Raw genomic sequence first — 109,800 nt, forward strand, 5'->3', positions numbered from 1 at the left:
CATGCAGGCCGTGTTCCTTTCCGATGGCGAAAGCAGCGCCTTCGAGGAGGCCGTCGGCCATGCCTTCAAGCATCAGGGCGGCGACAAGCTGAAAACCGTTCCCGGGCGTCTCGCGGTGACCGTGGAACTGCGTGGCCGGCGCGACGTCTATCCGGACATGGCGAAGGCGGACGCGGCGGGCCTGTGGCAGTTCCTTGCCGGCCGCGGCGTCGTCTCCGATCCCGCTTACCGGGCCAAGGACTATGCCGGCCCGGCCATTCCGCTCGACAATATCGAGATGGTGCGGGCGCCGGAGCCAGGCACCGTGCTCTTCCACCGCGACATCGGCGACACGGTGAAGGCCGGCGACCTGCTGGCGACGCTGATCACGCGGCCCGGCGAGCCGGATGGTACGCTTGCGGTGAAGGCGGGCCATGACGGGCTGATCGCCACCCGCACCTCCGCGCGCTATGCGCGGCGCGGCGAGGACCTGATGAAGATCGCCTGCCACGAGGCGACCCGGAAGGATCGCAAGCCGGGCACGCTGGAGGACTGAGCGATAATCTTCCAAATGGGGTCCGTTACCCCTCGCATTCGCATCGTCCGAAGCAATATATAGTGGCGGCAGAATAGGTTGCCGCCTCTGGATGGTCCGCACGCAGCATGATTGAGACGTTCTCCACCTACTGGCCGCATATCCTCGTCGCGCTCTCGATCATCCTCGGCGTGCCGGCCGCCATCCACGCCACCATGACGAAGGAAGAGGTGCGCGCGGCAATCGGCTGGGTGGGCGTCATCGTGCTGTCGCCCGTGGTGGGCGCGCTCATCTATGCCATCGGCGGGGTGAACCGCATCCGCCGCAAGACGCTGAACCTCAGCCGCGAGGGGCTGCTCGCCGCCGGCTGGCACCATATGGCGGAATACGACGTTTCCAACGAGCACATGCAGGTGACCTATGGCGGCGCGCTTGCCGCCATGCAGCGGCTCGGCGATACGGTGGGGCGCTGCAAGCTCACCTCCGGCAACCGCATCAAGCTTCTATCGACCGGCGACGAGGCCTATGCGGCAATGCTCGCCGCCATCGACGCCGCGGAACGCTCCATCCTGCTGGAAACCTATATTTTCGACCGCGACCAGGCCGGCGAACGCTTCGTGGCGGCGCTGTCGGCGGCGGTTAGTCGCGGCGTCGAGGTGCGCGTGCTGATCGATGCGGTCGGCGCGCGCTATTCCATTCCCTCGATCGTCTCCGAGCTGCAACGCGCCAACGTGCCGACGGATGTGTTCAACGGCAATATCGTGATGGGCCTGCGCCTGCCCTATGCGAACCTGCGCACCCACCGCAAGATCATCATCGTCGACGGCAGCGTGGCTTTCACCGGCGGGCTCAACATCCGCGCCGGCTTCTGCGCCGAATTTTCCGGCGACGCGGCGGCGCTGGACACGCATTTCCGCATCACCGGCCCCATCGTCAGCGATCTCTTCCGCATCGCCTATGAAGACTGGCGCTTTTCCGGCGGCGAGGATCTCGCCGGCGAGGTTTGGCAGATCGCCGGGCCGCCGGATGCGCCGGACAGCGGCATGCTCGCCCGTGTCGTGCCCTCCGGGCCGGACAAGAGCCTGGAAACCAACCACCGCATGCTGATGGGCGCCGTCTCGGTCGCCAAGAAGCACATCCGCATCATGTCGCCCTATTTCCTGCCCGACCGGGAACTCATCAGCGCGATCGTCACGGCGGCGCGGCGCGGGGTGGAGATCGACATCGTCGTGCCGTCCGCCAACAACCTGAAGCTCGTCGATCTCGCCATGACCGCGCAGTTCGACCAGATGCTGAAATATGGCTGCCGCATCTGGCGGGCATCCGGCGCCTTCAACCATTCCAAGCTGGCCGTCATCGACGATGCCTGGTCCTATATCGGCTCGTCGAACATCGACCCGCGCTCGCTGCGGCTGAATTTCGAAGTGGATATCGAGGTGATCGACGCGGAGTTCGCCGATCTTATCGGCGAACGCATCGCAGCTGCCCTCTCGGAGGCGGTGGAGGTGAAGCTCGACGAACTCCGGGCGCGGCCCTTTGCCCAGCGCCTCGTCGAGCGCGTCACATGGCTTGGTTCGCCCTATCTGTGACGCCGAGCGAACGCTCCCAGACGACCTTCAGGTCGATATGCGCCTTGATCGGCAGGTGATCGGAGGCGACGCGGGCAAGCGGCGTATCATGCACCTCGACGGAGGTGACGAGATCGTGCGGATGGCCGAGCGCCCGGTCGAGCGCCAGAACTGGAAAGCGTGACGGAAAGCTCGGCACCGCGCCGGAGGCCGGATCAAAGGTCGGCTGGAGGCGGGAGAGCGACGAGCGGCGGCCGACGCGCCATTCGTTGAGGTCGCCGACGAGCAGGGTCGGCATCTGCTCCTCCTCCGCAACCGAGGCGAGGATCGCCATGGCCTGCTGCTCGCGCGAGCGCTTCAGCAGGCCGAAATGCGCCGCGACGAGGCGGAGCTTGCCCATCGGCAGATCGAGCGTCACGACCAGCGCGCCGCGCGGTTCGACACCCGGCAGCTTCAACTGGCGGACAGCCCCAACGGCGCCCTTGCGCATCATGATCATGTTGCCGTGCCAGCCATGGCCAGTGGAGGACAGCGCCGTGATCGGCACCGGCACGAGGCCGCAATCGCGCTCCAGGATTTCGAGATTGAGCAGTCCCGAGCGCTCGCCAAAACGCTTGTCCGCCTCCTGGATCGCGATGATATCCGCATCGATCTCGGCGATCACGCTTGCCGTGCGTTCCGGATCGAACCGCCGGTCGACGCCCACGCATTTGTGCACGTTATAGGACGCGATAACGGTATCGCCGGGGCGATTGTCTTCCGGCGGCCGGTGGCCGCGACGGTTTCGGATGGCCGACAGCAGCGCGGCCGACATGAGCTTGTCGTTCAGCTTTCTGTCCACTCGTCCTTCCTTCGCGGCATAGCGCATCATATGGGCGCTTTCCCCCGGTCGGCAACCTCTGTCGGGCGAGAAGGTTCCAAAGATGGCTATGGCAAGGCGCTCACCTGCATCTTCGGGCTGTCGAGCAGGATGGTCGAGCGCAGCGTCTTGATCTCGCCGATGCGTTCGAACTCACTCCAAAGCAGACGCCGGTAGTCGGCGACATCCTTCACCGCGATCTTCAGCAGGAAATCGAAATCGCCCGCCACTGTGTGGCACTCCACCACTTCCGGCATGCGGCGCACCAGATCGATGAAGCGCTCGCCGACCTTCGGCGCCGTGCGCTCCAGCGTCACTTCCAGGAAGGCCTGGAAGCCGATGCCGGCCGCGCGCGGATCGACGATCACCGTGTGGCGGATGACGCCACTCGCCTCCAGCCGCGCCAGCCGACGCGACAGCGGCGCCGGCGAGAGCCCAACCTTCTCCGCAAGCTGGTTGTTGGAGAGCCCGGCATCCTCGACGAGCAGGCGGATGATGCGCCGGTCCGTCTGGTCGAGCGCCACCTCGCCGTCCGCCTTTTTGTCCATGATCGCCCCTCGCGCAAAAACACGCATCAATCTAGCGTCCGCCTGCAATAATACAAAAGCTTCTTGCGCTTTCTCCGCAATATCATGGTCGATTTTGCCAAGGCTTTGGCCTAAACCGGACGGATCTTCACGCCACCAAGGAACCGGCCATGTTCGATGCCCTCACCCGCCAGCCCGATGATCCGTTGCTTGCCCTGATCGGGCTTTACCGGGCGGATGAACGCGCCGGCAAGGTGGATCTCGGCGTCGGCGTCTATCGCGACGAGACGGGTGCGACGCCGATCTTCCGCGCAGTAAAGGAAGCCGAGCGCCGCCTCGTCGAGACGCAGCCGACCAAGGCCTATGTCGGCCCCGAGGGCGACCCCGTCTTCCTCGATCGCCTCTGGGCGCTGACCACGGGCGAGGCCGGCCGCGGCCGCGCCACCGCCGCGCTCCAGACGCCGGGCGGCTCCGGCGCACTGCGGCTTGCCGCCGACCTGATGGCACGCATGGGCACCAAGGGCATCTGGCTCGGCCTGCCGAGCTGGCCGAACCATGCCAGCATCTTCAAGGCCGCCGGCCTCGAAGTCATCACCTATCCCTTCTTCGACATCCCGTCGCAGACCGTGCAGTTCGACCGCATGATGGAGGCGCTGACAGGCGCCGCACCCGGCGATGCCGTGCTGCTGCATGCGAGCTGCCACAACCCGACCGGCGCCGGCCTCACCGCCGAGCAATGGCGCGCCGTCTCCGATCTCATCGCCGCGCGCGGCCTGCTGCCGCTCGTCGACATCGCCTACCAGGGTTACGGCCGCGGCCTCGACGAGGACGCTGCGGGGCTTCGCACCCTGCTGACCGCCGTGCCGGAAGCGCTCGTCGCCGTCTCCTGCTCGAAATCCTTCGGCCTCTACCGCGAGCGCACCGGCGCCATCTATGCCGCCTGCAGCACGCCTGAGACCGCGCTTTCCGTGCGCACCAACCTGGCGGCGCTCGCCCGCACCAGCTATTCGATGCCGCCGGACCACGGCGCCGCCATCGTCAGCACGATCCTGGGTGACGCGGCGCTGACGGCCGACTGGATGGAAGAGATCGAGGCCATGCGGCTGCGCATCACCTCGATCCGCGAGCGGCTTGCCGCCGGGCTTTCCCGCCGCTGGCAGGTGCTGACGGCGGTGCGCGAGCAGGAAGGCATGTTCTCACTGCTGCCGCTCGAAGAGGCGGACGTGCTGAAGCTGCGCGCCGAACACGCGATCTATATGCCGACCTCCGGCCGCATCAACATTGCCGGCCTCAAGACCGCCGAAGTCGATGCCGTCATCGAGAAATTCCTGAGCCTCTGAGGGAACCATGTCGGCCGAGACCACGACACAGAACGAGCGCCATTCCGCCTACGAGGATGCCATCGCCATCGTCGTCGGCACGATGTTCATGGCGCTCGGCATCGTGATCTACACCAAAACCGTGCTGCTTGCAGGCAGCACGGCGGGTCTCGCGCTGCTCCTGCAATATGCGACCGGCATCGGCTTCTGGTGGCTGTTCTTCGCCATCAACCTGCCCTTCTACATCCTCGCCGTCAAAAAGCTCGGCTGGGCTTTCACGCTGCGCACCTTCGCGGCGGTCACGCTGGTCTCGATCTTTACCCGGCTCACATTCGAGCTGGTCTCGTTCTCCCATCTCGATCCGCTCTATGCGGCGGTCATGGGCGGCGCGCTGTCCGGCACAGGCCTGCTCATCCTCTTTCGCCACCGCACCGGGCTCGGCGGCATCAATGTGCTGGCGATCTATCTTCAGGACCATTTCGGCATCCGCGCCGGCTATTTCCAGCTCGCGGTCGATCTCGCCATCCTCGCCGCCGCCTATTTCGTCATCCCGCTCGATCGCCTCGCCCTCTCCATCGTCGGCGCCGTCGTGGTCAACATGACGCTCGCGATCAATCACCGCCCCGGCCGCTATCTCGGCGTGACGTGACCGCGCCGGCGCTCTAAGAAAGCGCCACAAGGCGAATCGAGGAGAGACGCGTGACCGTCACGATCTACGGCATCAAGAACTGCGACACGATGAAGAAGGCCCGCACCTGGCTCGACGCCAAGGCCGTCGCCTACCGCTTCCACGACTACAAGGCCGAAGGCATCGACGAAGCGAGCCTCAAGCGCTGGGTCGAGGCGCTGGGCTGGGAAACCGTGCTGAACCGCGCCGGCACCACCTTTCGCGCACTGCCGGATGCCGACAAGCAGGATCTTGATGCGAAGAAGGCGATCACGCTGATGCTCGCCCAGCCCTCGATGATCAAGCGCCCGATGCTGGAGCGCGACGGCGCGCTGACGGCCGGCTTCAAGCCGGACATCTACGAAACGCTGTTCTGAGCTTTACGTCCTGACGCTCAGACTGCCTCCCAGCCGTCCTTCTCGCTGGCGCGGTAGATGGCGTCGATAAGCTTCTGGTTGCTGGCGGAGCTTTCCAGCGACACCACTTCCTCATTCTCGCCAAGGGCGGCCTTGGTGAAGGCTTCCACCTGGCACCGGTACTGGCGGGCGTCCTGGAAGCGGAAGTGCTGGCTTTCGGTGTGGCTCTGGTTTGTCAGCTCGATTTCTTCCGCGCCGTAGCGGTCGGCATTGAAGGGGGATTTCACCTCGATGAAGCCCTTGTCACCGTGGAAGACCATGATCTGGCGCTGGGCGAGCTGGGTGGAGATGTAGAAGGACAGTTCGAAATCGCCGAAATCGGCGCGCACGCTGGAATAGATGTCCGTGCCGAAATCGGGATCGCGATCGGTGCTGGCCTGCACGCGGACCGGCTCCTTGCCGGTGACGAAACGCGTGGTGATCGTCGGGTAGACGCCGATATCCGGCAGGCCGCCGCCGCCGAGCGCCGGCACGTTGCGCATGTTGCCGGGATCGCGGTTGAAATAGGTAAAGGCGCCCTGCACATGGCGCAGCCTGCCGATCGCGCTTTCCGCCAGAAGCGAGCGCACCTTGCGCCAGACGGGGCTGTAGGTGACCATGAAGGCTTCCGAGATCAGCACATTGTTGCGCTCGCGCGCCTCGATCAGCGTGGCGATCTCGCGGGCGTTCAGCGCGATCGGCTTTTCGCAGAGCACATGCTTGCCGGCATCCGCCGCCTTGATCGACCATTCCACATGCTGCGAAGTCGGCAGCGGGATGTAGACGGCGTCGATCGTGTCGGAGGCGAGCATCTCCTCATAAGAGCCGAAGGCGTGCGGCACGGAAAAGCGGTCGGCCAGGGCGCGCGCCTTGGCAAGGTCGCGGCTGGCGATGGCGGTGACGACGCAGTTTTCCGCATCCTGGATGGCCGGCACGACGAGCTCGCGACCGATCTTGGCCGTCGACAGAATTCCGAAACGCAGCATGGTTCTCTCTCCCTGGATTGCGCGCAGAGACTAGTCGCGAGGTACGTTCCTCGCAAGCGCGGATGCCGGCAAAAAATCGGACGAACAGCGTGCAAAGCGCTTTGCCGAGTCCTATGTTGCCTTCGACCGTTTTCAGCACGAACCCTTTGGAGGATCTCCCATGCAGCTTCGTTCCCTCGGCAAGACCGGCCTTTCCATCGCGCCCCTCGTCTTCGGCGGCAATGTCTTCGGCTGGACGGCCGACGAAAAGACCTCGTTTGATCTGCTCGACGCCTTCACCGGCGCCGGCTTCAACGCCATCGACACGGCGGATGTCTATTCGCGCTGGGTGCCGGGCAATGAAGGCGGTGAGTCCGAGGTGATCATCGGCAAGTGGCTGAAGCGCTCCGGCATCGCGCGCGACAAGGTGGTCATCATCACCAAGGTCGGCTCCGACATGGGCCAGGGCCGGCGGGACCTGCGCAAGTCGTGGATCGTCGAGGCGGTCGAAAATTCGCTGAAGCGGCTCCAGACCGACCATATCGACCTCTACCTCTCGCATTGGCCGGATCCGGAAACGCCCTATGAGGAAACGCTGGAAGCCCATGCGGCCCTGGTGAAGTCGGGTAAGGTGCGCGCCTTCGGCGCCTCGAACCTCGACGCCGGCCAGCTCCAGGCCTCGTTCGACGCAGCCGACAAGGCCGGCTTGCCGCGTTACGGCGCGCTCCAGCCGGAATACAATCTCTACGACCGCGCCGACTTCGAGGGCGCGCTTGCCGACCTTTGCCACAAGGAAGAGATCGGCGTCATTACCTATTACAGCCTCGCCTCCGGCTTCCTCACCGGCAAGTACCGCTCGGCAGAGGATACCAAGGGCAAGGCGCGCGGCGAGGGTGTCGTGCACTATCTCGATGAGAAGGGTCTTCGCATTCTCGCGGCGCTCGACCAGGTCGCCGCCGAGACCGACGCCAAGCCGGCGGAGATCGCGCTTGCCTGGCTGATGGCGAAGCCCGCCGTCACCGCACCGATCGCCAGCGCCACCAGCCTTGCCCAGCTTGCCAGCCTGACGAAAGCGGCCTCGCTGGCGCTTTCCCCGGAACAGATGGCCGCGCTCGACGCGGCGGGAGCCTCGACATGACCGTGACGATCCGCGATGCCGTGGAACGCGACGAGGCGGCCTGGAGGAAACTCTGGGCCGGCTACCTCGCCTTCTACAAGACCGAGCTTTCGGATGAGGTGACGGCCTTCACCTGGGCGCGCATCCTGGATGCGGGCTCGCGCGTGACGATGCGCGTTGCCGTGGAAGACGGGGAGATGCTCGGCTTCGCCATCCACCACTATCACGACTCCACCTGGGACATCGCGCCGGAAGGCTATCTCGAAGACCTCTTCGTCGACGAGACGACGCGCGGCAAGGGCGTCGGGCGGGCGCTGATCGACGACCTCGTCACGATCTCCAAGCGCAATGGCTGGCGCGGCATCTACTGGCATACCAACGAGGACAACGAGCGCGCGCGCAAACTCTACGACCGCTACATCAAGCCGGACGGGCACATCCGTTACCGGCTCAAAACCTAGCCTCTGTACCGGAAGAAATCCACGAAGGCCCGCAGTGCCGGGCGCATCTGCCGGCGCGAGGGATAGTAGATCGAAAAACCGTCGAAGGCCGGGCACCAGTCTTCCAGCACCGGGATGAGCCGGCCGGCGCGAATATCCTCATCGACCCGCTGGTCGAAGACATAGGCGAGGCCGGCGCCATCCATCGCCGCGGCGCGCATCAGCCGCTGGTCCGAGACGATCAGCGGACCCGTGACATCCACCGTCACCAGCCGGCCATCCTTTTCCAGCTCCCAACGATAGAGCCGGCCGCTCGAGAACCGCCGTCGGATGCAGCGGTGCTGCATGAGATCGCGGGGCTGCATGGGCTTCGGATGCGCCTCGAAATAGGCGGGCGCGCCGACGATGAGGCCACGCCAGGGGCCGCTTGCCCTCACCGCGATCATGTCGGCCTCCAGGTGCTCCCCGAGCCGGAGCCCGGCGTCAAAACCCTTTTCGACGATGTCCTCGAAGCGGTCGTCGGTTCTCAGTTCCAGTTCGATATCCGGGTAAGCAAGCAGGAAGGCGCCGAGGCGCGGCATGACGATGTCTTCCGCGGCGATCAGCGGCATGGTGATGCGCAGCGGCCCGGCGGGGCGGCCCTGCCGGTCGGACAGCGCTTCCATGACGGAGCCGATATCGGCAAGCGCCGGCGCCAGCGTGTCGAGCAGCAGGCGGCCCTCCTCCGTTGGCGCGACGCTGCGGGTGGTGCGCGCGATGAGGCGCACGCCGAGGCTCGCCTCCAGCGCGGAGACCGCGTGGCTGACGGCGGAGGGCGCGATGCCGAGTTCGGCAGCGGCCTTGCGGAAACTGCGCGCCTCCGCGACGATGGCGAGCACGGCGAGTTGGGAAAGCTGGGTCCGGTTCATTGTTCAAACAGATAGAACAACCCGTTGGCTTTTGCAGCAATTTTCAGATGAAGAGCCACGCCCTAGATTGGCCATGTCCGGATGACGGCGAAGCGCTGCCCGGACCCCAGGAAAAGGATTTTGCCATGCATCACAGAAAACTCGGCAGCCTCGATGTTTCCGCCCTCGGCCTCGGCTGCATGGGCATGAGCCACGCCTATGGCCCGGCGCAGGACGAGACGGCGGCGATCGACACGCTGCACCGCGCCGTCGATCTCGGCATCACGCTGTTCGACACGGCCGAGGTCTACGGCCCCTACAAGAACGAAATCCTCGTCGGCAAGGCGCTGAAGCCGGTGCGCGACAAGGTGGTGATCGCCACCAAGTTCGGCTTCCGCATCGATCCGTCAAAGCCATCGGCCGAAATGATCACCGGCACCGACAGCCGGCCGGAAAACGTCAAGGCCGTCGCCGAGGCCTCGCTGAAGCGGCTCGGCATCGAGGTCATCGACCTGTTCTACCAGCACCGCGTCGATCCCAACGTGCCGATCGAGGAGACGGTAGGCGCCATGGCGGAGCTGGTCAGCGCGGGCAAGGTGAAGGCGCTCGGCCTTTCGGAGGCGGGCGCCGATACGGTTCGTCGGGCGCATGCCGTGCACCCGATCGCCGCCCTCCAGAGCGAATATTCGCTGTGGACCCGGGACGTCGAGGAAAACGGCGTGCTCGACACCTGCCGGGAACTCGGCATCGGCTTCGTGCCCTTCAGCCCGCTCGGCCGCGGCGTGCTGACCGGCGCGCTGAAGAATATCGACGGCCTTTCCGCCGACGACTTCCGCCGCTCGCTGCCGCGTTTTGCGGCGGAGAATTTCGATGCCAACCTGGCGCTGGTGGCGGCGCTGGAGGCGATGGCCAAGGAAAAGGGCGTCGCACCCGCCCAGCTCGCACTCGCCTGGGTCCTGGCGCAGGGCGATTTCATCGTGCCGATCCCCGGCGCCAGCAAGGTGCCGCATCTGGAGCAGAACGCCGCTGCGGCCGACGTGGTGTTGACCACTGAGGAGGCGGCCCGCCTCGGCGACCTGCTGTCGCCGGCGAAGGTTGCCGGCGGGCGCTATTCGCAGCGCATGGCCTCGATGACCAGCCGTTAAAACAGAAAGGCCGCGGATCGCTCCGCGGCCTTTTCAAATCCAGTCTGCGGCCTGCTTACTGGCCGACCGACGACACCATGACGGCATCGCCGTTCTCGATCGAGACCCAGCGGCCGGCGTGGAACGAGGCCTGGCGCTTCAGGTAACGGTAAGGCGTCGCCGTCCAGGGCTTCACTTCGGTGTTGAGGTTGTCGAGGATGAAATCGCCCTGGGTGGTGCGCACGGTCAGCACGGCATGGCCTTCGCCGTCCGGCTTGCGCACCACGGTGATCAGCAGGTCACCGGCGGCAAAACCCTTTTCCATCAGCTTCTTGCGCTTGAGGAGAACGAAATCCTCGCAGTCGCCGGCACCGTCGGGATAGGACCAGTATTCGTCCTTGCCGTGCAGTTCCTTGTCGGTCATCGGGGTTATGTCGCGGTTGACGCTGGCATTGATCTGGCGAACCACCGACCAGCCGAACTCCGTGACCTTGGCGGGCGCCTGGTTGCGCACGCCGGCACGGCATTCGGACTTGTAGGTCTGACAGAATTCGTAATGGCCGATCGGCTGGGACGTGACGCCGCCGGTCTGCATGGAAAGCGCCGATGCCGGTGCCGTGAAAGCCGAGGAAGAAGAAACGAGGAGCGCGAAAAACGCCGCAGCCCCAGCCTTCGCACCAATCATTCGTGCCATGAAACGTCCCCTAATCGTTAACAAAGAGTTAACGGTCAGGAGGGCATCTCGTCAATCATCAGAATTGGCGATGCAATAATATGGTTAAAATGCGACCCCGGCGACACAGCCGGGCCTCATTCCGCCCGGGCGAAAACCTCTGCTGCTTCAAGGATTTTCGCGATATCCTGCGGCCGCGACAGGCGATGGTCGCCATCGCGGATCATCGTTAAGACCACGTCGTCGCCGGAAAGATGCTCCATGAGGCGGACGGCATGGCTGTAGGGCACGTCCGGATCGGCCATGCCCTGCAGGATATGCACGGGGCAGCCGGTCTCGATGGCCCCGGTGAGCACGCGGTTGTCGCGGCCGTCCTCGATGAGTTTCAGCGTATAGATGTTCGGATCGGGGCCATAGGGCGTCGGCTCCTCGAACTGGCCGCGCTCGGCAAGTGCTGCGCGTTCGGCGTCCGTCAGGTTCGGCTCGATCAGCTCCGACGTGAAATCGGGTGCCGGCGCGATCAGCACGAGGCCGGCGATCGTGAGGCCCTTGCGCCCGGCAAGTTCCGCCACCGCGCGCAGCGCGATCCAGCCGCCCATGGACGAGCCGACGAGCACCATGCGGCGCGTGCCGAGCGCCTTGGCCGCGTGGTCGATCACGGCAAGCGTCTCTTCCAGCCAGCGCGAAATGGTGCCGTCGGTGAAAGCGCCGCCGGAGGCGCCGTGGCCGGAATAGTCGAAGCGCACGCAGCCGGTGCCGAGTCTCTCGGCCAATGCGGCAAGCTCCACCGCCTTGGTGCCGGTCATGTCGGAACGGTAGCCGCCGAGCCAGACGAAATGGGCAAGCCCGTTGCCGGGGGCTTCCGGCTGGAGCGCGACCGCGATCTGCCGCGCCTCGTCGCCGGTCCCGACGGTGATGAAATCCGTGGCCCACCCATTGCCGTTCGTCGCCGTCATACCTATCTCCCTGATCTGCACGTTCCAGCCGCGAAAAGCCGCCAGCCAGCCGGTCTTTGGCCGAGAGCTAGACCAGATTCGCGCACGCAAGGACAGGTGGTGATTTTTTCCACGCGCCGTGCTATTGACTTCGCAAGCCCGATCAACACATTGCCGAAAAACGCCGCGAGGCGGGCAAACGGCCCGATCGACGCACCAAATTCATACCCAGTCGAAACAGTTCGAGGAGAACACGACCATTCGCAGACCCTTCAAAGCGGAAGCCCCCGTCAAGGACGGCCCGCGCTCCAACAAGGAAATCCGGATTCCCCGGGTTCAGCTTATCGATGCCGAAGGCACCAACCACGGCACCGTTCCTACCGATCAGGCACTCCGCATGGCCGAAGAAGCCGGCCTTGATCTCGTGGAGATTTCGCCGAACTCGGAGCCCCCCGTCTGCAAGATCCTTGACCTGGGCAAGCTGAAATACGCCAACCAGAAGAAGGCGGCCGAAGCGCGCAAGAAGCAGAAGATCGTCGAGATCAAGGAAATCAAGATGCGCCCGAACATCGACACCCATGACTATGAGGTGAAGATGAAGGCGATGAACCGCTTCTTTGAAGAGGGCGACAAGGTCAAGGTGACCCTGAAGTTCCGCGGCCGCGAAATGGCCCACCAGGAACTCGGCATGAAGCTCCTGATGCAGGTCAAGGAAGACACCGTGACCATCGCCAAGGTCGAAGCCGAGCCGAAGCTCGAAGGCCGCCAGATGATGATGGTGCTCGCTCCGAAGTGAGCCCGTCTCTCGCGCGGCTTTGCTTTTATACGCAATTGCGGACGCAAAACCGCGACACACTTTTGCTGGAATTGCTTTAGCCCGCATGGATCGAAGCCGCCTTTCGGGGCGGCTTTTCCTTTTCTGCACCGGAAATCCCCGACTTCGAGGAATCCGGTTGCGCTTTTAAGGCACTTCGGTTACAAGCCGCCGTCCGAACGGTCCGGCAGGGCATGCCGTGGCCGTTCTTTACGCTGGAGCCGTGCATCGTCACGCGGCTCGAATTCAAGAAGAATGGAGTAGCAAAATGCCCAAGATGAAGACGAAATCGTCTGCCAAGAAGCGGTTCAAGATCACCGCGACCGGCAAGGTCGTAGCGGCCGCCGCCGGCAAGCGCCATGGCATGATCAAGCGTAGCAACAAGTTCATTCGCGACGCGCGCGGCACCATGGTGCTGGCCGAAGCCGATGGCAAGAAAGTCATCAAGAACTACCTGCCCAACGGTCTCTGAGACTTATCCGGCACTTTTGATACGTTTAAGGAGATCATGAAATGGCACGTGTAAAACGCGGCGTTACCTCGCACGCCAAGCACAAGAAGACGCTGAAGGCAGCCAAGGGTTTCTACGGCCGCCGCAAGAACACCATCCGCGCCGCCAAGGCCGCGGTTGACCGTTCGAAGCAGTTCGCCTACCGCGACCGCAAGGTCAACAAGCGCAATTTCCGCGCGCTCTGGATCCAGCGCATCAACGCTGCCGTCCGCGAGCATGGCCTGACCTATGGCCGCTTCATCGACGGCCTCAACAAGGCCGGCATCGAAGTGGACCGCAAGGTGCTGTCCGACATGGCAATCCATGAGACCGAAGCTTTCGGCGCGCTGGTCGCTGCCTCCAAGAAGGCTCTCGAATACCTCAAGGACGCTGGTACGAAGAACGAGTTTGAAGCCGCCGTAAACTAACCGGCGCTTCCACAACCAAAACTTCGTTTCGTTGTGAAACCCGCGCCGGGGAACCGGTGCGGGTTTTTGCTTGATGGATACCGCCACGAAGGCGCCGCCTGCCCGTGGCGGTCCTCGCCAAGTTTTTCTGGCCCACCCGATTGATCGGGCGCGTGCACATGGGTAGTGATCTGCGGCGCTTCCTCGCCGCAACCGGCTATCCGTCCTAGGGTCTCCTGGCCCCCCGCCCGGCCGACGCAAGCAAAGCAGGTAAAGATGACTGAACTCGACACTTTGGAACAGCAGCTCCTCTCCGACGTTGCCGCGGCCTCCGACGAAGCGGCGATCGAGGCCGTGCGCGTGGGCGCACTCGGCAAGAAGGGTTCCGTCTCGGACCTCCTGAAGACGCTCGGCACCATGTCGCCGGAAGAGCGCCAGACGCGGGGTGCCGCGATCAACGCGCTGAAGACCCGCGTGACGGATGCCATCGGCGAACGCAAGACCGCGCTGCGCGATGCCGCGATCGAAGCGCGCCTTGCGGCCGAGACGGTCGATGTCAGCCTGCCGGTGCGCTCCTCGCCCGCCGAGCGCGGCCGCATCCATCCGATCAGCCAGATCGTCGACGAAATCACTGCGATCTTCGGCGACATGGGCTTTTCCATCGCCGAAGGTCCGGACGTCGAGACGGACTATTATAACTTCACGGCGCTGAACTTCCCCGAGGGCCACCCGGCCCGCGAGATGCACGACACGTTCTTCTTCCCCGCGGACGAAAGCGGCGAACGCAAGGTGCTGCGCACGCACACCTCGCCCGTGCAGGTCCGCACGATGGAGGCCCAAAAGCCGCCGATCCGCATCATCATTCCCGGGAAGACCTACCGGCAGGACAGTGACGCCACCCATTCGCCGATGTTCCACCAGGTCGAAGGCCTCGTGGTCGACAAGAAGGCGAATGTCGCCAACATGCGCTGGGTGCTGGAAGAGTTCTGCAAGGCCTTCTTCGAGGTCGACAGCGTCACCATGCGCTTCCGCCCGTCCTACTTCCCGTTCACGGAACCGTCCTTCGAGGTCGATATCCAGTGCGACCGCTCGTCCGGCCCGATCGTCAAGTTCGGCGAGGGCACCGACTGGATGGAAATCCTCGGCTGCGGCATGGTTCACCCGAACGTGCTGCGCGCCGGCGGTCTCGATCCGGACGAGTACCAGGGCTTTGCCTGGGGCATGGGCCTCGACCGCATCGCCATGCTGAAATACGGCATGCCGGACCTGCGCGACTTCTTCAACGCCGACGTCCGCTGGCTGAGCCACTATGGCTTCCGCCCGCTCGACATGCCGACCCTGTTCGGCGGCCTCAGCGCGTAACCGGCACCAAGGAGAAACATCATGAAATTCACGCTCTCCTGGCTGAAGGACCATCTCGATACCGACGCCTCGCTGGAAGACATCTGCGCGAAGCTGACGGCGATCGGCCTCGAAGTGGAAGACGTCGACGACAAGGCGGCCTTCAAGCCCTTCGTCATCGCCAAGGTCGTCTCCGCCGAGCAGCATCCGAACGCCGACAAGCTGCGCGTGCTGATGGTCGATACCGGCAAGGGCGATCCGATCCAGGTCGTCTGCGGCGCGCCGAATGCGCGCACCGGCCTCGTCGGCGCCTTCGCGGCGCCCGGCACCTATGTGCCCGGCATCGACGTGACGCTGGCCGTCGGCACCATCCGCGGCGTCGAGAGCCGCGGCATGATGTGCTCGGAGAAGGAACTGGAAATCTCCGACAGCCATGACGGCATCATCGACCTGCCGGCCGATGCGCCGGTCGGCCAGAGCTATGCCGCCTATGCCGGTCTCGACGACCCGGTCATCGAGATCAACCTGACGCCGAACAGGCCGGACTGCACCAGCATTTTCGGCATCGCCCGCGACCTCGCCGCCTCCGGTCTCGGCACGCTGAAGGCGCCGAAGGCACCGTCCTTCGCGGTCGAAGGCGAGACGCCGGTCAAGGTGAAGCTCGACCTCGGCGGTGACGATCATCTCTGCCCGGGCTTCGCGCTCCGCCTCGTGCGCGGCGTCAGGAACGGCCCGAGCCCGCGCTGGATGCAGCAGCGGCTGATCGCGATCGGCCTGCGCCCGATCAATGCGCTGGTCGACATCACCAACTACATGACCTTCGACCAGGGCCGCCCGCTGCACGTCTTCGATGCGGCCAAGGTGAAGGGCAATCTCGTCGTGCGCCGGGCGGCGGAAGGCGAGAAGGTGCTGGCGCTCAATACGCGCGAATACACGCTGAACCCGTCCAACGTCGTCATCGCCGACGACAATGGCGTGGAATCGATCGGCGGCATCATGGGTGGCGAGCACTCGGGCTGCGACGCGGAAACCACCGACGTGCTGATCGAATCGGCTCTCTGGGACCCTATGAACATCGCCAAGTCCGGCCGCTCGCACGGCATTATCACCGACGCGCGCTACCGCTTCGAGCGCGGCGTGGACCCGGAATACATGGTGCCGGGCCTCGAACGCGCCACCGAACTGGTGCTGGAGCTCTGCGGCGGCACGGCGGCCAAGACCGACGTCGTCGGCTACAAGGGCTATGACGCCAAGATCGTCGATTTCCCGTTCACGGACGTCAAGCGCCTCACCGGCCTTGATGTCTCGTCGGATGAAAGCGTCGATATCCTGACCCGCCTCGGCTTCAAGGTTTCGGGCTCGGGCGAGCGCGTCTCCGTCGCGGTCCCCTCCTGGCGTCCGGATGTCGACGGCAAGGCGGACCTCGTGGAAGAGGTCATGCGCATCCACGGCGTCGACAATATCAAGCCGGCGCCGCTCGAAAGCCATGGCGCGGTGAACGGCCGCATCCTCACCACGCTGCAGATCCGCTCACGCCTTGCAAAGCGCGCGCTTGCCTCGCGCGGCATGATGGAGGCCGTCACCTGGTCGTTCATCCCGAAGGCCCATGCCGAACTCTTCGGCGGTGGCGCCGCTTCGCTGGCGCTGTCGAACCCGATTGCCGCCGATATGTCCGACATGCGGCCCTCGCTGCTGCCGGGCCTGCTGGCAGCTGCGCAGCGCAATGCCGACAAGGGGTATGGCGACGTCGCGCTGTTCGAAGTCTCCGGCACCTACGAGAACGACAGGCCGGAAGGCCAGCGCCGCGTGGCCGGCGGTGTGCGCCGCGGCACGGCCTCGCTCGCGGGTTCCGGCCGTCTCTGGTCGAATGCCGCCAAGGGCGGCGGCAAGCCGGTCGACGTCTATGACGCCAAGGCCGATGCGCTCGCCGTGATCGAGGCCTGCGGCCTGCCGATGGGCAATGTGCAGATCGAGGCGGGTGCGCCCGCGTGGTATCATCCGGGGCGCTCCGGCACGATCAAGATGGGGCCGAAGGTCGTGCTCGGATATTTCGGCGAGTTCCATCCGAAGGCGCTCGGCGTGCTCGACGTGTCCGGCGCGCTCGCCGGCTTCGAGATCTATGTCGATGCCATGCCGGAGCCGAAGAAGAAGGCGACCCGCACCAAGCCGGCGCTCGACCTTTCGCCTTTCCAGGCCGTCAAGCGCGACTTCGCCTTCGTCGTCGACAAGACGGTGGATGCCGGCGCCATCGTACGCGCCGCCACCGGCGCCGACCGCAAGCTGATCGCCGGCGTCACCGTCTTCGACGTCTTCGAGGGCACCTCGCTCGGCGAAGACAAGAAGTCGATCGCCATCGAAGTCGTCATCCAGCCGACCGACAAGACGCTGACGGACGAGGATTTCGAGGCGCTGACGGCAAAGATCGTTGGCAACGTCGTCAAGACGACGGGCGGCACGCTGCGGGCGTAATTGTGTAAAGGTACCAATTCAAGGCCTGCCGACCTCTCCTCCGTCATCCTCGGGCTTGACCCGAGGATCCACGCATCACGATACGCCCTCACTTGTGGCATGGATCCTCGGGTCAAGCCCGAGGATGACGCAGTGGGTGGGGTGTGCCTTTTGCGTTTCAGGCATTGCCAATCAGCACACCCGCCGCCAACACGAGGCTGCCGCCGAGCACGACCTGCATGGCGGCGCGCAGGAACGGCGTTTCCATGTAGCGGTTCTGGATGAAGGCGATGGCCCAGAGTTCGATGAACACGACGATGACGGCGATGGTCGTGGCCAGCAGGAAATTCGGGATGAGATAGGGCAGCGCGTGGCCGAGGCCGCCGAGCGCCGTCATGATGCCGGAGGCGAGGCCGCGTTTGACGGGCGAGCCGCGGCCGGAGAGTTTTCCGTCGTCATGGGCTGCCTCCGTGAAGCCCATGGAGATGCCAGCGCCGACGGAGGCGGAGAGGCCGACCAAGAAGGTCTGCCAGGTATCCTGCGTTGCGAAGGCAGCGGCGAAGATCGGCGCGAGCGTCGAGACCGAGCCGTCCATCAGCCCGGCAAGGCCCGGCTGCACATAGGTCAGCACGAATTGCCGCCGCGAAGTCTGGTCCTCCTCGGCCTTCACATCCACCGGCGTGTGCTCCTCGCCGAGCCTGCGGGCGAGCGATTCATGCGACTTTTCCGCCAGCGCCAGGTCGCCCAGCAGCTTTCGCGTCGCGGCGTCCTGCGTGCGCGAAGCGGCGGTCAGGTAGAAGCGGTGGGCGGCGTCCTCCATGGCCTCCGCCTGCTCCCGGATCTTGTCGACCGACATGTTGGCGATCAGCCAGTCGGGCTTTCGCTCCGGGAAGTCGCGCACATATTCACGCCGCACCAGCGGGATGCGGTCGCCGAAGCGGGCGATGTGCCGATCGATCAGCATCTGGCGGTGATGGCTCTCCTCTTCCGCCATCTCCTCGAAGACCCGGGCGGAATGCGGATAGGCGTCACGCAGCGCATCGGCATAGGCGAGATAGATGCGGCCGTCGTCCTCTTCGGAGGAAATGGCGAGCGCCAGGATTTCCTGTTCGCTAAGCGATTCGAGGCTGCGTTTGCCGGGGCGAAGAAGGCGGGAGAACATCGGCGAAAATCCAGTTTAGAATTATTCTAAATATAGGATCGCATTCGCTGCGGTCAACCTCGACAGAGTGTCGCGGCTAACGCTAGAGTGGTGGCGACAGAGACTGCAAAGGACGCAATGTGACCGCCGCACTGAAGCCGCTTTCTGCAAGCCGCGACACATTGCTGGACCATCTCGGCCGCCGCCTCGCAGACCGCCTGCAAAGCCAGGCGTCCGGCTACGAGCCCTACACGCCCTCCGACCCGGAAACGCTGGCGCGCACGCTGCGGCCCGGCGACGTGCTGCTGGTCGAGGGCAACCAGAAGGTCTCGGCGGCGATCAAATACCTCACTCAATCGACCTGGTCGCATGCGGCGCTCTTCGTCGGCGACGAGATCCCGCTGACGCTCGACCAGGCGGCGCTGCCCTCGATCGATCGGCCGCAACTCATCGAGGTCAATCTCGGCGAGGGCTGCGTGGCGGTGCCGCTCACCAAATACCGGACCTACAACACGCGCATCTGCCGGCCCGTCGGCCTGACGCCGGAGGATCGCAACATGCTGGTCTCCTTCATGGTCTCGCGCCTCGGGCTGAAATACGACCTGAAGAACATCACCGACATGCTGCGCTTCTTCCTGCCGGCGCCGCCCGTGCCGGTGCGCTGGCGCCGCCGCATGCTGGCTTTCGGTTCGGGCGATCCGACGCGGGCGATCTGCTCCACGCTGATCGCGGAAGCCTTCGAGCGGATCCGCTACCCGATCCTGCCGGATATCGTCCGCTCGCCGGGCCATGCGGCCGCGACCTCGACCTATTCGCGCGAAGAGATCCTGCATATCCGCCACCACTCGCTCTACACGCCCCGCGATTTCGACCTCTCGCCCTATTTCGAGGTGGTCAAGCCGACGCTGAAATATGGCTTCGACTACAAGCGGCTGGAATGGGCTCTGGATCGCGAAGGCCCCTGACCCCCCTGCGGCGATCGGCCGGATTGTATGCGGCCGGCCGGCATCCTATCTTCGGGCCATGACCGACGATGCTCCCGACCGCCTCTCCCATTTCGCCGCCATCCGTGCCCGTGCGGAGGCGGAGATGCTGGCGATCGGCGTCACCGCCGCGTTCATTCCGCTGCTGGTGGAGACGTTTTATGGCCGCGTGCGGGCGCATCCGGAGCTTGGCCCGGTCTTCGACGGCCGGCTTCAAGGCCGCTGGCCGGAGCATATGGCGAAGATGAACCGCTTCTGGTCCGCCGTCGCCTTCAAGGACGGCGGCTATGGCGGCAAGCCGGTGATGGCGCATCAGGGTGTGCAGGGCATGAACCCGCCGCTGTTCCAGACCTGGCTCGGCCTGTTTTCCGCGACGCTGGACGACATCGCGCCCTCGCCAGAGGCGAAGGCGTGGTTCATGGCGACGGCCGAGCGGATCGCGAAGAGCCTGGTGCTGTCGCTCTTCTACAACCCGGCCGACGACGACCCGGGTCTCAAGCGCGCTTAGCTCTTAAGCGGCGAGATCGCGATTTCGACGCGACGGTTCTGCGCGCGGCCCATTTCCGACGCGTTGGAGGCGATCGGACGCTCCAGGCCATACCCCATCGCCGACATGCGGCGCGGATCGACACCGCGCGAGGCGAGGTAGTTCGCGACCGAATTGGCGCGGCGGTTGGAGAGATCCATGTTGTAGCCGGCATTGCCGACCGAGTCGGTGTGGCCGTCGACGTCGATCAGCGTCTTGTCGAACTTGCGCAGCACGATCGCCACCGAATCAAGCGTCGGATAGAACGGCGGGATCACCTGGTCCTGGTCGGTCGAGAAGGTCACGTTCGACGGCATGTTCAGAACGATGCGGTCGCCCACGCGGGTGACCGAGACGCCGGTGCCCTGAAGCTGCGCGCGCAGCTCGGATTCCTGCGTGTCCATGTAATTGCCGATCGCGCCGCCGGCGAGCGCGCCGACACCGGCGCCGATCAGCGCGGCATTGCGGCGCTGCACCGGGTTGTTGCCGATGAGCAGGCCGGCCACGGCGCCCACGCCGGCGCCGATCGCGGCCCCCCCGGCGGTGTTCGAGACCTTCTGTTCGCCCGTATAGGGGTCAGTCGTCGTGCAGGCAGAAAGATAGACCGCGGCAACCGCGATAACAGCGCATTTCTTGTACATCTAGGCGTCCCCGAGGATTCGATGAATCTGCTTCAACCTAGCGATTGCGGCAGGAACATGAAAGAGGCGCTAGTTTTGCCTAGGCTTCGCTGTTTCCGCCCGAGGTGACGCCGGCGCTCGCCGCGACGACCAAGGCGGTGCCGAGCATCTGGAAGGGCGTCATCGGCTGGCTCAGCACCAGGAAGCCGGCCAGCGCGCCGAGCGCCGGTTCCAGGCTCATCAGGATGCCGAAGGCGGACATCGGCATGCGGCGCAGCGCAATCATTTCCAGCGCATAGGGGAAGAGCGGCACGAGGACGGCGAGGCCGAGCATCATGCCGAGCCCTTCCGGGTTCATCGCCTCGTGCGCGCGCATGAGGCCGAAGGGTGCGGCGGCGACGGCCGCCACGATCAGCGACATGGAGAGCCCTTCCAGCCCCTTGAAGAGCTTTCCGGACTTCTTCATCAGAACGATATAGGTGCCCCAGCCGACGCCGGCGCCGCAGGCGAAGAGCACGCCGACGGGATCGCCGACCCAGCCTTCGCCGTCATGGGAGAGCAGCACGACGCCGATGAAGGCCGCGAGCGGCCAGATCAACCGCCAGCCGCCGCCAAGCCCCCAGGTCGCGACGGCGAGCGGACCGAGAAACTCGATCGCCATGACCAGGCCGAGCGGAATGCGGTCGATCGCGGCGAAGAAACAGAGCGTCATGGCCGCCATGGTGGTGCCGAGCGTCAGCGCGCTCTTCCATTGCTCGCGGCTGTAGGAGCGCATGGGCGGGCGCACGATGATCGCCAGCACGGCGGCTGCCATGACCAAGCGGAGGAAAGTCGTGGTGGATGGCCCGTAGGCGTCGATCGCGGTGGCGGAAAACGCCGAGCCGAATTGGATGCTCGACATGGAGGCGAGGCAGAGCAGCACGCCCGAAAAAAGCCCCGCATTGCCGGAGCCGGAAAGCTTGCCGCCCGCTACCACCTGTTGATCTGCCATGTGAGATGCTCCTCCAGGCACCCAGTCCTAGAGGAGGGTCTGCCAGCCGACAAATGGATAATCGTGACGCCTTGCTTCAGGAAAATTGATGCTAAAGTTTGTCAGGGAAAAGTGGAAACCGGTTTTCCCGAAAAGACAAACGAAAACAAAGAAACCTGGAGTCTGTCAGGTTCATAATGAACCTGACAGACTCCAGGCCTCAGCCGGTGATGCCCTTCAGCGTGTTGGCGACGTTGGGGCCGATTTCCGGCACGCCGTAGCCGCCTTCCATGACGACGAGCACGGGCAGGCCGGATGCCGCGACCGCGCGTCCCATCGTGATGTAATCCGGCGAGACGAGCTTGAAGAAGGAGATCGGGTCCTTCTCGAACGTATCGACGCCGAGCGACAGCACGATCACCTCCGCGCCGAAGGCGGCGATACGCTTCAGTGCGTCGTGAAGGGCGGCCTCCCAGACAGAATAGGGCGTGCCGGGCGGCAGCGGGTAGTTCTGCGTCGTGCCTGCGCCGGCGCCCTTGCCGGTCTCTTCCGCATAGCCGAGGAAGTGCGGGAAGGCTTCGGCCGGATCGCCGTGCAGCGAGGCAAAATAGACGTCGCCGCGCTCGTAGAAGATATCCTGTGTGCCGTTGCCATGGTGGAAATCGACATCGAGCACCGCGACCTTCTTCGCGCCCTTGTCGAGGAAGCGCTGGGCGGCGACGGCGGCGTTGTTGATGAAGCAATAGCCGCCGAAACTATCGATGCCGGCATGGTGGCCGGGCGGACGGCAGAGCGCGAAGGCGGCCTTGTCGCCGCCGGCCACGATGTCGGCCGCCGTCAACGCGGTCTGCATGGAGGAGACGGCCGCTTCCCAGGTGCCCGGCGTGATCGCGGTTTCCGTGGCGTTGCAATAATAGCCGAGCAGGCCATCGATCTGGGTGGGGATGCGCGGCGAGGTGCGGCGCACGGGGAAGGAGGTGGCGATCGCCTCGCCCCGGTAACCGGCGGCCTTCCACTTTTCCCAAGCCACTTCCAGAAAGGCGAGGTAGCCGGCATCGTGGACCTTCAGCGCGGTTTCGAGCCCGTGGCGTTCCGGTGCGGACACATCTGTGAAACCGGCATCCTTGACCGCCGCCAAGATCCACTCCGCCCGGAACGGCGCCTCGAAGGGCGGTACGAGCTCGCCGCCGTAAAGCTCGGTGCGAGCGTTCCTGAGCTTGTGGTCCTCGGAAAAGATAACGCGCATGAAGGGTTCCCCGTTTTCATTCGGGCGCGACGGTAGTGCATTTTCCGGGCAAGGGGAATCTCTCCCGCGGGGTAGGTTGGTGCTTTCTGAACGGCAATCGCCCCGCTTTCGCGGAGGCGATTGGAACAATGTCGGCGTGTTCAGGCGAGGGCTGCGCGCTGCTGACGGCCGAGGCCGATCTGCTTGACGAGCAGGATATCGGCAACCGCCACGGCCACGACCGCGATGAGGCCGATGCCGGTGAGCGTCAGCCCGCTGCGGGCGAAGAGCAGCACGGCCACGCTGCCGATGACCCATAGCGCATCGCCGGCGATGGCGAAGCGGACTGCGGCGGGCGACGGCCGCTCCTGCCGGCCGACGGCGAGGTGGAAGGCGCCCCAGACAAGGAAGAAGGCGGCGAAACCGTTGAGGACGGCCGGCGTTGCGAGCGGGCCGACGAGGCTGCCGATCGGACCCGACAGGGCAAAGAGGCCGGCCGCGGCGACGAGCGAGAAGACGCCGTCGGCAAGCATGATGGACTTCAGGAGATTGCGGTTGAGGGTGGCGAACATTGTGGGCTCCTTTCGTTTCGATGGGCTGATCCTGCCGGGAGCGGTGCGGCAAACCAATTACCTTGGAGGTAATGGAAATGATGTCGCGCCTGCTGTTTAGTGCGCGGGACAGCATGAATAGGAGACCGGCATGGAATTCGGCGAACATCTCAAGGAATGGCGCGGCCACCGGCGCATGAGCCAGCTGGAGCTTGCGACCGAGGCCGGCATCTCCTCCCGCCACCTGTCCTTCCTGGAGACCGGCCGCTCGCGTCCTTCTGAGGGCATGATCCTCCGGCTTTCCGCCGTGCTCGACATTCCGGCACGCGACCAGGGCATGCTGTTTTCCGCCGCCGGTTTTCGCCCGCGCTTCGCGACGTCGCCGGCCGCAAGCCTTTCGGCCTTCCCGCCGGCGGTAGCGGAGGCGATCGGCCTTATCCTCGGCCGGCATGATCCCTATCCGGGCGTCGTCTTCGATCACGAATACAACGTGTTGACCGCCAACCAGGCGTTCCTCAGCCTTGCCGGCATGGCCGGCATCGCGGTGTCGCCGGGCGACAATTTCCTCGAAGCCTATCTCGGGCCGACGCCGCTGCGCGATATCGTCGTCAACTGGGCACAATCGGCAGCCGACCTGGTGCACCGCATCCGCGCCGAGGCCTGGTTGCAGGGGCCGCGTAGCCCGCTCCTCAAGCGCATCGAGCGGCTGGCGGCGGCAGAGGACATCCAGGCCGCACTTCAAGCCTTTCCGGAGACGGACAGGCTGCCGATCCTGCCGATCGAGATGGCGATCGGCGCGAAACGCTTCAACTGGATCACCACGCTGACCTCCTTCGGCTCCGCGCAGGATGCGCTGGTGCAGGGCGTGCTGATCGAGAGCTTCTTCCCCGCGGATGCCGAGACGCGGGCGCATTTCGAGGGGTGAGTTCAGCCGTTGATGACGAGCATGCCGCCAACGATGAGGACGGCGCCGAGCGCGTAGCGCAGGGTGAGCGCCTCGCCGAGGAAGAGGCTGGCGAGCAGCGGCACGAAGCAGAAGGTCAGCGCCATGAAGGAATAGCCGATCGTCAGCGGCACCGCCTTCAGCACGAAGATCCAGATGATCGTGCCGGCGCCATAGATCGCGAGCGCCAGCAGCAGCAGCGGATTGAGCGCCAGCGCGACGAGCCCCTTCACGCCGAATTCGCCGGTCGTGCCGCTCGTCAGCTTGAACAGCACCTGCCCCGCCGCGATCAGCAGCGGCGTGCCGAGTAGGCCGGCCCAGATGGTGGGGCTATAGCCGCCTGTGGTCACGCGTCGGGCTCCGCGCGGTCTTCCATGTAGAAAATGTCACGGCCGATATCGACGCAGACATGGCGCGGCGGCACCGGATGCACGGCGCGCAGGAAGGAATGCGTGTAGGGGAAGAAGTTGAAATGCGGGTTGAAGCTGTAGCGGTATTCCCGCTCGCGCGGCACGACGATGATCAGCCGGCGGCGGGCGATGCGGCGCAGCTCGGCGATGGCCTGGCGGTATTCCAGCACATGCTCGATGACATGGGTGCAGACGACCGTGTCGAATTCGCCATCGGCAAAGGGCAAAGACTCGATCATCGCGGCGACATATTCGACGCCCGTGATGCTCGCCGCATCGTCGACGACGAAATCGACGCCGGTCAACCGCTTGAGGCCGGGATTGCCCGCTTTGATGAAGTTCAACAGCGCTCCGGTGCCGCAGCCGACGTCGCAGACGCTCTCGCCCACGATGGAGGCGACGATGCGGTCGATGCAGGCCTGTGAATTGTCCGTGCCGGCGTGGACGCGCGGATGCTCGCGGTAGAGGTCTTCATATTCCGCGGCGGTGAGGAACGGCGCGCGTTCGCGGAATTTCGCGAGCTTGCCGATATGCTTGCCCCAGACCAGGCTCGCCGCCTGCTTGAACAGCGCGGAATCGCGCAGGATCGGCGGCAGCACGTCCTCGATCACGAAGCGGATGCGGTTGGTGGTTTCCCTGTTCATGGTGCTGTCCCGTTCGGTCAGGCCGCAAGATGCCGCGTCGCCTTGTCCGCCCTGCGGGCGGTGCGGGCATACCGGCCGGCGGATTGGTTCATGTAATGGATGCGCAGCTGCTCGGCGCGGGCGCGGGCCAGCGAATCGAGGATCATGCCGGCGGAGAAGACCAGGAACGAGATCATCATCAGCGCCAGCGAAAAGACCCAGGTCGGCATGCGCTCGACGAGGCCCGTTCGGAAATATTCGCCCAGCACCGGCGCCATGAAGCTGAGGCTCAGGATCATGAAGAACCCGCTGATCGCGCCGAAGAACACGAAGGGCCGCGTTTCCTTCATCAGCATGGCGAACATCCAGAGGATCTTTGCGCCGTCCTTGAAGGTGGAGAGTTTCGAGTGCGAACCCTCCGGCCGGCGGCCATAGTCGAGCTCCAGCTCGGCGATCGGCATGCGCAGGCGCGAGGCATGCACGGACATTTCCGTCTCGATCTCGAAACCGCCGGACACGGCCGGGAAGCTCTTGGCAAAACGGCGGGAGAAGGCGCGGTAGCCGGAGAAGATATCGGAGAAATCGTTGCCGAACAGCGAGCGGAACAGCGTGTTGAAGATGCGGTTGCCGAAGGCATGGCCCTGGCGTCCGGCATCCGCGTGCACGCCGCGCCGCGTGCCCACGACCATGTCGGCCCCCTCGGTGATCAGCGTGCGGATGAGTTCCGGCGCGTCGGAGGCGGCATAGGTGCCGTCGCCGTCGGCCATGATGTAGATGTCCGCCTCGATGTCGGAGAACATGCGGCGCACCACATTGCCCTTGCCCTGGCGGCGCTCGCGCACGACGGTCGCGCCCGCAAGGGCTGCGCGCAGTGCGGTCGAGTCGGTGGAATTGTTGTCGTAGACATAGACCCGGGCGGAGGGCAGCGCTGCGCGGAAATTCGTCACGACATCGCCGATCGTCTGCGCCTCGTTGTAGCAGGGCAGCAGCACGGCAATCTCTAGGTCTTCCAGCAAGGCTTCCGTCATGACGACGCGGTCTCCGTTGCGGGCCGCCTCATGCGTCCCACCGGTTTTACTATTTCTTGAGAAGGTTAAGGCTAGGTTTTCGACAGAGTTGAATGGGCAGACAAAGAGGCGAAACGTGTCGAAATCCATGCCTGCAGCCCTGCCGATCGCACCGCAGGAGACGTTTGCCCCGCGCACCGGGATGACCTGGTGCGTGCTCGCCTTCTATTCCGCCATCACCATCGCCCTTCTGCTGGCCCTTTCACTGCCCTTCACCACCGATTATGTCGGCTCCGACAATGACGATGCGATGCGGCTCGTCATGGTGCGCGACCTGCTCGCCGGCCAGGGCTGGTTCGACACCACGCAATATCGCCTGGGGCTGGCCGGCGGCACGCCGATGCACTGGTCGCGCTTCATCGACCTGCCGATCGCCAACCTGATCAGCTTCTTCTCGCTTTTTGCCGGCCAGCAGCAGGCCGAGGCGCTGGCGCTTGCCGTCTGGCCATCCATTCTGGTCGTCGCGGTGCTCTTCAGCGCGGGCGTTGCCAGCTATCGGCTGGGCGGCACGATGGCGATGCATGCGACGCTGATCCTGACCTCCATCCTCATTCTGTCGCTGAACCGCTTCCAGCCTGGCTCGATCGATCATCACAATGTGCAGATCCTGCTGGTGACCGCCATCACGGCCATGCTGCTTTCGCCAACCCGGCGACCGCGCGACCATGCCATCGCCGGCGTGCTGGCCGGTTTCGCCATCGCCATCGGCGTGGAGACGACGCCGCTGATCGGCGCGGTCTGCCTGATCGTCGCCCTGCGCTGGGCTTGGCATGGCAGCAGCTTCCGGGACGCGGCCACCGCCTATGGCCTTGCGCTGGCGCTGACGACGACCGGCGCCTTCTTCGCCACCGTCGCGCCGTCGCATTACACCCAGGTCACCTGTGACAGCCTGTCCTACGGCTTCTACGCGCTCGCCACGCTCGGCGGCGGCACGCTTTTCCTGACGGCGTCGCTCGCCAGCGCCTGGTCGTTCCGCGGCCGGGTTTTCGCGCTCGCCGGTGCCGGCGCCGTGCTTGCCGCAGCCGTGCTGCTGATCGCGCCCGGCTGCCTGTCGAACCCGCTCGATGCGCTCGACCCGCTGCTGAAAACCTTCTGGCTCGACATGGTCATCGAAGCGCAATCGGCAATCGCCCAGTTCCACCTCGACCCCACGTCGATCGCCGGCTTTTACGCCACCGGCGTGATCGCGATCGTCGCCTGCCTGCGCTGCGTCTATCGCCGCGAGGCGACGGAACAACACCTGATCCTGCTGGCGCTGCTGACGGTCGCCTTCGCGATCTCCATCCTCCAGATCCGCGGCTCGATCTTCGTCTATGTGCTTGCCGCCATCCCGCTGGGTCGCATGGTCGCCAGGCTGCGTGAGGCGTCGAATGCCGCGCCGAAGAACCTGAAGCTCGGCGCCGCCTTCGCCGGCCTGACGCTCGCCTCGACGCCCGCCAGCTGGGCGCTCGGCGGCGCCCTCCTGCCCGGCCAGTCCGGCGATGTGCTGCGCGCCGAACTTTCGAGCAAGCCGAAGCTGCCTGCCTGCAAGGACCAGTCCGTGCTGGCGCCGCTTGCCCACGAGCCGATCGGCGTCGTCGCCGCCGTTTCGGATCTCGGCGCGCCGATCCTGCGCTTTACCGGCCACCGCGTGCTGTCCGCGCCATACCACCGCAACCAGGGCGGCATGCTGACGGAGCTGCATATCGGCCTTTCCAACCCGCGCCAGGCGGAAGCATTCTTGCGCGGGGCCAAGGTGACGCTGCTCGCCTTTTGCCCGGGCAATTCGCAAATCAAGATGATCGCCAAGGCCGAGCCGGACGGTCTCTATGCCAACCTCCTGAAAGGCAAGGTGCCGGCCTATCTGGAACCGGTCGAGGGCGCGCAGGGGCCGGTGCTAAAGCTCTACCGGGTGAAACCAGAATAGGTCGCTTTTTGGGGCACGACACCTGGGGATGCCGGCTGCGGCACCCTGTCATCCGCCGCCAAACGCACTACACTTTGCCGCATGAGCTTCTTTTCCGACAGTGATTCGCCCAGCAACCTCGCCGAATATTCGGTGTCGGAACTTTCCGGCTCCATCAAGCGCACGGTCGAGCAGGCCTTCGATCAGGTGCGCGTGCGCGGCGAGATTTCCGGTTATCGCGGCCCGCATTCCTCGGGACACGCCTATTTCTCGCTGAAGGACGACCGGGCGCGCATCGACGCTGTGATCTGGAAGGGCAGTTTCTCAAAGCTGCGTTTCAAGCCGGAAGAGGGCATGGAGGTGATCGCCACCGGCAAGGTCACCACCTTCCCCGGCTCCTCGAAATACCAGATCGTCATCGAGACGCTGGAGCCGGCCGGCGCCGGCGCGCTGATGGCGCTGCTGGAGGAACGCCGCCGCAAGCTTGCCGCCGAGGGGCTGTTCGATACGGAGCGCAAGAAGCCGCTGCCCTTCCTGCCCAGGGTGATCGGCGTCGTCACGTCACCGACCGGCGCCGTCATCCGCGACATCCTGCACCGCATCGCCGACCGTTTTCCCGTCCATGTCATCGTCTGGCCGGTCAAGGTGCAGGGCGAAGGATCGGGCCAGGAGGTAGCGGCGGCGATCGACGGTTTCAATGCGTTTCAACCCGGTGGACCGCTGTCGCGGCCGGACGTGCTGATCGTCGCGCGCGGCGGCGGCAGCCTGGAAGACCTCTGGAGTTTCAACGACGAGATCGTCGTGCGCGCCGCCGCCGCCTCGAAAATCCCGCTGATCTCCGCCGTCGGCCATGAGACGGACTGGACGCTGATCGACCATGCGGCCGACCGGCGCGCGCCGACGCCGACGGGCGCCGCCGAAATGGCCGTGCCCGTCAAAGCCGATCTCGACGCGGAAATCGCCTCGCTCACGGCCCGCCTTCGCGGCGCGGTGGCCCGCCAGATGGACAATCGCCGCCAGGGAGTGCGCGCACTCGCCCGGGCGCTGCCCTCGCTCGACCAGCTTCTCGCACTCCCCCGCCGCCGTTTCGACGAGGCGGCCACCGGGCTCGGCCGCGGCCTGCAAATGAACACGGTCAACAAGCGCCGCACCTTCGAGCGCGCGGCCGCGCATCTTCGGCCCGACGTGCTCTTGACCCGCATCGCCGAGCGCCGCCAGCGCGTCACCGACCGCGTGCAACGCGCCGAGCGTATCATCGAGCGCCGGCTCGACCAGTTCCGCGCCCGCCTTTCCGCCTTCGACGTGTCGCTGCGCGCGACGCCCGCCCGCATCGCCGCGCAGACCGGCCGGTCGCGCGACCGGCTGACGGGCCTGGCGCTGCGCGCCGAAAGCGCGCTCGCCGGCAATCTCGCCCGCCGCCGCGCGCTGCTTCAGGCGCAGGACCGCATGCTGCAATCGCTCTCCTATCGCAACGTGCTGAAGCGCGGTTACGCGCTGGTGCGCGATGAGGACGGGGCACCGGTCAATGCCGCGGCGGAACTGGGGCCGGGCCGGGCGATCGCCATCGAGTTCGCCGATGGCACGGTCGATGCCGTCACGGGTTCGGGCGGCGGCACACCGCGTAAGAAAGGCGCGAAGGCGGAGCCGGAGAAACCGGCGCCGCGCCAGGGCTCGCTGTTCTGATGCGCATTCTGCTTTTGCTCGCTCATCCGCTGGAAGAGAGTTTCGCCGGGAGCGTCGCCGAGACGGTGCGGCGGAAGCTGGTGGCAAACGGCCATACGGTCGATCTTCTCGACCTCTACCGCGAGGATTTCGATCCGCGGCTGACGCCCTCCGAACGCGCCCGCTTTTTCGAGCCCAGTTACGACCCGTCGGAGGCGGAACCCTTCGTTTCGCGGCTGAAGGCGGCGGACGGGCTCGTGCTGGTCTTTCCGCAGTGGTGGTTCAATTTTCCGGCCATCCTGAAGGGCTTTTTCGACCGGGTGTTTGCCCCCGGCGTCGCCTATGAAAACGATCCGGCCGGCGGGCGCATCCAGCCGCGTCTCGACAATATCCACCTGTTCTGGGCCTTCACCACGACCGGTTCGCCCTGGTGGATCGTACATCTCTACATGGGCAACCCGGTGAAACGGCTCTTGAAGCGCGCCATCACCGCCTTCTGCGCCAAGGGCCTCGATTTCAAGCTGGTCAATCTCTACGACATCGACCGCAGCAGCGAGGCCAAGCGCAAGGCGCATATCGCGCGGGTCGAAAAACTGGTCGACCGCATCTGACTATTCGAATTCGGCCAGGAATTTCCGCAGCAATCCATCCAGCGCCGCACGTTCGCCGTCATTCAGGCCTTCCAGCAGCCGGTGCTGGTTCCCGACATGGGCGGTCACGGTCGCATCCACCACGGAAAAACCCTTCGGTGTCAGCGCGATGATCACGCCGCGCCGGTCCTCCGGATTGTGCGAGCGTTCGATGAGGCCCGCTTTTTCCAGCTGATCCAGGCGATTGGTCATCGTGCCGGAGGTGACCATGGTGGCCGCCAGCAGGTCGCCCGGCGAGAGCCGATAGGGCGGCCCGGACCGCCGAAGCGTCGCCAGCACATCGAAACTCGCGGCGTTGAGCCCGTTTTCGGCAAGCGTCTTGTCGATTTCCCGGGCAAGATGGGTGCGCAGCCGCGCGATGCGGCCGAGCAGGCCCATCGGCCCGACATCGAGGTCCGGCCGCTCACGGTTCCACTGGGCGAGAATTCTGTCGACGTGATCCATGGGCGGACTTAAAGGCGAATTTAACTTGACGTCAAGATAATCTCCTATATCTTGATATCAAGATTCTTTATATGGAGATAATCATGTCTCGCAGCACCGATATCCTCCTTACCGCCGCTGCACCCGCCATCTGGGGCAGCACCTATATCGTCACCACCGAGTTGCTGCCGGCCGGCTATCCGCTGACCGTCGCCATACTGCGCGCGCTGCCGGCGGGCCTTCTCCTGCTCGCCGTCGTGCGGCAATTGCCGCAGGGCATCTGGTGGGCGCGGACCTTCCTGCTCGGCGCGCTGAACTTTTCGTTCTTCTGGGCGATGCTCTTCGTTTCGGCCTATCGCCTGCCGGGCGGCGTCGCCGCGACCGTTGGCGCCATCCAGCCGCTGATCGTGCTCGGCCTGTCACGCGCCGTGATGGGCACGGCGATCCGGCCGCTTTCGGTCGTCGCGGGTCTTGCCGGCATCGGTGGTGTCGCGTTGCTCGTGCTGACACCGGCCGCCCATCTCGACCCGATCGGCATCGCCGCAGGCCTTGCCGGCGCCGTGTCCATGGCCTTCGGCACCGTGCTGTCGCGCCATTGGCAGCCGCCGGTGCCGCCGCTCACCTTCACCGCGTGGCAGCTGACGGCGGGCGGCCTGCTGCTCGTGCCCGTCGCACTGTTCTTCGAGCCGGCGCTGCCGGTTCCGACAGCCGAAAACCTCATCGGCTTCCTCTATCTCGGCGTCATCGGCGCGGCCCTCACCTATATCGTCTGGTTTCGCGGTCTTGCCCGGCTCGACCCGGCAACGATCTCGCCGCTCGGTTTCCTGAGCCCGCTCGTTGCCGTCGTGCTCGGCTGGGCGCTGCTCCGGCAGGATCTCAGCCTGCTGCAGATCGCCGGCATGGTCGTGGTGCTGGGAAGTGTCTGGCTCAGCCAGTGGGCGCAGGCGCAAAGTGCTGCGCGGATCAGTCCGCGCCCTGCATCGCCCGCCGCCGCGCGGCCGTAAGCCCCATGAAGACGGCGTGCGCCAGATCGGCGTCGATCATCGCGGAAAGGCCGGCCGCCGTGGTGCCGCGATATTCCATGAAGAGTTCGACGATATCGGCCGGCGTATCGCTGATGCTCGCCATCTGCGTGGCGGCACCGAGGAAAAGCTGGCGCACGGCAAGGTCGGCCGTCTCGGGATCGATGCCCGCCTCGATCGCATGGCGGATCATCGCATCCGCCACCAGCGCTGGGAAGGCGGCGCCAGAGCCGGTGAGCGCGGTGAAATAATCGAGCTCGTGTTCGTTGGTGATGAAATGCGCCCGCCCCGAGGCGGAAAAGAAGCTTTGCGCGAACTCCGCCTCGGACTTGCGCACGTCATCCGTCGCAAACCACGGCGTGAAGGACTGCCGCTGCTCGGCGCAGGCATTCGGCATGGCGCGCACGATGCGCCGTGCGCCAAAACGGTCAGTGATCTCGTCCACCGAGACGCTCGCCATGACGGATATGACGAAACGGCCGCGAAGATCGAGGTCGATCTCGTCGAGGTCCGACGGGCGGACGGAGAAGACGATGACGTCGGACGCATCCACCAGGATGGAATTGTCCGTCGTCATATGCACGCCCGGCCAGGCTTCGAAGCCAGAAATATTGCCGGAGCGCGAGGACAGCACGAGATCGGCCGGTTTGACGATGCGATCGGCAAGCACAGGCCGGAGCAGAGCCCCGGCCAGCCATCCGCCGCCACCGATCACGCCGATATGGGTCATGCCCACTCGCCGCGTCGCATGACGGGCATGCGGCTGCCGTCGGCACGGATGCCGTCGATATCCACCTTGTCGGAGCCGATCATCCAGTCGATATGGATGAGGCTTTCATTGCCGCCCTGCGCGCGGATCTGCTCGGGCGAAAGGCTCGCGCCGTCGAGGAAGCACTTCGAATAGCACTGGCCGAGCGCGATGTGGCAGGAGGCGTTTTCGTCGAACAGCGTGTTGTAGAACAGGATGCCGCTCGCCGAGATCGGCGAGGAATGCGGCACCAGCGCCACTTCGCCAAGCCGGCGCGCACCCTCGTCGGTATCCAGCACCTTGTTCAGCACCGCCTCGCCCTTCGAGGCCTTCGCCTCGACGATGCGGCCGCCCTCGAAGCGCACCTGGATGTCGTCGATCAGCGTGCCCTGGTGGGAGAGCGGCTTGGTGGAGGAGACATGGCCCTCGACACGCAACGCATGCGGCGTGGTGAAGACCTCTTCCGTCGGGATGTTCGGGTTGCAGGTGATACCGTTCTTCGCCGTCGCGGCGCCGCCGTGCCATTCATGGCCATCGGCGAGGCCGACCGTCAGGTCCGTGCCCGGCCCCGTGAAATGCAGCGCGGAAAAGCGCTCGCCGTTGAGCCAGGCCGAGCGGCTGGCAAGATTGGCATTGTGCGCCCGCCAGGCCCCGACCGGATCGGCGACATCGACGCGGGACGCCGCGAAGATGGCGTTGGCGAGCTTTTCGACCGCCACATCCTCCGGGTCGTTCGGGAAGACCTGCTTGGCCCAGGAGGGGTTCGGGTAGGAGACGATGTTCCAGTTGATGTCGAAATTGGCGATCTTCTCCAGCGCCGGCTTGTAGGCAGTGGAGTTCGCCTTGTTGGCGCGGGCGACCTTGGCCGGGTCCTCGCCGGAGAGCAGCATCGGGTTGTCGCCGGAAATCGCCAGGCGCGCCGCGCCATTGGCATAGGCCTTGGCCATGCCCTCGTAGAGCCAGTCGCTGGCGCGGTCGAAGCTCTCGTCCGGCGCATGACGGTAGCGGGCGAGCGTCGTCTCTTCGTCGGAATAGAAGGTGCTGACGAGGCCCGCGCCGGCCATATAGGCGTGCTTGGTGATGAGGCGGGCGAGCGGCAGGGCGGCGACCGGCGCCGTCACCACGAGATCCTGCCCCTTCTGGAGCTGAAGGCCGACGCGCACCGCGACTTCGGCGAGCTTGTCGAGCTTTTGCGAATCGATGGCGGGGGCGGAATTTTCGGGATAGGTCATGGCATGCCTGTCTGTTCTCAAAATGGATGAAGGAAACTTAGTGTGCTTGTCGCCGGAAGAGAAGGCGCAATCAGGCGATGACCGGCGCCGAAATCGCCTTCAGCGCCGCAAGCGCATCGCGCGGGGCCAGCCGCACCTGCAAACCGCGCTGCCCGCCATTGATATAGACGGCCTCATGCACGAGCGCCGCTTCCTCCATTGCCGTCGGCACCTGCTTCTTCTGGCCGAACGGGCTGATGCCGCCGACCACGAAACCGGTGAGCCGCTCGGCATCCGCCGGCTTCATCATGTTCGCCGACTTGCCCTTGAAGGCGGCGGCCAGCTTCTTCATGCTGACCTCGCAATCCGACGGCACGATGACACAGACCGGTTTGCCGTCCACCTCGGCCATCAGCGTCTTCAGCACGCGCGACGGATCCTCCCCCAGCGCCTCGGCGGCCTGGATGCCGACGCGGTCGGCGGTCGGGTCGTAGTCGTAGGTATGCACGGTGAAGGGAGTGCCGGACTTGGCGAGCGCCTGCGTGGCACGGGTGGTTTTGGACATAGCGGGCCGTCATCGAAGCGGAAGGGTTGGTCCGCATGGGTGCCGGAGCGGCGGGGCCGTGTCAATTGTCGTCGGCGAAGCAGCCCCTCATCCGGCTGCCGCCACCTTCTCCCCGCAAGCGGGGCGAAGGGATATGCCGCGCCGTTTTCATAATTCTCTACCGTAGTGTCGGGCACGTCCCCTCTCCCCGTTTGCGGGGAGAGGGCTAGGGTGAGGGGCTCACCTCAAGCCCGCTCCAGCGCCACCGCAATCCCCTGCCCCACGCCGATGCACATGGTCGAGAGCGAGCGCGTCTTGCCGGTCAGTTGCAGCTCCAGCGCCGCCGTGCCGGTGATGCGCGCGCCGGACATGCCGAGCGGGTGGCCGAGCGCGATGGCACCGCCGTTCGGGTTGACGTGGTCCGCATCGTCGGCGATGCCGAGTTCGCGGAGCGTCGCCAGGCCTTGCGAGGCAAAGGCTTCGTTGAGTTCGACGACGTCGAAATCGGATGGTTTCAGGCCGAGGCGGGCGCAGAGGCGCTGCGTGGCATAGACCGGGCCGATGCCCATGATGCGCGGCGGCACGCCCGCCATGGCGCCGCCGAGGATGCGGGCGATCGGCGTCAGACCGTATTTTTTGACCGCCGCCTCCGAGGCGATGATCAGTGCGGCCGCACCATCGTTGACGCCGGAGGCATTGCCGGCCGTCACCGTGCCGCCTTCCTTCTTGAAGGGCGTGCCGAGCTTGGCAAGCGCTTCCATCGTGGTGGCGCGCGGATGTTCGTCCTTCTCGACAACCACCGGATCGCCCTTGCGCTGCGGGATGGTGACGGGCGTGATCTCCTTCGCTAGCCGTCCGTTCGCCTGCGCTTCGGCGGCTTTCGCCTGCGAACGCACGGCAAAGGCGTCCTGGTCCGCGCGCGACACCTTGAAATCCTCGGCGACGTTCTCGCCGGTCTCGGGCATGGAATCGACGCCGTACTGCTTCTTCATCAGCGGGTTGACGAAGCGCCAGCCGATCGTCGTGTCATAGATTTCCGCATTGCGCGAAAAAGCCGTTTCGGCCTTGGGCATCACGAAGGGCGCGCGGCTCATGCTTTCGACCCCGCCGGCGACGATCAGCTCCGCCTCGCCCGCCTTGATGGCGCGGGCGGCAGCGATCACGGCATCCATGCCGGAGCCGCAGAGCCGGTTGATCGTCGTGCCGGACACCGAAACGGGCAGGCCGGCAAGCAGCGAGGACATGCGCGCGACGTTACGATTGTCGTCGCCCGCCTGGTTGGCGCAGCCGAAGATGACGTCGTCGACCGCTTCCCAGTCGATGCCGGCATTCCTCGCCATCAGCGCCTTCAGCGGAATGGCGCCGAGATCATCGGCGCGCACGGAGGACAGCGAGCCGCCGAAACGGCCGATGGGCGTGCGGATATAGTCGCAGATATAGGCTTCGCTCATGGTCTTTCCTTCAGATTTCCGGCACGACGAGATCGGCGACGGGGCCGTCGACATGGAGTTTCGCGCCCGTCATAGCCTGCAATTCCTCGATCGTCATGCCCGCCAGCTTCTCGCGCAGCATGAAGCGGCCGCCGGTCACGTCGATCACGGCGTGGCTCGTATAGATGCGGGTGATGCAGCCGACGCCGGTGAGCGGGAAGGTGCATTTTTCGACGAGTTTCGGCTCGCCGTTCTTGGTAACATGCTCCGTGATGACGACGACCGATTTGGCGCCGTGCACGAGGTCCATCGCCCCGCCGACGGCCGGCACGCCCTTGGAGCCGACGCGCCAGTTGGCAAGGTCGCCGTTCTCCGCCACCTGGTAGGCGCCGAGGATCGCGACGTCGAGATGGCCGCCGCGCACCATGGCAAAGCTGTCGGCATGGTGGAAGAAAGCGGAGCCGGGCTTCAGCGTCACGGCCTTCTTGCCGGCATTGATCAGGTCCCAGTCCTCCTCGCCGGCCGGCGGCGCCTCGCCGAAATCCAACAGGCCGTTTTCCGTGTGAAAAATCGCCGCGCGGCCCGCCGGCTGGTAGCGCGCCACCATTTCGGGAAAGCCGATGCCGAGGTTCACATAGGCGCCGTCGGCAATGTCCTGCGCCGCGCGCCAGGCGATCTGGGCGTTGGAAAGCTTGATGTCTTCGCGTGTATCGACAGTCATGCGTAGGCCACTCCTGCGCGGATGAGATCTTCTTCCTGCCGGGCATCCGTCACTTCCACGACGCCATCGACGAAGATGCCGGGGGTGACGACGTGTTCCGGCTCGATGCCGCCCGGCTTCACCAGTTGCCCGACCTGCACGATGGTCTTTGCCGCCGCCATGCACATCAGCGGGCCGAAATTGCGGGCTGCCTTGTTGTAGGTGAGGTTGCCGTGCGTATCGCCGACATGCGCCTTCACCAGCGCAAAATCCGCCTTCAGCCAGCGTTCCTGCACATACATGCGGCCGTCGAATTCGGCGGTCGGCTTGCCCTTGGCGAGCTCCGTGCCGTAGCTCGTCGGCGTGTAGAAGGCGGGGATGCCGGCGCCGCCGGCGCGGATGCGCTCGGCGAGCGTGCCCTGCGGCACCAGTTCCAGCTCGATCTCGCCGGCCAGATATCGATCGGTGAAGGCGCGCGGATCGGTCGATCGCGGGAAGGAGCAGATCATCTTGCGCACCAGCCCCGCATCGATCATCGCGGCGATGCCGATGCGGCCATTGCCGGCATTGTTGTTGATGACGGTCAGGTCCTTCGCGCCGTTGTCGATGAGCGCATGGATCAGCTCGATCGGCGCGCCCGAGCCGCCGAAACCGCCAATCATGACCGTGGCGCCATCGCCGATGCCGGCCACCGCCTCCGCCAGACTTTTGATGGTCTTGTCCATGCAAAATCTCCCGTTGTTGCAGCAGAGGTAAATCCGAAGGGGAAAAGCGGCAAGGCATTTTGTGCGTTATTTGACTTTTGTTCAATAATCGCACAAACTGACTTTAACGGAGATCACAATGCGCGAAACGGATTTCATCGGCGGCTTTGCCAAAGGGCTCAGGGTCATCGAGTCCTTCGGCGAGACAAAACCGCGGCTCACCATCACCGATGTCTCGAAGGAAACCGGCCTCGACCGGGCGACGGCGAGGCGCTGCCTGTTGACGCTCGCCGAACTCGGCTATGCCGCCTATGACGGCAAATTCTTCGAGCTCACGCCAAAGATCCTGCGGCTCGGCCATGCCTATCTCTCCGCGACGCCGCTGCCGCGGCTGGTGCAGCCCTATCTCGACCAGCTCTCCGAAAAGGTCGGCCAGAGCGCTTCGGCTTCGGTGCTCGATGGCACGGAGATCGTCTATGTGGCGCGCGCGGCGCAAAAACGCGTCATGTCGATCAACCTGATGCCGGGCTCGCGGCTGCCCGCCTATTGTGCCTCGATGGGCCGCGTGTTGCTTTCAGCGCTGCCCGAGGCCGAGGCGCGGGCGATCGTGGAGGCGTCCGACCGGCCGGCGAACACGCCGTTCACAAAGACCGACCCGGACGACCTGATGGCGGAATTTTCCCGCGTGCGCCGGCAGGGCTATGCGGTGATCGACCAGGAGCTGGAAATCGGCCTCTGCTCCATCGCCGTGCCGCTGGAAAACGCCCGCGGCCGGGTCGTCGCGGCGCTCAATATCGGCGCGCCGGCAGCGTTGGCGACCGCCGGCGAGATGGTCGAGCGCTACCTGCCTGCGATGCGCGAGGTACAAGCGGCGCTGCGGCAGGTGCTCGCCTGAACCGGCCTTGACAGACATCAGGGGGCGACCCCACCTGTTGCAGTGCAGCAGGAGACCGCCATGCGCGACGACGACAGCAAGCTCACCCGCACCAAGCGAAAATGGGCCGATGAGGGGAAATTCCTGACTGGCCGTATCGCACGGCCGGAGACCGACCGTCTGCCGCCCGGCCAGCATCTGGTGAAAAACTGGCCGGTGCTCGATCTCGGCCAGCAGCCGGTGATCCGCCCGGAAAACTGGCGGCTGGACGTGAAGGCCGGTGCGGAAAACCCGACATCCTTCGGCTGGACGGATTTTCTGGCGTTGCCGCAGAGCCAAAAGCGCTCGGACATCCATTGCGTGACGACCTGGTCGCGCTACGACAATCGCTGGGAAGGCGTTTCCACCCGCGACCTGCTCGATCTCGTCATGCCGCGACCGGAGGCGGATTTTGTGCTGCTGACGAGTTATGACGGCTATACGACCAACCTGCCGCTGGCCGATTTCGCGGCGGAAGACGCCATCCTCGCCACCCATTGGGAAGGCAAGCCGATTTCCACCGAACATGGGGGGCCGATGCGCCTCGTCGTGCCGCATCTTTATTTCTGGAAAAGCGCCAAGTGGCTGACGCGCATCGATTTCCTGCCCGGCGACCAGGCTGGCTTCTGGGAGCGCAACGGCTATCACATGCGCGGCGACCCGTGGCGCGAGGAGCGCTATTCCGACGATTGAGCAAGCCGCGCCCGTTCGCGCAGCCGCCAGGCGCGCGGCGTCTCTCCGGTCTCGCGCAGGAAATAGCGCGAGAAATAGGCGGGATCGGCGAAGCCGAGGCGCAGGCCGATCTCCTGCGCCGGCATTTCCGTGAAGACCAGTTCGCGCTTCGCCTCGTCGATCATCTTGCGGCCGATATAGGCATGCGCCGAGAGCCCCGTCGCCGCCTTGACGATTCGGTTGAGGTGCGTCGGCGAGATACCGAGCTTTTCCGCGTAGAAACCGGCGGGCCGCTGCGCGCGAAAATGCTGCTGGATCAGGCCGTTCAGGTGCTCCATGCGTCGCGCCGTAGCGCCCTCCGGCGCATCGTCGCGGCCTGAAAGCCGCGCCGTCAGCGTCAGCGCCGAGGAGAGATAGGCTTCCATCAGGTCCGTGCGGCCGTTGCGCCGGGCCGCCCATTCGGCGGCGAGCCGTTCCAGCGTCGCGATGACGAAGGCGCCATCCGGCTCGCCGGCATCGAGTGGCGTCACACGCGGCTCTGCCGCGAAACGCCCCACCTCGCCGGCAAGGCGCAGATGCGAGGCGAGCATGGTGAAGACATGGCCGTCCACGTCGCGCGAGAAGCGGAAGCCGTGGTCGACCCCGGGCGGCACGGTGACGACGGCGGGCGGCTTCAGCGTCGCCTTCCCGGCGCCGAACAGCGCATCGCCAGATCCGGCGGAAATGTACAGGATCTGGAAAAAGCTGTCGTGCCGATGCAGGCCGATCTCATAGCGGTGCAGGCTGCTGCGCGACGGGATCGTTTCGCAGTGCAGCCAGAAGTCCGGCGCATTGCCGGTGCGCTCACCGTAGAGATCGTATGTCGGGACGTGTCTGGTCATGCCGGCACCGTCGGTTCGCAATGTTCGATTTGTACAAGTTCGGGACCGATCCGTCCATTGCCCGCACCCGCCCTTCTCCCCGACAATTTGTCGAATGCCAGTTCGGGAGGATGTCATGCGTGTTCAGGTCGCCATTATCGGCTCGGGTCCATCGGGCCTGCTGCTCGGGCAACTGCTCGGCAATGCCGGCATCGAGACCGTCATCCTCGACCGCTCCAGCAAGGCACATATCCTGAGCCGCGTGCGCGCCGGCGTGCTGGAGGAAGGCACGGTCGGGCTGATGGAGAAGGCGGGCGTCGGCCGCCGTATGCGGGCCGAGGGCCTGCCGCATGACGGGTTTTCGCTCGCCTTCGACGGTCGCGATCACCGCATCGACCTCTTCGATCTCACCGGCGGCAAGCGCGTGATGGTCTATGGCCAGACGGAGCTGACGCGCGACCTGATCGAGCAGCGCGAAGCCGATAGCCGGCTTACGATCTACGAGGCGGCGAATGTCACGCCGCACGATTTCGACGGCGCCGCGCCCTTTGTCACCTACGAGAAGGATGGCCTTACGCATCGCATCGACTGCGATTTCATCGCCGGCTGCGACGGTTTTCATGGCGCGAGCCGCAAGGCAGTGCCGGAGACGGCGATCCGCACCTTCGAAAAGGTCTATCCCTTCGGCTGGCTCGGCATTCTCGCCGAAGTGCCGCCGGTGAGCGAAGAGTTGATCTACGCCAACCATCCGCGTGGCTTCGCACTCTGTTCCATGCGGTCGCAGACCCGTAGCCGCTACTATATCCAAGCGGCGCTGGACGAGAAGATTGAGGCCTGGTCCGACACCCGCTTCTGGGACGAGCTGCGCCGCCGGCTTCCCGCCCATCATGCCGAGGCGATGGTCACCGGCCCGAGCTTCGAGAAATCGATCGCACCCTTGCGCTCCTTCGTCGCCGAGCCGATGCGTTTCGGCCGGCTGTTCCTCGTCGGCGATGCGGCGCATATCGTGCCGCCCACCGGTGCCAAGGGGCTGAACCTTGCGGCCAGCGACGTGCACTACCTGTTTTCTGGCCTGATGGAGCACTATCAGGACCGCTCCAACGCCGGCATAGACGCCTATTCGGCGCGCGCCCTCGCCCGGGTCTGGAAGGCCGTCCGTTTCTCCTGGTGGATGACCACTATGCTGCACCGCTTTCCCGAGGCGAGCGATTTCGACCAGAAAATCCAGGAGGCCGAGCTGGACTATCTCACGCATTCGTGCGCGGCGGAGACGGTGCTGGCGGAAAACTACGTCGGCCTGCCCTACTGACGTCTGGCCCAGGCCGCCACCGAGGCGATCATCGTGGGGTGGTGTTCGGGCGCGTCCGCAAGGGCGGCCAGTTCCCAGAGGCGGTGCACGCCGGTGAGGAGATGGATGCGGACGCGGTCAAGCGGGCGGGAGGTCAGGTGCTCGTAGACATCGACGACGCGCGCCGTCAGGTCCGGGCTGATGAAATTCGAATAGATGAAATCCTGCTGCAGCGGGCCGAAGCCGGAATCGGCGAAATCGTAAATCCCGTTCAGCCGGCCGGCGGCATGGTCGAAGGCCATGTTCCAGCCGTGGCCGTCGAAGAAGCCGTAGGTTTCGCCATGGGGGTCCGGCGGCAGGGCGCGCCAGCCGGCTATCGTTTTCTCTGCGAAGCCGTGCAGCGCCTCTGGCAGAAGCGGCAAGGCACCGGCAGCAATCGCATCGGCATCGAGCCAGCGCTCGACAGGCCGCGCACCGGCCGCCGCCATCACGCCGCGATCGAGGGAATGGAGCTCGGCGTAGAAGCGGGCGAGCGTGTCGGCGAGTTGCTGCTGCGCGGAGTCCGGCAGCGCCTCATACTGTGCCGTCTCCAGATGCTCGCCGGGAATGATCGCGTGCTCGGAGAAGAGCGGTTCGCCTTCATGCAGGCACAAATCCGGAACGCGCACGGTCACATGCGGGCGCACGGCGGCGAGGATCGAGGCCTCGCGGCGCAGCGCCTGTTCCGCTTCCGCACCCTGCGGCAATTTGAAGACCAGGCGCTCGTCCGCCGCGACCGCGCGTGAATGCCAGCCGCCCGGCAGCAGCCGGAAGGACGCCGTCGCGAGATCGGGATGACGCGCGACGATTACCGCGCGAAACGGGTCGAGTTCGTTTCCCATGGCCACTCCTAGCGAAGGCGCGACGGCGTCTCAACCCGTCGGCGACACCGTGCCCGCCACCTCGCGGATCGTCTGCATGAGGATAGCGAGCGGCAGGGAGGGCACGGCGTCGGTGCGCATGGTGAGGCCGACGGGGCCTTTTGTGCCGCTGGTATCGATCGGCAGGGCGGCAAGCGCGCCTTCCGCGATATCCGCCGCGACGACGCCTTCCGAAATGATCCAGATCGCATCGCTTTCGCGCACGAAGGCGCGGCCGAAGGCGTCGGAGACGGTTTCGATCTGGTTCGCCAGGCCGGCAATGCCGTGGGTGATCAAAAAACTTTCGACGAAGGGGCGGATGATCGAGGCGCGCGTCGGCATCAGCACCGGATAGGTATCGAGCCCGGCAAAGACCGCGCTGCCGCCAGCAAGCAGCGGATGGCCGGCGCGCACGCAGAACACCACCTGTTCGGAATAGAGATGCTCGAAGGAAAACCCCGCCATCTTCTCCGGCGCCGCAAGCCGGCCGACGACAAGGTCGAGATCGCCGACGCGCAACTGTTCGAGCAGCACGGCATTATCCCCCGTGACGATCTTTATCCGTGCGCCGGTGCCCTCCTCCAGGAAGAGCCGCATTGCCTTCGGCATGATGCGCGTCGAGACCGTCGGCAGCGCGCCGATGCGGATCGGCGGGGCATCGCCGGAGAGCGCTTGCGAGACGGAATCGAAGCCCTGGCGCAGCGCCGTCAGAGCCGCGCCGGCGTGCTTCAGGAAGACTTCGCCGTAGCGGGTGATCCTGATGCCGCGGCCGTCGCGCTCGAAGACGGCGACGCCTAGAACCTCCTCCAGCTCGCGGATCGTCTTGGTCACGGCGGGCTGGCTGACATGCAGGAGCTGGGCCGCCTTCATCACGCTCTTCTGGCGCGCCACCTCGACAAAGGTTTGCAGATGGCGGAACTTGATACGGCTATCGACCACGGCTTTCATAACCCCCAAGTTAACGAAATGGCATGAAATATCATTTTACCTAACCAGATCAAGGGATCAATCTGGAAAGATCGGAGGAGAGAGACGTGCAATTTGCAACCGTCAACGACGTCATCCTGCACCATCAGCTTATCGGCGGCCCCGCCGGACGGCCGGTCATCGTCTTTGCCAATTCGCTCGGCACCGATTTCCGCATCTGGCGCGACGTCGTGGTGCGGCTTGCCGGCGACTTCCCGATCATTACCTATGACAAGCGCGGCCACGGCCTTTCCGATCTCGGCCAGGTTCCCTATTCGATCGACGACCACGTGCTCGATCTCGCAGCTCTGCTCGACCGGCTTGCCGTGAAGGACGCGATCATCTGCGGCCTCTCCATCGGCGGCATGATCGCGCAGGGCTTGCAGGCGAAACGGCCGGATCTCGTCAAGGCACTGATCCTCTGCGACACCGCGCACAAGATCGGCACCCCGGACATGTGGAACGCCCGTATCGAAAGTGTCGAGACCAAGGGCATCGAAAGCCTTGCCGACCAGGTCATGGAGCGCTGGTTCACGCCGGCCTTCCGCCGCCCGGAGAACGCTGCCTATCACGGCTATCGCACCATGCTCACCCGCCAGTCGGCCGTTGGCTACGCTGCCACCTGCGCTTCGGTGCGCGATACCGATCTTACCGAGACCACCAAGCGCATCTCTGTCCCGACCCTTTGCATCGTCGGCGACCAGGACGGTTCGACGCCGCCGGATCTCGTGCTGTCCATGGCAAAGCTCATCCCCGGCGCCCGCTACGAAGTCATCAAGGATGCCGGGCACATTCCCTGCGTGGAACAGCCGGAAATGCTGACCGAGATGATCCGCGCCTTCATCGCCACCCTACCTGCCGGAGACGAGCCAAATGGCTGATGCCCATACCTTTTCCGATCGCTACCGCCAGGGCATGGTGACCCGCCGCGCGGTGCTCGGCGACCACCATGTCGACCGCGCCTCGTCTGCGGCGACGGCCTTCGACCAGCCCTTCCAGGAGCTGATCACCGAAGGCGCCTGGGGCACGGTCTGGTCACGACCGGGCTGGACGAAGCGCGAGCGCTCCATGGTGACGATCGCGCTGCTGGCGGCGCTGGGCCATGACGAGGAGGTGGCGATGCATGTGCGCGCGACGGCCAATACGGGCGCCAGCCGCGAGGACATCGCCGAGGCGCTGCTGCATGTGGCGATCTATGCCGGCGTGCCGGCGGCCAATCGGGCGATCAAGATCGCCAAACATGTCTTCGAGGAACTGGACGCGGAAAAGGCGGCCTGACAATGACGGACCTTTCCAACAGAAAACCCGAAACGGGCGCATTCTTCTCCCGCGATCGCCAATGGCATCCGCCGGGACTGACGCCGGGCTACAAGACCTCCGTGCTGCGCTCGCCGCAAAAGGCGCTGCTGTCGCTCGACGGAACGGTGTCGGAAATCACCGGCCCGGTCTTCGGGCACGCGATCCTCGGCGAGTTCGACAATGACCTGATTCACAATTTCGCCAAAGCCGGCGAGAGCGCCATCGGCGAGCGCATCATCGTGCATGGCCGCGTGCTGGACGAGCGGGGGCGACCGGTGCCGGGCGCGCTGCTCGAATTCTGGCAGGCCAATGCCGGCGGGCGCTACCGCCACAAGAAGGAAAGCTATCTGGCGCCGCTCGATCCGAATTTCGGCGGCTGCGGGCGCACCATTACCGATGAAGACGGCCATTACGCCTTCCGCACCATCAAGCCCGGCCCCTATCCCTGGCCGAACGGCGTCAACGACTGGCGCCCGGCGCATATCCATTTTTCCGTCTTCGGCCATGGTTTCGCCCAGCGGCTGATCACGCAGATGTATTTCGAGGGCGACCCGATGATCTGGAAGTGTCCCATCGTGCAGACCATTCCGGACAAGGCGGCGATCGAGCAGCTGGTCGCGGCCCTCGACTGGGGCAACACGATCCCGATGGATGCGCGCGCCTACAAGTTCGACATCGTGCTGCGCGGCCGCCGCTCGACGCTCTTCGAAAACCGGATGGAGGGCAACTGATGGTGCAGACCCTCGGCACGCTCAAGGAAAGCGCCTCCCAGACCGCGGGGCCTTACGTCCATATCGGCCTGACGCCGAATTTCGCCGGCATCGGTGGCGTCTACGAAAATGATCTCGGCACCACCATGGTCAACGACGAGACGCTCGGCCGGCGCATCACCATCACCGGCCGCGTGCTCGACGGCACCGGCACGCCGCTGCGCGACGCGCTGATCGAGATCTGGCAGGCGGATGCCGCCGGCCTCTACAACAGCCCCTCGGAACTGCGCGGCAGCGCCGACCCCAACTTTTCCGGCTGGGGCCGCTGCCCGACCCATGGCGAGACCGGCGAATACCGTTTCGAGACGATCAAGCCCGGCCGCGTGCCTTTCAGGGACGGCCGCCAGATGGCGCCGCATATCTCGCTCTGGATCGTCGCCCGCGGCATCAATCTCGGCCTCAACACGCGCCTGTATTTCGGCGACGAGGAAGCGGCCAATGCAGAGGACCCCGTCCTTGCCCGCATCGAACACCGCGTGCGCGTGCCGACGCTCATTGCCGCCGTCGACGGCGACAGCTACCGGTTCGACATCCACCTGCAGGGCGAGAAGGAAACGGTGTTCTTCGACATCTGACCTCCCCGGCAAAAGACCCGGATGCAGGGGAACATCCGGGCCTTCGGGGAGGTCAGCGAGGGTGACGCTTACTTGCAGATCTTGATCTTCTTGACGATCAGGTTGCCGTAGTAGTCGTAGGAATGGATCTTCTTGACGAAGCAATGCGGCTTGTAGCCATAGCTGTAGTAACCGGCCTGCGACGGGGCGGCGAAGGAAACAGCGGCGACGAGGGCGATGGTGGCGGAAACGATGATCTTGCGCATGGGGGTCTCTCCTGATCTCTGTGAGGGATGAGCCTCTCTCATCCAGTGATCAGACTTTCCCACATCGCCCCGCCGCCCGCTGTTCCGCGCGGAACAGGCGCCTGCGGCTCAGTGCAGGCCGCCAACGCCGAGCAGGGTTTCGACCGTGTGCTGGTCTGCGGCAAGCGCCGCCGGCGTGCCAGTCCAGGCGATGCGGCCACGTTCGAGGATAATGACAGCGTCGGCGAAATCGAGCGCGCTCTGGATGCGCTGCTCGACCAGCAGGATGGTCATTTCGCCGGAGGCGGCGAGCGTGCCGAAAGCGGCCATCAGTTCCTCGCAGATGACGGGGGCGAGGCCTTCCAGCGGCTCGTCGAGTAGCAGTACAGAGGGCTGGCCGAGGATGGTGCGGGCGGTCGTCAGCATCTGCTGTTCGCCGCCGGAAAGCTGCGAGCCAAGGTTTTTGCGCCGCTCCTTGAGGCGCGGGAACATGGCATAAGCCTCCTCGATCGCCGAACGCGGCCGCGCCTTCAGGCCGACGAAGAGGTTTTCCTCGACGGTCAGCGTCGGGAAGACGTCGCGCGATTGCGGCACGTAGCCGAGGCCTTTTAGGGCGCGCGATGCGCTGTCGATCCCCTCGATCGGCTGGCCGCCGAGGCGGATTTCGCCGCCGTAGCGTTTCGTCTGGCCGGCGAGCGTGGCGAAGAGGGTGGACTTGCCCATGCCGTTGCGGCCGAGCACGGCGAGTTTTCGGCCGGCGCCGGCGCAGAAGGAAATGTCCTCCAGCACGCGCGTCTGGCCATAGCCGGCGGAAAGGCCGGCGATTTCAAGCGACGCTGCGGGCATCGGCATAACTCCCGAGATAGGCCTGGCGGACGCGGGCGTCCTTCGTCACCGCATCCGGCGATCCGTCGAAGATGATCTCGCCTGCCGCCAGCACGATGACGCGCTTGGCGAAGCGGAAGACGAGGTCCATGTCGTGTTCGATCATCAGCACGGCGAGATCGGCCGGCAGGTCGGCGATCGCCTGCTCGATGCGTGCCGTATCGCTCTGCGGCACGCCGGCGGCGGGTTCGTCAAGCAGCAGCACCTTGGGTTTCAGCGCCAGCGCCAAGGCGAGTTCCAGCAGGCGCTGCTGGCCGTAGGCGATCTCGCTGACGCGGTGGCCGGCAAGCTGCGCGATGCCGAGCTTGGCGAGCAAGGCATGGGCCTCGTCCATCACACCGGGCATGGCGCGGTGGCTCGCAAACATTTTTCCCGAACGGCCTTCGCGCTGGAGGATGGCCAGCGACACATGCTCCTCCGGCGTCATCTCGGAGAAAAGGCGGGTGACCTGGAAGGAGCGCACGAGGCCGCGGCGCACGCGCTGGGTCGGCCCGAGGCGCGTAACATCCTCGCCGCCGAGCGTCACAGTGCCGGAATTCGGCAGGATATTGCCCGTGACGAGGTTGACGAAGGTGGTCTTGCCGGCGCCGTTCGGGCCGATCAGCGCGACGCGGTCGCCCGGCGCCATCGAGAGCGAGACATCATTGGTGACGGCCAGGCCGCCGAACATCTTTCTGAGGTTTCGGACGTCGAAGATCGCGCTCATCGGCCCTTCCTCCCGCGGCGTTCGAAATAGGCGGCGACGGAGCCATAAAGGCCCTTCGGCGCGAAGAGCACGACGGCGATCAAAAGCGCGCCGACGATGGTGAGCCAGTGGAAGGGGTTTGCCGCGGAAACGACGTCCTCGAACCACATGAAGGTGATCGTGCCGATCAGCGCGCCGTAGAGCGAGCCGGTGCCGCCGAGCACGAGCATGACGAGGGCTTCGGCCGACAGCGTGAAGGAGAGGCTGTCGAGGCCGACGACCTGCGTCGAGATGGCATTGAGCGCGCCGCCGGCGCCAGCCACGGCGCCGGAAATGGCGTACATTTTGATCAACGTGCCGTGCACCGAGGCGCCCATGGCGCGCACGCGCACCGGGTCCTGCCGGATGCCGCGGCAGAGCATGCCGAAGGGCGAGCGCACGATCTGGCGCAGAATGACGAAGGCGACAATGAGCAACACGATGCCGAAGACATAGGCCGTGCGGCCCCAGAGATCGAACTGCCAAAGGCCGAAGACGGCATCCGGCATGATGCCGGCAAGACCATCGCTGCCGCCGGTCCAGCCGGACGCCTTGTTGGCGGCCTCGTGCGCGAGATGGATGATGGCGATGGAGAGCACGAGTTGCGGCAGGCCATGCGCGCGGAGCACGACGACGCCGGAGATGAGCCCTGCGATCGCGCCGGAAACGATGCCGACGGCGAGCATGGCGATCGGGTCGGTGATGCCGAAATGCGCGGCCGCGATGCCCGCGCCATAGGCGCCGGCGCCGAAGAGCGCGGCATGGCCGAGCGTCGCGACGCCGCAATAACCGGTGACGAGGTCGAGTGAGAGGACCAGCAGCGCGATCGCGGTGATGCGGGTGAGCAGCGCCAGATTGTTCGGGAAGAGGAAATAGCCGACGAGGGCGAAGGCGGCGATGACGAGAACGCCGATCGCGTCGCGCGTCAGCCGGGCGCGGCGGTCGCCGGTGGTGGAAAGGGATGTTGTCAGCAGTGCCATCACTTCGCCCTCCCCGCGAGGCCGCGTGGAAAGATCCAGACGATGGCGATGACCGCGAGATAGAAGAAGAACTCGCCGAATTCCGGCATGAGGTAACGCCCCGCCGTGTCGATGGCGCCGAGAAGCAGGCAGGCGGCGAGCGCGCCGGGAATGGAGCCCGCGCCGCCGACCGAGACGACGACGAGGAAAGTCACCATATAGCGGAGCGCATAATAGGGTTCGATCGGCAACAGCTCCGCGCCCACCACGCCCCCGAAGGCGGCCAGGCCGACCGCGACGGCGAAGCTGACGGCATAGACGACCTGCGTCTTGACGCCCAGTGCTGCGGCCATCGCGGCATTGTCAACGGCGGCGCGCAGTTTCACGCCGAAGGCCGTGCGCTCGATGAAATACCAGAGGCCGAGGGCCACCGCGAGGCCGCAGGCGATGACGAAGAGGCGGTGCGCCGAGACGGTGCGGAAGCCGAGGCTGACGGACTGGCGGAGCGTCTCCGGCGTCGGGATGGTTTTCAGCGTCGGGCCGAAGATATAGTTGGCGATGCCGATGATGCAGAAGGTGATGCCGATGGTCATCAGCACCTGCGTCAGCTCCGGTTGGCCATAGATGCGGCGGTAGAGCAGGCGCTCGATGGGGATGGCGATGAGGATGGTGCCGACGACGGCGATGAGGACGGCGAAGGCATAAGCGAGGCCCAGGTCGCGCGCGGCATAGGAGGCGATGTAGCCGCCGATCATCGCGAAGGCGCCATGCGCCAGGTTGACGACGCGCATCAAGCCCATGGTGACCGAAAGCCCGATGGAGATGACGAAGAGCACCATGCCATAGGCAAGGGCATCGACACCGATGCTGAAGACCGTTTGCATGTTTCCGTCCTGGTGTCGGCTATTCAATCCTACAAGGCGTGCCGGGTCGGGTGGATCCTCGGGTCAAGCCCGAGGATGACGGTGGGGAGGAGAGGTCGCAAGCCCAACGAAGGCGTCGGCTAGCCGTGCGGCATGCAAAGCGATCGCCCTGATCCGCCATCGCTCTTCTTCGTCATCCTCGGGCTTGACCCGAGGATCCACATCCCAAGCGCAACCCCACGAAAATAGGGCTACTTCGCCGCCGCCAACCCGGGGTCGCCCTGCTTTTCAAACGTCTGGATTTCCTTGTTGTAATACGTCCCATCCTCCGCTTTGGCCACTTCGCGCAGATAGATGTTCTGCGTGATGTGCCGGCTCTCGGGGTCGATCGTCACCGGCCCGCGCGGGCTTTCCCAGGAGAGGCCTTTTACGGCATCGACGGCCTTGGCCGCGTCCTGCTCGCCGCCGGTCGCCTCGATCATCTTGTAGATGACATGCATGCCATCATAGGCGCCGACCGCGGGGAAGGAGAGTTCGGCGGGGTTGCCGATCGCCTTGGCGGCGGCTTCGACGAATTTCTTGTTTTCCGCGGAATCGTGCGAGACGGCGTAGTGGAAGGTGGTCTGGAGGCCAAGGGCTGCCTCGCCGAGCGCCGGCAGGTCGGATTCCTGCGTCAGGTCGCCCGGCGCGAAGAATTTGATGCCGGCATCCTTGAGGCCGTTTTCGTTGAAGGCCTTGACGAAGCCGAGCGTCGTCGGGCCGGAGGGCAGGAAGGCGAAGACGCCCTCGGCGCCCGAATCCTTGATGCGCTGCATGATCGGCGAAAAGTCGTTGGTCTGGAGCGGCATGCGGATCGCCTCGACGACCGCGCCGCCCGCCTTCTCGAACCCGGCCTTGAAGGCGGCTTCGGCGTCGACGCCCGGACCATAGTCGCTGACGACGGAAATGACCTTCTTCGTGCCGCCGTCGAAGGCGACCTTGGCGATCGGCGTGGAGGTTTGCCAGGTGGTGAACGAGGTGCGCACCACGAAGGGGCTCTTGGTGACGATGGCCGAGGTGGCGGCGTTCATCACCACCATCGGCACGTTCGCCTGTTCGAGCAGCGGCGTGGCGGCCATGGCATCCGGCGTGAAATAGAAGCCGGCTAAATATTGCACACCTTCCTTGACGACGAGTTCCTGCGACAGCGCCTTGGACTGGGCGGGGTCGGCGGTCGGGATGTCGCGGTAGATGATCTCGATCGTATCGTCGCCGACCGTGCTGCCGTTCAGCGCCATATAAGCGTCGATGCCGGCCTTGAAATTCTTGCCCTGGAGCGCGAAGGGGCCGGAAAACGGCCCGACGACGCCGACCTTGATCGTATCGGCCTGGGCAACGCCGCCCATGAGTGCCGCCGCCAGCGCGGCGATCGCAAATTTCTTCATGTTTTCCTCCCTGATGGGCCGGCCTCCCAGCCGTTGCCCGGTCCAGTCGCAAAAGAGCGTTTTGCCAGATTGCCAGATGAAACGGTGATGTAAAATGAAAATATCCGTAAAATTCATAACTTATAAATTATGAATTTGACCTATACCGCCCCCAGCCGCTTGACGGAGTCGATGAGCTCGCCGGCAAGGCGAAGGGATACGCCGGTGGCGGCGACCATCTGCGGCAGGATCAGCCATTCGAGCGTCCAGGCTGCCCCCGAACGCTCCTGCTCGTGCACCGCGGCCTGGGCGAGCCCGCCGAGTTGGGCGGCATTGAAGCGCGCGAGTGTGACGAGCACTTCGGCGCCGACCGGGTTCTGCTTGTGCGGCATGGCGGAGGAAGCGCCGCCGCCAACAAGCGCGATCTCGTCGCCGCGATCGGCCATTAGCGCGACATCCTGGCCGAGCTTGCCGAGGCTGCCGGTGATGGCCACGAGGAGTGCGGCAAGGTCGCCGATCCGGTCGCGCTGGCTGTGCCACTGGGGGGCATCGGCGAGGCCGAGTTCGCGGGCGAGCGCCGCGCGCACCGCGCGCCCCTTGGCACCGAGCTTTTCCAGCGTGCCGGCCGCGCCGCCGAATTGCACCGCGAGGCCGTCCTTGGCGAAGTCTTTCAGCCGGCCGGTGTGGCGCGCGAATGGTGACCGCCATGATTCGATGCGGCCCGCGACAGTGATCTCGATTGCCGCCTGCATGCGGGTGCGGCCCATCAGCGGGCGATTGCCAAACTCGGCGGCGAGGCCATCGAGGCTGGCGGAAAGCGCCTCCAGCCGGCCTTCGAGGATCGGCAGCACGCGCGCGAGCCGCAGCATCAGCCCGCTGTCGATGACGTCCTGGCTGGTAGCGCCGACATGGACGTGTTTGCCGTGCGGCTCGCCGACGGCGGCGCGCAACTGGCGCACCAGATCCGGAATGACGACGCCGTCGCGGGCGGTTGCCGTCCGCAGGCTCGCAATGTCGGGGGAGAAGCGGTGCGCAGTGTCCGAAATCGCCAGGGCGGCGTCCTGCGGGATCACGCCTTCTGCCGCCTCCGCCTTTGCGAGCGCCACCTCGAAGGCGAGCATGGCTTCCAGTTCGGCAGCAGCCGAAAACAGCGCGGCGATTTCGCCGTCACCCAGGAGACCGGAAAGATAAGGGTGGTCGAAGGGAGAAAAGGTCATGGGTCCCGTGTCCATAAAAGAGGTGGAACGGGGTTTGGCACTGAAGCCTACGCGCCCTCCCCGATCCGCTTGTAGAAAAACGTCGTCGCACAATAGCTTCCATCGGGGTAGAGCGCATAGTCCGGAATGACACCGGCGCGTTGCCAGCCGAGCTTCTCGTAGACGGTTTCGGCGGGACTGCCGGTGGCAGTGTCGAGCACGAGCACGGTCTTGCCACGCCGGGCGGCTTCCGTTTCGGCGGCTGTCATGAGGGCGCGGGCGAGGCCGCGGCCGCGCTCGCTTTCCATCACCAGCAGCTTCTTCACATCCGCCCGGTGCGGCTGGTTCGGCATCTGGCGAATGCCGACCTGCACGGTGCCGACGATGCGGCCGGCACGCTCGGCGGCAAAAAGCAGGGTCGCATCCTCGCCGACCGCGGCGGCCACACCCTCCCAGAAGGGCAGCGCATCGGCCGGCCCATAGGGTGCCATGAAGCCGACGGAGGCGCCGCCGGTGACGCAATCCGACAGCACTTCTGCAAGCTCGCCCAGCCGGGCGCGGGTTTCCTCATGATCGAGCAGCCTTATGTCGCTCATCGTTTCCTCGACTATCTCAGTTGCGGCCGCGGTCCAGCACCACGGCATAATGGGCCGGCTCGGTGCCGGGGTTTTCGAAGACATGACCCTCGGTGATGCTCATGTAGAGGCAATCGCCGGGGGCGAGGTCGTGTACCGTTCCGGCGATCGTCATGCGGAGCGTGCCGGAAAACAGCCATACATGCTGCGTCATGCCCGCCTTCGCCGTCTCCGGCGGATAGGCGATGCGGGCGCCCGCCGGAAATTCCACGTCGACCACCTCGACGCGGGACGCCGTGCTCGGCGGCGAGACGGCGCGGCGCTGGTAGCCCGTCTCCGGATCGCGCCAGACGGTCTGTTTCTCGCGCCGCGACAGCGGTTCGCCGTCGCCTTGCGAAAAGGCGAAGAAGGCGGAGAGCGTCAGGTCCAGCGCGGCGCAAAGCCGTGACAGCAGCTGCGCCGTCGGGCTCGCCTCGCCGCGTTCGATGCGCGAGATCATCGCCCGGCTGACGCCCGAGGCGCTTGCGAGGTCGTCCAGCGTCTGGTCGCGCGCGGTGCGCAGCAGCCGCAGCCGCTCGCCGATGGCGCTTTCCAAGGGGTCAGTTTCGTTTTCCATTATTATGGAATAATTCTCTCTTATAATGGAGTCAACGGGCATGACCCGATCTGAAAATAAATTCCGCTCATGCCGCTCCGGCGACAATGCGACACCGGGCGGGCGGATAAGGTGGCGCGGCAGAATCGGGAGGACGGACGGATGACAGGTGAGACGCAACGGGCATCGTCGCTCTTCTCCATCACCGCCATCGTCGTTTCGATGACCTTCGTGGCCATCGGCAACGGCATCATGCTCGCCTATGTGCCCTATGTCCTGTCGCGCGCCGTCGCACCCTCCTGGGCGCCGGGTGCCGCTGTCACGGCCATCGCCTTCGGCGGGCTCGTCGGCTGCGTCATCGCCGGCCCGGTCATCCGGCGCGTCGGCCATGCCCGCGCCTTCTCCTGCTCTCTCGCCCTCGTCATCATCGCCGCCTTCCTCGTGGCGCTCGGCGTCAACCCGCTCCTCTGGGTGCTCGCGCGCTGCATCTATGGCATGGCGGGCAATTCCAACTTCATTATCACGCAGAGCTGGCTGAACCATGCGGCCGACAACCGCTGGCGCGGCAAGGCCATGTCGTTCTTCTACATGGCCTATGTGCTGGGCCTTGGCGTCGGCGCATGGCTGTTCGGGCAGATGCCGGCCGACGGCAACCTCGCGCCGCTCGTCACCATCTTCGTCACCACCATCGCGCTGCTGCCGATCGGCCTGACTCGCCTGCCGACGCCGCCGGCACCCGCCCGCGTCAGCGTCGATTTCGCCATGACGTGGCGCAATTCGCCGGTGGCGCTGATCGGCGTTCTCGCCGCCGGCGGCCTTTCCATGGTCGTGCAGGGTTTTACACCGATCTATGCCGCCACCAACAATGTCGGCCAGACGGACGTCGCGCTCCTGATGTTCGTCATGCAGTTCGGCCTGATCTTCGTGCAATATCCGCTCGGCACGCTGTCCGACCGCATCGACCGGCGCATCGTGCTGATCTTCACCTGCCTTTTGATCGCAGGCACGGCGGTCGTGGCGCTTTTCGTCTCCTTCCAGGCGTTCTTCATCCTGATGCTGGTCTTCGCGCTGTGGGCCGGTGCGGTCGAAAGCGTCTATTCGATCGCCAATGCGCATGCCAACGACCGCACGGACCCGGAGGATTTCGTGCCGCTCGCCTCCACCCTGCTCGTCGCCTGGTCGGCGTCCGCGACCCTGGTTCCGCTGGCGGTGACGGCGCTCACCCCCATCTACGGACCCAAGACCTTCATCTATGCCGCGATGGCCGTAGCACTCCTCTACGCCGCCTTCGTCGCCCATCGGCTGCGCCGTCGCGAGACCGTGCCGGTGGCGGCGCGGGAAAGCTTCGAAATCAGAAGTGCGCAGGTGCCGAATGCCGGTGCGCTCGTCGAGGGCGAAAACGCCCGGGAATAGCGGACATCCCGGTCATACAACGGTTCATTTACCGCTTTGCGGGAATCTCGGCCGCTGCTATATGGCGCGCATGAGCACCAAATCTTCGACGCCCCTCGACCATATCCGCAATTTTTCGATCGTGGCCCATATCGACCACGGCAAATCGACGCTCGCCGACCGTCTGATCCAGACGACCGGCGGCCTTGCCGCGCGCGAAATGTCGGAACAGGTCCTCGATAACATGGATATCGAGAAGGAACGCGGCATCACCATCAAGGCGCAGACGGTGCGCCTGCACTATGTCGCCAACAATGGCGAGACCTACGTCCTGAACCTCATCGACACGCCCGGCCATGTCGACTTCGCCTACGAAGTGTCGCGCTCGCTGTCGGCCTGCGAAGGTTCGCTTCTCGTGGTGGATGCCTCGCAAGGCGTCGAGGCGCAGACGCTCGCCAATGTCTACCAGGCGATCGACAACAACCACGAGATCGTGACCGTCCTCAACAAGATCGACCTGCCGGCGGCCGAGCCTGACCGCATCCGCGAGCAGATCGAGGAGGTCATCGGCATCGACGCATCGCAGGCCGTGCTGATTTCGGCCAAGACCGGTCTCGGCATTCCCGACGTGCTGGAGGCGATCGTCCACCAGCTGCCCGCGCCGAAGAGCGAGGGCGGCGAGACCGCGCCGCTGAAGGCGCTTCTCGTCGATAGCTGGTACGACACCTATCTCGGCGTCATCGTGCTCGTGCGCATTCTCGATGGCGTGCTGAAAAAGGGCCAGACCATCCGCATGATGGGCACGGACGCGAAATACCAGGTGGAACGCGTCGGCGTCATCACACCGAAGATGGTCACCGTCGAGGCGCTCGGCCCCGGCGAGATCGGCTTCATCACCGCCTCCATCAAGGAAGTGGCCGATACCCGCGTCGGCGATACGATCACCGAGGACAAGCGCCCGACCGCCCACATGCTGCCGGGCTTCAAGCCCGCGCAGCCGGTGGTGTTCTGCGGCCTGTTCCCGGTCGATGCCGCCGACTTCGAGGACCTGCGCGCCGCCATGGGCAAGCTGCGCCTCAACGACGCGTCCTTCTCCTTCGAAATGGAATCGTCGGCTGCGCTCGGCTTCGGCTTCCGCTGCGGCTTCCTCGGGCTGCTGCATCTCGAAATCGTTCAGGAACGCCTCGAGCGCGAATTCGATCTCGACCTGATCGCGACGGCACCCTCGGTCGTCTACAAGCTGTTCATGAATGACGGCTCGGAGCGCGAGCTACACAACCCGGCCGACATGCCGGATGTCGTGCGGATCAAGGAAATCCATGAGCCGTGGATCCGCGCCACCATCCTGACGCCGGACGATTATCTCGGCGGCATTCTAAAACTCTGCCAGGACCGTCGCGGCATTCAGGTGGAACTCACTTATGTCGGCACCCGCGCGATGCTGACCTACGACCTGCCGCTCAACGAAGTTGTTTTCGATTTCTACGACCGGCTGAAATCGATTTCCAAGGGCTATGCTTCGTTCGACTACCAGATCACCAACCATCAGGAAGGCAATCTGGTGAAGATGTCGATCCTGGTGAACGGCGAACCGGTCGATGCGCTGTCGATGATGGTGCACCGCATGGCGGCTGAAAAGCGCGGCCGCGACATGTGCGAGAAGCTCAAGGAGCTGATCCCGAAGCACATGTTCAAGATCCCGATCCAGGCCGCCATCGGCGGCAACGTGATTGCCCGCGAAACCATCTCGGCGCTGCGCAAGGACGTGACCGCCAAGTGCTATGGCGGCGACGCCACCCGCAAGCGCAAGCTGCTCGACAAGCAGAAGGCCGGCAAGAAGCGCATGCGACAGTTCGGCAAGGTGGAAATTCCGCAGGAAGCCTTCATCGCGGCGCTCAAGATGGGCGACGAATAACAAAGGGAGGCTCTGGCCTCCCTTTTCTTTGCGCTAATCCCGCTTGATGGTCGCGAGGACCTCCCAGAGGTCCGCGCCCGTCTCGAAGACGGCGGCGTTGGCGCGGAAGCCGATTTCGGCGGAGACCAGATCGAGCATATCCATTGCCGGATCGCCGGTGCCGCCGGCGATGTTGCGGGCGGCCGTGCCGGCCCGCGCGGTTTCCGTCGCCATGCCCTGGCGGGCCGTGGTCATGATGCCGGTGATCTGCATTGCGGGGGCCTCGTTGGTGCAATGCCTTTCTACGGCATGGGCCTTTCCATCGCGTGAACGGGAAAATCCCGACCCTGTGCCGTTTCGGCACGGCCGGGTCTGTCTCAGTGGCCGGGATGCAGCGCGTCGTTCAGATACATGCAGGTCAGCATGGTGAAGACGTAGGCCTGGATGATCGCCATCAGCAGTTCCAGCGCCGTCAACGCAACCGTCATGGCAAGCGGCAGCACCGCGCCCAGCATGCCGAGCGTGCCGAGGCTGGCCATAGAGACGACGAAGCCGGCGAAGACTTTCAGCGTGATATGGCCGGCCAGCATGACGGCGAAGAGGCGCACGGAATGGCTGACAGGGCGGGAGAGATAGGAAATCACTTCGATCGGCACGATGATCGGCGTCAGGATCAGCGGCACGCCCTCCGGCACGAACAGTTTCAGGAACCCGGCACCGTGCCTGAACAGGCCGTAGAGGGTGACCGTGGCAAAGACCAGCATGGCGAGCGCGAAGGTGACGATGAGGTGGCTCGTCACCGTGAAGGCATAGGGGAACATGCCGACGAGGTTGGCGACGAGGATGAATAGGAAGAGCGAGAAGACCAGCGGGAAGAAGCGCATACCCTGCTCGCCCGCATTGGCCCGAAGCGTCGCCGCGACGAATTCATAAGCCATCTCGGCGCTCGCCTGTAAGCGCCCGGGCACCAGCCCGCGCCGGCGCGTGGCGAGGAGCAGGAAGGCGCTGGCGGCCACGACGGTCAGCACCATATAGGCGGCGGAATTGGTGAAGCTCAGGTCGAGCCCGCCGATCTGGAAGGGCACAAGCGGCTTGATCTCGAATTGCTCAATGGGTCCGGCCATCGGATTTCCTTGGAAAGGCAGCAGGACGCACGGAGAATGCGCGTGCCGTGATCGCGGCGCGGCGATTCACGACACGCGACAGGCGTGCGGCTGATTTTGGAACGGTAGGGAGTGAAGGGTTCACGCGGGGCCATCCTATCTCGACTGCGAGATAAGGGGCCGTCCCCGGAACGAACAAGGCGCTGGTCGTCCAGCGCGCGGGTTCTCTAACGGCTGCGCGCGCCGGTGGCAAGCCATCCTGCCACCGGCCGCGATCACGCCTGCGTCATCCCAGCCGAAACGACGCCGGTCCTGCCGCCGTCTCTTGGTAGCCGGCTAAGCGTCTTCGTAGGCGTCCTGGCCGGCGAGGAGCGACGTATCCAGTCGTGCGCCCGGCGGGAAAAGGCCGAGCATTTCCGGCGGTTCGACGCCTTCTACGAGCCGGGGACAGGTTTCGACGGCGCCGAGCACGGTCGTCACGGGAATGACGCCGGCCCAGATCGGCAGGGCGAAATCCGCCTCGTCGTCGCCGACGCCCTTGGCGCGCACCTTCGCGGCGGCCTCGTCGATCGGCATCGCGATGATCGTCGTCGCCTTGGCCTCCTGCGACGTGATGGGGCGCAAGAGGGCGCTGCGGCCGGGATAGAAGCGATCGACGACGTCGCGCATCGCCTCGATCTTTTCGTCAGAATCCTCGACGAGGCGTGCAGTGCCGAAACACATGGCAGAGCGGTAGTTGGCCGAGTGGTTGAAGCCGGAGCGCGCCAGCACCAGCCCGTCGAGATGGGCGACGGTGAGGCAGGCGGGCGTGCCGGCCTTGAGATGGCGCAGCATGCGGCTGGCCGACGAGCCATGCCAGTAGAGCGTATCGCCCTTGCGCCAGAACAGCGTCGGCGTCGCATAGGGCTGGCCGTCGATGACATAGGCGACGTTGCAGAGCATGGCTGCATCGAGGATGGCGTGCACGGCCTGGCGGTCATAGCTGCCGCGCTCATGCATGCGCTTGACGCGGTTGCGCGGGGTGATGGGATAGGCGGCGGTGTCGGTTTCTGCACGCATGCGGTCTTGCCTTTCAAACAGGGTGCCGCCATGGTGCGTCATGCCATTGGATCGAAAAAGCACCAATCCTGACCAAAAAATTCGGACCAATCTGCCGGACTGGTCGTCGCTCATTCCCGTGCTGCCGGCGGCGGGCAAACGCACGCCGGCGCTCTATCGGGAACTGCGCCGGCTGATCGAGGCGGGGACCATTCCGGCGGGCAGCAAGCTGCCGCCGTCGCGTGACCTTGCGGGACGGCTGAAGATCGCACGCGGCAGCGTGGTCGCCGCCTTCGAAACGCTGATCGCCGAAGGTTATGCCGTGGCGCGCACGGGCGCCGGCACCTTCGTCGCCGACCGGGTGCCCGTCGTGAAATCCACTCTGCCGGTGGAAACCGAAAACACCGAGGCGAAAATGCCGCTGCCCGGCACGCTTGGCGTGGCGATGGCCGATGCGCGCACGCTTAACCTGTTCCGCACGCTGCTGGCGCGCCATCTTGCCCGCCCCGGCCCGGAACACTTTTATTATGGCGATCCGCGCGGCGGCGCGGCACTCCGCCAGGCGGTCGCCGCCTATCTCCGGCAGGCACGCGGCGTGCGCTGCGAGGCGCGGTCGATCGTCATTACGACCGGCACGCAGCAGGGCATCGACCTCGTCATCCGCAGCGCGCTTCAGCCGGGCGACCGGGTGATGGTCGAGGACCCCTGCTATCCGAGCGCACGGGCCGCCTTTGCCGGCGCGGGCCTCGGCCTTTCCGGCCTCGCGGTGGATGCCGAGGGCGCCGACATATCGCTCGCGACGGCGGGGGCGCGGGCGATCTATGTGACGCCGTCGCATCAGTTTCCGCTCGGCGTGACCATGAGCATGCGCCGCCGGCTCGCCCTCATTGACTGGGCGCGCGAGACCGGCGGCTGGATCATCGAGGATGACTATGACAGCGAGTTCCGCTTTGCCGGCCCGCCGCTCGCCGCCATGCAGGGCATGGACGACAGCGGCCGCGTCATCTATCTCGGCACCTTCTCCAAGGTACTGTTTCCGGGGTTGCGCCTCGGCTATGCCGTCATCCCGGATCCGCTGCTCGAAACCATCATGGCCCTGCGCAGCCGCACCGACCGCAGCCCGCCGACGCTTGCCGAAGCCGCACTGACCGACCTCCTGCGCGAGGGCCATTTCGCCGCCCATCTGCGCCGCGCCCGACGGCACGCGCAGGCGGCGCGCGATGCGCTGGTCGCGGGGCTTTCGGCGGCGAAAAACCTCTCGGTCGACGTGCCCGACCAGGGCCTGCACCTGGTCGCCGGCCTGCCTGATTCGCTTGCCGATACAGCGGCGGTGGAGATTGCGCGAAGGGTTGGTCTCGGTGTGCGAGCGCTCTCGTCCATGGCGGTCACCAACCCGCCGCGGCAGGGTCTGGTCATCGGCTTTTCCGGCTTTGCGCCGGAGGTGCTGCATGCCGCGGCGACACGCTTCGCCGCGGCAATCTCAAACAACTAGGCGACGCGGCGGGACTCGGCGGCGGCGATCGTCGCCACCCAGGCGCGGGCGATGGCAAGGCCGGTGGCGTCGGCGCCGGGGCCGTTTTCGGCGGCGAGCCTCTCGCGCTGTTCGAGCCAGCCGGGCGCAAGCGTCGGAATGAGGGCGCCGAACGTGCTCACCCATTCATCGACGACCGTGCGGCTCGCTTCGAAATGGAACTGCGTGCCATAGACGGCGCGGCCGATGCGAAAGGCCTGGTTTTCCGCAGCGCCGTTGGTGGCAAGCCGCACGGCGCCTTCCGGCATCGCAAAGGTGTCGCTGTGCCACTGGAAGATCGGGAAGCTGCTTGCCGCGGCCGAGAGAACCGGGTCGCCGGTGCCGTCCTTCGTCAGCGCGACCGTGCACCAGCCGAATTCCGGCGCCGTGCCGATGAGGTTTTCCGCGCCATAGGCGCGCGCCAGGAGCTGGCTGCCGAGACAGACACCGAGCACCGATTTTTCCGCATCGCCGAAGCGGCGCATCAGCCCGGCCAGCGCCGGCAGATAGGCGTGGCGTTCGTCGTCGCGGGCGTTCTGCGGGCCGCCCATCACGACGATGGCGTCATGGTTCGTCTCGTCGGCGGGGATGGCGTCGCCGGCATGCGGCCGGCAGATCTCGATCTCGGCGCCCGCCTCTTCCAGCGCGACACCGATCTGACCGAGAAGGGTCACCTTGTCGTTTTCCACCACCAGCACCCGCATGTGAAACTCCTGCTTTTCGATAGGACGCGACACAATCACGCCCTTTCGCTTCGTTCAAGGGTTTAGAGCGAAAACGCTCTATCTCCTTGTTGTACGCAATTCCGGACGCAAAACCGCTCCACACTTTTGCTGGAATTGCTCCTGAACAGAAAGAACCCGGCTCTTTCGAGCCGGGCAAGGCGGGGAGGATCGGCGGAAGGAAGAAATCAACGGCAAACCTTGATCTTCTTGATGATAACATTGCCGTAGTAGTCGTAGGACTTCACCTTCTTGATGAAGCAATAGGATTCATAGCCGTAGCTGTAGTAGCCGGCCTGCGAGGGAGCGGCGAAGGAAACGGCGGCGACGAGGGCAACGGTGGCGGAAACGATGAACTTGCGCATGGGGTCTCTCCTGATCTCTGTTAGGGATGAGCCTCTCTCATCCAGTGATCAGACTTTCCCACATCGCCCCGCCTCGCGCTGTTTCGGATGGAACAGGGTCAGGGATAGATGACGCCCTTGCGCAGGATCACATTTGCATAGAGCCGCGGCTCGCTCGTCTGCACCAGCGTATGGGCGGCGCGCACGCGATTGTAGAAATCGGCGCCGACCAGCGGCACAACGGTGCGCGTCGGCTCGCGGCGGGCGCAGCAATCGATGATCTCGTGGTGCACGGGCTGCAGCGTGTCGCGCTCCTGGCGGAAGGTGGAGCGGAAGATCGCCTCGTCGACGAAATCGTCGATCGGCAGCACCGAAAGCACGGCGTTGAGCACGGGCAACAGCGGCACGCCGTCGAGGCGGATGAGCCGGCGGGCATGTTCGACGCCCGGATAATTGCCGTCGACGATGGCGATCTCGTCGCCGTGGCCCATGGCACGCAGCGTGGCGAGCAGCTCCGGGCTCAGGATGGGGTCGATACCTTTCAGCATTCAGGCAAGCTCCTTGAAGAGGACGTTCTGGTCGGGAAGATAGCGGGAGAACAGCGGCAGGCTGGCCCCGCCGATCGAGCGGGCGTGGCTGCCGACGGCGCCTTCGAGGATTTCTGGCAAAGTGACGCCTTGCAGGTCGAGGCGGGCAACGGCGGCGCGCGTGGCGGCAACCACGCGCTCACGCACCCAGGCCGGGAAGCCGCCGTCGATGATGACGGCGGAAAAGTCGATGACGGAGGCCGACGCCACGACCGCCTGGGCGAGCGCCGCCGCCATGTCGTCGATCCAGATTTCGAGAGGCGCGCCGAATTCGATCCAGTCGTCCGGCGAATACCAGAGCGGTTTCGGATCGATGCCATGCTCGCGCAGAAGATTCTCCAGCCGGTAGATCGAGGCGATCTTCAGGAGCTGCACGGTCTCGCCGTCGCGACCCTGCACGGGCAGCGGGCCAATGGCGCCGGCCGTGCCGGTGCGACCGGTGAAGAGTGCGGAATTCAGCACCACGCCGCCGCCGATGAAGGAGCCGATGAACAGATAGAGGAAATCCGGATATTGCGGGCCGAGGCCGAAGACGAGCTCGGCGGCGCAGGCGCTGGTCGCGTCGTTCTGCAAGACGACCGGATAGGGCACGCGCCGGGCGATCTCCGCCTCCAGGTCGACGCCGCGCCATTGGTCCATGTCGGCCTGCGGCGCGCCCACCTCGCTTGCCCAGCTCCAGAGCTCAAAGGGGGCAGCGACGCCGAAGCCGGCGATGCGGGCGCGCTCCTGCGGGGTGATCGCCGCCTCCAGCTCGGCAAGCCCCTCTTGCACGAAGGCGAGCAGCGGGCCGGGCATAGGATAGGCGAAGGTACGGCGGACCTGCCGGCGGATGCCGCCAACGAAATCCATCATGACGAGATCGGCGCTGCGGCGGCCGATCTTCAGGCCGAAGGAATAGACGGCATCCGGATTGAGCCGCATCGGCACGGAGGGCTGGCCGACCTTGCCGCGCATCGGCGCGCCGCGCATCAGCAGGCCTTCCGCCTCCAGCGCGCGCATTATGACCGTCACGGTCTGGGCGGAAAGGCCGCTGCGCCGGGCGATCTCGGCCTTGGAAAGGCTGCCGTGCCGACGCACCAGCGACATGACCAGGCGCTCGTTATAGGCCCGCACGCGCACCTGGTTGGCGCCCCCGCTCGGGTCGAGGATTTCGGCCGGCGCGGCGGGTGCCGTCGCGGCATTCTTTCTCATCGTCTCCTCCCGTGCCGGTCGCGGCGTCCTGCGCCTCTCCCGTCCTCTTATCGGCTGCCGTTCCGCTCTTCCACCGGAAACGACACGCCCTTGTTTTGCTGGAGCATGACACATTGGATTAATAATTCAATTCGATTTATTTATTGACAGCGATTTCTTTTGGTGCTCTTTTCACGGTCGGAAGCGAGGTCTGCCGGCGGAGGAGCTGCTGGCCACCCTGCGACCGGATGGCCCCAGGAGAGGGGCGCATCCCGTTCTGTCCTTGGGAGGATTACCATGAAGAAAACCATCATTTCCGCCGCTCTCGGCGCGCTCGCGCTCGGCGTCGCCTTCTCCTCGCCGGCTCTCGCCGCCGACACCACCGCCTGCCTGATCACCAAGACCGACACAAACCCCTTCTTCGTCAAGATGAAGGAAGGCGCCGAAGCCAAGGCCAAGGAAATCGGCGTGACGCTGAAGGCCTATGCCGGCAAGATCGACGGCGATTCGGAAAGCCAGGTCGCGGCAATCGAGACCTGCATCGCGGACGGCGCGAAGGGCATCCTGATCGCCGCTTCCGACACGAAGGGCATCGTTCCCTCCGTGCAGAAGGCGCGTGATGCCGGCCTGCTGGTCATCGCGCTCGACACGCCGCTGGAGCCGGTCGACAGCGCCGACATGACCTTCGCCACCGACAACCTGCTCGCCGGCGAGCTGATCGGCAAGTGGGCTGCCGCCACCCTCGGCGACGCCGCCAAGGACGCCAAGATCGCCTTCCTCAACCTGACGCCCTCGCAGCCTTCGGTCGACGTGCTGCGCAACCAGGGCTTCATGAAGGGCTTTGGCATCGACGTTAAGGACATCGGCAAGATCGGCGACGAGGACGATGCCCGCATCGTCGGCCATGACGTGACCAACGGCAACGAGGAAGGCGGCCGCACCGCCATGGAAAACCTTCTCCAGAAGGATCCGACCATCAATGTCGTGCACACCATCAACGAACCGGCAGCAGCCGGCGCCTATGAAGCGCTGAAGGCCGTCGGCAAGGAAGGCGACGTGCTGATCGTATCAGTCGACGGCGGTTGCCCGGGCGTGCAGAACGTCGCGGACGGCGTCATCGGCGCGACCTCGCAGCAGTACCCGCTGATGATGGCGGCGCTCGGCATCGAGGCGATCAAGAAGTTCGCCGACACCGGCGAAAAGCCGAAGGCCACCGAAGGCAAGGACTTCTTCGACACGGGCGTGACGCTCGTGACCGACAAGCCGGCAGCCGGCGTCGAATCCATCGACACCAAGGCCGGCAAGGACAAGTGCTGGGGCTGATGCTCCACCACGCCGGCCCGAGCTGACCGGGCCGGCATTCCGCTACGGACGGATGGGGTCCGCGTGAAACGCACCCTGCTTTGACATTCGCACAAGACATGGGCACCCTTCTTCGGCAGGCGACGGCGACAGCCGGGACCGCTTGGGGAGGAGACCGCCCAAAAATGGCGGCAGGTGCGCGAAAAGCGCCCGATCGGTGCGTCCGTACACCATTTCATCCGGCAAGCCGCGACGGTCGGCACCCGGAAGGGGAGGAACTGGATCATGACTGAGACAACGACGGCCTCGCAGGGTTCGCAACCCTCGCAGCCATCGCAGGAATTCGAGAAGGTGCTGTCCGGCAGCGCGACGCAGGTCGCATCCTTCGACACGCACGACAAGACGCCCATCCAGAAATTCCAGCATTTCCTGCATTCGAGCCCGGCGGCCGTGCCGCTCATCGTGCTCGTGCTGTCGGTGGCCATCTTCGGCGTCATTCTCGGCGGAAAGTTCTTCTCCGCCTTCACGCTGACGCTGATCCTCCAGCAGGTGGCGATCGTCGGCATCGTCGGCGCGGCGCAGACGCTGGTGATCCTGACGGCCGGCATCGACCTCTCGGTCGGCGCGATCATGGTGCTGTCCTCGGTCGTCATGGGCCAGTTCACCTTCCGCTACGGCCTGCCGCCGACGGTCGCCGTCCTCTGCGGGCTCGCCTGCGGCGCGCTCTGCGGCTATATCAACGGCCTGCTCGTCGCCCGCATGAAACTGCCGCCCTTCATCGTCACGCTCGGCATGTGGCAGATCATCCTCGCCTCGAACTTCCTCTATTCGGCCAATGAGACGATCCGCTCGCAGGACATTTCCTCGCAGGCGCCGCTCCTCCAGTTCTTCGGCAACAACCTCAAGCTCGGCAGCGCGGTCTTCACCTATGGCGTCATCGCCATGGTGCTGCTCGTGGCGCTGCTCTGGTACGTGCTGAACCACACCGCCTGGGGCCGCCATGTCTATGCGGTCGGCGACGACCCGGATGCGGCGGAACTCGCCGGCGTCAACGTCAAGCGCATGCTGGTCTCGATCTATACGCTGTCCGGCCTCATCTGTGCGCTCGCCGGCTGGGCGCTCATCGGCCGCATCGGTTCGGTCTCGCCGACGGCAGGCCAGTTCGCAAACATCGAATCGATCACGGCCGTGGTGATCGGCGGCATCTCGCTGTTCGGCGGGCGCGGCTCCATCCTCGGCATGATCTTCGGCGCGCTGATCGTCGGCGTGTTCTCGCTCGGCCTTCGCCTCATCGGCACGGACCCGCAATGGACCTATCTCCTGATCGGCGTCCTCATCATCTCGGCAGTCGCAATCGACCAGTGGATCAGAAAGGTAGCAGGCTGATGGAACCCATTCTCACCGCTCCCATCCTTACGGCAAGAGGGCTCGTCAAGCGCTACGGCCGCGTCACCGCCCTCGACCATGCCGACTTCGACCTCTATCCCGGCGAAATCCTCGCCGTGATCGGCGACAACGGGGCCGGCAAATCCTCGATGATCAAGGCGATCTCCGGCGCCATCACGCCGGACGAAGGCGAAATCCGCCTGCAGGGCCAGGTGATCAACTTCCGCTCGCCGATCGAGGCGCGCAAGGCCGGCATCGAGACCGTCTACCAGAACCTCGCGCTGTCGCCGGCACTGTCGATCGCCGACAACATGTTCCTCGGCCGCGAATTGCGCAAACCGGGCGTCATGGGCCAATGGTTCCGCAAGCTCGACCGCTCGGCGATGGAGAAGTTCGCCCGCGACAAGCTTTCGGAACTCGGGCTGATGACGATCCAGAACATCAACCAGGCGGTGGAGACGCTGTCGGGCGGCCAGCGCCAGGGCGTGGCGGTGGCGCGCGCCGCCGCCTTCGGCTCGAAGGTCATCATCCTCGATGAACCGACGGCAGCGCTCGGCGTCAAGGAAAGCCGGCGCGTGCTGGAGCTCATCCTCGACGTGCGCCGGCGCGGCATTCCGATCGTGCTGATCTCGCACAACATGCCGCATGTCTTCGAGGTGGCGGACCGCATCCACATCCACCGGCTCGGCCGGCGGCTGACGGTCATAAACCCCAAGGACTACACCATGTCCGACGCCGTCGCCTTCATGACCGGCGCCAAGCTGCCGGCGGAGGCGATTGCGGCATGATCTCGCCCGCCACTATCGTGGATGCACTCCAGCGGCGCGCGGGGGACGCGCGCCGCTTCCTCGTCGGCCTCGCAGGCCCGCCGGCCGCAGGAAAATCGACGTTGGCCGAAGCGTTGCGCGACGGGCTCGTCGCCCGCGGCGAAAGCGCCGAAATCCTGCCGATGGACGGGTTTCACATGGACAACGGCATTCTCGCCGAGCGTGGCCTGCTGCCGCGCAAGGGCGCGCCGGAATCCTTCGACGGCCGCGGCTTCATCGATATCGTCACGGCGCTGAAACGGGCGGAGGGCGAAGTGCTGGTGCCGGTTTTCGACCGGTCGCGCGAGATCGCCATCAATGCCGCCCGCGCCATCCCGCGCGAAACCCGCTTCATCCTCGCCGAGGGCAACTATCTGCTCTTTAAGGAGGCGCCCTGGGACGGGCTCGACGGCAAGTTCGACTTCACCATCTTCGTCGGCCCGCCCTACCCCGTGCTGGAGGAGCGGCTGCGCCGGCGCTGGATGGGCTATGCGCTGCCGGAGGACCAGATCGGCTGGAAGCTCTACGGCAACGACCTGCCGAACGGAAAGCGCATCCTGGAGAACTCGCGCCCCGCCGATCTCACCATCGACACCTTCTGAGGCGATTGTCGTTGTCGCCCGCGGATGCTATCGCAGCCGCAACACGCGGGAGATGACCGATGACCACTGAACTGACCATCCGCCGGCCGGACGACTGGCACCTGCACCTGCGCGACGGCGCCATGCTGGAAGGCGTGATCGGCGACACGAGCCGCCATTTCGCCCGCGCGATCATCATGCCGAACCTGGTGCCGCCGGTCGTCACCACTGCGGATGCAACCGCCTATCGCGACCGCATCCTCGCCGCCCTTCCCAAGGGCGACCGGTTCGAGCCGCTGATGACGCTCTATCTCACCGAGCACACCAACCCCGACGACGTGGAAGCCGGCTACGAAAGCGGCCTGATCCGTGCCGTGAAACTCTATCCGGCTGGCGCGACCACCAATTCGCATGGCGGCGTGCGCGATATGGACAAGGCCATGCCCGTGCTAGAACGCATGGCGAAGATCGGCCTGACGCTCTGCGTGCACGGCGAGGTCACGACGCCGGAGGTCGATATCTTCGACCGCGAGGCCGTATTCATCGAGACGGTTCTGGACCCGTTGCGCACGCGCCTGCCGGAATTGCGCGTGACCATGGAGCACGTCACGACGAAAAACGGCGTCGATTACATTAAGGCCTCAAAGGCGAACCTCGCCGGTTCGATCACCACGCATCACCTGATCATCAATCGCAATGCCATCCTGGTCGGCGGCATCCGCCCGCATTATTATTGCCTGCCTGTCGCCAAGCGCGAGGAGCACCGGCTGGCGCTGCGCGCGGCCGCCACCTCCGGCGACAAGCGCTTCTTCCTCGGCACCGATTCGGCGCCGCATGTCGATCCGCTGAAGGAATGCGCCTGCGGCTGTGCCGGCATCTACACCTCGATCAACACGATGAGCTGCCTCGCCCATGTGTTCGAACAGGACGGCGCGCTCGACACGCTCGAAGCCTTCGCCTCGTTGAACGGCCCGGCCTGGTATGGCCTGCCGGTGAATGAAGAGACGATCCGGCTGGTGAAGCGGGCCGAACCCGTCGCCTTCCCGGCGAAGATCGAGACCGGGGCCGGGCCGGTGACGGTATTCGACCCGATGTTCCCGCTGCACTGGGACGTGGCCTGAGCAATTCCAGCAAAAGTGTGAAGCGGTTTTGCGTCCGGAATTGCGCCTATAAAAGCGCTAGATAAAGGGGCGCGCACCTTCTTTCAGCCCCTCCCAGCCGGCGAGAGCCTGAAGGCCGTCCCCGTCGAGGATTTCGCAGCCCTTGTCCTGCCAGCGCATTAGCTTGCGCTCTGAAAGCTTGCGCAGCGTCTTGTTGGTGTGCACCAGCGACAGGCCGAGCGTATCGGCGACATGCTGCTGGGTGATCGGAATGACGCGCCGGCCGCCGTTGACGCCGGCCGAATGTGCCCGCTGGTGGATGAAGGACAGGAGATAGGCCGTGCGCTCCAGCGCCGTGCGCCGGCCGACGCTGAGCAGATGCTCGTCGAGGATGCGCTCCTCGTGCGCGGCGATCCAGGTCAGGTCGTAGCCGAGCGACGCATGGCGCTCGAACAGGCGCTCCAGCTTGGAGCGTTCAAAGACACAGAGCGTCACCGGCGTCAGCGCCTCGACGGAATGGTCCATCTCCCCCATCAGGCTGCCTTGCAGGCCGAGCAGGTCGCCGGGCAGCACATAGTTCATGATCTGCCGTCGGCCATCGGGCAGCAGCTTGTAACGAAAGGCCCAGCCGGATAGCACGGTAAAGAGATGGGCGCTGTGCATGCCCTCGACGAGGATGGTGGCGCCGCGCTCGCTCGACAGTTCGCCGCTTTTGAACTGCGAGACGAAGTCGAGTTCCTTGGCGGAAAAATCGCGAAAGCCTGACAGGTCTCGCAAGGGACACTGATGGCAGGGCGTGCGCCATTTCGAGGGATGGTTGCCCGCCGTGCTGCTCGCCATATTGTTTTGCCCCTTCCGTTCGCAGCCCGGAGCGCCGGGCTGGCTTGCTGAACGTGAAGCGTGCACACTTGTTCCGTGCAGCGAAACACTATGTCTTTTTTAAATGACAGTGCACCGTCCTCAGCTCACATTCCGCCTCCAAAACCGCCGGTGATTCCGGCTGTTCGCATGGATGAGGAGTGCGGCGCCATGGAACCATCTCTTCCGCACATCTTGATCGCCGAACGCGAATTCCTGATTGCGCTCGACGCGGAATATCTGATCAAGGCGGCGCTCGATTGCCGCATTTCACTGCTGCGGCCGGAACAGCTCGACCAGTGGGATGCGGCGGCGCTGGCGGATATCGACCTGTGCCTGCTCGACGTGCCGCTTGACGCGACGCGGATCACGGCGCGTATCGAACGGCTGATCGAGGCGCGCGTGCCGCTTCTGTTCACCACCGTCGGCGAGATCCACCGCGATGGCGTCGCGGGCTTCGAGGTCATTCCCGTCGCCCGCAAGCCCTATGACGGCGAGACGCTGGTCGCGCTCGTCAAGGCGCGGCTGCGGGAAAGGCCACAGCCGCGCGAAGAGACGGATCAGAACTGACGGCCGAGCTTGGCGTCGACTGAGTGGCTGTTTGCGCCGCGGATGACGAAATAGAACATGATCAGCGCCCAGAGGATGGACTTTTCCGCGCCCATCAGGCCTTCGGCCTGCACGATGCCGTGGAAATAGACGGTGACGGCCAGCACGATCATCGCCGCGAAGGCGGCGGGGCGCGTGAAGAGGCCGATGGCGATCAGGATGCCGCCGAAGAATTCGGTGGCGGACAAGAGCGGCGACCAGAAGGCACCGGGATAGAAGCCGAGGCTTTCCACCATGCCGCTTGCGCCGAAGGGGTTCAGGATCTTGCCGTAGCCATGCGTGACAAGAAGCAGGCCGGCCGCCACGCGCAGGATCGTTTCCGCGCTTTCGCCAAGCGCCGAATAGATGCTGCCGAGCGAGGGGATGATGAGGCGCGGGCGGGAGGTGGAAAAGTCCGTCATGGGATGTCCTGTCTGTATGTTGCAGTGCAACACCTCTCCGACAGGACCGTGGCTGCGACAAGATGTCCGGCGGTAAAACCTGATAAATTGAGTTGACATTGTTGTGAACGGATCGCGTGCCAAGCGGGCCGCCCTGCTATATGCTTTGCCCTATCGACAGGAGGTGACCATGACCGGGGAAAAGCCGCGCGTTTCCATTCTCTACTGTACCCAGTGCAACTGGCTGCTTCGCGCCGGCTGGATGGCGCAGGAGCTTTTGTCGACCTTTTCCGGATCGCTCGGCGAGGTGGCGCTCATTCCCGGAACCGGCGGCAATTTCGAGATCCGCGTCGGCGATGCGCTCGTCTGGGAGCGCAAGCGCGACGGCGGTTTTCCCGGGCCGAAGGAGCTGAAGCAGCGCGTGCGCGACGTCATCGAACCCGACCGCGATCTCGGCCATACTGACCGCGTGGCCGACAGCACGCCCGGCTGAAAGACAAACGGCGGGCAAGAAGCCCGCCGTTCGTTGGATGACCCAAGGGCGCTTGTCGCTTACCGATAAGGCGAATAGCACAGGCGGTAGACGCCGCCGCCGGCATGGTAGCGGTTGGTATAGGGGTCGTAGGTGCGGTAGCGGTTGGAGCACCATTCGACATGCGCCCCGCGCCCACCATAATAACGCGGCCGCTCGTAGCGCGGACGATAATAGCGTCGCTCACCGTAATACGGGCGATAGTGGCGACGATTGTAACGACGTTCGCAGCCGTAGCCGTAGCAGAACTGCACCTGCGCCTGCGTGACGTCACTTTTCGTCTCAACCTTCGGCACGGCAAGAGGAACGGCCTGAGCCGCCCCCATGGGCGCGATCGCGGAGGCAATCCCCATCGCGCAACCGAAAACGAGATTTCGAATCTTCAACATGTTGATCCTCACTGTTCCTGGCGGGATACTTCCCTGTCACGTCCCTGCTTTGCATTACGTTCACGCATTTTGTTTTATTCATGGTCGCGCCGCACCTTGAGAGGGCCGGCTTGCAAGAGACACGAGGTGACCGCATGAGCCTGAAATTCGGAACCAGCGGCCTGCGCGGCCTGTCGGTCGATCTCGAAGGGCCTGCCACCGCGCTCTATGCCACCGCCTTTGCCCGCCACCTGCTGGCCGCCGGCATCGCTCGGCAGGGTGACGAGATCCTCATCGGCCGCGATTTTCGCGCCTCCAGCCCGGCGATTTCGGCAATCGCCATCGCAGCCCTTCGCAAGGCCGGCTTTCGCCCGCGCGACTGTGGAGCGCTGCCGACGCCGGCACTCGCCCTCACTGGCCTTGCGCGAAAGGCCGCCTGCCTGATGGTAACGGGTTCGCACATTCCCGCCGACCGCAACGGCATAAAATTCTACGGGCCGGACGGCGAGATCGACAAGGCGGACGAAGCCGCGATCACCGCCGCCGCCGAAGCAATCCGCGCGGAAAACACGGTTTTCAACGCCGTTCAGGAGGCCGCGGACGACCTGCATGCGGAGGCCATGGCGCTCTACGAGGCGCGCAACCGCGCGCTGCTGCCGGAAGGCAGCCTCGCCGGCCTCCGGGTCGGCGTCTATCAGCATTCGACGGTGGCGCGCGACCTCTTCGCCGCGGTGCTCATCCACTACGGTGCCGATGTCGTGGCGCTGGGCCGGTCGGAGACCTTCATCCCGGTCGATACGGAGGCGGTTTCCGCCGAGACCGTTGCGCTCCTGCAAGGCTGGGCGGTGCAGCACGGCCTGCACGCCATCATCTCCGCCGACGGCGACGGCGACCGGCCGCTCGTGACCGACGAGACCGGCACGCCGATCCGCGGCGATCTCGTCGGCCTCATCGCCAGCCGCTTCCTCGGCGCGACCGCTGTGGCCACGCCGGTCACCTCGAATTCCGGCATCGAGGCGGCCGTCGCCGGCAAGGTGCTGCGCACCAGGGTCGGCTCCCCCTTCGTGATCGCTGCGATGAACGAAGCGGTCGCCGGCGGCGAAACCGCCGTCGTCGGCTTCGAGGCGAATGGCGGCACGCTGACCGCCACCCCTTTCACCGTGAACGATCATGCCCTCGCCCCGTTGCCGACCCGCGACAGCCTGATGCCGGTGCTCGCCGTGCTCTCGCTCGCCGCTGCGGAAAACCGGCCGCTCTCCCAGATCGCCGCCGGCTTCGCGCTGCCCGCGGCCGCCAGCGACCGGCTAGAGCACTTTCCCGTCGAAACCAGCGCCGCCCTGATGGCGGAGCTGCGTTCAGGTGCCGGCGCCCTGTCCGCCTTCCTCGCCCCCATCGGCGTGCCAATGAAGACAAGCGATATCGACGGGCTGCGCGTGACGCTGGACGATGCCAGCGTCATCCACTTCCGCCCCTCTGGCAATGCGCCGGAAATGCGCTGCTATGTGGAGGCCAAGGATGAGGCCGCCGCCGCCCGGTTGCTCGCGGCCGGGCTGGCGCGCATTCGCGAATGGGCACTCGGCCGCGAATGAAGGTTTTCGCCAAGCTGTTGCAAAAACTTCAAAAAGCCTGTTGACACAAGAGTGCGGGCCTTCTACATGGCTCTCCGTCGCCCAGATGGCGGAATTGGTAGACGCGCCAGCTTCAGGTGCTGGTACTCGAAAGGGTGTGGAGGTTCGAGTCCTCTTCTGGGCACCAAATTCCCAATCCGGATTTTCCGGATGTTGCAAAAAGCCCGGCTTTGCCGGGCTTTTTTGTTGCCTGCGATTCGTCGCTCTCGCCCTCCTCCACAGAAAAGCAAAATCTTCCTTGCGTCCCCGGCGTGATCGGCACATAAGCCTAGAAAATAATCATCTGCCTTTTCAAGATCAGGATCGTCGTGGCCCCTCCCCAGCACGGTGCCCATAAACCGGGCATTCTGTCCAAGTTCCGGCTCTTCTTTCCCATTCTCGCCGGCGCCACGCTCAAGGAACGCCTGATCGGCTGCCTCGGCGCCCTGATCGGCATCTGCCTCACCGGCCTCGTCTGTGGCCTCTTCATGGGGCAGGGGCCGCATCTTCCGCTGATCGTCGCGCCCATCGGCGCCTCTGCCGTGCTGCTCTTCGCGGTGCCTGCAAGCCCGCTTGCGCAGCCCTGGTCGATCGTCGGCGGCAACACGATCTCCGCCTTCGTCGGCGTGGCCGTCACCATGCTCGTGACCGACCCGACCATCGCCATCGGTCTTGCCGTGGCGCTCGCCATCCTCGTCATGTCGCTGACCCGCTGCCTGCATCCGCCGGGCGGGGCCGCGGCGCTCACGGCCGTCATCGGGGGTGCTGCCGTCACGCGGGCCGGCTTCTGGTTTCCGCTCGTGCCGATCGCCATCAACTCGCTGATCCTCGTTGCGCTCGGCATGATGTTCCACCGACTGGCGGGGCGGCAGTACCCGCACCGCCAGGCGATCGCGCCCGTCAACACGCACAAGACCGCCGATCCGCCGGCCGCCTTGCGTGTCGGCTTCAACAGCGAGGACATCGACACCGCCATTGCCAGCCTGAACGAGACGCTCGACATCAGCCGGGCCGACCTCGACACGCTGCTCCGGCAGGTCGAGATGCAGGCGCTCCTGCGCCAGCGCGGCGAACTGACCGCCGCCGACATCATGTCGCGCGACGTGGTGACGGTCGCCGCCGACGCGACCACGGAAGAGGCGCGCGCCCTGTTGCTCGACCACGACATCCGCACCCTGCCCGTGCTCGATGGCGACCGGCGCCTGCTCGGCACGGTGGGCCTGCGCGAGCTTGCCGCCATGGCGCCCGCGGCTCATCTTCCCGTCTCCGAGGCCGCGACCGCAAGTGCTTCCGACCCGGCGATCGGCCTGTTGCCGCGCCTGACGGACGGCAGCATCCACGCCGTCGTCATCGTCGATAATAACAGCCATGTCGTAGGCATCATCTCCCAGACCGATCTTCTGGCCACGCTCGCCAAAAGCCTCTCCCAGACCGGCCCTACCAGCCTGATGAGCGGCCACGGGCAGGGCATCTGACAAAAGCCCCGCGTGGCGTGAGTTGACAGGCCCTCGCCCGCCTTCAGGCAGCAGACGGCCCCGGACCTCTTCCGGGTCCATTTTCGTTGGCGGCCGTGAAGGCGCGCTCGACGAGGCCGCCGGCGATCAACCGGAAAGGGCGCCGAGGCGCCAAGGGAGCAGGGTCCACGCCAGCCGGCTGGAAGAGCACCTTCTCCAGCACGATCCAGTCGCGGCGTCCCTCCGGCCGGTCGAAGGCCATCGATTGGCCCTCGCGCAGGCCGAGAAGGGCAAGGCCATAGAAGGTGGTGATCGGCAGGAAGGCGCTGCCCGGCGCGTAGGTGCCGGGAAGGCAGAGGCTGCGCGTATCCGTGAGCCCGCTGGCACAGCGGAACGACACGCGCGCATCGATCATCGCGAGATCGGCGGGTGCGTGCAACTCCATGGGCAGCCGGCCGGCCGATACTTTCCGCTTCAGGAGCGCCAGCCATTCCGGCGTGAGCGACGGCCATTCCCGAAGCATCCTGTCCAATACATATCCGTCTCTTGCCGTGAGCATCGCGGGATCCTGTCCCATCGCCATTCTCCATCCTGCCCGCACTTTGGGCGGAGCATCCAAAATCCATGGTGGAGAAGCCCCCTGGCCGCAGGTGCGGCGCAGGGGGTCACGATCCTGCGACGAGGCAACCTCCGATGCGCCCGACGTCAGAAAAGGAGAGGAATTTCATGGTCGGCAAAACCCTCAGGAGGCGCGCGCTTCTTCCGCCGCGTGAACGGCGATGACGCTGAGGCGCCGCACCCGGCCGTCACGCGCCGCCCACTGGATCGACTGGCCGGCGGAAAGGCCGAGAAGGGCCGCGCCAACCGGCGTGAGCACGGAAATGCGCTGGCGGGAAATGTCGGCATCCTTCGGGAACACCAGTTCGGCACTCTGCGGCGCCTCGTCGTCGATCTGGAATTCTGCGACGGAGCCCATGCGCATCACGCCGGGCACCATACGCGCGTCGTCGACGATCTTCGCGCGGTCGAGTTCGGCGGCGAGCTGCTCGGCGGCATGGGGATCACGCTCGGCCAGCATATCGGCGAGGTTCGACAGGCGGGCATGTTCGGAGCGGGCGATGGTGATGGCAGGCAGGCGCCTGTCCTTGGTCTTGGCGATCATAAAAACCTCACGACACGGTTTCGCAGCGCCCGGCAGGCGCGCGGCAAAGGAAAATAGGGGAATGTGTCGCGCTCTTCTGGCGCGGTTCTCGTCACGCGACGAAACCGCTATCGCCCCACGGCCGGGGCGCGACGCGTCCAACCCGAGGGGCTAGTGTCCTGCGAGCGGAAACAACCGCTTCAGAAACCGGGCTATGGAGTGCGTCATCGTCATGGGGCCATGATGGCGTGAGCCCGCCGGCAAAGTCAAGCCGCCGCGGCCGAACGCCGCCCCCGTGGCCCGGCTTGAAGCATGGGCCGCTTTCTGCTCTCCAATAGGAGACAGGACAGGAGGCAGGCCGATGCCCGTGCAGATCAAGCGCATCTACGACGCGCCCGACCCGGCGGACGGCGCGCGCATCCTCGTCGACCGCCTCTGGCCGCGCGGCCTGTCGAAGGAGAAGGCCGCGTTCGACGACTGGCTGAAGGATGTCGCACCGACATCGCAGCTGCGCAAATGGTTCGACCACAGGCCGGAACGCTGGGCGGAATTCCAGCAGCTTTATCGCGCGGAGCTGCGGGAAAACCCGGCGGTGGACCTTTTGCGCGCACGCAGCGCGGCGGGCATGGTCACGCTGCTCTATAGCTCGCGCAACCGGGAATTCAACCATGCGGCGGTGCTGGCCGAGGTGCTGCGCGAGGCGAATTCGTTTGCCAGATAAGGAGACGGGGGGCATTCTGGCGGCAAGCCACCCGACGGAGGCCGACTTTATGGATAACGACGACGTTCCCGCCACCTTTGCCTCGCCGGCCTGCTTCATGCACGAGGTCGATCCGGCCTATCTCGGCCTGCCCGACCGGCAGACCTGGACCGATATCAATCGCTGGCGCAAAAATGAACGCGAGCGGCTGATCGCGGCGCGGCTGGCGGTGCCGGCGGCGGTGCGGGCATCCCATGGTGAGGCGATCGCTGCCGGCGTGCTGGCGGAAATCGGTGATGTCAGCGGCCGCATCCTCAGCGCCTACTGGCCCTTCCGCGGCGAGCCGGACCTTCGGCCGCTGCTTGACGAAGTGGTGAGGCGCGGCGGCAGGACGGCGCTGCCGGTGGTCGTCGAGAAGGGGCGGCCGCTGGAATTCCACCTTTGGCAACCGGGCGAGGCGCTGTCGCGCGGCGTCTGGAACATTCCCATCCCGGCTGAAGCGCGCCCCTGCCTGCCGGATATCGTGCTCGCGCCGGTCGTCGGCTACGATGCCGCCTGCTACCGGCTCGGTTACGGCGGCGGTTTCTTCGACCGCACGCTGGCGGCCATGCCGACAAGGCCGAGGGTCATCGGCGTCGGCTATAGCGCGGCGCGGCTGGCGACGATCTATCCACAGCCGCACGACATTGCGATGGACATCATCGTGACCGAGGTGGGCATCGTTCAGCCCGCGGTTTCCACCGTGCGCGCATTCACATAGAGGGCGCGCCCGGCAAACCAGCCGTTCACCGCAGCGCCGAGGCCGAGCAATACAAAGAGCACGGCGCTCCAGGCAAAACTGCCGGTCCAGCCGCGGATGAGGCCGACGACGAGCGGCCCGATGGCGGCGAGCAGGTAGCCGATGCATTGCGCCATGCCGGAAAGATGCGCCGCGACATGCGGATCGCGGGTGCGCAGCACGATCACGGTCATCGCCACCGCGATCAGCCCGCCCTGTCCGATGCCCTGCAGCACCGCCCAGAACCACACCGTCCACAGCGGCGCGAAGAGCAGCCCGAGTAGGGCGACGACGGCGATGCCGCAGAGCGCGACATTGATCAGCCGCTGGTCTTTTCCACGCACAGCCAAGTGCGGCGCGACCAGGCAGGCGCCAGCCTGCACCATCACCGACATGGAGACGATGGCGCCGGCCGTCACGCCATCGAGCCCGCGTTCGCGCAGGATCGGCACCAGCCAGCCGAAGACGCAATAGGCGAGTGCGGATTGCAGGCCCATGAACAGCGTGACCTGCCAGGCAACACGGTCGCGCCACAGGCCTTCGACACGGAAGCCGGCGCGCTTGGCCTGCATGCGCGTGGACAGCACCTGCGGCAGCCAGAGCAGGCCGACGATCACCGCCGGCACCGCCCAGATCGCCAGCGCGCCATCGAGCGAGCCGCCGAGCGCATGCTCGATCGGCAGCGTCAGGCCGGCGGCACCCGCGGCACCGGCGCAGAGCGCCATGGTGTAGCAGCCCGTCATCAGCGCCGCCTTGTCGGGAAAATCGCGTTTGACGAGACCGGGCAGCAGGACATTGCCGACCGCGATGCAGGCGCCGGCAAGCGCCGTGCCAAGGAACAGCAGCGGCAGGGAGGACAAACCACGCAGCGCGGTGCCAAGCGCCAACAGGAAGACCACGGCAAGCAGCGTGCGCTCCGTGCCGATCCGCTGGGCAAGCCGCGGCGCCAGCGGCGAAAACAGGCCGAGGCAAACGACCGGCAGTGTCGTCAGCAGGCTGGCGCCGGTGGCGGAGAGGCCGAGATGCTCCCGGATTTCCGGCAGCAGCGCCGAGGCGCTGGAGAAGACGGGCCGCAGGTTGAAGGCGATGAGCACGAGGCTGGCGCCGAGCAGGAAGCGGGCAACCGGCGTCGGCGGCCGGTGCGGTGCTGGCGCCGGCACGCTGTCGGCTTCGGCGTCGATCAGGTCGATTGCGCCGGGATCGGTCGGGTCGGGATTTCTCATGACATCAGCAACCGGTCGAGGGCGGAAAGCACGGGCGCCATGAAGCGGCGCACGGCCGCATCCGCCGCGTCCGGATCGCCGCTTTCGATGGCGTCGACGATCGCGGCATGGGCGGCCATGTCCGGCTCCGGCAGATCCTCGCCGAGCGTCGCCTCGATGGTCTCGGTGATCAGCGCCGAGAAGAAATCGAACATGCCGACCAGCACGCTGTTTCCCGATGCGGCAATCACCGCCTGGTGGAAAGCGAGATCACGGGCGATGAAAGCCGTCTTGTCGCCGCCCTCGTAATTGCCGCGCTCGGTGAGCAGGGCGCGAAGCCTGGCGATTATTGCCGGCGTCTGGCGCAGCGCCGCAAGCCGCGCGGCCTGCGCATCGAGCGCCAGGCGGGCCTCGAACTGGTCGCGCAGGCCGGCGCGGCGTGCCATGGTGAGCGGGCGGCTCGTATCAGCGGTCGAGAGCACATAGGTGCCGGAGCCCTGCCGCGTCTCCAGATAGCCCTGCGAGACGAGCACGCGCACGGCCTCGCGCACCGTGCCGCGGCTCACCGACAGCATGGCCGACAGCGCCGCCTCGTTCGGCAGCTTTTCGCCGATCGTCCAGCGCTGGCGGAGGATTTCCGTTCGGATCGCCTCGACGGCGGTATCGGCGAGGTTGGTCTTGCTGAGAGAGCGCATAAAATCACCAAGTCATCTGATGACTTGGTGATTAGCGCGATTTGTGGAAGAGGTCAAAGCAATTCCGGCGGCGCACGCTTTCGCGGTGCCGCCGGGAGAGAAGGGTTACTGCTTGCGCGGCCAGGTATCGGCCAGGCGGTAGCCGGCCGGCCACGGATCGTCGGGATCGAGCATGACCTGGCTGGTGCCGGTGATCCAGGCGCGGCCGGAGATTTCCGGCACGATGGCGGGGCGCCCGCCGACCGTCGTTTCGCCGACGATGCGGCAATCGAAGCGCGAATCGAGGATCGAATAGCCGGAGAAGCGTTGGCCGACCTTGATCTGGCCGCGGGCATGCAGCACGGCCATGCGCGCCGAGCAGCCCGTGCCGGTCGGCGAACGGTCGAGCTTTGCCGGCTGGATGACGACGGTGTTGCGGCCGTGCAGCGCGCCGTCGCGCTCCTCGACCGGCAGCGTGAGTTGGCAGAAGGAGATGTGGTTCCATTCCGGATTTTCCGGATGGGTGAAGCCGAGTTGTTCGTTGGCGGCCCTGGTGATGCGGATGCCGGTTTCGGCGAGTTCGCGGGCCTCGTCCGGCGCGATCGCAAAACCGAGCGCGCGGGCGTCGGCGAACACAAAACTGTCGCCGCCATAGGCGGTGTCGACGGTGAGCGTGCCGAGGCCCTCGACTTCCAGCTTGGCATCGAGCCTGTCGGCAAAGGAGGGCACGTTGGTGACGGTGATGCGCTCGGCCTTGCCGTTGCGGCAGGTGGCGACGACGTTGACCAGCCCGCCCGGCGCCTCAAGGATCATATGGGTCTCCGGCTCGACCATCGGCACGATGCCGCTGTCGAGCAGCACGGTGGAGACGCAGATCGAGTTCGAGCCGGACATCGGCGGCGTATCCTCCGGCTCCATGATGATGAAGCCCATGGTGGCGCGCGGGTCCTTCGGCGGCACGAGCAGATTGATGTGGCGGAAGACGCCGCCGCGCGGTTCGTTCAGCACGAAATTGCGCAACGTCTTGTCCTCGGCGATGAAGTTGCGCTGCTCCCAGAGCGTGGCGCCGGGCGGCGGTGCGACGCCGCCGACGATGACATCGCCCACCTCGCCCTCGGCGTGGCAGGAGACGATATGGATGACCTTGCTGCTGCGCATGGCACTTTCTCCGATTTTCGAACGTTTTCACCCTGCGAGCCGATTTACGGCCCGAACCCCGGCGACAGAGCGCCGAACTATTCCTTCTGACGGCTTGACGGCGCTTTCGCCAAAGGGCTCCTTTAAAACGATTGATAGAGCCGACAGAGAACTGTATTTCTTATGTCGACAAGAGGATTTTTCGATGAGTGATACCGATTCCCTGCCCGAACGCAAGCGAGGCTCCGGCGTAAAGATGGTCTACGACCTTCTGCGCGACGAGATCCTCGACCTGAGGATCGCGCCCGGCAGCCCGGTCGACGAGGTGCAGCTTGCCGAGCGGTTCAAGATGTCGCGCACGCCGATCCGCGAGGCGCTGGTGCGGCTTGCCGGCGAAGGGCTGATCGAGACGCTGCCGAACCGCTCCACCATGGTGTCGAACATCGACTTCCTCAACCTCAACACGCTCTTCGACGCGCTGGTGCTGATGTACCGGGTGACGACGCGGCTGGCAGCACAGAGCCACCGGCCGGAGGACCTGCCGATCATCCGCGGGTTTCACGAGGATTACGCGGCGGCGGTCGCGGCGCGCGACACACTGGCGATGATCGCCACCAATGTCGCCTTCCACGCCGCGATCGCCGAGGCGGGCCGCAACCCCTATTTCACCGGATTGTTTCGCCGGCTTCTCGACGAGGCGCGGCGGATCTTGCGGCTCTACTACCAGTCCTACGAAGAGCAGTTCCCGCAGCGCTTCGTCGATGAACATGCGGAGATCATCGCGGCCATCGAGGCGCGCGACGTCGAGGCGGCCGACCGGCTGGGCAAGGCGCATGCCGAGCAGATCGTGGCGCAGGTGCAGAAGCTGTTCAGCCGCAACGACAGGCTCGACATCGCCCTATAATGTAGCTGTATTTTTCTTGTCGACAAATAAAATACAAGATGTTATGCCGTCATCATGAAACGGGGAGGCCTTGCGCCGGCCCGCCAGACCGACCGAACAGCCCGAGAGGAGACCGACATGAAGGCCAAGATTTTTTCCGGTGTGATCCCCGCCCTGATGACGCCTTGCAAGGACGACCGCAGCCCGGATTTCGACGCGCTGGTGCGCAAGGGCAAGGAACTCATCGAGAAGGGCATGTCCGCCGTCGTCTATTGCGGCTCGATGGGTGACTGGCCGCTGCTCACCGATGCGCAGCGCATGGAAGGCGTCGAGCGCCTGGTGAAGGCCGGCATTCCGGTCATCGTCGGCACCGGTGCGGTCAACACCGCCTCTGCCGTGGCGCATGCCGCGCATGCCCAGAAGGTCGGCGCTCACGGCTTGATGGTCATTCCGCGCGTGCTGTCGCGCGGCACGGTGGTCGCTGCCCAGAAGAACCACTTCAAGGCGATCCTGTCGGCCGCCCCGGACCTGCCGGCCGTCATCTACAACAGCCCCTATTACGGCTTCGCCACTCGCGCCGACCTGTTCTTCGCGCTGCGCCAGGACCACAAGAACCTCGTCGGCTTCAAGGAATTCGGCGGCGCCGCGGACATGCGTTATGCGGCCGAAAACATCACCAGCCGCGATGATGACGTCTCGCTGATGATCGGCGTCGATACCTGCGTGTTCCACGGCTTCGTCAATTGCGGCGCCGTCGGCGCGATCACCGGCATCGGCTGCGTGCTGCCGAAGGAAGTGCTTCACATGTGCAACCTCGCCCAGGCGGCCGCCAAGGGCGATGCGGATGCCCGCAGCCGCGCGCTGGAGCTGGAATCGGCGCTCGGCGTGCTCTCCTCCTTCGACGAAGGCCCGGACCTCGTGCTCTACTTCAAGCACATGATGGTGCTGAAGGGCGACGCGGAATACACGCTGCACTTCAATGAGGACGACGCGCTTTCCGACAGCCAGCGCGGCTATGTCGAAACCCAGCTCAAGCTGTTCGACACCTGGTATGCCGAATGGAGCAAGCTGCCGGGCGCCGTCCAGACGTATAAGGCCGCCTGATCCAGGCCGTTCCTTCATGACTTGCTTGCCGCCCGCAGCCGACGCTGCGGGCGGTGCTCGTTTGGGATTGCCGCAACGGCCCTCTTCTGCGACGGTCGCGAGACCTGAACGAGAGGAACCCGAAATGCCTTCCCTGGACGTGCTGCTTGCCTTTGCCGTCACCACGGCGATCTTTGCCTTCATTCCCGGCCCCGCGATGCTCTATGCCGCCGCCCGGACGATGGCGGGCGGGCGCAAGGCCGGGCTGATGGCGGTGTTCGGCATTCATCTCGGCGCCTACGCCCATATCATCGCAGCCGCCGCCGGGCTTTCCGCGCTGTTTCATGCGGTTCCCGTCGCCTATACCGGCGTCAAGCTCGCGGGTGCGGCCTATCTGATCTGGCTCGGGATTTCACTGTTCCGCGCGACGGATATCCGCGAGGAGAACGGTGCGGTCGCGAAGGGCGGGCGGCGGGCCTTCGTCGAAAGCGTCACGGTCGAGATCCTCAACCCGAAGACGGCGATCTTCTTCCTCGCCTTCCTGCCGCAGTTCGTCGACAGCACCGCCGGCCTGCCGATCTGGGCGCAGCTCGCCATTCTCGGCACGGTGGTCAACCTGATCTTCACCTTCGCCGACGTGGTCAGCGTGCTGCTGGCGGATGTGATCCTTGCACGGCTGAAGCGGTCGAGCGGCGTGCAGGCGCTGGTGCGCAAGGCGGGCGGGACCGTGCTCATCGGGCTCGGCGCCCATCTCGCCCTGCAAAAGGGCTGAGAACCGCGGCAGCGACGCCGCCGCGGTCCAAGACCATCACGACACGGCGTCGAGGCCCTTTTCCTCAAGACGATCCAGCTGCTCGATCTCGGCGGCCGTCAGCGTGATGCCCTCCGTCTCGGATTTTTTGCGGGCGACGAAGCGGCGCTGCGAGGGCAGGCGCGCGCCCTGCCCGACGATCGCCTCGAACAGCACTTCGGCACGGGCGAAGGGATCGCCGGGGCGGCCTGCGGAGAAGGCTTCCGGCGACATGGCGATGATCAGCTCGCCATGGGCGGGTGCGAGCGTCGTCGTGCCGAGCTGGGCGAGCGCTTCAGGGCTTGTGAGGTCGCCGATCATGACGCCGGCAAGAAGCTCGATCATGGTGCTGATGGCAGACCCCTTGTGGCCGCCGAAGGGCAGCATGGCGCCGGCAAGGGCCGCTTCCGGGTCCGTCGTCGGGTTGCCGTCGGCGTCGATCGCCCAGCCTTCCGGCAATTTTTTGCCGGCACGGCGATGCAGCTCGATCTCGCCGCGGGCGGCGACCGAGGTGGCGAAGTCGAAGACATAGGGCGACTGGTTCGGGCGCGGCCAGCCGAAGGCGAAGGGATTGGTGCCGAACAGCGGCTTGTTGCCGCCGGTCGGCGCCACGGTCGCATAGCTCGGGCACATGACGAGGCCTGCCAGGCCCTCGTTGGTCACGGCTTCGACTTCCGGCCAAAGCGCGGAAAAGTGCGTGCAGTCGTTGATGACGAGCGACGCGAGGCCGAGCTTGCGGGCGCGCTCGGCAAGTGCCGGCACGCCGAGCTCGAAGGCCGGGTTTGCAAAGCCGCCATTGGCATTGACCTTCACGATGGCCGTGCCCTCGTTCAACTCCAGCTCCGGCACCGCATGCGGATTGACCTTGCCCGCCTTCACCGTGCGCAGCGCGCCCTCGATGCGATAGATGCCGTGCGATTTGCAGGCATCGCGCTCGCCGGCGACGATAACCCGGGCGAGCGCGCCGGCCTGCACGTCGTTCAATCCGGCCTTGCGGAAGATCGCTTCGACGCGCGCGTAGAGGTCGGCAATCGTCAAGGTGGAGGTTTGCGTCATCGTTCGTCTCTCAAGGCTGATGCCGGCTGCGGCAGTTGGTGATTGAGTATTTGCATACATAGAGTATACAAGATTTCGACAAGTGCAATTCGCCCGCCCGAAGTCTGGTGAGGGCGAATCCCTATTCTCCGAGAAAGGTACGTCAAATGGCTTTCACTCCCAACGGTAAACACCTCGTCGCCGGCGAATGGCTGGATGGCGACGGCACCTTCACCTCCTCGCCCGCCCATGGGCCGGCGCATAGCTTCGCGACCGGCACGGTGGCGCTCGTCAACCGCGCTGCGGAAGCTGCCGAAGAGGCCTTCCTCAGCTACGGCTATTCCTCGCGTGCAACACGCGCCGGTTTTCTCCGCGCCATCGCCGACGAGATCGAGGCGCGCGCCGACGCCATCACCGAAATCGGCAGCCAGGAAACCGGCCTGCCGGAAGCCCGCCTGCAGGGTGAACGCGGCCGCACGACCGGGCAGCTGCGCCTCTTCGCCGACCATATCGAGAAGGGTGACTATCTCGACCGCCGCTTCGACGCCGCCCTTCCCAATCGCGAGCCGATGCCGCGCACGGAAATCCGCCTGATCCAGCGGCCGATCGGCCCGGTCGCCGTGTTCGGCGCCTCGAACTTCCCGCTCGCCTTCTCGACCGCCGGCGGCGACACGGCCGCAGCCCTTGCCGCCGGTTGCCCCGTCGTGGTGAAGGGGCACTCCGCCCATCCGGGCACGGGCGAAATCGTCGCCGAAGCCGTGGAAGCCGCGATCCGCAAGACCGGCGTGCATCCGGGCGTTTTCTCGCTCATCCAGGGCGGCAACCGCCAGGTCGGCGAAGCCGTGGTGCAGCATCCGCTGATCAAGGCCGTCGGCTTTACCGGGTCGCTCGCCGGCGGGCGCGCGCTGTTCAACCTCTGCGCCGCGCGTCCCGAGCCGATCCCGTTCTTCGGCGAACTCGGCTCGGTCAACCCGATGTTCCTGCTGCCGGAAGCGCTGAAGGCGCGCGCCGAAGGGCTCGGCCAGGGCTGGGCGGGCTCGCTCACCATGGGTGCCGGCCAGTTCTGCACCAATCCGGGCATCGCCATCGTGACGGACGGCCCGGACGCCGACCGCTTCACCGCCGCTGCCGTGGAAGCGCTCGGCAAGGTCGGCCCGCAGACCATGCTGACCGACGGCATCGCCAAGGCCTATCACGACGGCCAGGCACGCTTCGAAAGCCGCAACACGGTGAAGCCGCTGTTTTCGAGCGAATCCACCGGCCGCACCGCGCTGCCGAACCTCTTCGAGATCTCCGGCGACCAGTTCCTCGCCGACCATGCGCTTTCGGAAGAAGTCTTCGGTCCGCTCGGCCTCGTCGTGCGCGTCGGTTCGCTGGATGAGATGGAAGCGCTTGCCCGCACGTTCGAGGGCCAGCTGACGGCGACTATCCACATGGATGCCAGCGACCTCGACGCCGCCAAGCGCCTGCGCCCGGTCCTGGAGCGCAAGGCCGGCCGCGTGCTGGTCAACGGCTTCCCGACCGGCGTCGAAGTGGTGGATTCCATGGTGCATGGCGGCCCCTACCCGGCCTCGACGAATTTCGGCGCGACAAGCGTCGGCACGATGTCGATCCGCCGTTTCCTGCGCCCCGTTTCCTACCAGAACATGCCGGAAGGCCTGTTGCCGGAAGATTTCCTCAACTGATTCAGCGCCTTGGCCGGGCTGTCCGAAAGGGTGGCCCGGTCTGCATATTTTCCGCGTCCCTGGTATATACTTTTTGTATATTAGTTGTATTTTAAGGCCGGTTACCGTTTTGGCGAAGGAGGAACCTGCGCCGACGGAATCGACTGACCAATCCAGGGAGAGAGTAATGAAGAAGACCTCGGTCCTCGCCTTCGGCCTCGTGGCCGCCACCGCTCTGACCAGCCCGGCCAAGGCCGACAAGCTGGACGACATCATCGCGTCCGGCACGCTGCGCTGCGCCGTCGTGCTCGACTTCCCGCCGATGGGCGCGCGCGACGAGAGCAACAACCCGATCGGTTTCGACGTCGATTATTGCAACGACCTCGCCAAGGCGCTCGGCGTCACCGCCGAGATCGTCGAAACGCCCTTCCCGGAGCGCATCCCGGCGCTCATGTCCGGCCGCGTCGATGTCGGCGTCGCCTCGACCTCCGACACGCTGGAGCGTGCCAAGACCGTCGGCATGACGATCCCCTACTTCGCCTTCGAAATGGCCGTCACCGCCAATGACAAGTCGGGCGTCAAATCCTTCGAGGACATGAAGGGCAAGACGGTCGGCGCCACCGCCGGCACGTTCGAGGCCATCGCGCTGGAAAACTCGGTCAAGGCATGGGGCGCCGGCGAGTTCCGCCCGTACCAGACCCAGGCCGACGTGTTCCTGGCGCTGAGCCAGGGCCAGATCGACGCCACCGTCTCGACCTCGACGGTCGCCCAGGCCAACGTCAAGACCGGCAAGTTCCCCGGCATCTCCGTCGTCGGCAAGGCGCCCTATGACATCGACTATGTCGCGCTCTTCACCAACCGCGAAGAATACGGCCTGATCAACTACCTGAACCTCTTCATCAACCAGCAGGTTCGCACCGGCCGCTACAAGGAACTCTACGAGAAGTGGGTCGGCGGCGACGTGCCGGACCTCTCGGTCGGCGGTGTCTACCGCTAAGAGAGCCGTTTCCAAGGCGGCGCGGGTTCTTCTCCCGCGCCGTTCCTCATTTCCAAAAGGTGAGACGGCATGTTCAACTACACCTTCCACTGGAATCAGGCGCTGAAGGCGTTGCCGCAGCTCCTCGACGGGGCGCTGGTCACGCTGCAGATCGCGCTTCTCTCCATGGTCATCGGCCTTGCCGTTGCCATGGCGCTGACGCTGTTCCGGCTCTCCGGCAACCGCATCCTCTCCGGCTTCACCACGGCCTGGGTCGAGATCGCGCGCAACACGCCCGCCCTCTTCCAGATCTACATGGCGCATTTCGGCCTCGGCAGCTTTGGCATCCATCTGAGCCCCTACACCGCGCTGCTCGTCGGCATCGCCTTCAACAATGCCGGCTATCTCGCGGAGAATTTTCGCGGCGCGCTGAAGGCCATTCCGGAGACGCAGGCCCGTGCCGGCCGTTCTCTCGGCATGACGCCGCTCATGGCCTTCCGCTACATCGTCATGCCGCAGATGCTGCGCATCGCCTTCCTGCCGGCCACCAACCAGGCGGTCTGGGCGATCCTGATGACCTCGCTCGGCGTCACCGTCGGCATGAACACGGATCTTGCGGGCGTCACGCAGGCGCTGAACGCGGTCTCCTTCCGGACCTTCGAATTCTTCGCGCTCGCGGCGGTCATCTACTACCTGATCGCCAAGGCCGTGACGCTGGCAGCCCGCCTCGCTGCCACGCGCATGTTCCGCTACTGAGAGGGTAAACCATGTTCGATACCGCTCTCACGCTGGCCGATCTCGGCTTCCTCGCTAAGGGCGCAGCCATGACGCTCGCCGTCACCGCCGTCTCCGTGCTGGCCGGCACCGTGCTCGGCGTCATCTTCGGCGTCGTCCGCAACCAGGCCGGCCCCTACTGGTCGATCCCGCTCACCTTCCTGCTCGATGTCTTCCGCTCCGTGCCGCTGCTCATCCAGCTCGTGCTCGGCAATGCGGCTCAATCGATCATGAAGCTCGGTTGGGCGCCCTTCACCACCTCCTGCGTGGTGTTGTCGCTCTATACGGCCGCCTATTGCACCGAGATCGTGCGCGGGGGCATCTCCTCCGTGCCGCTGACCACGCGCCGCGCGGCCCGCTCGCTCGGCATGACCTGGTGGCAGGACATGCGCTACATCGTGGCGCCGCTCGCCACCCGCGTCTCGCTGCCGTCCTGGATCGGACTGACGCTTGGCGTCATGAAGGATTCGGCGCTCGTGCTCTGGCTCGGCCTCATCGAGCTCCTGCGCGCCTCGCAGATCCTCGTCACGCGCCTGCAGGAACCGCTGTTCATCCTGCTCATCTGCGGCGCCATCTACTTCATCATCAGCTTCCCCATAGCCCGGCTTGGCGGCTATCTCGAAAAACGGTGGTCCCCCAATGATTGAGATCGAAAACGTCCGCAAATCCTTCGGCTCGCTGGAAGTGCTGAAGGGGATCAACCTCACCGTCCAGAAGGGCGAGGTGCTGACCATCATCGGCGGCTCGGGCTCCGGCAAATCGACGCTGCTCACCTGCATCAACGGGCTGGAGACCATCGATGCCGGCCGCATCGTGGTGGATGGTACCGACGTGCACGCCAAGGCGACGGACCTCAACAAGCTGCGCCGCAAGCTCGGCATCGTCTTCCAGCAGTTCAACGCCTTCCCGCACCTCACGGTGCTGGAAAACGTCATGCTCGCGCCGCGAAAAGTGCTCGGCCAGTCGAAGGCCGAGGCCGAGGCTATGGCCGTCAAGCAGCTCACCCATGTCGGCCTCGGCGACAAGCTGAAGGTCTATCCGAACCGCATGTCCGGCGGCCAGCAGCAGCGCATGGCGATTGCCCGCGCGCTTGCCATGTCCCCGGCCTACATGCTGTTCGACGAGGTAACCTCGGCGCTCGACCCGCAGCTCGTCGGCGAAGTGCTCGATACGCTGCGCATGCTCGCCTCCGAGGGCATGACGATGATCTGCGTCACGCACGAGATGAAGTTCGCCCGCGAAGTCTCCGACCGCGTCGCCTTCTTCCACAAGGGCGTGATGGCCGAGATCGCGCCGCCGGAAACGCTTTTTGGCGCGCCGAAAGATCCGGAGCTGCAAAACTTCCTCGCCGCCACCCATTGAGGCCATGATGAAGACTGAAACCATGCCCGATGTCGTGGTGATCGGCGCCGGCGTCGTCGGGCTTTCGGCGGCGATCGCCGCGCAGGCGCGCGGTCTCTCCGTCACCGTGCTGGAGCGCGAGGCGCCGGCCGCCGGCGCTTCCGCCGGCAATGCAGGCGCCTTCGCCTTCACCGATATCCTGCCGCTCGCCTCGCCCGGCATTTTGAAGAAGGCGCCGAAATGGCTGCTCGACCCGCTCGGGCCGCTCAGCATTCCGCCGTCCTATGCCGTGCAGATCGCGCCGTGGATGTTCCGCTTCTGGCGCGCCTGCTCCGCCAGCCGCGTCGCCCATTCCACCGCCGCGCAGACCGCGCTGATGGACCTCTCCAGGGCGGAGCTGGAGCCTTTCCTCGCCGAGACCGGCACGGCCGCGATGCTGCGCAAGGAGGGCAATCTCCAGGTCTATGAAAGCCAGGCCGAACTGAACGCCTCGCTGCCCGGCTGGAAAGTGCGCGAAAAACACGGCATCGAATTCCACCATATGGACGCGAGCGCCATGGCGGCGATCCAGCCCGGCCTCGCCGCGCGCTTCACCCATGGCACGTTCACGCCCGGCTGGTATTCGATCGCCGATCCAAAGCTCTACACCCTGGCGCTTGCCGACCATTTTCAAGCCAAGGGCGGCGTCATCGAGCGGACGGAGGTTCTTGGCCTGCACCCCGTCGACGGCGGCGTCGAAATCACCACCAGGAACGGCACGCGGCGTGCGAAACGGGTCGTGCTCGCGGCCGGCGCCTTTTCCCACCAGGTCGCGCGCAGCCTGGGCGAGACCATCCCGCTCGAAACCGAGCGCGGCTACAACACGACGCTGCCGCTCGACGCCTTCGACCTGCGCACCCAGGTCACCTTCGGCGGCCATGGCTTCGTCGTGACCCGGCTTTCGACCGGCATCCGCGTCGGCGGCGCGGTGGAGCTCGGCGGGCTGAAACTGCCGCCGAACTTCCGCCGGTCGGAAGCCATGCTGGAAAAGGCCCGCGCCTTCCTGCCCGGCCTCAAGCCGGACGGCGGCGTGCAATGGATGGGTTTCCGCCCGTCGCTGCCGGACAGCCTGCCGGCGATCGGCCGCGCCCGCGCCACGCCGAACGTCGTCTACGCCTTCGGCCACGGCCATCTCGGGCTCACCCAGTCTGCCGGCACCGCGCGCCTCGTCGCCGACCTGTTGACAGATCGCCCGATGACGATCGACATCACATCCTTCTCGCCGCAACGCTTCTAGCCCCACAGGACCCGCCCCATGGCCGAGCTTTTCGCCCGCAGCATTCTTCCCGGCATCGCGGCCGGCCCGGTCATCGCCGCGGGGGAGGCCCTGAGCTTTTGGGGCGGCGTCGATCCCGCCACCGGCAAGGTCATCGACGTGCACCACCCGCTGCACGGCGTCACGATCACCGGCGGCATCCTCATGATGCCGTCGAGCCGCGGCTCCTGCACCGGCTCCGGCGTGCTGCTCGACCTCGCGCTGACGGGCCGTGCCCCGGCAGCCCTCGTTTTCAGCGAGGCCGAGGACGTGCTGACGCTCGGCGCGCTTATCGCCGCCGAAATGTTCGGCAAGTCGCTGCCCGTGCTGCGCGTCTCGCGCGACGCCTTCGCCGCCCTCTGTCGCGCGAAAAGCGCCCGGATCACCGAGACGGCAATCGAGACCGACGCTTTTACGATCCCGGTCACGCCGCCCGCGACTGCCACGCTCGACCTCACTGAAGATGACCGCGCCATGCTGGGCGGCCGCGACGGCGTCGCCGTACAGCTCGCCATGCGCATCACGACGGCCATGGCCGCGCAGCAGAGTGCGCAAAAGCTCGTCGACGTCGTGCAGGGCCATATCGACGGCTGCATCTATGCCAGCCCCGCCAACCTGACCTTCGCCGAAAAGATGGCCGAGATGGGCGCCAAGGTGCGCATCCCCACCACGATGAACGCCATCTCCGTCGATCGCGTCAACTGGCAGGCCCAGGGCGTGCCGGCGGATTTCGGCGACCCCGCCGCCCGCCTCGCCGATGCCTACGTGCGCATGGGCTGCCGTCCGACCTTCACCTGTTCGCCCTATCTCCTCGACAGCGCGCCAAAAACCGGCGAGGCCATCGCCTGGGCCGAATCCAATGCCGTGATCTTCGCCAACACCGTGCTTGGCGCCCGCACAGCGAAACATCCGGATTTCCTCGACCTCTGCATCGCGCTGACCGGCCGCGCGCCCCTCTCCGGCGTCTATCTCGACGAACACCGCAAGGCCGCCCGCATCATCGACGTCGACCTGCCGGAAAACATCGACGACGCCTTCTGGCCGCTGGTCGGCTATCTCGCCGGCCGCGCCGCGCCCGACCGCATCCCCCTTCTGCGCGGCCTCGCGGACGCAAAGCCAACGCAGGACGACCTGAAGGCGCTGTGCGCCGCCTTCGGCACCACCTCCGCCGCCCCGATGCTCCATATCGAGGGCGTCACGCCCGAAGCCAAGGACGCGGCCGCCGCCAATGCCGACCGCACCACCATCACCCGCGCCGACATGATCGACGTCTGGACGATGTTCAACGACGGGCCGGCCGAAGTCGAACTCGTCGCCATCGGCAGCCCGCACGCCTCGCTTTCCGAATGCCGCGCCCTGGCGGATGCGCTGGGAGACCGCAAGCGCCACAAGGACGTCACCGTCATCGTCACCGCCGGCCGCGACATCATGGCCGAAGCCGGCGACATCCTTATCCGACTAAGGGAATGCGGCGTCCAGGTCATCCCGGACCTCTGCTGGTGCTCGATCTCCGAACCAGTCTTCCCGCCGAAGACCCGCACCCTCATCACCAATTCCGGCAAATACGCCCATTACGGCCCCGGCCTCTCCGGCCGCACCGTCCGCTTCGGCAACCTCGCCGACTGCATCGAAGCAGCGCTCACCGGCCAGGTTCCCCCACGCCTGCCAGCCTGGCTCGCCTGACAAACGCCAAAAACGCCCGTCGCCGATTTCGGAGGCGGGCGAGACGAATCAACGAACGGCGGGGCACCGTGTTCGATGAGGCGTTTGCATGTGGGGAGGGCCAGCGTTTTGCTGGGAAGAGATGGCGGACAGAGCGTCCGTATAACTCCTATCCCTGATTGACACATAAACGCTGGAATTTCCATGAGTTTAGCCGGTTTCAGCGATATGTGTGCATCCGCTGTAATATGTTGACCCTAGCCAGCCAAAGGCTCTAAATAGGGAACGCATAGGGAAGCTGGATAGGGATAGGAAATAATGGCCAGAGGCAAGGCGCTCACCGTTAAGGAATGCGAAAAAAAGCGCACCGCGCGCGGACGTATCTCGGACGGAACTGTGCCAGGGCTCTATCTGTCGTTCACCGCCACCGGCGCGAAGTCGTGGACCCTCGTCTGGCAACGCGGCGGAAAGTTTCGGGAAATGGGTCTCGGTTCATATGAGGCCGTTGACCTCACCGCCGCGAGGGCGCGAGCTTTCGAGCTACGCAAAATTGTGACGGCAGGGGGAGATCCACTTGCTGCAAGGGAGGTCGCGACCAAGGGGCAGGAGACCTTTGGGGATGCCGCGGACACATTCATCACGGAAATGTCGCCAGCTTGGGATAATCCGAAGCATGTCGCGCAGTGGAAGAGCACGCTAGGTGATGGCTATTGCGCGACCCTTCGACTCAAGGCGATCGACGAAGTCGCGACGGCCGATGTGCTGGCCGTCCTCAAGCCTATTTGGTCCAAGGTGCCCGAGACGGCCTCGCGCCTCCGTGGCCGCATAGAACGTGTATTAGATGCCGCCAAGGCGCGCGGGCTCCGAACAGGCGAGAACCCGGCACGTTGGCGCGGGCATCTGGATCAACTATTGCCGGCGCGCAAAAGGCTGACCCGCGGCCACCATGCTGCAATGGCGTACGTCGAGGTCCCGGCCTTTATGAAGCGCCTCCGTGCGGCGGCCGGAGTTGCAGCCAGGTCTCTGGAGTTTGCTATCTTGACCGCGGCACGCTCCGGCGAGGTCCGCATGGCAAAGTGGGGCGAATTCGATCTCGTGACAGGCGTGTGGGTGGTTCCCGCCGATCGCATGAAGGCGCGCCGAGAACACCGCGTCCCGCTTTCAGCGCCGGCCGCCGCATTGCTTAAATCGATCCGCAATCCGAAAGGAGCCGGCCCGTCACTCCCCGAACCACAGCCGGAAGAGCTGGTCTTCCCGTCGTCCAAACTGGAGCGTCCTCTTTCTGACATGTCAATGACGGCGGTGCTGCGCCGGCTAGAAATCGAGGGTGTGACCGTGCATGGGTTCCGCTCTGCGTTCCGCGATTGGTCCGCCGAAGAAACGGATCATCCGCGCGAGGTCGCCGAGGCGGCGTTAGCCCACATCATCCGCGACGCTACGGAGCGGGCATATAGACGAGGTGACGCTTTGGAAAAGCGCCGTCGGCTGATGGAAGATTGGGCCGCGTATATCGCCTGATGTCGCGACGCGTTGCACTACCTTCGGGCCATATCCTGAGACGACCATGGTTTTATTATACAAGCTTGCCAAACAAGAATCTTGAGTCGAATTAGCTATAGAACGATTTTGGCGAATATTATCTTCGCCGCAATGTGTGCCACTGCGGAAACTACTTGTGCCCTATGTCCGCGACCCCGTTTCTTGAAGTTGGACTCGTCTGTTACTACATGTGTTATATATAGCCGGATGTGGCTTTCAGTTGGGGTTGTTTTCATGCACGCACCTTTCGCCTTGAAGCTTGAAGCCCGTGGTCTCCGAGGTCGCGCTAACGCGCGACCTCCTCCAACACTGGAAAAGGATAGACCACATGACTGCTTCCCGCTGGATGACGATGAAAGACGTCTGCGCCTTCACGCGCCTCTCTCGCGAGTCTATTAACCGCCTTCGCCGCGCTCACCGTTTCCCCCCGCCTGCAGAAATTGCCGGGCGCGCTCTGTTCATCCGGACAGAAGTAGAGGCTTGGGCTGAAAGCCAGGAAACTAATCCGCGCCGTAATCTTGCAGACGCAAAGCTCGTCGCCGACGATGCTCGCGCCGCGGCCTGAGAATGCTCCCCAGATAACAAGCAAAAAAAGCCGGCCCCGATGAAAAGGCCGGCCGCTCAATTTTCCCTCGTAACCACTCGATCAAAAATGATCACGGGAGGCTCGCTTGCCTGAGTTTAATAGCGCATTCTTGCTTTCATCGCAAGTATTTTCAACACGAGACACTGGAGTTTTTGGCGAGTATTCAACTGGTTTTGTTGAAAGGCTTGGGCCCAATATTTCACCTCGCTCCACCAAACGCCCGAATATTCTTCTAATAGAAGACCGCGATAAATTTTGTGACTTAAGTCGTGACCCGCGCTTCCATCCTGAAGGACTTGAAGAGGCCTTTGAGGCAGCGACGGCGGTTCTGGCCATTCTCTACCGGCGGCCCAGCCAACGGGAGCGTCTGGGAATGGAACGGTATACGCGACTGCACGAGGCCGCTGTCGACGCGACCTTGCGCGGTGCAGGCGTCGCGGTGTTCATCAAAACGACCAACGATCGGCTTAGCTACTGGCCCAAAGTCGTCCGCCATTTCGCACCCGGTGCGACCTTTAGGTATACGGACAGCGATGGCGCGGCGCTGATCACTGCCATGGCGGGGTCCGAGGCATGAGTCAGGACACGACAGAAACGCGGGCTCTCACCGAGGCCTTGAACTTCGCGAAACAAGGATTCCGTCTTTTCCCCCTTCGGCCAGGCACAAAACGCCCTATCAGCAATCTGTCCTGGCCGAAAAAAGCGAGCGCGGATGAAGCGAAACTGCGCGCGTGGGCGACCAAGCACCCAGGATGCAACTTCGCGATTGCCACCGGCAAGGGGTTGCTGGTCGTTGACGCAGACGGCGCGCCCGGTCTTGCCAGCCTCGAAAGCCTGGAGATTGCGTACGGACTGCCGCAGTCCTTTCGCGTCAAAACGCCTTCTGGCGGCGCGCATGTTTATCTCGCCTCCCCCGAGAACTTCAAAAACTTCGTTCACTCGATCCCCGACTTCCCGGGCATCGATATCCGCTCCGATGGCGGCTATGTCGTCGCCCCCGGCAGCGTCTTCAACGGCAAAACCTACGAGGCGGTCCCCGGTGAGATCGAACCGGCGGGGCAAGATATCGAGCGCTTTTTGATAAGCGCGGCGGCACGGCAGCACCAGGCCGCCGCCAAAACGCCAGCCGTCGAGCTCGACTTGCCTAACCACATCGAGATGGCCGTCGAATATTTGTCCCAGCGTGCGCCGGAAGCCGTCGAGGGGGACGGCGGCAACGCCACAACATACCGGGTTGCCGCGCAGTGCCGTGATTTCGGGCTCTCGCAGGAAACTGCGCTCGAATTAATGCTAGAAAATTGGAATGAGCAAAAAGCATTTCCGGCATGGCTTCCTCAAGAGCTTGCTACAATCGTCGGCAATGCCTACCGCTATGCCTCCGGCGGTTGGGGCGCGACCCTAGCGGCAGCTGAATTCGAAGCGATCGACATTGATGTCGGTGAGCCGCCGGTCGCGGTTAAGCGGCAAGTCGCCGAAGCGCTGGCCAAGGCTGGAGAGCAAGCCAAACGGCGGCGTCTTCCCGTCGTTTCCTTCGCAGAGGCGATATCCTCGGCGCTAGACGCCGGCGCCGAACCGCTCATCGACGGCGTGCTGGATCAAGGCACGGTTGCCGTCCTGTACGGCCCCTCAAACGTCGGAAAGACCTTTGTCGCCTACGACATGTCGGCCGCGATCGCAGCCGGCCAGGTTTGGAACGGGCACGCCACTACCATGGGCGCGGTGCTCTATTTAGCGACCGAAGGTGGGAAAACCTCCTACAAACGCCTTCTAGCTCTTGCGAAACGTCGGCATCTCCCACCGGAAACGCCAATCCACATTGTGCCTTGCACGGTCGATCTCTTCGACCCCAAGGCGGATTGTCAAGAAGTTATGGGGGCATGCAGGGAGATCGAAGGCAGCGGGCCGGTGCGGCTTGTGGTGGTCGACACGCTGGCCCGCGCGATGGCTGGCGGCGATGAGAATTCGGGAAAAGATATGGGCCAGTTGGTCCGCAATATCGACCGCATAAGGGCCGCAACGGGAGCCACTGTGCTGATTGTTCATCACACCGGCAAAGACGCGGCGAAAGGCATGCGCGGCCACTCCTCTCTCCTAGCGGCTATCGATACTGACTTCGAGGTCTTACAGGAGGGTGGTTCGACCGCAGCGGTTTTTCGGAACCACAAACAACGCGATCTCGGAAAGTTGGCGGATCTCAGGTTCTCGCTTGAGGTTGTTGACCTCGGCGCGGACGATCATGGGCGGCCTGTCTCCTCCTGCGCCGTCCACTGGCTGTCAGAATTCGAGGACGCACCACTGGCGCCACCAGCGCAGGCGCTCCTCGACACGCTACGCGAGTTCGCTCGGCCAGCGTCTCTCGCAGAGTGGGTCGCAGCGCATGTTAAGCGGTCGCCACGGGGTAGTAGCGAAGCCAACCAGCGCAAGCTGCGAAAGCTCCTCGTTGACGCGGGAAGGGTGATTGAGAGGGAAGGTCTTTTCGAACCGTTCAGCAGCTAATCGCCGATCAATTCGCCAAGCCCACCGCTCAAAATGTGATTGAGCGGTGGGCTTTTTCGTGCTTGCCGGCCACGGGTGGCGATCACAGCCGATCAACGACCGCTCGATCCCCAAGCTTAATCATTTCAGATACTTATGCGCGACCGCTCAAAGCGCTCAATTGCGTTTGATCGTTCTTTCCGCCACCGCTCAACGCTCACCCCCCTATATAGGGTGAGCGTAGCGAGCGGGCGTGTTTTGAAGCCACCCCCTTGGCTCTTCCGCCTCGGAGCCGGCACCCATCTCGTTCCAAATCTAAACATCAGAAAAATCGAAACGACCGGCTCCGAATACCGCGACGTCTCGAAACAGACCGGCCGCAATAGACGCCGAAGAAACAACCGTGCGGACGGATCAATCCCGAGCACCGGTGGTGGTGTCCGCCCCAAACCGAAAAGAAGTTGCGTGCGAGACCGCGCTGCCGCGCCGCGCGGTCGGGGCGAGCGCTGTACGGTCCCTGCTCGCTCTTTTTCGCGCGTGGCGCACACAGGGCGCACGCGTCGCACCTGTGCGGCGCCTCCAGGTGGCCGCAAGCGCGCTCATGTTGACGTGGATGCGCGGGCTCAGCCTGAGACATAATGCGAGCCAGTGGCGCGCCTAGGCGCCCTACGGGCGTAGACAGAAGGCAAGTAAGGGACCGTAGGCCGCGCGTGCCGTCCGTGAGGCGCGGCCTCGCCGTCTCGCGCGCAACTTGTGTTTTCGTCTGGGGGGTCATCCTCCCGATTTCGACGTAGGTTGGATTCAGCTGCTCCGGGGGCAGTCAGCCTCTAGGTCGCATCGCGTCGGGCAGCGCCATTTCGCCGGCGGCATTGGCCAGCAGGGCAGCGTTTCGATTTTTCGGATCTTTGGGCGGCCGAACAGGGTGTGCCGCTCCGTGGCGGCGCCTGCCAAGGGCCGAGCGTGGACGTTGTCACCACTCCCGTTCACCGGCAGGCACCCAATTTTCGAAATTAATTGAGGCGCGTTTTTAGTAAAAAACTTCATCCGCCAAACCCGCTGCAACGCGAAAAACTAATTAAGTTGTCAACATGGGTCAGCATAGTACAAGCTGAGCACTATACTTATGTCGTTGATTTTATTATTGAAATTGAAACAATTATAGTCTATATTAAATCCTGTGCTCGCCACCCCATGGAGGTTTTATGGCGCAGGAAAATCCCGAAACACCTGAACAGCTTCTCAAGGAAGCGAAGATCATCTCCCCCAAGGAACGCCACCTGGACGTTCCGATTGACTGGCCAGTCGAATTCGACGGCAAGACCTATGACACCATCCGCATCCGCCGCATCTCGGGCCGTGAAGTCGAAACGTTCATCCGCCAGGTCGCAGCGATGACGGACCAGTCACCGGCGGTCATGCCGCCCACCTTCGATTGCCCGCTCGAAGTTTACGAGGCGATGGACGACGACGACCGGCTGCGTGTGGAGGAAGCCGCGCTCCCTTTTATGCCCCGCCGCTTGAGGGCGGCGGCCGGTGCAGCCCTGCAGGATATCTCGAACTCGTGAGGGTGGTAGCGCGGGCATATTCCACGCCGTTGCCCACGGTTCTTGAAATGGACTGGTTAGAGATCGTCGGGCACGCCTACGCCGCCTACCATCACGATTATCTCAAAAAAATGTTTCGCCTGAAATTGGTAGGCGCAAGGGTCAAGATCTGACATGGCAAAAACGCTCATCGGCCAGCTGATCCTTCGTCTGAGGACGGAAGGGCTCGGTGAGGCCAAAAAAGTCACCGACACCATGCGGGACGTCGAGAACGCCGCGCGCCGGCTCGGACAGTCCGGTACCGCCTCCTGGGGCGTCGGTTTCCAAAATCAGATCGACAAGCTGAAGCTGACGCAACATCAGCTACACGAGGTCGAAAAGTCGTGGACGAGGCTTCATGAAGCAATCCGCCAGCGCAACCTTGGCGTTGCGATGAGGGGCGCCGAGGTCGGCCACTGGAAGACCAACACGATATCGCAGCTGGCCGCTCAGCGCGCCGCGATCGAAAACCACTTCAGAGCCGTCGAAGGAAATGCCCGACAACACGGCATCCGCATGCGGGACATTCTGCGCGCTGGATATGTCTCCCTCGGCTTTTACACCGGCGCCCAGGCCGGGGGCACCGTAACACGAGTGGGGTTTAAGGAGGCCTCAGAACGTAGCCGCGTCGATGCGGAAAACTACTACCGCGGCCTAAGCGAAAAGGAACGCGGCTCAATCGGCACCGCTGCCGACGACCTGGCCAGCCGGCGCCGCGTGAGTAAGACCGATGTCATGGAGATCCTGGCGGACGCCTCCATGTCCATGAAAACCACGGACGCCGCCATAAGCACGGGCGACGCGCAAGTGCAGGCATTCAAGGTCTGGTCAAACACGTATGGCCAGGAGGCGGCGATCGGATATCTGCGCGCCTTCAACCGGGCAATGGACAATATCAACATCGATGACCCCGACATGTATAAGGGGATGCTCGACAACTTCATGAAGGCCTGGCAGGTGTCCGGCAAGGACATTGACCCCGCCGCATGGGCACAGGGCATCAAATACGCCAGGGGATCGGGCAAAGTCTTCGACCACGATTTCCTGTCCCGCGTTCTTCCATTCGTCATGGCTGAAACCAGCGGCACAGACGCCGGCACACAGCTTCGCGCGATTTTCGACCAGTTCATTGTCGGGCGCGCATCAAAAGAGTCGATCGCCGCTCAGAGCGAGTACGGCCTTCGCGATGGTGTGAAGCGCGACGCGAAGGGCCGGGTCATAGAAAAGGGCACTCTGACCCAGGCCGATCTTTTCGCGAAAAACCCGCTCGATTGGTTCAACCAAGTGCTCTTACCGGCGATGGAGGCCAAGGGCGTCAATACCGGTGATCCCGTAGTCCTCGCAGAGGAGATCGGAAAACTCACGAATAACCGCCTTTCGTCGGATGCGGCGATCAAGGCGATCCTCGGCTTCGAACAGATGCAAAGGATCCTAAACGAACGCTTCCCGAACGCGAAGGGCCTCGCGGCGGCCGACACAATGGATGATAAAAGCCTTTCGTCGGCAACGGATGGCCTTGTGACTGCCTACGGCAACCTGGCGGCGGCGCTCGCCCCCGTTGAATCGGTCATCAATCCGGGCTTGAACGCCCTGGCCGACGGCATCAACAGATTGGCGGCGGCTGCAAAAGACAATCCCATCCTCGTGTCGCTGGGCCTTCTGAGTGCCGGCGCCGGGGCGCTGAAGGGCGGGCAGTTCGCCCTCGGCAAAATGACGGACATGTTCGGCCTCAAAGGAAGCGCCATCGCACTGGATGGCTCCGCTGCCGCTCTCACGCGCGCCGCTGTGGCGCTCGGCGGCGCGGGCGTTGCAGATGGCCTTGGCGGCGTCGGCGACGGGAAAGGCAAGCCCTCGAGCAAAGTCGGAAGAGCGGCCAAGTATGGCGCCCTCGCGGCGGGACCAGGCATGACGATCTACGCAGTCGATCAGATGTTGTTCGGCGGCGCCGGGTCGAAGAAACTTGATGAAAACATGTCCTACGCCTCGGCCTTCCTTAAGGCGCTGGGCACACTGTGGAACCGGGAGCTTCGAGGAAAGGAAACAGCTGCCGGCGACGAGAACCTTGCTGCGCCCGGCTGGTTCAGAAGGTTCATGCTCGGAAAGGCCGCCGATGAGAATTTCAGTTTCCGCGACCACATGGGGATCCCGCTCCGTGGCGCAACACCGCAGGTCGACACCGACGGTTTAGACCAGGCCCAACAGAAAGCGATGCAGACGGGCCAGGGAATCTTGGATGCTCTGAGCGTCACGGCAAGGCCGCTCGTGGACTTGGGGCCTCTGCAGGAGGCGGCCCGCCTCGTGCAGGTCATCAAGGCCGGGCTCGACGGCATCGGCGCCGGGGCTACGCGGGCGCAAAACAACGTCGGCGCCGAGATGCGGCGCAACTTCTCGGATCGCGGGGGCGGAATGTGATGGTTCTCACTTTTTTCGCCTCCCTTGTCGCCCTCGTAACCGCGACGGGGATCCTTCTCCCAACTGGCAACGCCTGGCGCACGCCAGAGGACGCCGTGACGCGCGTGATAAGCGCCGCGGCTATCCTTTACCTGATCGGGCACGCCATCTTATCCCACGGAGGACTTTTGTGATTGAAACCCTAGCTACAGCTGGTCCGTTCGCAATGTACGGACCGAATTTTGAGAGCTTGGCGCGCTCGCTCACCGATCCAAAGGCGCTCGAGGCGAGCCGGCCCTTCCAGGCGCAAAAAGGCGAGCGCCTCGGGATCTTGAACGGAATTGGAAGGCTTTACATCGCCGGCCCGCTGTTCAAGCGTGACTCTGCAGTGACCAAATTTTTCGGGTTTTCGACCTACGAAATGTTGCGGCGCGATTTGCAGGTGGCACTCGAACATCCGAGGATGGACGCTATCGCCTTGCACATCGACAGCCCCGGCGGCGAGTCAAACGGCTGCGACGAGCTCGCACACGCGATTTTCGAAGCCCGGAAGAAAAAGCCGATCGCCGCATTCGTGTCTGGCATGGGTTGCTCGGCGGCCTACTGGCTGGCGAGCGCCACCAGCCGGATTGTTGCTTCGGATGCGGCCATCGTCGGCAGCGTCGGCGTCGTTATGAGCTACACAGACAACAGCAAGGCGAGGCAAAACGCCGGAATTCAGGATTTTAACTTCGTATCCTCCCAAAGCCCCAACAAGGGCTTTGCACCCGATCGCGTGCAGAAGATGGTTGACGATCTCGCTGCGGTCTTCGTTGACGCGGTCGCGCGCCACCGGGGAATTTCAGCGGAAAAAGTGCAGTCCTGGCGCGGTGGTGTTGAAATAGGCGCGCAAGCAAAGTCGGTAGGCATGGTCGACGGCACCGGCCGGTTCGAAGATGTTCTCGCCTATCTTCAGCGGCAAGCCCCGGCCAAGTCTGGCGGCGGTTCAATGCGGGCACCCGCCCCAGCAAATCGCACCGTTGTCGCTGCCTCGCCGATTGCGCGGCCCCCAACGGTGGAAGAGATCCGCGCCAAAGCGGCGGCCGATGCGCAGGTGCTGGCACGTGCCCGGCTCCAGGCGATCCTTCAGAGCCCAGAGGGCCGCGCTCTGCCAGAGCTCGCGTATCAGCATGCCGCCGACCACTCGCTCACTGCAGCGCAGGTCATCGAGAAATTGAAACAAGAGCGGATCGCCGCGGGCTGGCAGGATGCCGTTAAGCGCGCCAGCCCGCTGCATTAAATCAGGAGAAACCGCAATGCCAAACATCCTCTACGAGAAATTCGGTTCCGTTGCGCAGGAACTTGCGCCGCGCCCCCGTGGTCGCCCACCGAAGCCGGAACTCACTCCGCTTGAAGCGGTGCTTTCCGATCCGCTGCCGGAGGAAATCAACCAACTGGCCGCCGACCTGGTAAAGGCGAAGGCGGCAGTGGATGAGGCGAAGCGCGCATACTATGAAGAGCAGAAGGTGTCGGCAGTCACGGTGGAAGCCAAAATTGAGCGCGCGGCAAAAGCGGCCGATTCTGCGCGCAACAACCTGAACTACTCCAGGGATGAGTTCAATGCTGCCTCCAAAGATGCAGCCGAGGCACGCGACGCCTATAAGGCAGAGCAGCGCAAGTGGAACCCGCGGCCGGAGGACCTGGCAGAAACAGAGCGGGTGTGCGTCGCGGCTGAGAAGAGGGAGGCAGCATTTAAGCGCGCATTTGAGTTCGCCCAGGAGCAGTATGCCGCAGCCCAGAAGGTGGAAGAAGACGCGAGGCGCGACCCCGAGGCCGCGGCATACAACGCACTGATGCGGGCATCTGCTCAACAGGATATCGCTGCCCAAATTGGCTCAGTGGCCCCGGCGCCTACCAAGGCTGAAATGGAAGAGCTTCGTGCCGCCTACGAGAAGTCGAAACTTCAGAAGGCTGCAATGTTGGGGCCGCGCCTCGAAGCGTTTAAAAATGAGGTGTTGTCGAGGGCAAAAGTTGTGGCTCAAATCCGGCAGACGTTAATAGACCTGCTTGCGCCGCTTGAGGCGAAGTGGCGTGCAACTGCCGACAAGCAGCTTGCAACGGCTGTGACGCTGGTTGCGCAAACCGAGCAACTCAGCAGCCTCTTTTCGAAAAACCAGGACGTCTATCATGTGTTTCGTCGCGATCGGATCAGCGGCGACGGAGAGCACGTAGGCCGCCACGAAATCGACGGCGGCGACGCCGTGCGGGACGTGTACCTGGCACTCTACAACAGTTGGGAAAAGGCGAACCCCAGGGTTTAGTGCCCTTCTCAACGCTCGGGGCACCATCGCCGGTGCCCCAACTTTCCCGACAAATAGGAGACCGATTAAATGTCTGCAGTGCACATTGCCGAGCCAGTTGAAACGGGCGCGCCGGTCGATCGGACGCCCATTGAAATCGCATTGTCCGAGCAGTTGCCGCCGGACGTGGTAGCCGCGTTCAAGGCACTGGCCGAAGCGATCAGGGCGGCTGATAATGCAAGAGCGGCCTATCGTTTGGAGGAAGCTGAGGCTGCTATTTTTCGTGACGCGGCGTCACGCAAATCTGAAATAGCGCGCAGCGAGGTCGAGGCGTACGCAGGCAAGCTTCTCGAGGCTGAGCAGCGCATTGAGCAGGCCCGTCGCGTGCTGAAAGAGGCTGCTGCTTGTGAGGGCGTATCCGGAAATCGCGAAGCAGTAGAGAAAGCTACGAAGGACTTGGCTGCGTATAAAATCTTGAAGGATGGCACTGAAGCTCTGGCGATCGCCGCTCGAGAGAAGCTGGAGGCGGCTATAAGGTCGGCAGAAAGGACTTCCAACGTGGGTCCGCTCCGGACCGAAGTTTTCCGCCGGGGTGCTGCGGTCACGGCGGCCCGCGAGGCTTTGGATAACGCGCTGGCGCCCTTGGAAGAGAAATGGGGCGATGCTGTTCATAAGCAGTTTGAACTTGCTGCAAACATGATCGCTCAGGCCGAACATTTTCGCAGCGCACGGCGCGGCAACGGGGAACTAAGCGCAGCATTCGAATATCGTTCTGAGGACGGCATTATCGAGTACCGGGGCGATCAGACCTTGCCGATTAGCGAGTTTCTCACTGACGGTTATCTTTCGAGAAAATACAGCTGCGACCGGTCCCGGCCGATCCTCTAAGCGGGGTATCTCCTACCCGCTGACGCGGCAGGTTTAGCCGGAAAAATCCGGTTTGCCGCGAACCAAGGCCACCGGTGACGCTCATCGCCGGTGGCTTTTTCGCTCAAATGCCGAGCATGCCTGCAATATAGAAGCACCCCGCGGCCACAGCTAGCGAAGCAAGCGCCTGCAGGCCATAGGCGGGTCGGGGGGCGGCCTTTGGCGCCGGTACAATATCCGGCAGGAAATTCTTGAAGTCTCCCGCCTGCCATCGATCGCCAGCCCAGTTGATGGGTGGTAAGCCGGCGGCAGCGCGCATTCGGTCAGTGAACTGCTTCTGCATAGCGTCAACGTCCACCACCGAAGGGTACTTGCCGGCCAGCGGATTGTCGCGAAGCAGCACCTCGCGCTCCAGGTTGGAGATCGGCCCGATTTGCGATTGAGGCGGGCTCACCTTGACCTTCTCGACCGGCGACGGCACGCCGTCATCAATCATGACAGAAACCAGCGCCTCGCCGATTCCCATGTTTACCACCTCTGCCTTGACGTCGACTCCCTTATTCGGGCGAAACGCCTGCGCAGCGGCGCGAACAAACCTCTGCTCCTTCGGAGTGTAGACCCGCAGTGCATGCTGCACGCGGTTGCCAAGCTGCGCCAAAACGGTTTCAGGAATGTCAGCCGGCGACTGGCTGACAAAGAAAACGCCAACGCCCTTGGATCGGACCAGGCGAACGAGGCGCTCGATTTGTTGCAACAGGGGTTTCGGCGCGTCACGGAACAGCAAATGCGCTTCGTCAAAGAAGAACACCAGTTTTGGCCGGTCCAGGTCGCCAGCCTCCGGCAATTCCCGAAAAAGCTCAGTGAGGAGCCAGAGCAGGAAGATTGAATAGAGGCCAGGGCACTCCATCAGCTGATCCGCGTGCAGCAGGTTGACGACCCCCTGGCCGTGTTCGGTGCGCAGAAAATCCGTGATTTTGAACGGCGGTTCGCCAAAGAGGTGGTGCCCGCCTTGCGATTCCAGCGCCAGAATGTTCCGCTGGATAGCAGCTATCGAAGAGGCCGAGATGTTTCCGTACTTGCGGCAGATTTCTTCGCGCATGTCCAACAGGTCTGACAGGCTCCAACGCAGGTCATCCAGCGACAGCAAAAACGTTTGATCGTCCTTCGCCTTTTTGAAGGCAATGGCCAGTGTGCCGTATTGGGTTTCGTTCAGGCGCAGCATTGACGCGAGGAGCTCCGGCCCCAAGGCCTGCACCGACGTGCGGATCGGCAGCCCACGCTCTGCAAAAATGTCCCATAGAGCAACCGGGCATCGGTGCGGCACAAAATCGGCGCGGCGTTTCGCGGCATTGGATTGCGGGTCTCCGAGCGCAGCAATGCCGGAAAGATCGCCCTTCACATCGGCCGCGAAAACCGGCACGCCAGCGCGGGAGAAGCCTTCTGCCAGCGTCTGCAACGTGACCGTCTTGCCCGTGCCTGTGGCGCCCGTCACAAGCCCGTGGCGGTTGCCGTATTTCAGCGGCGGGCCGATGGCCTTGCCGGATTGGGTGAGGCCGAGAGTGACTGACTGAACCTGTTGCATTTGGCGATCCTTGCAATCGACTCGAAGGGCGATATAAGACTTTATGTCAGATATTCGACCTTGCTGCAACTCGAGATCAAACGTTGGACTTTATGTCGATAACGCCCGCGCAATGCCGCGCCGCCCGCGCTCTCGTTGAGATGGATCAGAATGAACTGGCGGCGCGCGCCTCGGTCTCCCGCGGCGTGATAATCGATTTTGAGAAAGGCCGGCGGACGCCAGGGCGGAATAACCTGGCGGCTATCCGGCAGGCGCTGGAGGCGGCTGGTGTGCAGTTTTTTGGGGGAGGGCTGGAAAGAGACGAAGGGGTCAGTCTGAGCCGGTAGCAATTAGTGCTCCCGCAGAGGAGGCGACGTGCCCACTCAATGACGCCGGTGATCAACAAGCAGGAAGCTTGGACGCTCAGAACGTGTATTGGTCCCCGTTTGTAATCTTGGCGGGCTTATGCTTCACTATACGAGAAGCTAGAGAGGCCATCGGCAATACTGATTTTGAGAACGTCTTGGTTTGCCGGCGGGAACGTTTGAACAAAGCAGAAGGACGGGATTTCTCGTTTCAAACTCGAGGCCATGGGGGCAAATATGCACAAAAACGCACAGAAAATTGAAGGAAAACCAGTTGGACAGTCTGTTGCAAGCCGCCAAGACGATTTGCAGGGGATAGAAGGTGATAGTGAAAGCTGGCCTTTTGGAGAAGTGACCATCGGAAATGGCAGCATAGTTTTCTGCAAATTACTGGATACTTGGCTCACGGTATTTAGAGCCGAGGGCAAAGCTTTTGCTACGATCAGTTTCAAGATCAAGGCTCTCGGTTGGTATACCCGAAAAGCGTTTGTGAACCCACCGGGCGGGCTCGGTGTCAAGGCGACATTTTACGTGAACGGCGCCCCCTTGGACCAAGTTACCTTCCGCTTGATGGATCAATGGTGCAATGATGATGGAAGGCCGGAGATAGATCGGGTCGAGATAGACCCTAACACCTTTTCGCTTATTGGCGGTTGTTCGCTTGAGATTGACGAATCGAAGACATGGCATAAGTGCGGTGTCTTCCCAGGCTGAAACCGACGCCGATAGCGGCGGCGACACGTGAGGGTCACGCGCCGCCAGCAGGCCCCCGGATCACCGACCCTGCGCCTCGGCCTATTGGCTCGACCTCGGCCCGCGTACCCTTTCGGGCGTCGAAACCTCGCACATCATTTCAAGCGCGGAAAGTGTCTTTCAAAGCCGTCCCTGATTTGACCGCTAAAACATTCTGCTGGTCACATTTGACGAGTGGATACGCCTGCCTCTTCGGCTGCTTTTAGGAACGCCTTGCGTGCAACCTCCGGATCCTCGGTGCCTTGCAGTACCGCGAGGCATGCCGCCTTTGCCCGCTTAAGAGCCTTTCCATGGTTCAGCGGCCAGTGGTCCAGCAGCACGCGCGCCGCTTCCGCCGTGCTGGATATCGTCAGGTAGGCGCCCAGCTTGTGCGTTTCGAATGTGATCGGATCATTCCACCTTCCGGTTTCCAAGGTGCGCCTCACGATAAACAAAATGCCCCGCACGGGGCGGGGCAAAGGGGAGCTGAAGCGTGAACTGCCGTCGCCCGGTTTTGTTCCGTCAAGCCGCGTCGGACTTGCTCTCGGGCACTTCCGTTGGTTTGGTCGATGCTCGGTTTTCAACGATTGCCATGTCGATGAAATAACAGAGCAGTGCGTTCTCCTGCCGCGCTGCCAACAGCTTCGCCATCAACAGGAGATGGCTTATTTCCCGCTTTGCATTCTGCATGTGTGTCACCTCCAGCGTTGCAAAAGTAGTGAGATTTGCAACTCTGAGGGTGCGCGCTTGTGCCTAAGGAGAACTTAATATGCAGCCTGGCCCCAAATTTGTTCGCTAGATCGCCCGTCGCCGATAAGCGCTGACGTTACGCCGCGAACGACTGAGGCAGCCCAGATGGGCGAGACGGTGGCGTTCGCGTCAAATCGCCTGTTTTTTAAAAATGTTCTCGCACTTCCCCACGATGTCGGGCAAGCGTCGCCTCCTATTTCCAAATTCGAAGGCGACGCCCGCTCGTTTCTGCGCAGAGCGTTCCTTGCTTGCAAAATTGGGCAAGGCGGTGGGACGGTAGCAGTTAGGTCGCGGGCCCGCTTTCAAAACCGTGCCGTTTTGTCATGAGCGTGCCACATTGAGAGCCTCACCACCTTTTAGTCGGTTCAAATGAGGGTAAGCGCTCCAAGAACTGCCATGAAACCGAGGAAAAGAATCGCGGCGATTGCGAGGGCCACGGACAGGCGACGGCCGATGACAACTCTTGATTTCTTCTCCATTGCGTGACCTCAGAAACCCAAAGTTACGTTAAAGGGGGGCGTAAGCGGTTCGGGCAACGCCCCCCGATGCGGCCGTGGCTGGGAGACCAGCAAGGCTATCGGCTGAGGAACTAGCCTTGCTTGGCCACCGTACCCAACTGGCCCGTGACCCGCTTGTTCCCGATATCTGCACAAGAAAAACCCCGCGGTAAGGCGGGGTCAAGACAGTCGATGCACTCAGGTGAAGCCCGATTATGTCTCGCGTGCAGGGAAAGTCAATTTTGAAAAATTGAGATCACGAGCGCGCGTAGCATCTTCGGGCGACTGCCACGATCTCGTCATAGTGCCGCTGTCGATCGAACTGGCCTGCCTCGAAGGTCGAGAAGAGGTACTTGGCGAAACCTTTTTTCGCCTCCTCGGTCCGACGAAACCAATTCTGAGAAGTGATCTCGTCGTAGACTGTCTTGAGTTCGGTTAGTTCGCCCGGTTCGTAGGCCTGGCTGCGTAGGGAGACATTCATTTGGTCCCTCCTTATTTTGAGCAAGTCCCTTCGAAATCCAGCGATGGTGCCTGTTTCGCTTCCTCGCGTGCACACAACCATACGCCATTTATGAGGGAAGTCGACTCGTATGCTCGTGAGGCGCGAACATCATGAAGTGCTTATATCTTTTCGTGATTGCGATTATGGCTGTGGCTAGAGTAGCCCTGTTTGCTTTGAGCGCATCGGAGCCCCTGGGCAGGAAAAGAAAAACCCCGCCTGAGCGGGGTTGAGAAGACTTCCATTAGGTGCGCGTGGAAATATGCGGCCAACGACTGGCTCTGTCAATTTTCCGTCTCTTCATCTGGCACCTTGCCGTCGTCAAGAGCGTGTCTCGCGAGCCGCATTTCCTTCAGCCGTCGGCTTTTAGCCTCTCGCGCAGCGCGCTCAATCTCTGCTTGCTCACGTGCGACGCGAGCGCTTTCGTCAAGATTGCCCCAGAGCGAACCGAACGGCTTGCGATCTTGCTTTTTGGACATCGTTTTGATCTCCCTGCTATTCCTTTTTCCTTCCTCTAGTGCGGTGCAGCGCTTTTCGCGCCCCGGCAGTCCGTAAGGATATTGACGAGCCGCCGCGTTTTCAATTTTCGCGGCGGATTAGGCCCGGAGACCGGCGATGGCAACAGAACGTTGACACTGGCGCGTCGCGATGTAGGCTATCTGTGTTGATGAGTTGCGACGTCGACATGCGCGCCCGGTCGGTGCTGCTGGAGCAGCCCGCCGGGTCTTTTCTGATTGGCGGCGACGTTACGGCCATGGTGTCCATTTGCTTCCGAAGCGCAGTCGCGGACGCCGAGGAAAACCCCGTCCCCACCCCGCCGACATGGACGAGCCCGTCGCCCTGTCGAGCTGCCAGCAGCAGCCGACCGATGCCGCCGAATCCGTCGGCCGAGCGCTCGTAGCCGACGATGGCGAACCCCTCTGACTGCACGCACTTGATTTTGAGCCATTCGACGTTCCGCCGGTGCAAGCTGCTAATCTAAGGCCGTAGCGACCTTCAGTTTGACGTGCCATCCGGCGTGACAGTTTGGCTTTCACCGCCAGTGCCGGACTCCGGGGTGGGGTCGCGATCAGTGGGGACGGTCTGAGTGGCGCCCGGTACTGAGTTGTCGATCGTGTCTTGGGTCGGTTCGCCGGAGGTCGTCGTCGTTTGCCGAGCGTTCTCAGGGGATGGGTCGATATAATTGCCCCACAATTCAACCACCGCCCATACTACGACGACGAGCGCCAAGCTTGTGCCGAGAACCGCCAGCACAGGAAAGCCGCGGCCACCCTGACGAGTCTCCGCCGCGGAAAAATCTTTTCGAACGGGGTCGTGGGTACGCGAGATCGGATCTCCGCGTTCGTCTTTCTGGTGGCTCATCTATGCAGCTCCTTTGTGGCGTGTTCCAAACCACCCAAGCCCAAGAAAAGGTTCACGACACGTGGTCGCGAAGGCCGTTTCCCCAACGTTTGAGCAATCTTTACAAAAAGGCCGCCTCAGTTTTCCTGAAGCGGCCCGGAATTCGCGGTCAACTGGTTGGGGACCATGACAGAGTGCAGACTGCTTGACCGCAATGCTTGAACGGCACCATTGCCCTTAGGTTCCGGCGAGTGCTTTTTTTTTCCGATCGTTTTACTAAGACGAGAACCGGGCTCTCTTGCGATCCAATGCAATTTTGATGTCGCGGATTTGGTCGGCAGCCTCAAGCAGGAGAGTTTTGAATTCTTCGTCCGTCAGCTGGCAGACCATTCCAGTTGAGGTGATAATGTCGATCGCGACATCAGAGTCGGCGGCTGCCTCAACATTACCCAGGGCTTCGCCACCTTCCTGGATCGTGATGTAAGCTCGGGTCAACAGCAGTAGCTTCTCAGAGTCGGAGAGTCGTCGAGCGATGTTAGCGGCATGCACCAATTCTGCGACGACGTCGGAAATTGCCTTCAAGCGAGTTGGCCTTCGAGAGAAGAAAATGCCCCGCGCGGGGCGGGGCAAGTGCTGAACTGAAAGTGGATTGGCCAACACTAACGCGGCGCTTCAACAATTGTTCCCTATAATGAGTTTACGATCGGCGCCGGCTGGCCGGTGAAGCGGGAGCTGTTGACCTCTCGGCTTACGCGATGCATCCGCACATCAGCGTCGATGTTCCGACCAAGCAGCATGCCCTTCAAGCTCTCAACCGGCGTTGCCGGATTGAGCCATACGTCGAACACCGCCGGGTCGAGAATGACGGGCATCCGGTCATGGATCTGGTTGATGGGGGCGACGGCCGGCGCCGTCACAATCGTGCAGCTCGTGACGTCGAGCTTGCTGTTATGCGCCCATAGGCCTGCAAAGGCGTACGGCGCCCCGCCCGGCATCTGAATAAGCCACGGATCCTTCCCACCGTCATCGGCTTTGGTCCATTCATAGAAGCCATCAGCAGGGATAAGGCAACGCCGCACCTTGAAGGCGTCCCGAAATGCCGGAGAGGTGTCGACCGTTTCGATGCGGGCGTTGAACATCGCCGCCTTGGGCATCTCCTTGGCCCAGTGGGGAACGAGCCACCACCGGCCGTCTTGGACAATCTGTTCACCGCTCTCATCGTGCCGGATAAATGGCACTGTCTGCGTCGGCGCGATATTGTATC

Annotated in this window: 119 protein-coding genes, 1 tRNA gene and 1 pseudogene (2 of these 121 running past the window's edge); 63 read left to right on the forward strand and 58 right to left on the reverse strand. The window is 64.4% G+C overall.

Translation table 11 applies throughout. The features are described 5' to 3' along the window. Window positions 1-535, forward strand: the 3' portion of a protein-coding gene (locus GB927_RS15985; RefSeq protein WP_256118174.1) for a M14 family metallopeptidase. Its footprint begins 524 nt before the window's first position; 535 of the gene's 1,059 nt are visible here — the last part of the coding sequence; its start codon lies off the left edge, out of view; the stop codon is at window positions 533-535. Between the two features lie 107 nt (window positions 536-642). Beyond that, window positions 643-2,103 (forward strand): phospholipase D-like domain-containing protein, encoded by a 1,461-nt coding sequence (locus GB927_RS15990; protein ID WP_256118176.1) that lies wholly within the window; start codon window positions 643-645, stop codon window positions 2,101-2,103. Here the strand turns inward: GB927_RS15990 and GB927_RS15995 are convergent. Both GB927_RS15995 and GB927_RS16000 read right to left on the reverse strand, forming a co-directional pair. Beyond that, window positions 2,075-2,896 (reverse strand): endonuclease/exonuclease/phosphatase family protein, encoded by an 822-nt coding sequence (locus tag GB927_RS15995; protein WP_256118360.1) that lies wholly within the window; start codon window positions 2,894-2,896, stop codon window positions 2,075-2,077. The two genes, GB927_RS15990 and GB927_RS15995, sit on opposite strands and share 29 nt — an antisense overlap. A gap of 113 nt (window positions 2,897-3,009) precedes the next feature. Next, window positions 3,010-3,489: an Lrp/AsnC family transcriptional regulator gene (locus GB927_RS16000; protein ID WP_256118178.1), complete on the reverse strand. Its 480-nt coding sequence runs from the start codon at window positions 3,487-3,489 to the stop codon at window positions 3,010-3,012. Window positions 3,490-3,638: 149 nt separating this feature from the next. On the opposite strand from GB927_RS16000, the gene GB927_RS16005 reads away from it, so the two are divergent. From GB927_RS16005 to GB927_RS16015, 3 genes are read left to right on the forward strand one after another with little or no spacing between them, the layout of a single operon-like run. Next, window positions 3,639-4,808, forward strand: a complete 1,170-nt coding sequence (locus GB927_RS16005; protein ID WP_256118179.1) for an amino acid aminotransferase — start codon at window positions 3,639-3,641, stop codon at window positions 4,806-4,808. A gap of 7 nt (window positions 4,809-4,815) precedes the next feature. Beyond that, a complete protein-coding gene (locus tag GB927_RS16010; RefSeq protein WP_256118181.1) occupies window positions 4,816-5,436 on the forward strand; it encodes a YitT family protein in 621 nt (206 codons plus the stop codon). Window positions 5,437-5,486: 50 nt separating this feature from the next. Beyond that, entirely contained in the window at window positions 5,487-5,831 is a 345-nt protein-coding gene (locus tag GB927_RS16015) for an ArsC family reductase (RefSeq protein ID WP_256118182.1), read from the forward strand. A 17-nt stretch (window positions 5,832-5,848) separates the two neighbouring features. Here the strand turns inward: GB927_RS16015 and GB927_RS16020 are convergent, their stop codons facing one another. Next, window positions 5,849-6,835, reverse strand: a complete 987-nt coding sequence (locus tag GB927_RS16020; protein WP_256118183.1) for a Gfo/Idh/MocA family protein — start codon at window positions 6,833-6,835, stop codon at window positions 5,849-5,851. Window positions 6,836-6,995: 160 nt separating this feature from the next. On the opposite strand from GB927_RS16020, the gene GB927_RS16025 reads away from it, so the two are divergent. Together GB927_RS16025 and GB927_RS16030 are read left to right on the forward strand one after the other, a co-directional pair. Further along, a complete protein-coding gene (locus tag GB927_RS16025; RefSeq protein WP_256118184.1) occupies window positions 6,996-7,952 on the forward strand; it encodes an aldo/keto reductase in 957 nt (318 codons plus the stop codon). Next, window positions 7,949-8,392: a GNAT family N-acetyltransferase gene (locus GB927_RS16030; RefSeq protein ID WP_256118185.1), complete on the forward strand. Its 444-nt coding sequence runs from the start codon at window positions 7,949-7,951 to the stop codon at window positions 8,390-8,392. Before GB927_RS16025 ends, GB927_RS16030 begins: the two co-directional genes overlap by 4 nt. On the opposite strand, the gene GB927_RS16035 is transcribed toward GB927_RS16030, so the two are convergent. Continuing rightward, window positions 8,389-9,279, reverse strand: coding sequence for a LysR family transcriptional regulator (locus GB927_RS16035; protein ID WP_256118186.1), 891 nt, complete (start codon window positions 9,277-9,279; stop codon window positions 8,389-8,391). The two genes, GB927_RS16030 and GB927_RS16035, sit on opposite strands and share 4 nt — an antisense overlap. 125 nt (window positions 9,280-9,404) lie before the next feature. Here GB927_RS16035 and GB927_RS16040 point away from each other — a divergent pair, with 125 nt between their 5' ends. Beyond that, complete coding sequence (locus tag GB927_RS16040) at window positions 9,405-10,403, forward strand: aldo/keto reductase (RefSeq protein ID WP_256118187.1); 999 nt, start codon at window positions 9,405-9,407, stop codon at window positions 10,401-10,403. A gap of 55 nt (window positions 10,404-10,458) precedes the next feature. On the opposite strand, the gene GB927_RS16045 is transcribed toward GB927_RS16040, so the two are convergent. Together GB927_RS16045 and GB927_RS16050 are read right to left on the reverse strand one after the other, a co-directional pair. Next, window positions 10,459-11,067, reverse strand: a complete 609-nt coding sequence (locus GB927_RS16045) for a transglutaminase-like cysteine peptidase (protein WP_435266947.1) — start codon at window positions 11,065-11,067, stop codon at window positions 10,459-10,461. Between the two features lie 125 nt (window positions 11,068-11,192). Continuing rightward, window positions 11,193-12,011 (reverse strand): alpha/beta hydrolase, encoded by an 819-nt coding sequence (locus GB927_RS16050; RefSeq protein ID WP_256118189.1) that lies wholly within the window; start codon window positions 12,009-12,011, stop codon window positions 11,193-11,195. A 238-nt stretch (window positions 12,012-12,249) separates the two neighbouring features. Here GB927_RS16050 and infC point away from each other — a divergent pair, with 238 nt between their 5' ends. The 5 genes from infC to pheT all read left to right on the forward strand — a co-directional run bounded on the left by infC (window position 12,250) and on the right by pheT (window position 17,511). Then, window positions 12,250-12,786, forward strand: coding sequence for a translation initiation factor IF-3 (gene infC, locus GB927_RS16055; protein ID WP_256118361.1), 537 nt, complete (start codon window positions 12,250-12,252; stop codon window positions 12,784-12,786). A gap of 286 nt (window positions 12,787-13,072) precedes the next feature. Further along, complete coding sequence (rpmI, locus tag GB927_RS16060) at window positions 13,073-13,276, forward strand: 50S ribosomal protein L35 (protein ID WP_069060326.1); 204 nt, start codon at window positions 13,073-13,075, stop codon at window positions 13,274-13,276. 41 nt (window positions 13,277-13,317) lie between these two features. Further along, window positions 13,318-13,722 carry a 50S ribosomal protein L20 gene (gene rplT, locus GB927_RS16065; protein WP_069060325.1) on the forward strand — a complete coding sequence of 135 codons (405 nt, stop codon included), beginning with the start codon at window positions 13,318-13,320 and terminating at the stop codon, window positions 13,720-13,722. A 255-nt stretch (window positions 13,723-13,977) separates the two neighbouring features. Continuing rightward, window positions 13,978-15,063, forward strand: coding sequence for a phenylalanine--tRNA ligase subunit alpha (gene pheS / locus GB927_RS16070; protein ID WP_256118190.1), 1,086 nt, complete (start codon window positions 13,978-13,980; stop codon window positions 15,061-15,063). Between the two features lie 21 nt (window positions 15,064-15,084). After that, a complete protein-coding gene (gene pheT / locus GB927_RS16075) occupies window positions 15,085-17,511 on the forward strand; it encodes a phenylalanine--tRNA ligase subunit beta (RefSeq protein WP_256118191.1) in 2,427 nt (808 codons plus the stop codon). Between the two features lie 157 nt (window positions 17,512-17,668). Here pheT and mbfA read toward each other — a convergent pair whose 3' ends face one another. Beyond that, the gene (gene mbfA / locus GB927_RS16080) at window positions 17,669-18,652 is read right to left on the reverse strand and encodes an iron exporter MbfA (RefSeq protein ID WP_256118192.1); all 984 of its coding nucleotides are present in this window, start codon (window positions 18,650-18,652) and stop codon (window positions 17,669-17,671) included. A gap of 119 nt (window positions 18,653-18,771) precedes the next feature. Between mbfA and GB927_RS16085 the strand changes: the two genes are divergently transcribed. Beyond that, window positions 18,772-19,596 carry a C40 family peptidase gene (locus GB927_RS16085; RefSeq protein ID WP_256118193.1) on the forward strand — a complete coding sequence of 275 codons (825 nt, stop codon included), beginning with the start codon at window positions 18,772-18,774 and terminating at the stop codon, window positions 19,594-19,596. Between the two features lie 58 nt (window positions 19,597-19,654). Continuing rightward, window positions 19,655-20,122, forward strand: coding sequence for a group III truncated hemoglobin (locus GB927_RS16090; RefSeq protein ID WP_256118194.1), 468 nt, complete (start codon window positions 19,655-19,657; stop codon window positions 20,120-20,122). Here the strand turns inward: GB927_RS16090 and GB927_RS16095 are convergent. The 4 genes from GB927_RS16095 to GB927_RS16110 all read right to left on the reverse strand — a co-directional run bounded on the left by GB927_RS16095 (window position 20,119) and on the right by GB927_RS16110 (window position 23,527). Further along, window positions 20,119-20,781: a YiaD family glycine zipper/OmpA-like lipoprotein gene (locus GB927_RS16095; protein WP_256118195.1), complete on the reverse strand. Its 663-nt coding sequence runs from the start codon at window positions 20,779-20,781 to the stop codon at window positions 20,119-20,121. The two genes, GB927_RS16090 and GB927_RS16095, sit on opposite strands and share 4 nt — an antisense overlap. Before the next feature lie 79 nt (window positions 20,782-20,860). Next, window positions 20,861-21,751, reverse strand: a complete 891-nt coding sequence (locus tag GB927_RS16100) for an EamA family transporter (protein WP_256118196.1) — start codon at window positions 21,749-21,751, stop codon at window positions 20,861-20,863. 199 nt (window positions 21,752-21,950) lie between these two features. After that, window positions 21,951-22,976, reverse strand: a complete 1,026-nt coding sequence (locus GB927_RS16105; RefSeq protein ID WP_256118197.1) for a histone deacetylase family protein — start codon at window positions 22,974-22,976, stop codon at window positions 21,951-21,953. A gap of 140 nt (window positions 22,977-23,116) precedes the next feature. Then, window positions 23,117-23,527, reverse strand: a complete 411-nt coding sequence (locus tag GB927_RS16110) for a hypothetical protein (RefSeq protein WP_256118198.1) — start codon at window positions 23,525-23,527, stop codon at window positions 23,117-23,119. Window positions 23,528-23,657: 130 nt separating this feature from the next. On the opposite strand from GB927_RS16110, the gene GB927_RS16115 reads away from it, so the two are divergent. Beyond that, window positions 23,658-24,431 carry a helix-turn-helix domain-containing protein gene (locus GB927_RS16115; RefSeq protein WP_256118199.1) on the forward strand — a complete coding sequence of 258 codons (774 nt, stop codon included), beginning with the start codon at window positions 23,658-23,660 and terminating at the stop codon, window positions 24,429-24,431. 2 nt (window positions 24,432-24,433) lie between these two features. Here GB927_RS16115 and GB927_RS16120 read toward each other — a convergent pair whose 3' ends face one another. The 3 genes from GB927_RS16120 to GB927_RS16130 are packed head-to-tail and all read right to left on the reverse strand — an operon-like array spanning window position 24,434 to window position 26,510. Next, window positions 24,434-24,799: a DMT family transporter gene (locus GB927_RS16120; protein ID WP_256118200.1), complete on the reverse strand. Its 366-nt coding sequence runs from the start codon at window positions 24,797-24,799 to the stop codon at window positions 24,434-24,436. Next, window positions 24,796-25,503, reverse strand: a complete 708-nt coding sequence (locus GB927_RS16125) for a class I SAM-dependent methyltransferase (protein ID WP_256118201.1) — start codon at window positions 25,501-25,503, stop codon at window positions 24,796-24,798. The genes GB927_RS16120 and GB927_RS16125 overlap by 4 nt, the downstream gene beginning before the upstream one ends. 17 nt (window positions 25,504-25,520) lie before the next feature. After that, entirely contained in the window at window positions 25,521-26,510 is a 990-nt protein-coding gene (locus tag GB927_RS16130) for a glycosyltransferase (RefSeq protein WP_369431666.1), read from the reverse strand. A 115-nt stretch (window positions 26,511-26,625) separates the two neighbouring features. Between GB927_RS16130 and GB927_RS16135 the strand changes: the two genes are divergently transcribed. The 3 genes from GB927_RS16135 (at window position 26,626) to GB927_RS16145 (ending at window position 30,707) form a co-directional block, all read left to right on the forward strand. Next, the gene (locus GB927_RS16135; RefSeq protein ID WP_256118202.1) at window positions 26,626-28,455 is read left to right on the forward strand and encodes a hypothetical protein; all 1,830 of its coding nucleotides are present in this window, start codon (window positions 26,626-26,628) and stop codon (window positions 28,453-28,455) included. A gap of 81 nt (window positions 28,456-28,536) precedes the next feature. Then, complete coding sequence (xseA, locus tag GB927_RS16140) at window positions 28,537-30,117, forward strand: exodeoxyribonuclease VII large subunit (protein ID WP_256118203.1); 1,581 nt, start codon at window positions 28,537-28,539, stop codon at window positions 30,115-30,117. Next, window positions 30,117-30,707: an NAD(P)H-dependent oxidoreductase gene (locus GB927_RS16145; protein ID WP_256118204.1), complete on the forward strand. Its 591-nt coding sequence runs from the start codon at window positions 30,117-30,119 to the stop codon at window positions 30,705-30,707. The genes xseA and GB927_RS16145 overlap by 1 nt, the downstream gene beginning before the upstream one ends. On the opposite strand, the gene GB927_RS16150 is transcribed toward GB927_RS16145, so the two are convergent. Beyond that, window positions 30,708-31,190 (reverse strand): MarR family winged helix-turn-helix transcriptional regulator, encoded by a 483-nt coding sequence (locus GB927_RS16150; protein ID WP_256118205.1) that lies wholly within the window; start codon window positions 31,188-31,190, stop codon window positions 30,708-30,710. Between the two features lie 80 nt (window positions 31,191-31,270). Between GB927_RS16150 and GB927_RS16155 the strand changes: the two genes are divergently transcribed. Then, the gene (locus GB927_RS16155) at window positions 31,271-32,173 is read left to right on the forward strand and encodes an EamA family transporter (RefSeq protein ID WP_256118362.1); all 903 of its coding nucleotides are present in this window, start codon (window positions 31,271-31,273) and stop codon (window positions 32,171-32,173) included. Here the strand turns inward: GB927_RS16155 and GB927_RS16160 are convergent. The 6 genes from GB927_RS16160 to GB927_RS16185 all read right to left on the reverse strand — a co-directional run bounded on the left by GB927_RS16160 (window position 32,133) and on the right by GB927_RS16185 (window position 37,549). After that, a complete protein-coding gene (locus GB927_RS16160) occupies window positions 32,133-32,921 on the reverse strand; it encodes a pyrroline-5-carboxylate reductase family protein (protein WP_256118206.1) in 789 nt (262 codons plus the stop codon). The genes GB927_RS16155 and GB927_RS16160 overlap by 41 nt on opposite strands. Further along, window positions 32,918-34,171 carry an aminopeptidase gene (locus GB927_RS16165; RefSeq protein WP_256118207.1) on the reverse strand — a complete coding sequence of 418 codons (1,254 nt, stop codon included), beginning with the start codon at window positions 34,169-34,171 and terminating at the stop codon, window positions 32,918-32,920. Before GB927_RS16165 ends, GB927_RS16160 begins: the two co-directional genes overlap by 4 nt. A gap of 70 nt (window positions 34,172-34,241) precedes the next feature. After that, window positions 34,242-34,715 carry a Cys-tRNA(Pro) deacylase gene (gene ybaK, locus GB927_RS16170; RefSeq protein WP_256118208.1) on the reverse strand — a complete coding sequence of 158 codons (474 nt, stop codon included), beginning with the start codon at window positions 34,713-34,715 and terminating at the stop codon, window positions 34,242-34,244. 224 nt (window positions 34,716-34,939) lie between these two features. Next, a complete protein-coding gene (pcaF, locus tag GB927_RS16175; RefSeq protein ID WP_256118209.1) occupies window positions 34,940-36,145 on the reverse strand; it encodes a 3-oxoadipyl-CoA thiolase in 1,206 nt (401 codons plus the stop codon). A 10-nt stretch (window positions 36,146-36,155) separates the two neighbouring features. Continuing rightward, window positions 36,156-36,845, reverse strand: a complete 690-nt coding sequence (locus GB927_RS16180) for a CoA transferase subunit B (RefSeq protein WP_256118210.1) — start codon at window positions 36,843-36,845, stop codon at window positions 36,156-36,158. After that, window positions 36,842-37,549: a 3-oxoacid CoA-transferase subunit A gene (locus GB927_RS16185; protein ID WP_256118211.1), complete on the reverse strand. Its 708-nt coding sequence runs from the start codon at window positions 37,547-37,549 to the stop codon at window positions 36,842-36,844. The genes GB927_RS16180 and GB927_RS16185 overlap by 4 nt, the downstream gene beginning before the upstream one ends. A 118-nt stretch (window positions 37,550-37,667) precedes the next feature. Between GB927_RS16185 and GB927_RS16190 the strand changes: the two genes are divergently transcribed. Next, a complete protein-coding gene (locus GB927_RS16190) occupies window positions 37,668-38,423 on the forward strand; it encodes an IclR family transcriptional regulator (protein WP_256118212.1) in 756 nt (251 codons plus the stop codon). 60 nt (window positions 38,424-38,483) lie between these two features. After that, on the forward strand, window positions 38,484-39,134 hold the full coding sequence (locus tag GB927_RS16195; RefSeq protein ID WP_256118213.1) for a sulfite oxidase-like oxidoreductase: 651 nt from the start codon (window positions 38,484-38,486) through the stop codon (window positions 39,132-39,134). On the opposite strand, the gene GB927_RS16200 is transcribed toward GB927_RS16195, so the two are convergent. Then, complete coding sequence (locus GB927_RS16200; RefSeq protein ID WP_256118214.1) at window positions 39,119-39,994, reverse strand: helix-turn-helix domain-containing protein; 876 nt, start codon at window positions 39,992-39,994, stop codon at window positions 39,119-39,121. The two genes, GB927_RS16195 and GB927_RS16200, sit on opposite strands and share 16 nt — an antisense overlap. Window positions 39,995-40,109: 115 nt before the next feature. Here GB927_RS16200 and pobA point away from each other — a divergent pair, with 115 nt between their 5' ends. Beyond that, window positions 40,110-41,282 (forward strand): 4-hydroxybenzoate 3-monooxygenase, encoded by a 1,173-nt coding sequence (gene pobA / locus GB927_RS16205; protein ID WP_256118215.1) that lies wholly within the window; start codon window positions 40,110-40,112, stop codon window positions 41,280-41,282. Here pobA and GB927_RS16210 read toward each other — a convergent pair. Both GB927_RS16210 and pcaQ read right to left on the reverse strand, forming a co-directional pair. Continuing rightward, window positions 41,276-42,142, reverse strand: a complete 867-nt coding sequence (locus GB927_RS16210) for a phosphotransferase family protein (protein ID WP_256118216.1) — start codon at window positions 42,140-42,142, stop codon at window positions 41,276-41,278. The two genes, pobA and GB927_RS16210, sit on opposite strands and share 7 nt — an antisense overlap. A 30-nt stretch (window positions 42,143-42,172) precedes the next feature. After that, window positions 42,173-43,099: a pca operon transcription factor PcaQ gene (gene pcaQ / locus GB927_RS16215; protein WP_256118217.1), complete on the reverse strand. Its 927-nt coding sequence runs from the start codon at window positions 43,097-43,099 to the stop codon at window positions 42,173-42,175. Window positions 43,100-43,194: 95 nt separating this feature from the next. Between pcaQ and pcaD the strand changes: the two genes are divergently transcribed. From pcaD to pcaG, 4 genes are read left to right on the forward strand one after another with little or no spacing between them, the layout of a single operon-like run. Continuing rightward, complete coding sequence (gene pcaD, locus GB927_RS16220) at window positions 43,195-44,007, forward strand: 3-oxoadipate enol-lactonase (RefSeq protein ID WP_256118218.1); 813 nt, start codon at window positions 43,195-43,197, stop codon at window positions 44,005-44,007. Then, entirely contained in the window at window positions 44,000-44,404 is a 405-nt protein-coding gene (pcaC, locus tag GB927_RS16225; RefSeq protein ID WP_256118219.1) for a 4-carboxymuconolactone decarboxylase, read from the forward strand. The genes pcaD and pcaC overlap by 8 nt, the downstream gene beginning before the upstream one ends. A 2-nt stretch (window positions 44,405-44,406) precedes the next feature. Next, on the forward strand, window positions 44,407-45,156 hold the full coding sequence (pcaH, locus tag GB927_RS16230; RefSeq protein ID WP_256118220.1) for a protocatechuate 3,4-dioxygenase subunit beta: 750 nt from the start codon (window positions 44,407-44,409) through the stop codon (window positions 45,154-45,156). Further along, window positions 45,156-45,770 carry a protocatechuate 3,4-dioxygenase subunit alpha gene (gene pcaG, locus GB927_RS16235; protein WP_256118221.1) on the forward strand — a complete coding sequence of 205 codons (615 nt, stop codon included), beginning with the start codon at window positions 45,156-45,158 and terminating at the stop codon, window positions 45,768-45,770. The genes pcaH and pcaG overlap by 1 nt, the downstream gene beginning before the upstream one ends. 68 nt (window positions 45,771-45,838) lie before the next feature. Here the strand turns inward: pcaG and GB927_RS16240 are convergent, their stop codons facing one another. The 9 genes from GB927_RS16240 to GB927_RS16280 all read right to left on the reverse strand — a co-directional run bounded on the left by GB927_RS16240 (window position 45,839) and on the right by GB927_RS16280 (window position 53,215). Next, the gene (locus tag GB927_RS16240; RefSeq protein ID WP_256118222.1) at window positions 45,839-46,015 is read right to left on the reverse strand and encodes a hypothetical protein; all 177 of its coding nucleotides are present in this window, start codon (window positions 46,013-46,015) and stop codon (window positions 45,839-45,841) included. Window positions 46,016-46,123: 108 nt separating this feature from the next. Next, entirely contained in the window at window positions 46,124-46,840 is a 717-nt protein-coding gene (locus GB927_RS16245; protein ID WP_256118223.1) for an ABC transporter ATP-binding protein, read from the reverse strand. Beyond that, window positions 46,821-47,585 (reverse strand): ABC transporter ATP-binding protein, encoded by a 765-nt coding sequence (locus tag GB927_RS16250; protein ID WP_256118224.1) that lies wholly within the window; start codon window positions 47,583-47,585, stop codon window positions 46,821-46,823. Before GB927_RS16250 ends, GB927_RS16245 begins: the two co-directional genes overlap by 20 nt. Beyond that, the gene (locus GB927_RS16255; RefSeq protein WP_256118225.1) at window positions 47,582-48,583 is read right to left on the reverse strand and encodes a branched-chain amino acid ABC transporter permease; all 1,002 of its coding nucleotides are present in this window, start codon (window positions 48,581-48,583) and stop codon (window positions 47,582-47,584) included. The genes GB927_RS16250 and GB927_RS16255 overlap by 4 nt, the downstream gene beginning before the upstream one ends. Further along, complete coding sequence (locus tag GB927_RS16260) at window positions 48,583-49,446, reverse strand: branched-chain amino acid ABC transporter permease (RefSeq protein WP_256118226.1); 864 nt, start codon at window positions 49,444-49,446, stop codon at window positions 48,583-48,585. Before GB927_RS16260 ends, GB927_RS16255 begins: the two co-directional genes overlap by 1 nt. Window positions 49,447-49,676: 230 nt before the next feature. Beyond that, window positions 49,677-50,849 carry an ABC transporter substrate-binding protein gene (locus GB927_RS16265; protein ID WP_256118227.1) on the reverse strand — a complete coding sequence of 391 codons (1,173 nt, stop codon included), beginning with the start codon at window positions 50,847-50,849 and terminating at the stop codon, window positions 49,677-49,679. A gap of 140 nt (window positions 50,850-50,989) precedes the next feature. Next, window positions 50,990-52,045 carry a 3-carboxy-cis,cis-muconate cycloisomerase gene (locus tag GB927_RS16270; protein ID WP_256118228.1) on the reverse strand — a complete coding sequence of 352 codons (1,056 nt, stop codon included), beginning with the start codon at window positions 52,043-52,045 and terminating at the stop codon, window positions 50,990-50,992. Between the two features lie 47 nt (window positions 52,046-52,092). Then, window positions 52,093-52,620, reverse strand: coding sequence for a GNAT family N-acetyltransferase (locus tag GB927_RS16275; protein WP_256118229.1), 528 nt, complete (start codon window positions 52,618-52,620; stop codon window positions 52,093-52,095). A 16-nt stretch (window positions 52,621-52,636) separates the two neighbouring features. Further along, on the reverse strand, window positions 52,637-53,215 hold the full coding sequence (locus GB927_RS16280; protein WP_256118230.1) for a helix-turn-helix domain-containing protein: 579 nt from the start codon (window positions 53,213-53,215) through the stop codon (window positions 52,637-52,639). 141 nt (window positions 53,216-53,356) lie between these two features. Between GB927_RS16280 and GB927_RS16285 the strand changes: the two genes are divergently transcribed. Next, window positions 53,357-54,607 carry an MFS transporter gene (locus GB927_RS16285; protein WP_256118231.1) on the forward strand — a complete coding sequence of 417 codons (1,251 nt, stop codon included), beginning with the start codon at window positions 53,357-53,359 and terminating at the stop codon, window positions 54,605-54,607. A gap of 61 nt (window positions 54,608-54,668) precedes the next feature. Then, window positions 54,669-56,501 carry a translation elongation factor 4 gene (gene lepA / locus GB927_RS16290; protein ID WP_256118232.1) on the forward strand — a complete coding sequence of 611 codons (1,833 nt, stop codon included), beginning with the start codon at window positions 54,669-54,671 and terminating at the stop codon, window positions 56,499-56,501. A 33-nt stretch (window positions 56,502-56,534) separates the two neighbouring features. Here lepA and GB927_RS16295 read toward each other — a convergent pair whose 3' ends face one another. From GB927_RS16295 to GB927_RS16305, 3 genes are all read right to left on the reverse strand, one after another. Continuing rightward, window positions 56,535-56,753: a hypothetical protein gene (locus GB927_RS16295; RefSeq protein WP_256118233.1), complete on the reverse strand. Its 219-nt coding sequence runs from the start codon at window positions 56,751-56,753 to the stop codon at window positions 56,535-56,537. 104 nt (window positions 56,754-56,857) lie between these two features. After that, window positions 56,858-57,604: a F0F1 ATP synthase subunit A gene (locus GB927_RS16300; RefSeq protein WP_256118234.1), complete on the reverse strand. Its 747-nt coding sequence runs from the start codon at window positions 57,602-57,604 to the stop codon at window positions 56,858-56,860. Between the two features lie 315 nt (window positions 57,605-57,919). After that, entirely contained in the window at window positions 57,920-58,642 is a 723-nt protein-coding gene (locus GB927_RS16305; RefSeq protein WP_256118235.1) for a pyridoxamine 5'-phosphate oxidase family protein, read from the reverse strand. 40 nt (window positions 58,643-58,682) lie between these two features. Between GB927_RS16305 and pdxR the strand changes: the two genes are divergently transcribed. Next, window positions 58,683-60,113, forward strand: coding sequence for a MocR-like pyridoxine biosynthesis transcription factor PdxR (gene pdxR, locus GB927_RS16310; protein ID WP_256118236.1), 1,431 nt, complete (start codon window positions 58,683-58,685; stop codon window positions 60,111-60,113). Here pdxR and GB927_RS16315 read toward each other — a convergent pair. The 4 genes from GB927_RS16315 to GB927_RS16330 form a co-directional block, all read right to left on the reverse strand. Continuing rightward, the gene (locus GB927_RS16315; protein WP_256118363.1) at window positions 60,110-60,835 is read right to left on the reverse strand and encodes a type 1 glutamine amidotransferase; all 726 of its coding nucleotides are present in this window, start codon (window positions 60,833-60,835) and stop codon (window positions 60,110-60,112) included. The genes pdxR and GB927_RS16315 overlap by 4 nt on opposite strands. A 206-nt stretch (window positions 60,836-61,041) precedes the next feature. Continuing rightward, window positions 61,042-61,218 (reverse strand): hypothetical protein, encoded by a 177-nt coding sequence (locus GB927_RS16320; protein WP_256118237.1) that lies wholly within the window; start codon window positions 61,216-61,218, stop codon window positions 61,042-61,044. A gap of 98 nt (window positions 61,219-61,316) precedes the next feature. Then, entirely contained in the window at window positions 61,317-61,745 is a 429-nt protein-coding gene (locus GB927_RS16325) for an RbsD/FucU family protein (RefSeq protein WP_256118238.1), read from the reverse strand. Further along, window positions 61,746-62,975, reverse strand: a complete 1,230-nt coding sequence (locus GB927_RS16330) for an ROK family transcriptional regulator (protein WP_256118239.1) — start codon at window positions 62,973-62,975, stop codon at window positions 61,746-61,748. 276 nt (window positions 62,976-63,251) lie between these two features. On the opposite strand from GB927_RS16330, the gene GB927_RS16335 reads away from it, so the two are divergent. From GB927_RS16335 to pyrC, 5 genes are all read left to right on the forward strand, one after another. Next, a complete protein-coding gene (locus GB927_RS16335) occupies window positions 63,252-64,277 on the forward strand; it encodes a sugar ABC transporter substrate-binding protein (RefSeq protein WP_256118240.1) in 1,026 nt (341 codons plus the stop codon). Between the two features lie 264 nt (window positions 64,278-64,541). After that, window positions 64,542-65,642, forward strand: coding sequence for an ABC transporter permease (locus tag GB927_RS16340; RefSeq protein ID WP_256118241.1), 1,101 nt, complete (start codon window positions 64,542-64,544; stop codon window positions 65,640-65,642). 8 nt (window positions 65,643-65,650) lie between these two features. Continuing rightward, window positions 65,651-66,430, forward strand: a complete 780-nt coding sequence (locus tag GB927_RS16345) for an ATP-binding cassette domain-containing protein (RefSeq protein ID WP_256118364.1) — start codon at window positions 65,651-65,653, stop codon at window positions 66,428-66,430. Beyond that, a complete protein-coding gene (locus tag GB927_RS16350; protein WP_256118242.1) occupies window positions 66,427-67,050 on the forward strand; it encodes a nucleoside triphosphate hydrolase in 624 nt (207 codons plus the stop codon). The genes GB927_RS16345 and GB927_RS16350 overlap by 4 nt, the downstream gene beginning before the upstream one ends. A 59-nt stretch (window positions 67,051-67,109) precedes the next feature. Next, window positions 67,110-68,150 (forward strand): dihydroorotase, encoded by a 1,041-nt coding sequence (gene pyrC / locus GB927_RS16355; RefSeq protein ID WP_256118243.1) that lies wholly within the window; start codon window positions 67,110-67,112, stop codon window positions 68,148-68,150. A 57-nt stretch (window positions 68,151-68,207) separates the two neighbouring features. Here pyrC and GB927_RS16360 read toward each other — a convergent pair whose 3' ends face one another. Next, window positions 68,208-68,969 (reverse strand): Crp/Fnr family transcriptional regulator, encoded by a 762-nt coding sequence (locus GB927_RS16360; protein ID WP_256118244.1) that lies wholly within the window; start codon window positions 68,967-68,969, stop codon window positions 68,208-68,210. A gap of 189 nt (window positions 68,970-69,158) precedes the next feature. On the opposite strand from GB927_RS16360, the gene GB927_RS16365 reads away from it, so the two are divergent. Beyond that, complete coding sequence (locus GB927_RS16365) at window positions 69,159-69,557, forward strand: response regulator (RefSeq protein WP_256118245.1); 399 nt, start codon at window positions 69,159-69,161, stop codon at window positions 69,555-69,557. On the opposite strand, the gene GB927_RS16370 is transcribed toward GB927_RS16365, so the two are convergent. After that, the gene (locus GB927_RS16370; protein WP_256118246.1) at window positions 69,548-69,997 is read right to left on the reverse strand and encodes a DoxX family protein; all 450 of its coding nucleotides are present in this window, start codon (window positions 69,995-69,997) and stop codon (window positions 69,548-69,550) included. The genes GB927_RS16365 and GB927_RS16370 overlap by 10 nt on opposite strands. Before the next feature lie 169 nt (window positions 69,998-70,166). Here GB927_RS16370 and GB927_RS16375 point away from each other — a divergent pair, with 169 nt between their 5' ends. Further along, window positions 70,167-70,469: an Rdx family protein gene (locus GB927_RS16375; RefSeq protein WP_256118247.1), complete on the forward strand. Its 303-nt coding sequence runs from the start codon at window positions 70,167-70,169 to the stop codon at window positions 70,467-70,469. A 59-nt stretch (window positions 70,470-70,528) separates the two neighbouring features. Here GB927_RS16375 and GB927_RS16380 read toward each other — a convergent pair whose 3' ends face one another. After that, window positions 70,529-70,897, reverse strand: coding sequence for a BA14K family protein (locus GB927_RS16380; protein ID WP_256118248.1), 369 nt, complete (start codon window positions 70,895-70,897; stop codon window positions 70,529-70,531). A 134-nt stretch (window positions 70,898-71,031) separates the two neighbouring features. Between GB927_RS16380 and GB927_RS16385 the strand changes: the two genes are divergently transcribed. From GB927_RS16385 to GB927_RS16395, 3 genes are all read left to right on the forward strand, one after another. After that, the gene (locus tag GB927_RS16385; RefSeq protein WP_256118249.1) at window positions 71,032-72,465 is read left to right on the forward strand and encodes a phosphohexomutase domain-containing protein; all 1,434 of its coding nucleotides are present in this window, start codon (window positions 71,032-71,034) and stop codon (window positions 72,463-72,465) included. Window positions 72,466-72,544: 79 nt separating this feature from the next. Continuing rightward, window positions 72,545-72,631, forward strand: a tRNA-Leu gene (locus GB927_RS16390). 175 nt (window positions 72,632-72,806) lie between these two features. Continuing rightward, window positions 72,807-73,958 (forward strand): HPP family protein, encoded by a 1,152-nt coding sequence (locus GB927_RS16395; protein ID WP_256118365.1) that lies wholly within the window; start codon window positions 72,807-72,809, stop codon window positions 73,956-73,958. Window positions 73,959-74,001: 43 nt separating this feature from the next. Here the strand turns inward: GB927_RS16395 and GB927_RS16400 are convergent, their stop codons facing one another. Then, a complete protein-coding gene (locus GB927_RS16400) occupies window positions 74,002-74,469 on the reverse strand; it encodes a GreA/GreB family elongation factor (protein WP_256118250.1) in 468 nt (155 codons plus the stop codon). A gap of 210 nt (window positions 74,470-74,679) precedes the next feature. Next, the gene (gene rnk / locus GB927_RS16405) at window positions 74,680-75,099 is read right to left on the reverse strand and encodes a nucleoside diphosphate kinase regulator (protein ID WP_256118251.1); all 420 of its coding nucleotides are present in this window, start codon (window positions 75,097-75,099) and stop codon (window positions 74,680-74,682) included. Window positions 75,100-75,439: 340 nt separating this feature from the next. On the opposite strand from rnk, the gene GB927_RS16410 reads away from it, so the two are divergent. Both GB927_RS16410 and GB927_RS16415 read left to right on the forward strand, forming a co-directional pair. After that, window positions 75,440-75,799 carry a DUF488 domain-containing protein gene (locus GB927_RS16410; RefSeq protein ID WP_256118252.1) on the forward strand — a complete coding sequence of 120 codons (360 nt, stop codon included), beginning with the start codon at window positions 75,440-75,442 and terminating at the stop codon, window positions 75,797-75,799. Between the two features lie 49 nt (window positions 75,800-75,848). Next, window positions 75,849-76,538: a 5-formyltetrahydrofolate cyclo-ligase gene (locus GB927_RS16415; RefSeq protein WP_256118253.1), complete on the forward strand. Its 690-nt coding sequence runs from the start codon at window positions 75,849-75,851 to the stop codon at window positions 76,536-76,538. Here GB927_RS16415 and GB927_RS16420 read toward each other — a convergent pair. From GB927_RS16420 to GB927_RS16430, 3 genes are all read right to left on the reverse strand, one after another. Further along, window positions 76,502-77,779, reverse strand: coding sequence for a CynX/NimT family MFS transporter (locus GB927_RS16420; RefSeq protein WP_256118254.1), 1,278 nt, complete (start codon window positions 77,777-77,779; stop codon window positions 76,502-76,504). The two genes, GB927_RS16415 and GB927_RS16420, sit on opposite strands and share 37 nt — an antisense overlap. Next, window positions 77,776-78,453 (reverse strand): FadR/GntR family transcriptional regulator, encoded by a 678-nt coding sequence (locus tag GB927_RS16425; RefSeq protein ID WP_256118255.1) that lies wholly within the window; start codon window positions 78,451-78,453, stop codon window positions 77,776-77,778. Before GB927_RS16425 ends, GB927_RS16420 begins: the two co-directional genes overlap by 4 nt. Window positions 78,454-78,558: 105 nt before the next feature. Next, entirely contained in the window at window positions 78,559-79,590 is a 1,032-nt protein-coding gene (locus GB927_RS16430; RefSeq protein WP_256118256.1) for a trans-3-hydroxy-L-proline dehydratase, read from the reverse strand. A gap of 184 nt (window positions 79,591-79,774) precedes the next feature. On the opposite strand from GB927_RS16430, the gene GB927_RS16435 reads away from it, so the two are divergent. The 3 genes from GB927_RS16435 to GB927_RS16445 all read left to right on the forward strand — a co-directional run bounded on the left by GB927_RS16435 (window position 79,775) and on the right by GB927_RS16445 (window position 82,307). Further along, window positions 79,775-80,473, forward strand: a complete 699-nt coding sequence (locus tag GB927_RS16435) for a GntR family transcriptional regulator (protein ID WP_256118257.1) — start codon at window positions 79,775-79,777, stop codon at window positions 80,471-80,473. Window positions 80,474-80,590: 117 nt separating this feature from the next. Further along, on the forward strand, window positions 80,591-81,556 hold the full coding sequence (locus GB927_RS16440) for a dihydrodipicolinate synthase family protein (protein ID WP_256118258.1): 966 nt from the start codon (window positions 80,591-80,593) through the stop codon (window positions 81,554-81,556). Window positions 81,557-81,680: 124 nt separating this feature from the next. Continuing rightward, entirely contained in the window at window positions 81,681-82,307 is a 627-nt protein-coding gene (locus GB927_RS16445) for a LysE family translocator (RefSeq protein WP_256118259.1), read from the forward strand. Window positions 82,308-82,343: 36 nt separating this feature from the next. Here the strand turns inward: GB927_RS16445 and GB927_RS16450 are convergent, their stop codons facing one another. Beyond that, the gene (locus GB927_RS16450; protein ID WP_256118260.1) at window positions 82,344-83,381 is read right to left on the reverse strand and encodes an Ldh family oxidoreductase; all 1,038 of its coding nucleotides are present in this window, start codon (window positions 83,379-83,381) and stop codon (window positions 82,344-82,346) included. 146 nt (window positions 83,382-83,527) lie between these two features. Here GB927_RS16450 and GB927_RS16455 point away from each other — a divergent pair, with 146 nt between their 5' ends. The 16 genes from GB927_RS16455 to GB927_RS16530 all read left to right on the forward strand — a co-directional run bounded on the left by GB927_RS16455 (window position 83,528) and on the right by GB927_RS16530 (window position 102,812). Next, entirely contained in the window at window positions 83,528-85,045 is a 1,518-nt protein-coding gene (locus GB927_RS16455) for an aldehyde dehydrogenase (NADP(+)) (RefSeq protein ID WP_256118261.1), read from the forward strand. 166 nt (window positions 85,046-85,211) lie between these two features. Continuing rightward, window positions 85,212-86,021: an ABC transporter substrate-binding protein gene (locus GB927_RS16460; protein ID WP_256118262.1), complete on the forward strand. Its 810-nt coding sequence runs from the start codon at window positions 85,212-85,214 to the stop codon at window positions 86,019-86,021. A gap of 69 nt (window positions 86,022-86,090) precedes the next feature. Continuing rightward, a complete protein-coding gene (locus tag GB927_RS16465) occupies window positions 86,091-86,756 on the forward strand; it encodes an amino acid ABC transporter permease (protein ID WP_256118263.1) in 666 nt (221 codons plus the stop codon). A gap of 11 nt (window positions 86,757-86,767) precedes the next feature. After that, complete coding sequence (locus tag GB927_RS16470) at window positions 86,768-87,421, forward strand: amino acid ABC transporter permease (RefSeq protein WP_256118264.1); 654 nt, start codon at window positions 86,768-86,770, stop codon at window positions 87,419-87,421. Further along, window positions 87,414-88,136 carry an amino acid ABC transporter ATP-binding protein gene (locus GB927_RS16475; protein WP_256118265.1) on the forward strand — a complete coding sequence of 241 codons (723 nt, stop codon included), beginning with the start codon at window positions 87,414-87,416 and terminating at the stop codon, window positions 88,134-88,136. Before GB927_RS16470 ends, GB927_RS16475 begins: the two co-directional genes overlap by 8 nt. Window positions 88,137-88,143: 7 nt before the next feature. Continuing rightward, window positions 88,144-89,391, forward strand: coding sequence for an NAD(P)/FAD-dependent oxidoreductase (locus GB927_RS16480; RefSeq protein WP_439655499.1), 1,248 nt, complete (start codon window positions 88,144-88,146; stop codon window positions 89,389-89,391). A gap of 18 nt (window positions 89,392-89,409) precedes the next feature. Next, complete coding sequence (gene lhpI / locus GB927_RS16485) at window positions 89,410-91,092, forward strand: cis-3-hydroxy-L-proline dehydratase (protein WP_256118266.1); 1,683 nt, start codon at window positions 89,410-89,412, stop codon at window positions 91,090-91,092. A 297-nt stretch (window positions 91,093-91,389) separates the two neighbouring features. Then, entirely contained in the window at window positions 91,390-92,589 is a 1,200-nt protein-coding gene (locus GB927_RS16490) for a tyrosine-type recombinase/integrase (protein WP_256118267.1), read from the forward strand. A gap of 349 nt (window positions 92,590-92,938) precedes the next feature. Further along, on the forward strand, window positions 92,939-93,175 hold the full coding sequence (locus GB927_RS16495) for a helix-turn-helix transcriptional regulator (protein ID WP_256118268.1): 237 nt from the start codon (window positions 92,939-92,941) through the stop codon (window positions 93,173-93,175). Between the two features lie 106 nt (window positions 93,176-93,281). After that, window positions 93,282-93,773: a hypothetical protein gene (locus GB927_RS16500; RefSeq protein WP_256118269.1), complete on the forward strand. Its 492-nt coding sequence runs from the start codon at window positions 93,282-93,284 to the stop codon at window positions 93,771-93,773. Beyond that, entirely contained in the window at window positions 93,770-95,692 is a 1,923-nt protein-coding gene (locus GB927_RS16505) for an AAA family ATPase (RefSeq protein ID WP_256118270.1), read from the forward strand. The genes GB927_RS16500 and GB927_RS16505 overlap by 4 nt, the downstream gene beginning before the upstream one ends. Window positions 95,693-96,873: 1,181 nt before the next feature. After that, window positions 96,874-97,236 carry a hypothetical protein gene (locus GB927_RS16510; RefSeq protein ID WP_256118271.1) on the forward strand — a complete coding sequence of 121 codons (363 nt, stop codon included), beginning with the start codon at window positions 96,874-96,876 and terminating at the stop codon, window positions 97,234-97,236. A 153-nt stretch (window positions 97,237-97,389) separates the two neighbouring features. Continuing rightward, window positions 97,390-99,666 carry a hypothetical protein gene (locus GB927_RS16515; protein WP_256118272.1) on the forward strand — a complete coding sequence of 759 codons (2,277 nt, stop codon included), beginning with the start codon at window positions 97,390-97,392 and terminating at the stop codon, window positions 99,664-99,666. Between the two features lie 169 nt (window positions 99,667-99,835). Then, window positions 99,836-100,924: a S49 family peptidase gene (locus GB927_RS16520; RefSeq protein ID WP_256118273.1), complete on the forward strand. Its 1,089-nt coding sequence runs from the start codon at window positions 99,836-99,838 to the stop codon at window positions 100,922-100,924. 16 nt (window positions 100,925-100,940) lie between these two features. Beyond that, a complete protein-coding gene (locus tag GB927_RS16525; RefSeq protein WP_256118274.1) occupies window positions 100,941-101,945 on the forward strand; it encodes a hypothetical protein in 1,005 nt (334 codons plus the stop codon). A 69-nt stretch (window positions 101,946-102,014) separates the two neighbouring features. After that, window positions 102,015-102,812, forward strand: coding sequence for a hypothetical protein (locus GB927_RS16530; RefSeq protein ID WP_256118275.1), 798 nt, complete (start codon window positions 102,015-102,017; stop codon window positions 102,810-102,812). Window positions 102,813-102,915: 103 nt separating this feature from the next. Here the strand turns inward: GB927_RS16530 and GB927_RS16535 are convergent, their stop codons facing one another. Then, window positions 102,916-104,373, reverse strand: coding sequence for a helicase HerA-like domain-containing protein (locus GB927_RS16535; protein ID WP_256118276.1), 1,458 nt, complete (start codon window positions 104,371-104,373; stop codon window positions 102,916-102,918). 140 nt (window positions 104,374-104,513) lie between these two features. Between GB927_RS16535 and GB927_RS16540 the strand changes: the two genes are divergently transcribed. After that, window positions 104,514-104,699 carry a helix-turn-helix domain-containing protein gene (locus tag GB927_RS16540; RefSeq protein ID WP_256118367.1) on the forward strand — a complete coding sequence of 62 codons (186 nt, stop codon included), beginning with the start codon at window positions 104,514-104,516 and terminating at the stop codon, window positions 104,697-104,699. A gap of 255 nt (window positions 104,700-104,954) precedes the next feature. Then, window positions 104,955-105,431, forward strand: a complete 477-nt coding sequence (locus tag GB927_RS16545) for a hypothetical protein (RefSeq protein WP_256118277.1) — start codon at window positions 104,955-104,957, stop codon at window positions 105,429-105,431. Between the two features lie 200 nt (window positions 105,432-105,631). Here GB927_RS16545 and GB927_RS16550 read toward each other — a convergent pair whose 3' ends face one another. The 8 genes and pseudogenes from GB927_RS16550 to GB927_RS16585 form a co-directional block, all read right to left on the reverse strand. After that, the gene (locus tag GB927_RS16550) at window positions 105,632-105,883 is read right to left on the reverse strand and encodes a DUF982 domain-containing protein (RefSeq protein WP_256118278.1); all 252 of its coding nucleotides are present in this window, start codon (window positions 105,881-105,883) and stop codon (window positions 105,632-105,634) included. Between the two features lie 88 nt (window positions 105,884-105,971). Next, window positions 105,972-106,139: a hypothetical protein gene (locus GB927_RS16555; protein WP_256118279.1), complete on the reverse strand. Its 168-nt coding sequence runs from the start codon at window positions 106,137-106,139 to the stop codon at window positions 105,972-105,974. An 813-nt stretch (window positions 106,140-106,952) separates the two neighbouring features. After that, window positions 106,953-107,177, reverse strand: a complete 225-nt coding sequence (locus GB927_RS16560; protein WP_256118280.1) for a hypothetical protein — start codon at window positions 107,175-107,177, stop codon at window positions 106,953-106,955. A 302-nt stretch (window positions 107,178-107,479) separates the two neighbouring features. Beyond that, window positions 107,480-107,674: a hypothetical protein gene (locus GB927_RS16565; RefSeq protein ID WP_256118281.1), complete on the reverse strand. Its 195-nt coding sequence runs from the start codon at window positions 107,672-107,674 to the stop codon at window positions 107,480-107,482. A 253-nt stretch (window positions 107,675-107,927) separates the two neighbouring features. After that, a pseudogene (locus GB927_RS34555) lies at window positions 107,928-108,146 on the reverse strand (ATP dependent DNA ligase); the annotation flags it as partial. A 45-nt stretch (window positions 108,147-108,191) separates the two neighbouring features. Continuing rightward, window positions 108,192-108,557, reverse strand: a complete 366-nt coding sequence (locus GB927_RS16575) for a hypothetical protein (RefSeq protein ID WP_256118282.1) — start codon at window positions 108,555-108,557, stop codon at window positions 108,192-108,194. Between the two features lie 255 nt (window positions 108,558-108,812). Next, window positions 108,813-109,118 carry a hypothetical protein gene (locus tag GB927_RS16580; protein ID WP_256118283.1) on the reverse strand — a complete coding sequence of 102 codons (306 nt, stop codon included), beginning with the start codon at window positions 109,116-109,118 and terminating at the stop codon, window positions 108,813-108,815. 104 nt (window positions 109,119-109,222) lie between these two features. Next, window positions 109,223-109,800, reverse strand: the 3' portion of a protein-coding gene (locus tag GB927_RS16585; protein ID WP_256118284.1) for an SOS response-associated peptidase. Its footprint extends 94 nt past the window's final position; 578 of the gene's 672 nt are visible here — the last part of the coding sequence; its start codon lies beyond the right edge, outside the window; it ends in the stop codon at window positions 109,223-109,225.

This window comes from Shinella lacus (assembly GCF_010994755.1).
GTDB classification, from domain to species: domain Bacteria; phylum Pseudomonadota; class Alphaproteobacteria; order Rhizobiales; family Rhizobiaceae; genus Shinella; species Shinella lacus.

Bases quoted from the DNA above. Each gene is read 5' to 3' on its own strand.
- GB927_RS15990 (WP_256118176.1), top strand. From the start codon at position 643: ATGATTGAGACGTTCTCCACCTACTGGCCGCATATCCTCGTCGCGCTC.
- GB927_RS15995 (WP_256118360.1), bottom strand. From the start codon at position 2,896: ATGTCGGCCGCGCTGCTGTCGGCCATCCGAAACCGTCGCGGCCACCGG.
- GB927_RS16000 (WP_256118178.1), bottom strand. From the start codon at position 3,489: ATGGACAAAAAGGCGGACGGCGAGGTGGCGCTCGACCAGACGGACCGG.
- GB927_RS16005 (WP_256118179.1), top strand. From the start codon at position 3,639: ATGTTCGATGCCCTCACCCGCCAGCCCGATGATCCGTTGCTTGCCCTG.
- GB927_RS16010 (WP_256118181.1), top strand. From the start codon at position 4,816: ATGTCGGCCGAGACCACGACACAGAACGAGCGCCATTCCGCCTACGAG.
- GB927_RS16020 (WP_256118183.1), bottom strand. From the start codon at position 6,835: ATGCTGCGTTTCGGAATTCTGTCGACGGCCAAGATCGGTCGCGAGCTC.
- GB927_RS16025 (WP_256118184.1), top strand. From the start codon at position 6,996: ATGCAGCTTCGTTCCCTCGGCAAGACCGGCCTTTCCATCGCGCCCCTC.
- GB927_RS16030 (WP_256118185.1), top strand. From the start codon at position 7,949: ATGACCGTGACGATCCGCGATGCCGTGGAACGCGACGAGGCGGCCTGG.
- GB927_RS16035 (WP_256118186.1), bottom strand. From the start codon at position 9,279: ATGAACCGGACCCAGCTTTCCCAACTCGCCGTGCTCGCCATCGTCGCG.
- GB927_RS16040 (WP_256118187.1), top strand. From the start codon at position 9,405: ATGCATCACAGAAAACTCGGCAGCCTCGATGTTTCCGCCCTCGGCCTC.
- GB927_RS16045 (WP_435266947.1), bottom strand. From the start codon at position 11,067: ATGATTGGTGCGAAGGCTGGGGCTGCGGCGTTTTTCGCGCTCCTCGTT.
- GB927_RS16050 (WP_256118189.1), bottom strand. From the start codon at position 12,011: ATGACGGCGACGAACGGCAATGGGTGGGCCACGGATTTCATCACCGTC.
- rpmI (WP_069060326.1), top strand. From the start codon at position 13,073: ATGCCCAAGATGAAGACGAAATCGTCTGCCAAGAAGCGGTTCAAGATC.
- rplT (WP_069060325.1), top strand. From the start codon at position 13,318: ATGGCACGTGTAAAACGCGGCGTTACCTCGCACGCCAAGCACAAGAAG.
- pheS (WP_256118190.1), top strand. From the start codon at position 13,978: ATGACTGAACTCGACACTTTGGAACAGCAGCTCCTCTCCGACGTTGCC.
- pheT (WP_256118191.1), top strand. From the start codon at position 15,085: ATGAAATTCACGCTCTCCTGGCTGAAGGACCATCTCGATACCGACGCC.
- mbfA (WP_256118192.1), bottom strand. From the start codon at position 18,652: ATGTTCTCCCGCCTTCTTCGCCCCGGCAAACGCAGCCTCGAATCGCTT.
- GB927_RS16090 (WP_256118194.1), top strand. From the start codon at position 19,655: ATGACCGACGATGCTCCCGACCGCCTCTCCCATTTCGCCGCCATCCGT.
- GB927_RS16095 (WP_256118195.1), bottom strand. From the start codon at position 20,781: ATGTACAAGAAATGCGCTGTTATCGCGGTTGCCGCGGTCTATCTTTCT.
- GB927_RS16100 (WP_256118196.1), bottom strand. From the start codon at position 21,751: ATGGCAGATCAACAGGTGGTAGCGGGCGGCAAGCTTTCCGGCTCCGGC.
- GB927_RS16105 (WP_256118197.1), bottom strand. From the start codon at position 22,976: ATGCGCGTTATCTTTTCCGAGGACCACAAGCTCAGGAACGCTCGCACC.
- GB927_RS16110 (WP_256118198.1), bottom strand. From the start codon at position 23,527: ATGTTCGCCACCCTCAACCGCAATCTCCTGAAGTCCATCATGCTTGCC.
- GB927_RS16115 (WP_256118199.1), top strand. From the start codon at position 23,658: ATGGAATTCGGCGAACATCTCAAGGAATGGCGCGGCCACCGGCGCATG.
- GB927_RS16125 (WP_256118201.1), bottom strand. From the start codon at position 25,503: ATGAACAGGGAAACCACCAACCGCATCCGCTTCGTGATCGAGGACGTG.
- GB927_RS16130 (WP_369431666.1), bottom strand. From the start codon at position 26,510: ATGACGGAAGCCTTGCTGGAAGACCTAGAGATTGCCGTGCTGCTGCCC.
- xseA (WP_256118203.1), top strand. From the start codon at position 28,537: ATGAGCTTCTTTTCCGACAGTGATTCGCCCAGCAACCTCGCCGAATAT.
- GB927_RS16145 (WP_256118204.1), top strand. From the start codon at position 30,117: ATGCGCATTCTGCTTTTGCTCGCTCATCCGCTGGAAGAGAGTTTCGCC.
- GB927_RS16150 (WP_256118205.1), bottom strand. From the start codon at position 31,190: ATGGATCACGTCGACAGAATTCTCGCCCAGTGGAACCGTGAGCGGCCG.
- GB927_RS16160 (WP_256118206.1), bottom strand. From the start codon at position 32,921: ATGACCCATATCGGCGTGATCGGTGGCGGCGGATGGCTGGCCGGGGCT.
- GB927_RS16165 (WP_256118207.1), bottom strand. From the start codon at position 34,171: ATGACCTATCCCGAAAATTCCGCCCCCGCCATCGATTCGCAAAAGCTC.
- ybaK (WP_256118208.1), bottom strand. From the start codon at position 34,715: ATGTCCAAAACCACCCGTGCCACGCAGGCGCTCGCCAAGTCCGGCACT.
- pcaF (WP_256118209.1), bottom strand. From the start codon at position 36,145: ATGAGCGAAGCCTATATCTGCGACTATATCCGCACGCCCATCGGCCGT.
- GB927_RS16180 (WP_256118210.1), bottom strand. From the start codon at position 36,845: ATGACTGTCGATACACGCGAAGACATCAAGCTTTCCAACGCCCAGATC.
- GB927_RS16185 (WP_256118211.1), bottom strand. From the start codon at position 37,549: ATGGACAAGACCATCAAAAGTCTGGCGGAGGCGGTGGCCGGCATCGGC.
- GB927_RS16190 (WP_256118212.1), top strand. From the start codon at position 37,668: ATGCGCGAAACGGATTTCATCGGCGGCTTTGCCAAAGGGCTCAGGGTC.
- GB927_RS16195 (WP_256118213.1), top strand. From the start codon at position 38,484: ATGCGCGACGACGACAGCAAGCTCACCCGCACCAAGCGAAAATGGGCC.
- GB927_RS16200 (WP_256118214.1), bottom strand. From the start codon at position 39,994: ATGACCAGACACGTCCCGACATACGATCTCTACGGTGAGCGCACCGGC.
- pobA (WP_256118215.1), top strand. From the start codon at position 40,110: ATGCGTGTTCAGGTCGCCATTATCGGCTCGGGTCCATCGGGCCTGCTG.
- GB927_RS16210 (WP_256118216.1), bottom strand. From the start codon at position 42,142: ATGGGAAACGAACTCGACCCGTTTCGCGCGGTAATCGTCGCGCGTCAT.
- pcaC (WP_256118219.1), top strand. From the start codon at position 44,000: ATGGCTGATGCCCATACCTTTTCCGATCGCTACCGCCAGGGCATGGTG.
- pcaH (WP_256118220.1), top strand. From the start codon at position 44,407: ATGACGGACCTTTCCAACAGAAAACCCGAAACGGGCGCATTCTTCTCC.
- pcaG (WP_256118221.1), top strand. From the start codon at position 45,156: ATGGTGCAGACCCTCGGCACGCTCAAGGAAAGCGCCTCCCAGACCGCG.
- GB927_RS16240 (WP_256118222.1), bottom strand. From the start codon at position 46,015: ATGCGCAAGATCATCGTTTCCGCCACCATCGCCCTCGTCGCCGCTGTT.
- GB927_RS16245 (WP_256118223.1), bottom strand. From the start codon at position 46,840: ATGCCCGCAGCGTCGCTTGAAATCGCCGGCCTTTCCGCCGGCTATGGC.
- GB927_RS16250 (WP_256118224.1), bottom strand. From the start codon at position 47,585: ATGAGCGCGATCTTCGACGTCCGAAACCTCAGAAAGATGTTCGGCGGC.
- GB927_RS16255 (WP_256118225.1), bottom strand. From the start codon at position 48,583: ATGGCACTGCTGACAACATCCCTTTCCACCACCGGCGACCGCCGCGCC.
- GB927_RS16260 (WP_256118226.1), bottom strand. From the start codon at position 49,446: ATGCAAACGGTCTTCAGCATCGGTGTCGATGCCCTTGCCTATGGCATG.
- GB927_RS16265 (WP_256118227.1), bottom strand. From the start codon at position 50,849: ATGAAGAAATTTGCGATCGCCGCGCTGGCGGCGGCACTCATGGGCGGC.
- GB927_RS16270 (WP_256118228.1), bottom strand. From the start codon at position 52,045: ATGACCTTTTCTCCCTTCGACCACCCTTATCTTTCCGGTCTCCTGGGT.
- GB927_RS16275 (WP_256118229.1), bottom strand. From the start codon at position 52,620: ATGAGCGACATAAGGCTGCTCGATCATGAGGAAACCCGCGCCCGGCTG.
- GB927_RS16280 (WP_256118230.1), bottom strand. From the start codon at position 53,215: ATGGAAAACGAAACTGACCCCTTGGAAAGCGCCATCGGCGAGCGGCTG.
- GB927_RS16285 (WP_256118231.1), top strand. From the start codon at position 53,357: ATGACAGGTGAGACGCAACGGGCATCGTCGCTCTTCTCCATCACCGCC.
- lepA (WP_256118232.1), top strand. From the start codon at position 54,669: ATGGCGCGCATGAGCACCAAATCTTCGACGCCCCTCGACCATATCCGC.
- GB927_RS16295 (WP_256118233.1), bottom strand. From the start codon at position 56,753: ATGCAGATCACCGGCATCATGACCACGGCCCGCCAGGGCATGGCGACG.
- GB927_RS16300 (WP_256118234.1), bottom strand. From the start codon at position 57,604: ATGGCCGGACCCATTGAGCAATTCGAGATCAAGCCGCTTGTGCCCTTC.
- GB927_RS16305 (WP_256118235.1), bottom strand. From the start codon at position 58,642: ATGCGTGCAGAAACCGACACCGCCGCCTATCCCATCACCCCGCGCAAC.
- pdxR (WP_256118236.1), top strand. From the start codon at position 58,683: ATGCCATTGGATCGAAAAAGCACCAATCCTGACCAAAAAATTCGGACC.
- GB927_RS16315 (WP_256118363.1), bottom strand. From the start codon at position 60,835: ATGCGGGTGCTGGTGGTGGAAAACGACAAGGTGACCCTTCTCGGTCAG.
- GB927_RS16320 (WP_256118237.1), bottom strand. From the start codon at position 61,218: ATGCGCAAGTTCATCGTTTCCGCCACCGTTGCCCTCGTCGCCGCCGTT.
- GB927_RS16325 (WP_256118238.1), bottom strand. From the start codon at position 61,745: ATGCTGAAAGGTATCGACCCCATCCTGAGCCCGGAGCTGCTCGCCACG.
- GB927_RS16330 (WP_256118239.1), bottom strand. From the start codon at position 62,975: ATGAGAAAGAATGCCGCGACGGCACCCGCCGCGCCGGCCGAAATCCTC.
- GB927_RS16335 (WP_256118240.1), top strand. From the start codon at position 63,252: ATGAAGAAAACCATCATTTCCGCCGCTCTCGGCGCGCTCGCGCTCGGC.
- GB927_RS16340 (WP_256118241.1), top strand. From the start codon at position 64,542: ATGACTGAGACAACGACGGCCTCGCAGGGTTCGCAACCCTCGCAGCCA.
- GB927_RS16350 (WP_256118242.1), top strand. From the start codon at position 66,427: ATGATCTCGCCCGCCACTATCGTGGATGCACTCCAGCGGCGCGCGGGG.
- pyrC (WP_256118243.1), top strand. From the start codon at position 67,110: ATGACCACTGAACTGACCATCCGCCGGCCGGACGACTGGCACCTGCAC.
- GB927_RS16360 (WP_256118244.1), bottom strand. From the start codon at position 68,969: ATGGCGAGCAGCACGGCGGGCAACCATCCCTCGAAATGGCGCACGCCC.
- GB927_RS16365 (WP_256118245.1), top strand. From the start codon at position 69,159: ATGGAACCATCTCTTCCGCACATCTTGATCGCCGAACGCGAATTCCTG.
- GB927_RS16370 (WP_256118246.1), bottom strand. From the start codon at position 69,997: ATGACGGACTTTTCCACCTCCCGCCCGCGCCTCATCATCCCCTCGCTC.
- GB927_RS16375 (WP_256118247.1), top strand. From the start codon at position 70,167: ATGACCGGGGAAAAGCCGCGCGTTTCCATTCTCTACTGTACCCAGTGC.
- GB927_RS16380 (WP_256118248.1), bottom strand. From the start codon at position 70,897: ATGTTGAAGATTCGAAATCTCGTTTTCGGTTGCGCGATGGGGATTGCC.
- GB927_RS16385 (WP_256118249.1), top strand. From the start codon at position 71,032: ATGAGCCTGAAATTCGGAACCAGCGGCCTGCGCGGCCTGTCGGTCGAT.
- rnk (WP_256118251.1), bottom strand. From the start codon at position 75,099: ATGATCGCCAAGACCAAGGACAGGCGCCTGCCTGCCATCACCATCGCC.
- GB927_RS16410 (WP_256118252.1), top strand. From the start codon at position 75,440: ATGCCCGTGCAGATCAAGCGCATCTACGACGCGCCCGACCCGGCGGAC.
- GB927_RS16415 (WP_256118253.1), top strand. From the start codon at position 75,849: ATGGATAACGACGACGTTCCCGCCACCTTTGCCTCGCCGGCCTGCTTC.
- GB927_RS16420 (WP_256118254.1), bottom strand. From the start codon at position 77,779: ATGAGAAATCCCGACCCGACCGATCCCGGCGCAATCGACCTGATCGAC.
- GB927_RS16425 (WP_256118255.1), bottom strand. From the start codon at position 78,453: ATGCGCTCTCTCAGCAAGACCAACCTCGCCGATACCGCCGTCGAGGCG.
- GB927_RS16430 (WP_256118256.1), bottom strand. From the start codon at position 79,590: ATGCGCAGCAGCAAGGTCATCCATATCGTCTCCTGCCACGCCGAGGGC.
- GB927_RS16435 (WP_256118257.1), top strand. From the start codon at position 79,775: ATGAGTGATACCGATTCCCTGCCCGAACGCAAGCGAGGCTCCGGCGTA.
- GB927_RS16440 (WP_256118258.1), top strand. From the start codon at position 80,591: ATGAAGGCCAAGATTTTTTCCGGTGTGATCCCCGCCCTGATGACGCCT.
- GB927_RS16445 (WP_256118259.1), top strand. From the start codon at position 81,681: ATGCCTTCCCTGGACGTGCTGCTTGCCTTTGCCGTCACCACGGCGATC.
- GB927_RS16450 (WP_256118260.1), bottom strand. From the start codon at position 83,381: ATGACGCAAACCTCCACCTTGACGATTGCCGACCTCTACGCGCGCGTC.
- GB927_RS16455 (WP_256118261.1), top strand. From the start codon at position 83,528: ATGGCTTTCACTCCCAACGGTAAACACCTCGTCGCCGGCGAATGGCTG.
- GB927_RS16460 (WP_256118262.1), top strand. From the start codon at position 85,212: ATGAAGAAGACCTCGGTCCTCGCCTTCGGCCTCGTGGCCGCCACCGCT.
- GB927_RS16465 (WP_256118263.1), top strand. From the start codon at position 86,091: ATGTTCAACTACACCTTCCACTGGAATCAGGCGCTGAAGGCGTTGCCG.
- GB927_RS16470 (WP_256118264.1), top strand. From the start codon at position 86,768: ATGTTCGATACCGCTCTCACGCTGGCCGATCTCGGCTTCCTCGCTAAG.
- GB927_RS16475 (WP_256118265.1), top strand. From the start codon at position 87,414: ATGATTGAGATCGAAAACGTCCGCAAATCCTTCGGCTCGCTGGAAGTG.
- GB927_RS16480 (WP_439655499.1), top strand. From the start codon at position 88,144: ATGAAGACTGAAACCATGCCCGATGTCGTGGTGATCGGCGCCGGCGTC.
- lhpI (WP_256118266.1), top strand. From the start codon at position 89,410: ATGGCCGAGCTTTTCGCCCGCAGCATTCTTCCCGGCATCGCGGCCGGC.
- GB927_RS16490 (WP_256118267.1), top strand. From the start codon at position 91,390: ATGGCCAGAGGCAAGGCGCTCACCGTTAAGGAATGCGAAAAAAAGCGC.
- GB927_RS16495 (WP_256118268.1), top strand. From the start codon at position 92,939: ATGACTGCTTCCCGCTGGATGACGATGAAAGACGTCTGCGCCTTCACG.
- GB927_RS16505 (WP_256118270.1), top strand. From the start codon at position 93,770: ATGAGTCAGGACACGACAGAAACGCGGGCTCTCACCGAGGCCTTGAAC.
- GB927_RS16510 (WP_256118271.1), top strand. From the start codon at position 96,874: ATGGCGCAGGAAAATCCCGAAACACCTGAACAGCTTCTCAAGGAAGCG.
- GB927_RS16515 (WP_256118272.1), top strand. From the start codon at position 97,390: ATGGCAAAAACGCTCATCGGCCAGCTGATCCTTCGTCTGAGGACGGAA.
- GB927_RS16525 (WP_256118274.1), top strand. From the start codon at position 100,941: ATGCCAAACATCCTCTACGAGAAATTCGGTTCCGTTGCGCAGGAACTT.
- GB927_RS16530 (WP_256118275.1), top strand. From the start codon at position 102,015: ATGTCTGCAGTGCACATTGCCGAGCCAGTTGAAACGGGCGCGCCGGTC.
- GB927_RS16535 (WP_256118276.1), bottom strand. From the start codon at position 104,373: ATGCAACAGGTTCAGTCAGTCACTCTCGGCCTCACCCAATCCGGCAAG.
- GB927_RS16540 (WP_256118367.1), top strand. From the start codon at position 104,514: ATGGATCAGAATGAACTGGCGGCGCGCGCCTCGGTCTCCCGCGGCGTG.
- GB927_RS16545 (WP_256118277.1), top strand. From the start codon at position 104,955: ATGCACAAAAACGCACAGAAAATTGAAGGAAAACCAGTTGGACAGTCT.
- GB927_RS16555 (WP_256118279.1), bottom strand. From the start codon at position 106,139: ATGCAGAATGCAAAGCGGGAAATAAGCCATCTCCTGTTGATGGCGAAG.
- GB927_RS16560 (WP_256118280.1), bottom strand. From the start codon at position 107,177: ATGAATGTCTCCCTACGCAGCCAGGCCTACGAACCGGGCGAACTAACC.
- GB927_RS16565 (WP_256118281.1), bottom strand. From the start codon at position 107,674: ATGTCCAAAAAGCAAGATCGCAAGCCGTTCGGTTCGCTCTGGGGCAAT.
- GB927_RS16575 (WP_256118282.1), bottom strand. From the start codon at position 108,557: ATGAGCCACCAGAAAGACGAACGCGGAGATCCGATCTCGCGTACCCAC.